A 115,343-nucleotide genomic window follows, 5' to 3' on the forward strand; every position below is an offset into this window, starting at 1 on the left:
CACATTTATACGTGTAATAACACGGCAGGATTTGCCATTCAAAGCACTGATAGCACGGACCATCCAACACGCAGGATGGCGGCTCCCGATCCTCGATTGGAAGTGCGAACGACTGATTTGCGCCGACGATCATAAGATACCATGCTGTGCAATTCTCTTCGCCGTGGCAACTGCAAGGATCGCTTGGCATGATTTCTACAAAACAAAGTCGGTCATTGACAACGGGATCATACAGACACGGCGAAGCCGGATCGCAAGGGATGGGAGGGCATGCCTCAAGCCTCGTCACCGGACCGATGCACCAGAGGAAGCCGATCGAAGCCGCGAACGCGACGCAAGCCAACTGCATTTTTGAGTGCGCACTGGGTCCTCCCGACACACTTGTCATATTCCTTCCTCCCTATTGTAATTACATTGCAGCCCAAAATCTGATCCGGCACAAGAATCAAATCGCATCAATGCCCGTATGTCCGACCTGAGTCAACAGTACGCTTCAAATTCTGCAACGACAAGAAGGAATGTACCCCCCCCCCCAAGTACAGTCAAGAATTTTTTATCTTTATTTTGCCTCCGCGTCCAATCGTCCGCCCACTCAGCATCGTGCGCCGAATGCACTACAACGGCATGCTGCGATGGTGACATCTTTGGTGAAAACGAAAACACGATCGATTCGCCACGTCATGGCGGCCTGGCGTTTTATGATTGCCGGTTCAATCATCTCGAACGGATTGACGAAAGAAGATCCGCCAACCAGTTTCCGCGCGCACCGACCAAGCAGCGCATCGCCGAAACTGACAAGATTCGGTGCACCGGTTTGGGGTGCCAATATCGAAATGGCGGCGGCGCGATCCCTTCGCGACCCCTGGTTGAGTTAAGGAAGACCGAATTCGGGCGTCTCCATTTTTTGCCGAGCCCGTCACAATACGCTGATTGGATTCAACGTGAAGCGATCCGCTCTGCTGCGTCGCGATCGCTTTTGCCGTGGACCATCAGATGCTATAATCCGATGCCTTTGGCGCAACCTCGCTTGGAGACCATGTGATGCGAAATCGAATGACCCGACGCCTGATTCAGTTGTCGATTGTCGGATTGCCCTTCATGATGGGTGCGAGTTGTGACTCCAACAACTCCAACACAACCCAAGGCGTGCTCGCGATCATTTTCGGTGTGGTGGAGCTCGTTCTAACGATAATCAACGCATTTTAATCGCGCCCACTCCGGCTGCTGCTGCTGCTGACACGCGGTCTGAGATCACGGCGATTTTACGTCGGCCAATCTCGCGGCCCCAAACTGATAAGCATACAATCCCCGGCGAGCGGCCAGCGCTGGAGATAGCCGCGAATTGATTCGGGAGTGACGGCATCGATGGCTGCGAGCCGCTCGTCAACGCTGCGCGGCCTGCCGAAATCGTCGATATCCTGAATCATCTGCATGAGGCGGTAGTAAGGCGCTTCGGCCTCCGTCGCGAGGCCGGTGCGCGAACGGTTCTTGACACGCTGCACCTCGTCTTCGGTCACGCCCTCCTTCATGACTTTGTCCAGCTCGCGGCGCATCGCATCGAGGAGCTGCTGGCAGCGGTCCGGCTCGCTGAAACCGAAAGCGATCATCATGCCGTCATCGCAGTAGTCGAGCCGGCCGGCCGCGACATGCGCCGCGACACCGGCCTGTATGATGTTCCAGAAAAAGCGGGAATTCTGTCCGCCGAGGATCGAGGCAAGCACATCGCCGTTATCACGGTCTTCGTGCAAGGCCGACGGTCCCGGATACAGCAGACCGATCGCCTGCCGTTGAAAGCGCTCGGCGACGACCTTGCGAACGCCCGACAGCTCCGCTTTCGGTCGATGACGTGCTGGTCGCGGCGCGCGGACTGGCCACTGGCCGCAGAGCCGGTCCGCCATTTCTATCACGCTATTCGGCTCTACCGCGCCGGCCACCATCAGCACCATGTTGGCGGGATGATAGCGGTCAAGAAAATAACCGTGCAACTGATCGCGCGTCAGACCGCTGACCGATGCAGTTGTGCCGAGCACCGGCCACGAGAGCGGATGCCCGGGGTAAACAGCTTCGTGCATGAGGTCGTAGACCTTGCGTTCGATGGAGTCCTCCGACATGGCGATCTCTTCGAGGATCACCTTCTTCTCCATCTCGAATTCTTCCGGCGGAACAACCGACTGCATCATGTCGGCCAGCAGTTCAACCTGCCGCTCGAAATCATCCGTGCGTACCCAGCCGAAATAGACTGTCCGCTCCTTGGATGTATAGGCATTGTAAGTGCTGCCCATGTCGTCGAATTCGTTGGTAATCTGCTTCCAATCGCGGTGAGCGGTGCCCTTGAAACACATGTGCTCCAGAAAGTGCGAAACCCCGGCCAGGTGTGAATCCTCGTCGCGCGCGCCGGTGCGCACGAGAAATCCGCCGGCCGCGCTGGAGGCATGCGGCATCGGTTCGATCACGATTTTGAGGCCGTTGGCGAGCGTGTGTTCGACAAATCCATTTGCGCCGGGCTTCTTTGTCATGCAAGTGCCTCCATGACGCGGGGACCGAGCGTCTGCACGCAAAGCCGGTCACGCGGGTGTTCCTCAAGATAGCGTCGAATATCCGCCGTCGTCACCGCTTGAATCTGTGCGGTTTTTTCATCGGCGCCGATGGGACGGCCATGATGGAAAACATCCGCGGACAACTCACCCAGTCGCGCCCGGGTGATGTCACCGTGCGTCTGCATCTTGGCGATGATTCCGACCTTTGCGCGCTGAAGCTCGGCCTCGGTCAGATCTTCGCCGAGGCGCTCAACTTCCCGTAGCAGCGTCCTGATGGTCTGATCACATCGCGCGGGCGTGGTCGATGCACCGAGAAATATCAGGCCCGAACCCTTGGGATGGTCGTCCCACGCGCCGACCCAGTAAACAAGGCCCTGCTTTTCCCGAACCTCGGTGAACAGTCGGGAACTCATCCCGCCGCCGAGCACGCCGAGCATGACGCGCTCAACCGCATAATCGCGATGCGTCACTGCGACGCCGGGATAGCACATGAGAATCTGCTGCTGCTCGGTCTCCTTGTGATGATGACGCACGCCGGGATTAAACTCGACCGGCACGCAACCTCGCCCCGAACTGACATGATCGCCGAAACCGGCGAACAGGCGATCCACATCCGACGCGACTTTCTCGACATCAAATGCGCCGCCGATGGTGAATTGCATTCGATTGGCCGAAAAATTGCTTCGCCAGAATTCGACGATCGCCTCGCGGTTAATTCGCTCCAGAGACTCGCGCGTGCCCAACTCATGACGACCCAGCAGCCTGCCGAACGCATGAGGCGAAATCAGGCGGCTGGCCAATTCGGAAGGATCATCCTCGATCGCCGCGAGTTCCTGCAATCCGAGTTCAAGCGCGACATCACAATACTCCTGCGGAAACGTCGGCGTGCGCAGCATCTCGGCATGCAACGCGAGCGCTTCAGCCGTGAACTCCGGCAGGCAACTGCAGCGAAACACGATCGATTCCCGGCCGACACCGCTGCCGGCCTGGGCACCGATGGCATCAAACGCATCGCTAAGCTGCCGTGCCGTGCGTTTCTCCGTACCCTTGCCGACGGTCTCCTCGACGATCCGCGCAAGGCCCAGTTGGTCGTCGGGCTCGTCGACCAGGCCGCACAGAAGTCGAATCTGAAAAGAGGTCGTATGCCGGCCCGGCAATGCAATCGCGGCGAACTCAGCGCCACAGGCGAGCCGTCGATGGTGAAAAACTTCGTTCGCGCTCATGCAAGGCGTTATAGCCAATTTCAGAGCGGAACGCCAATCGAGCGGACATAGCGCGACCAGGCGTCTTCAGGCGATGTCAATACCCTGGAGCATGCTGCTCCCACGATCGCGTGAACAGGATCGTCGGAGTTTCACCGTCGGCATGCAGTTCGAAATATCCCGTGCGCGCCGACTTCGCGTTGGTGCTGTTCAGGAATGCGTCGCGTGAGCCACCCAGATCAAGGCGCGCATCATTTGCCCCCCGATGCGGATAGCTGAAGCGGCCGCCGAAGCCCGCTTTCGCCTCCGCGACGATGGCCCGGCGCACATTCCAGCGCCCGCGCGGTCCGGTGTTGATTCCGCCTTCCTGCACATAACGCCGCCCGTCGAGCAGCTTGATGAAGCGGCCGTCAAAATGAACGTAGTTGCTGATTAATGGATCGAGTGGTCCACCGGTGTGCGCGCCTTCGGCCTGATCGTAGGGGACTCCGCTTCCCACGGGGCCGGCGACACTGAACGTGTAGGTCATTTTCCAGCCGCCGACACCGGCATTTGCCGGGAAGCCGGCGACCGCCGATGGACACCGCCAACTCCCTTGAACGATGTAGGATTCCATGACCACCCCAACGGTTGTCGGATAGGCGGCATCGAACGGGTCCGCGTTGGGGTCGTTGAGATTGATGTCTTCAAGAAATGGAGCCCGATCGTCCCAGACGAGCGAATAGCTCCAGATACCGGTCCAGATGTTGCGCAGGTTGTTCATGCAAACGATGCGCCGTCCACGATCCCGCGCGTTGCTCAGCACGGGCATCAGGATCGAGACAAGGACGCTGATAATCGCAATGACGACCAGCAGCTCGATCAGGGTGAATCCGCGCCGCGCGCGCTTGCAAACCTGTCGATTGCATCCACAACTGGCGGCTGACATGTTTGAGTTCTCTCTCATATCTCACCAATCACCCGGGCATGAAACCCCGGCTCAACACCCGCCAAGATAAGTCGTGACGAACGATGCAATGTCTGCGCCGTTCGCTGTCTGATCGCCGTTGAAATCACACCGCTCGCGATATGCCGCCAGCGCGGCATCAGGGTCGAGCAGGACCGACACGAAGGCGGCGACATCGGCCGAATCGACATTGCCGTCACCGTCGATATCACCCGGTTCAACGTCTGAAAGCACGATTTCGAGCCGAGCAGGATATGGGTTCTGCCCAGGCACGCCTGTGTTCAGATAAAATTGCGGAAAACCCGTGCCCGCCTGCATAAACGTCTCGCTCAGAGAAGTCACGATCACAAGAATTCGACCGCGATCGAGCTGATCCTGAAAGTAGCGCCGCACCTCGTCGCAACTCAATGACAGATCGATGTCGAATTCCACATCGAACGGCGTCGGCTGATTACCCGGTGTGTAATTGTTGGGGACGCCAACGGCCCACGGGATCGGCGTGAAGCGCGTAACACCGAAATCCGTGTTATGAAGCCCCGAAACGTTGTCCTCGCAGTGAAGTTTCTCAAGCGTTCCGGCCTGATAGACGAAGGGGTACGGATTTCTCGCCACGACGAACGGTTCCTGATTCCACCCTTCGAAGAATGACGTTTCGGTCCACGTCGCTTCATCGAAAAACTCCCCGTCAGGATTGAAACCCGCGCCGAACAATTCGAACGGGCGTCCTGCATCCAGATCATCGCTCTCACCATCGGTGTCGCCTGGCTGCCCTCGCGGAATGCCGTCCGCGTTGATCTGGCCGTCGGCATTGACGTCGTAGGTGTACCATTCGTCCGATGTGGTATCGATTGGCCAATCCGCGTTTGCGAGGTGCTTGAGCGTGATCTTGATCGACTTGATGCGATAGTTCGCGGACCCCTGGCCGGTCGGAATCTGAGCATCGGTACGCCAGCCGAAAATCAAAACGCCGTCGCGTTCGTTGAATCGCTGATTTCCGAAAAAGTCCCGATCGCCGACCGTGCCGAACGTCGAGCCCACGCTGCGCGTGCCCGGCAGCGGATTGAAAGGGTAATGCCATCGGTCATCCGATGGCGATGCGAACAGAAATCCGGTATCGGCCAGTGCCCGTGCCGGCACAATGACCGTCAAGACTGCGAATCCCGCAGCGATGAGTTCGCCGCGCAACTGTCGCCGTGCCGCACTGACCGTCATGTCGAGTCCATAGTTCACAGTTGCAATTCCCACCATCCAGAAATTCGACTGCCTATTTAAAGGCCCTTGAAGGAACAGTCGGCGCGGCCTCTCAACCAGACCGCAGCCGACCGCCCCCCAAGGTCCACGTCATCCGTTGCGTCGGCGGCGCCTTGTTAGAAGCGCCGCCAAAGCGGTGCAGCACAGAAAGGCGCTCGCCGGTTCAGGCAGAATGGACACCTGATCGATGTCAAATCGATACGACGGAGTCGTCTGCGCAATGCCGGCCGGTGTGCGGATGCCGATCTGCAAATCCTGCACATCGCTGAACACGTTGTTGTAGGTCGCGAGATTCGGGAAGCCCTCCAGCACAAGTGTTGAGCTGCCGAACGACAGATTGAATGTGAGTTTGGTCCACGTATTCGGCTGAACCGGCGTCACGTCGAATGACACCGCACCGGCAGAAAACGGCTTTGCATAGCGGCTGAAAACCTGAACCGGCACAGGCGCATCGTGCCTGAACCAGAACGAAAAATCCGTCACGCCGTCGGTCAACCAGTTGCCGACGAATGCGCCGCCGCTCGCGCCGAACGAATTGTGACCGCGAAGAATCGATTGATCCGTGCCCGCGAGATTGTTGGCGAAGCTGAAATTGCCGGAAGCGAAGCTGCTGCCGCCTGGACCGCCATTCGGGCTCCATGCCAACGGCGTCACCTGATCTGCCATCCGCCAGTTGGCAGAATCCGCTGTGAAATTTTCAGTGAACGGCACCAGTGCGGCTGAGCTGACTGCGGTCCGCGCCGCCATCGCAAACGCGCACGAAATGCCGAAGAATCCGATTCGTTGCAGTGTCATTTCTTTCACATCTCCAATGTAGAGTCCTGACTTGGGTCGTCTGTCGATCGCACGAATGGGCCCGTAAGCGGCACCAATTGCCCGCCGGACGGTTCAAATGCGCAGCAGGCTTCGTATCTTGGGAAAACAGGCCGGAACAGTCAGCGGGCCGAGCGACTTCACCAACGGGATTCACGAGGACAGAGTCCGCGCGGAAATCCCGCGGCGGGCGCCGATCACCGCCAACGGGCCTTCGATATTCAGGCAGGAAAGGGAGGTGCGCGGTGCGAACTGCTGGGCGAGAGAAATCGCCGAATGAGTGCGGGCTGATTCGCCGCGGACGCCAGATGATACCGGTTTCGGCCCAATTGAATGACGGGTTGGTGCAGCAGATTCCACCAACCCTTGGCCATGACCATCAGCGCGGGCAATAACCGCGCAGCAAAGGCAACTGACGCGAAAGTCAGCACGAGGCACATCGTCCATTCCGTGCCTGTCATGCCGGAAAGTGCGGGTCCCAACGCGCCAACGTGCAACAACGCGATGATGACCAGAAACGTGACGATGCGACGTCTGTCTGTGAGAACCCTGAACGACCAACCGAAGACGATCTCGATGATGAAGAAGAGATTCGTGGCTCCAATCAGAAACGCGCTGGACCATCTGGACTCATCAAACCAGGCCAACGAGAACACGCGGAACGTGGCGGGAGCGTGAAGCAGCAGGACCGTCAGCCACACGAGGCGCCAGAGCGTCTTTCGGCTCAGCATGCGGAACAGCGGGGTCGAATTGTTCGTTTTGGAATTGAACATGCTCGCGCAGACTGCAACGGCAATTCCGATGCCATGGTCGCGAATCCACCAATCACCGGGCGGAAATCAACGGCCCCGGCTAACAGATGCCATGAATTTAGCGCGCCATCCCTGATCGGTCAACTGGATTCCGGCGGCGCCGATTTTCAAAACGATAATCGCATCGCGCTAACCAGCGGTATTTCCACAGATTAGTGCGCAAGTTTCCACGGTTCACACGCCAATCGTGAATTCAGGCCCCGGCCCAGCTCGAAATAAGGGAGAATGCGACGGCGGGTATCCGGTACGGCTTGCCGGCAAGCCGCACCCTGGAATCTGGCCCCCCCCGCGTTCCCGATTAAGACCCCACTATTAGAAGAGCACCGGCGTGATGCAGAATCCCTACACAGTGACAACGCCCGCCGTCCGGACGCTGCTCGTCGCGGTCATCGACGCCTTCGAATCCATCGGGGTACCCGATCGAAGCGATCGTTCCAATTCAGACAGCTTCGCCTCAATTTCCGCCACCTTGCGGCGGCGGCTTATCAGCTTCTCGCGGTGGCGGCTGAGGAAGTAGCCGATCGTCTCGATGCGAATCTTGATGGATCCGGTCGGCTTGTTTTCGTCGATGTCCTTAAAGCAGAAATAGGGCGTCCCGCTGTTTTCGACAATCTCCTCGATCACCGTATAGATCGGTGCGTCGTGCCCGCACTTGAAACTGGACAATTCGAGCGCGACCAAATTGGGATGGCGCGCGGCAAATTTGGCCGCCCAGACTTTGCGATTGGTATTCTCGCTGTAGGCATTCTTCCATGCATCTTCGATGGTCAGGGGACCGGCAAAATCGCCCCGACGAACCTCCTCGCCGAAGAGGCGTTCGAGAAGGTCCGGATCGCGCGGCAGACAGTCCATCGTAAAGACCGGAATTCCGATCTTCTGGAACTCAGATGGTATCTCATGGCAGACGCCGGGGTCGTTGTGATATGGCCGCGTCAGCAGCACGACGCCGATCTCGTCGTTGGCTTCGAGCCGGTCGAGCAGGCGTCGCGCGTCGTCACGCTGTTTGCGGTGAAACTCGTCGTAGTAGTCCCAGGCGACGCGGCAGGCGCGGAGGTTTTCTTCCTCGGAGAGCCCGAGCTTGTCCTGGAACTCGTTGAACATCTGACGCGCAAGAAGGCCCGGTTCCTTGAAATTCACAAACGTATTCAGGAATTCAATGCCGGAATCCGCAAAGAGATTGCTTTCTTTGATGAATGCCGCCTTGGTCGCTTCCGGCGTGGCGGTCACTGTCGGACAAGCGCGGGTATCCTGAATCCCCTCGAGGAAAGTCGGAAGCGAATCTATCATCGGAAAGAAGATGTAATTCAGCGGCTTTTCCCGGTGCTTGTGGTAGATCAGATTGTGCACATGGGGGATGCCAATCTTGCTGGGAAAGCATGGATCGATCGCGCCGCGCTTTGCGCCCTCCTTATAGAGTTCCTCGCTGGTGTAGTCGCTCCAGATCAGGTTGGCTTTGGACAGTCCCAGCGCCTCGAAATACGCCATGAACCACGGCGCCATGGAATACATGTTGAGTGCACGGACCATTCCGATGCGAATGTCCCGTCGTCGCTGCATCAAGCCGATCCGCCGCTCGACTTCCTTGCGATGAAGAATGTTCTTCAGGGTGAATCCCGGTTTCTGATCTGCTACGCAAGGCACGTTCGTCGGCCGGAATACTTCGGTTGCGAAGATGGCGGAGAAATCCGGGTACTTCTCCTTAACGGCATCGAGACCCTTCTTGATCTCTCGCATGTCGTTGACATCCTCGACGGTGCCTTTCTCGCAGGTCGCGATAATGAGCCGCTGTTCGTCGACGGCAAGAGGCACCTTCGATTTCGACCTGGATGAAGGCTTCACGGGATCTTGGGCTTCCGAAGGTGGTGACTGGCCGGCGACCGGATCGCCGCCGTGCTTGATGCGTGTCGGGTGCCCCTGTTCGGGGCCCTGCTTGATGATCTGGGAGCTCAGACTGACCCGGACGCCCGTCGCACGCTCCTGATCGCCGCTGTGCCCAGCGCTCTCGCAGTCACCGCCGGTTTTCACGTCGATAAACGTGCGAAGGCACTTGTTTTTGCAGAAATAGCAACGCGTGTTTTCATTTCGCGTGGTGCGGAATTCGATCTGCTGTACACGGTCGAGCCCGATGAAACTCGTCCGGCGTCCCGCCTCAAAATAGAGCCGGTGGGCTTCAACCGCGCAGCCGATCGCGCCGGCCTCGCCGCAGAACTTGTGCACGCGAACATCCGGCTCGATGCCGGTGCCCTTGAATCGGCTCTTGATGAAATCAACCTGGGACTTGACGGCCGCGAGGTTGTGCTGAGTTCCGCCCTGGAGGATGAACTTCGTCCCCAGCTTGGCGAGGTTGGGAATCTGCGAGACATAGAGCCAGATGTTTTTCGGCAACACATCGCACAGGCCCGCCATGATTTCCTGCGGCGCCCAGCCCTGCCGCTGGAAGTCGACGATATCGCTCTGCATGAAGACGGCGCATCCGTAGCCGAAGGATGGCATGGCCTCGGCACTAAAGGCGATATCAGCGAATTCCTCGACCTTGAAGCCGAAGCCCTGCGCCGTGGATTGGAGGAAATAGCCGTTGCCTGCTGAGCACTGCGTATTGAGCTTGAAATCCTTGACCTGATTGTTTTTGAGGATGATGAGCTTGATGTCCTGCCCGCCGACGTCAACGATCACGTCCGTGCCGGGATAGAAATGCAGCCCGGCCTGAGTGTGGGCCACCGTTTCAACCAACGCGACATCCGCCTTGATGACATCCTTGAGAATATCTTTCGCGTAGCCAGTGGTTCCGACCCCCAGGATTTCGAGGGTGCAACCCTGCTCCTCAATTTGTCGCTGCAACCCGGAGAAGATGTCCATCATGTCTTCGATCGGGTTGCCTTTTGAGAGCTGATAGTGCTTTGCGACGACGTTCTTCTCCTCATCCATCAGCACGCCCTTGGTGCTGGTGGAGCCGCCGTCGATCCCCACAAAAGCGCGAACCCGGGTGCCCGGTGCGAACGACCGTGCCGACCACGCTTCTTTCGAATACTGCCGTTTGAAGGATTCCAACTCGTCGCGGTCCTTCCAGAGGCCGCGGCCGCCCGCCGCTTTCTTTTCCTCCAGCCGGCCGACGTTGATATACCACTCCAGCTCCGCCAGCCCGCGGAAGACGCCCTGATTCGGCTCTTCCTCAAGTTCGATCTTGGCGAACTCAACCGCGCCGATGGCAGCGAAGTACTGTGCGTTGTCCGGAACGATGATCAACTCGTCGATCGGCTTGTCGGGCACTTCGACCTTGCGTTCTTTCCAGACGATGGGAATGTTGTGACGCCAGCAATCCCGCATTCCCTTGATGTAGCAATTCGGTCCACCAAGCAGCAGGACCTGCGGGCGAAGCGTGTGCCCGCGTGTCAGGACCGCCAGATTCTGCTGGATGATGCTTTCGAAGAGCGACGCCATCAGTTCATCCGGCGGTACGCCCTGCTTCTGAAGGCCGTTGATGTCCGTTTCGGCGAAGACGCCGCACTTGCCGGCGACGGGATGCAGCTTCAGGCCGACGTATCCCATGTTGCAGAGCTCGGCCGCGGGGATTTTCAGCTTCGCATTGATTTTATCGATGACCGCGCCGGTGCCGCCGGCGCACTTGTCGTTCATCGAGGGGATCTTCTTTTTCTTGCCGGTTTCCTCATCCGGTTTGAAAATGATGATCTTCGCGTCCTGGCCGCCAAGTTCCACGACGCTTTGCACATCGGGGTACATCTTCTCGACAGCCAGTGACACGGCATTGACTTCCTGAACGAAACGCGCACCAATGCGCCGCCCGATCGACGAGCCTCCCGAGCCGGTCATGAAAATGCGGAATGCGTTGCGAGGCACGTCGGGGAACTGCTCCTCGACGATGCGGAGCATTTCGAGGCATTTTTCCGGTTGCTTGGTGTCGTGCCGCTGGTAATCGCTCGCGAGTATCTGATCGGTGACGGGATCAATCACGACGTATTTCACCGTCGTGCTGCCGACATCCAGGCCGATCAACAGCCCTTTGGGATACGTGGCCGTGGGAACAAACGGAAGCTCCTCGATCGTCGGCCTGGTCTTTTCAGCTTTGACCAGACCGACGTTCAGTTGCACGAAGCCCTGCACGGCATCCTTCGGCTCACCGCTCTTAGTGCCACACGATCCGGAGGAGCACCCGCCGCCGGACGACCCGCTGTCGGCCGACCTGGCGATCGGCAGCGACTTGGACGATCCCGGGGTCGAACAACCACCGCCCGTCGCGCCGCCTTTGTCAGAATCAAGATGATGAGATGCCATCGGATTGCTCCGTTTGTGCCAGTTGGTTGTTACTTTCGCGCTCTCGTCGTGCCTGCTGCCTCAAGTCCGCCGCGAAGCGTGCGCCCCACTCCCTCTCCCTCGAAGGGAGAGGGAAGTTCACGGCTTCTCCGCGACGAAACACTTCTCCATCCCCATAATTGTCTGGCTGACTCTCTCAGCCCTTCGGGACGGTAGAGTTTACCGAGATCCTCAGCGTCCAATGCCAATCGGCTGAAAGACTTTGTCAAAGGATATCATTGTTGGTGCCAAGGCGGCGTCGCTAATCGCCTGGGGAATTAGTTTCGTCTCACCGATTTCATACAGGGCGTCGTTTTCGCCTTTCGTCAAGACAGTTTTCCCCTGGACAAAAAAGTTAGGGCTCTGCCCCGCCGGCTTGCCGTACCGGACGACCCTGCCCGTCGAGAGATTGAGACATCCGATCGGCGTCAGCGACTTACAGGCGGCAAAAAAGACACGGTCGCCGACGATCACCAGGTTGTCGTGAATTCCGCACCCGTACAATGACAAATCTCCGAATATGTCAAACCTGTCGCGACGACGATCAAAGACGAATAGGGCCGGCTTGTGACCCTCGCCCCCGCTGTTGGCGGCCAGAGCTACCACATCGCCATTTGAAAAGGCGGGATGAGAACTACTTCTAAACTCACCCTGACAAAAGTCCACTAGATTTCCCGCCTCGTTTCGCGCGACAAGTATAAACGGCCCGAAATTGCCGTCATTTGTACGCATCAATTCAACCGTTCTTTCGCCCAGAGGTGCCCTCGCGACGACGATGTAACCCTCGGAGAATCGTCGCAATCTCGCATCGGCGTCTTCGCCCGGATGGCAGGCGACCACACCGCACGTAAGCAAACATCCAAGGGTCAATGCAACGCCGCGCGACACTTTGTTTCCCTCTACACCCCGGCCACCTTCATCTTTCGACCGACATAGATCACAAAGTTGGACGCCTTCCCAATGACTCCCTTGTTGTGCGGAATGTGCAGTAGCGGACGGCGCAGATCGCGGTTCTCCGGTCGCGCGACAAATTCGCGAATCTGGTCAATTGTGTAACCCGTTGACTCGACCGCCTGCTTGAATTCCTCTTTGCTCTTGTTCTTCGCCTCTCCGAGCGCCATCTGCACGCGCGAGTGGGCGTTGATGTCGCCTTCGCCGCTGGTCTCGATCGGCAGATAGATGATGTCCTTGAAGTGTGATGTCACGGCCGCCTGCGCGCCGTCCGACTGCGTCGAAGGCATGCAGCCGAAGGGCTTGAGCGAGAGGACCATGTGGGCCATGTCCTTCGAGGAATAGTAGATGTTCTTCGCGACTTCGAGATGGCCTTCGCCGCCGCCGGAGCGTGAGTGGTAATATGGGTGCCCCATGCGTGTCAACTCAAGCTGCGGCGCCAATTCATGGGCGGTACCCCCGACGGCCTCGCGCAACCGGTTGTATTCGCGAATGATGATCTTCTCGGCCAGATTCAATGTGAAGAGCTTCTTGCGATGACTGAATTCGGCGGCCAGCCGCTCACCGACAGCCCACGCGGGAATCGTGCTGCCATCTTCGCGCATGGCCTTGCGATCGCCCGCCTTCAACCCAGCCTGATGAAGCATGTAGCAGATCCAGGTCGCGACCGGCTCGACGAGGACCTCGGCTCCCTGTTCCTCCAGAAACGGGAACATGTTGAAATTGCCGTCGCCTTCGGTGGTCTGCGCCCAGAACTCGCCGGTGATCTTCACGATCGGCCGATTGCGGGTGAAGTCGACCTCGATCTCCTCGTTGATCATTTTGCGGCACTGCTCAAAAACCTCCGCATAGTATGTGCCCTTGAGCTGATCGAGGAACTTGCCGGCGTCCTCGCCGTCTTTCACTGCGGGAACCATTTTGGACAAAATCGCCGCCAGAGCGCCTCCGTTTATCTCGTCGTAGTTCTTCTTGCGGAGTGCTTCCTGGCACAGCGCGACGCACCGCTCGAAGACGCGATTCGTCTGGCCCGAAACGATTTCATAGGGACGAATCTGATACGCCACTTCATTGAGAATGTCTCCCATGAAGACGGCGTTGAGCAGCGAGAGGAAGAAATTAAGATTGAAATCCAGGCCGGCCTCGACCGTGTCCTGATTCAAACCGCCCTGTTGCTGGAAGAGCAAGACGCGAAATCCGTCGAAACCGCTATTGCGCAGCGCAAGGCGATACTCCGCCTCGTACATGCCGAAGCGACAAGGGCCACACGCGCCGGCCGTAATGAAAACGTGGTCGTTGAGTATGTCCTCAACCGAAATGTGCTGGTCGTCCCGCATTCGCTTGAGGTGATTAACGAGCGCGCCGACGGTGAAGTAGGTCGGGTTGCATTGACCGTTGTTGCCGTATTCCTTGCCCGCCTGAAAATCAGCCTTGCGCGGAGTCGGAATCAGGTCGACCTTGTAACCAAGTCCTTCAAGTCCTGCTTTGACGAGATTGTCGTGCCGCATCGTCAGGCCGCCAACCCAGATAGTCGTCGTCCCCCGCTCCTGCCTTGTGAATGGACGCTCAACCGGCCGTTTGAAGTGCCGAACGTCGCAGACAGTCAGGCCGGCTTCTTTCATCATTCGCTCCCGCTCCGCGGCAAGCGTCTGCTCGATCGAGTCACTCAGAAGCGGCAGAGGCACGCCTGAAGCGCGGCTTTCGACGTTGGATGCACTCGTTGCGGTCGTGGACATAGTTCACCTCGTTAGGGCTTACTAGCTATCGGCAAAGGATCGCACATGAGTTGTCGCGGTTTCGGCGCTAATTGAATCGCCTTGTCGATCATAAGTCGAGAGAAAAATTAAAGTAATGATTTCCGGCGCAGTTTGCCTCGGGGCCCGATTGCCGTAAACGTCGGAGTTAGCGAACACTAACAACGCCGCCGATTGCGAAAATTCACGCGATCCGGTTCGTATTTTTTTTGCGCCGCCTAACCATCACCAGACCGCCTGTGTCTGAAGTTCAGCCGGCTCGATGCGCGACGCATCCCCGTCGCGTGGCATGATTCGACGACGCGAACACCTAGCCGGCCGCTAGAATGCAAAGAAAAATGGAGGCATCCGCGATGACTCGGCATTTCGTCGGTACGTTGGCGATGGGGGTCAGTCTGCTTTCTCTGAGTGTCACGGCTGCGCAGCAATCGACGTCGCGACTTGAGCGCGAAATTGAAAAATCGCGGCCGCGAGCCGAATCCGGCGATGAGACACGCCGTCAAGCCCAGAACGAAAACGCCGCCGTCAATCGAACTCCGACGCATCCTTACGGTGATCGATACCTCAAAATGCCTCAAGGCTATTACACGATCGCTCCCGATCGACACCGTCCCGACAATTGGAGCCCCCGTCTTCGTCCCCAGTTTGACTACGGCCCGCGCGCCCTTGGATCGCGCTCGCAAGAAATACCCAGCTACCGCTATCGGGAAATTCAGAACAGCGGCCGTTACCGCTATGGTTATTTTGGAGCATCGTGGGCAAGCGATTGCTATGGCTGCGGCAGCCCATTTTGCACGGCAGGGTCGGCTGAACTTGGAAACGCCTACATTCAAGGCGCATACGACGCGGACCACGAATACATGGACTACATCGCGGCCGAGCGCGCCGGGCGACTCCTGGACGCCAATCGGCTGGGTGTGAGCCAAGGCATTGAGCATTTTCGTGCGGGGCGCTACGAGCGGGCTGCGATCGAGTGGCTTGGCGCCTCGGAGCGAAACCAAGGCGATGCCGCATCGCGCGTCCACGCGGGACACGCGTTGTTTGCGATCGGCCGATATGATGAGGCGGTGAAGCTGCTAGCACGGGCATTCGAGCTCGCGCCGTATCTGACCGAGTCCTATTTCGACGTCCGCACGGAATATCGCAATCCCATTGATTTTCCCACTCACCTGGCGACTTTGAAGGCCTATGTGGCAAGGCACCCGCACAGTGCATCAGCGGTGACACTCCTTGCCTACGTGACGGCTTACACCGATGGCCCGGCCGCGGCATCGGTTTATATTGAGCGTGCGAACAGATTGAATCCGGGTGACTTCTTCGTGCAGCGCCTTCTTAAGATATCACGGTTGGTGACGCCGATGCCCGGTGTCGTGCGCACAGCCCCCGATCAACTCGAGCCAACGGATGCTGGGAGAATGGACGGCGCCGACATGAACGAGCAGATGCCGGGGCCGGCTGGTGACAACGATGCTGAATTCGGGCCCGCACCGAGCCCGAATAATTCGAAGCCCGGGCTTTCCCGACAACTCAAGCAGCCGGCCGTGAGGATCCAGAAGGCCGTGGCCCGATCGGCTCACGACTAGCCACGAGTAGGAATTCGGTCTGGGAAGATGGAACGCCGTTAACCTGATCGCTTCCCACTATTTGGGTCCGGCGGCCTTCACATCCGCCGTCGCATTTGGGAATTTTTCAAAATTATTCGCAAAGAGCGCGGCGAGTTCTTTTGCCTTGGCATCGTAGGCTGCCGCATTCGGCCATGTCTTGCGAGGCTGAAGCAATTCCGGGGAAACACCCGTCACTTTACTGGGGACATGCAGGCCGAAGACGGGATCCGGTGTCGTTTCCACATCCTTCAAATCGCCGTTGAGTGCGGCCGTGACCATCGCGCGGGTCGATGGCAGGTCGATCCGTTTACCGACGCCAAACGGGCCGCCGCACCAACCAGTATTAATGAGATAGCAGCGTGAATCGTGCCGCTTGATCTTGTCGGCCAGCAACCGAGCGTAAACCATCGGATCGAGCGGCAGAAACGGCGCGCCGAAGCAGGTGCTGAATGTGGCCTGCGGCTCGCTACCGACACCGGCCTCCGTCCCCGCAAGCTTCGCGGTATAGCCGCTCAGGAAATGGAACATTGCCTGTTCCGGCGAAAGCCGGGAAATCGGCGGAAGCACGCCGAATGCATCGCACGTCAGGAAGATAACGGCAGTCGGGTGCGAATCGGCCCGTCCTTCAAGAATGGCATTATCGATGAACTCAACCGGATAGGCCGCTCTCGTATTCTCGGTGTACCGGTCGCTGTCATAGTTTGCAGTGCGGGTGACGGAATCCACGTCCACGTTTTCAAGGACGGAACCAAATCGAATGGCGCGATAAATCTGTGGCTCGCGCTGCTCCGAAAGCCGGATGCACTTGGCGTAGCAGCCTCCCTCAAAGTTGAACACGCCGCGATCTGACCAGCCGTGTTCGTCGTCTCCAATGAGGCGACGCGCCGGGTCGGCGCTCAGCGTCGTCTTTCCGGTGCCGGACAAGCCAAAGAACAAGGCCACATCGCCCTTCGATCCGACATTCGCGGAACAGTGCATCGGGAAGACGCCCTTTTCCGGAAGCAGATAATTCATCACCGTGAAGAGCGATTTCTTGATCTCACCGGCGTAGTGTGAGCCGCCGATCAGGATGATCTTTCGCGAAAAATCGGCGGCAATGAAGGCCTCGCTGCTGGTGCCGTGTGTCTTCGGATCCGAGAGGCAATCCGGTGCGCCGAGCACGACAAACTCCGGCTGCGTCTTCGCCATCTGCTCGGCTGTCGGCCGCCGGAACAGTTGTCGCGCGAACAGGGCGTGCCACGCCTTGGTGGTCACAACTCGCAGAGGCAGCCCATAATGCTCATCCGCGCCCACGAGCGCATCGACCACGAACAAGTCGCGGAGAGACATGTGATCGGTCATCAGCTTGTGCAGTTTGTCAAAGGACGCGAAGTCCAGTGGCTGATTGACTTTGCCCCAGGCGACCTTCTTCTCAGTGGCGGCGTCTTTCACAATGAACTTGTCGTTCGGAGAACGACCGGTCCGCTTGCCTGTCAGCGCGCACAACGCTCCGGTTGCCGTCAATCGGGATTCGTGACGATTCACTGACCGCTCGACCAGCGCTGCTACCGAATCGTTCCAGTAGACGTGGCCGGTTGGCTGAAGCCCGTGAAGCTCGATACCGTGTACGTTCTTGATCACAGTCTGTCCTCATACGGCTGGCCGCCCGCTGCCAATGGTTGCCCCGGCACCCCAGGACGGCGGTAAACGACGTATTGTCGCAATCGCGGACCGATTCGGCAAGCGGCGCTTGGGGGGCCGCGGCGGTCGATTCCAGCCCGTCGGGCGCTTGGAGGCCCTGATCGCCAGATCATTGCAATTTCCTGTCCTCGACCATCGTTACGCAGATAGTCAGAGACGCCTGGTAACCCACCAGGCTTATCCCAGCACCGGATTAATGGAGCGTGGATTGATGCGTCGATTCTACTTCCCGACCCTGACGGGCCTGATGCTGGCCAGCGGACTGCCAAACGGTGCGCTCGGTTCGGATTGCACGCGTACGTCGGTCAGTCTGGTTCCGTTGAACGAACTTGGAACGGGCATGTATCTCGGGCAATACCAGGGCGGCTTGTACCTGGACGGCCTGAATGAGCCGCCGGTCGATCATGCAATGGAAGGGCGCGCCCGGGCATTCGCAATTGAACCGCTCGACAGCAGCGGCCGGCCGAGCCCTTCCGGACGATATGTCCTGCTTTCGATCGGCATGTCAAATACCACCCAGGAATTCTGCTCAGCAGGCGGCGCGGAGCCGTGCGACCCCTGGACCTTCATGGGCCAATCAGCGGCTCATCCCGCGGTGGCGACCGTCGGATTGAAGGTTGTCAACGGCGCGCTGGGTGCGCAACCCGTGGCAAATTGGGACTCCCCCACCGATGCCAATTACGACCGCGTGCGGGATCAAGTCCTGACTCCACGCGGCCTGTCCGAGGCACAAGTGCAGATTGTCTGGATCAAGCAAGCCATTCCGGGACCAACCGTGTCCTTGCCATCGCCTGCCGCAAATGCGCATAGCTTGATGGCCGGTCTCGGCAACCTGGTTCGCTCCGCGAAAATTCGGTATCCGAATCTCCGAATGGCGTTTCTGTCTTCTCGAATCTACGCGGGCTATGCGACGACGGCGCTGAACCCGGAGCCGTACGCATACGAATCGGCGTTTGGAGTCAAGTGGCTCATCGAATCGCAAATCATGCAGATGAGAGGAGGCGGGATCGATCCGATCGCCGGTAATCTGAACTATGCCACCGGCGCGGCCCCGTGGCTTGCATGGGGACCGTACCTCTGGGCCGACGGGCTGACACCTCGCGATGATGGATTGGTGTGGACCTGCGCCGATATGCAGTCAGACGGAACGCATCCTTCGCAATCCGGGGAACAGAAGGTCGGTGAACTGCTGCTCCAGTTCATGCTGGACTCACCGTTTACGCGGCCCTGGTTCACGTCCTGCCAGACGACCGATCCGGACGGGGACGGCATTGTGGACCTGAATGATATTCCCATCTTTGTCGATGTGTTGTCAGGGACTGAAACCGAGCAGATGCGCCGACTCGGCTCTGATCGCAATTGCGACGGCCGGGTGGACGGCACAGATATTGCAGCATTTGCAGAGCAGTTGATCGGACACTAAGGCAGCCTTCATGTCGATCTCGTTGAAGGCCGCGCGGTCCGTCGGAATTGTCAGGCGGCCGGCGAGGGAGCGCGAATTCCCCGGCTCGGCCGGTCCGCAGGCCCGCCTGAACCAATCAGCCCAACTGCCCGGTGTCGTATCGACCCAGCGCATCTTCCAAGGCCCGCATCATCTCCCCGACGGTGCAATAGGACTTTGCGCCGTCAATCAGGGCGGGCATGACATTTCGCCCGGCCCGGGCCTCGGCGGTGATCGCCTTCAACGCAGATGCGACCGCGGCGGACGAACGCTCGGCCTTGACACGCTTCAGACTCGCGACGACCGCCTGCTCGACATCGTTACCGATTTTCAGTAGCTCAATCGGTGGTTCGTCTTCATGGGCGAAGTCTGTGACGCCGACCAGCTTCTTGTCGCCTCGCTCGACCGCAAGACCGTATTTGTAAGCGGCATCCTCGATTTCGCGGCGGATGTAACCTTCCTCGACGGCAGCGATCATCCCGCCCATCTGATCGATATGATCAATGTAGCCGAGTCCCTCAGCCTCCAGTTCGCTTGTAAGCGACTCGATAAAATAGCTGCCGCCGAGCGGATCCGCCACACTCGTGACGCCGGTCTCATACGCCAGGACCTGCTGCGTCCGCAATGCCAGCGTGACGGCATCTTCGGTCGGAAGGCAAAGCGTCTCATCCATGCTGTTGGTGTGAAGAGACTGACAGCCTCCAAGCACCGCCGCCATCGCCTGATAAGCGACGCGCATGAGATTCACATAGGGCTGTTTCGAGTACAGGCTGCAGCCGGCGGTTTGAGCGTGAAATCGCAACCACATTGATCGCTCGTTCCTGGCGCCGCATCGATCTCGCATGAAGTGCGCCCACATTCGCCGGGCCGCGCGAAACTTCGCGATTTCTTCGAAAAACTCGTTGTGCGCGTTGAAGAAGAAGCTGATTCGCGGGGCAAAATCATCCACATCAATGCCGCGCTTGATGCTCTCCTCGACGTAGTGCAGGCCGTCGCCAAGCGTAAACGCCAGCTCCTGGCCCGCGGTGCTGCCTCGCTCGCGAATGTGATAGCCGCTGACGGAGACCGGGTTGTATTGCGGCATTTCTTTGGCGCAGAACTCGATGGTATCAAGGACGAGGCCGACGCTCTCCGCCGGCGGAAAGTAGACTTCATTCTGGGCGTGAAATTCCTTAAGGATGTCGTTCTGGCAGGTGCCGCGAAGACTCGCGCGCGACACACCCTGCTTGTCGGCCGTGGCGATGTAAAATGCCATGAGGATGGCAGCCGGCGCGTTAATCGTCTTGGAAACGCTCACATTGCCGAGATTGATCCCGTCGAAGATCGTCTCGACGTCCGCCAGCGTGGACACAGAGACGCCGCATCGCCCGACCTCCCCGAGCGAGAGCGGATCATCCGCGTCCCGCCCCATGAGCGTGGGCAGATCAAACGCGGTCGACAGGCCTGTCTGCCCACGAGAGAGAAGGAACTTAAACCGCTCATTGGTCTGCCGGGCGGATCCGAAACCAGCAAACTGTCGCATTGTCCACAGCCGCTTGCGGTACATCTCCTTGTGGACGCCGCGTGTGAACGGGAACTCGCCGGGATTTCCCAGATCGCGGTCGTAATCGACGTCAGCCACGTCCTCCGGGCCGTAGGTCGTTTTGACGGGAAAGCCGGAAATCGTCGTATTGGGTCCGATGTCTCGTGTCTGCGGCACGATTTGTTCCATCACGGGCACTCCGAGGGTGGTTTGTCGCACTGGGGCACGTCAACCGACATTCTAAGGCATTCCGTCGACTGGACACAACGCCGACCCGAATCAGACCGGCTGCCGCCAGAGAATCTTCATTCCCACGCCGGTTGTCGCTTCTCGACAAAGGCCCGCAGACCCTCCCGCCCTTCACCGCTGATGAACGCCTCTCCGAACGCCTCCGCTTCACTCATCATGCTGCGTTCGAGCCAATGCTGTTCTGTTGCGCACACGACGCGTTTCGCGAGCCGTACCGCGCCGGGACCGTTTGCAAGAATTCGTCTGGCCATGGCATCCACCACGGTCATCAAGTCGTCGCCGGGGACGACCTCGTTCACGAGTTCGGCCTCCGCCGCCACATCGCCCGGCAGCGCCTCGCCGACGAAAATCATTCGTCTCGCTTTGGCGGGCCCCATGAGCGCGAATGCGCGCTGTGTGCCTCCCCATCCCGGGATCAGCCCGAGCTTCACCTCGGGAAAGCCGATGGTCGCCTCGCGAGCCATCACGCGAAGATCGCACGCCAGCGCCAGTTCACAGCCTCCGCCGAGCGCCGGGCCGTTGATCGCCGCGATCGTCACGGCCTGTTCGTACCGCGCGAGGGTATTCATGAATCGCTGGCCACGCTGAGCAAATGCCTTTCCTGCGTCGCCTGGCGCCCGGTCCATCTCGCGAATATCCGCGCCGGCAAGAAAGGTCTTGCCGGCACCGGTGAAGATCAGGACGCGCACTTCCGGATGGTTGTTGCGGATGTCGTCGAGGCGGCACTCCATCGCCGCCATGACGGGTGTCGACATCAGATTAATCCCATCGTCAGTGGAAAACGTGATGCGTCCGATCGGCCCGTCCTGGTGATACAGAACTTCCGTTGTGCCCATTGGCCCGTGCCTCCCGAGTCAGGTATAAGCGCAGATTGGAAGTGCGCGACCCGAACCGGCTGAGCGCAGCCGCGCACCCGATACGTCCTAGTGTAACGAATCGCGCGGCCCCGTGTCACGCATAAAACACGGCGTTGACGAGACGCGGCGCTTCGAATCAACAAGGCGCTGCGGCGGCTGCCTTCGAATGTTCAACTACAACGGGCGCGGCTCATGCGGTGTACTTGTGGAAGCCCCATCCCGATTTGCGCCCGCAACGTCCGGCATCCACGAGCTTCCGAAGCAGCGGACACGGGCGGAACTTAGGATCGCCCAGGTCTCGATGAAGCACTTCAAGGATATTGAGACAGACATCCACTCCAATGAAATCCGCGAGCGTGAGGGGACCCATCGGAAAGTTACACCCCTGCTTCATGATCTCATCGATGTTTACTGCATCCGCGACGCCTTCCATCAGTGCGAACGCCGCTTCGTTGATCATCGGCATCAGGACGCGATTGCTCACGAAGCCCGGCATATCGTTGCATCGCAACGGGTTCTTTCCCATCCGCTTCGCCAGGGATTCCACGGCCTCAATGGTCGCGTCGTCCGTCTGGATGCCCCGAATCACCTCGACCAGCGACATCAGCGGAACAGGATTGAAGAAGTGCATGCCGATGAACCTGTTCGCGCGATTCGTGGCAGCCGCGAGCTTTGTGATGCTGATGCTGCTCGTATTGCTCGCAAGAATTGCATCAGGCTGCAATCTCGACTGCACATCCTGATACAGCGCGACCTTCGCATCGTAGCTCTCATAGATGGCCTCGATCACGATGCCGACCTTTGGCCAGTCCGCTTCGTCCAGCTTCGCGCACATTTTGAGGTTGGAGCGTGCGGCGCTCGCTTTGTCCGCATCGAGCTTCCCCTTCTCCACGAGCTTGGAGAGACTTTTTTCGATATCCGCCTTCGCGCCGGCCAACTGCTCCGCCCGGGCGTCGTAAACCCACGTCGTCAATCCGGCCGTCGCCGCCACCTGCGCGATGCCACGACCCATTGTGCCTGAGCCGATGATAAAGGCTGCGTCGATTTTCATGATCTGATTCCTTGATCGAGTCGTTTCGTTTTCAATCCAATGCCCCTGACGAGCGCCGGCCTTCTCACAAACCCGCCAACACGGCGGCCGCGCGGAAGCGTCCGAGAGGCATCATCTTCCGGCGCAGCCAAGGAAACCGCAATCTCCGACGATCGGTGAGGTCGTCATTGCAGTCATCGCCTCGGCCCGTGGAGACGCGGCGGCGATGCCCGACTCTGACGCGATCGACGATGCGTCAGCCTCTGATCCTGCTCCCCTCTACAATCCGCCGCGGAATTTTGCAGTGCGAACTGAAACAATGCTCCGAAAAGAAATGTCGGCCGATCCGAATCGGAAGATGGAGCGGCACAGGATGGACCCTCTTGCTTGATAAGAACGGGGAAATGTTGGAGTTTCCGCACTGCTTGCGGCGAATTCAGCGGCGGCTGCGCACTCACCGGTCACGGGTGACATACTCCACGAACAAACGAATCGATTCAGGTGGGGCGAACTGCCGAGACCTTTCGAGGGAATCACATAAGTTTGAAATTGCGCACTCAATCGAGGTGCTTCAGTCGATTGTGATGCAATCCTTCGATTGCCGCATGATTTACGTTAAGCCACGCGCTTCAAGGGGAAAGCCTCCATCGCGATGCCTTGGGGATTGGCCGCGGCATAGCCCTCAACGCATCGTGGTGAGTTCTGTTGCGACCTAACGCCATCACGCCCTCGGCATCATCACCGAGTCGCCGTGTGCCGACAGCTTTCTGCGCGAGAAATCGCACACGAAGTTGCACATTCACGATTGCCTTTGCCGACCGAGATCCATTATCATCAGTGTCTCTCGGCTCCCAGGGCATCGGCGAGCTTAGGTAGCTTCGGCGATGCGACGGCCCAAGAAGGATCCGGGCAGTTCTCTTCATTGAAGTTGCTCGATCGACGGCCGGAGCCCGCCGCCCACCTCCGAAACTACCCCGTAAGAAACAACTATCGACAAATTCGTCGATTCCCTTCGAGCCTTGCGCGAGCGCAGTGCCATGATTAAGGCATCGCTGAGCAGGTCCGACGTAATTCCCTTCGACGCGAACATCAGGACCGACGGGCGCCGTTACCGGCGTGCTTTCATCAATTCCAAACGGCCGAGTTTTCTGTGGACGCGGATGCAGTACGCGCCGGCCGAATTCTGCCACAGAGAAAGGATCGCGAATTGGGCATCTCTTTGGGGGACCATCGTGATGCATCAGTGAATCCCAGTCTTGTCAGGAGGAATCAACATGTGCTCGAACACTTTGGAAAGGTATGTGAAGACGAGCAATACCTTGCGAAACTTCTGGTGGCTGTGCCTCGTCTTGCCCGTTGGGTTGGCGTGGGCCAACTCTGTCGTCGCGCAGTCGCTCACCAGACCGGACCCCGCGGACGATCGCCCGGCAATGCAGGTGGATCCGACGCCCGCTGCCGTGAACACGACACCGGAGCGACCCGAGCCCGGCGGCCGACGTGGTCCGATGAGCAGCGCTTCCGATGAAACACAGATGCTCATTGGCGATCTCACAGAGAGACCGCGATCGGGCTGGCTCAGTGACGTTCTCGTGGGAGATCCCACATTCGATGAAGTCGAGCCGGCAATGTGCAAGTCGCCGGAGGGTGTACTGTTCATTGCCGTCGAACAGTACGGTGCGACCTACGACGGCTGGGTGCGGGTCTACCGCTCCAATGATGGCGGTCAGACCTGGGCATGGTTGATAAGTTTCAGGACCGGCACGGAATCCAGAAATCCGTCGATCACCTATGCCAAGCGCGCGTCCGGAGAGAAATGGGTCTTTCTTGCATACGCAGCGACGATGTCCGACTCTTCGAAGCAGATCATCGTGATTCGATTCGACCCAAGCAACCCCTCAGGCACCTGGACGCCGGTGACTGCGGCAACGGGGATCACAGGGACACCGGACATCTACCCCCGCATCTGCACGGATACTCTCATCTACGACGTGTTCTACGTCTATGTCACCTACAGCGTGAACGCCGTCGACTACTACGCCGTCAAGTTCACGCGCAGCCTCGACTACGGCCTGACCTATTCGGCGCCGCAGGATATCACGGGCGGCGCGGAATCTTCGTCGTTCATGAGCCGCCCCGACATCGCATACGGCAGCGCGGGCCTTTTCGTCGCTTTCGAGAAAGCCGGCTGGACGGGAAGCGCCTGGAAGACCCAGGTCTGGGTGACGCGCAGCACCAATTACGGCGGCACCTGGAGCGCCCCCATCCAGCTGACCACGGCCGAGGACGGCGCCTGGCATCCATCGGTTGCCGCGGCCGTCGGCGTTTCGACGGTGATGATCGCCTTCACGCAGCCGTTCGCATCGCAGACCGACATCTTCTGCGCCTACTCGACCAATGGCGGGACGTCCTTCAGTTCCGGCGGTCCGCTGCCACGAACCTTCGACGATGAGAAGACGGTGGCATTGTCCGTCAGCGACAGCGGCGGTCTCTACCACGCCGCGTTCTGGCGTGCGTACAACATCGAATACACCTCCACCGATGCAACCTCACCGCTTCCCTGGGCCCCGGTGGCGCTCGTCAACGAGGCCAACTGGGCGAGTTCGGCCTACAGCCGTCCCGCGATCTGCATCAACCCGACCAAGCCGAAAGCTCAGGAGGCATGCGTCGCGTGGACCGACTACCGCGGATCGTTCTACGACGTGTACTTCGATGCGGAGTTCCGCGACGGCGCTTGCTGCTTCCCCGACGAGTCCTGCTCGGTGATGAATCAGACCGATTGCATTGGCGCGGGTGGAGTCTGGCAGGGCTCGGGCATCGCATGCGAATCGGGCCTGTGTCTCATCGATCCCTGCGACACGGATTCCATGGCGCCCACCGCGCACCTGACCCTGGGGGATTTCCAGTGCGTCCCGGCAGCCGGCATCACGCCGATCGTCGCAACCACAACCGATCCGGAGGGAAATCTGGATACCTGGATGCTCGAGGAACGAGGGATGGGGGCCTCCCCGTGGAACCTGGTTGCCATGGGGCACACCCCGATTGTCAACGGCGTCCTGCTGAACTGGGTCCCCGCCGCACCCGGCTATCGCATGCTGCGACTCACGGCGCTCGACGCCTGCGGGCACACTTCGACCGACGTGCACCTGATGTACGCGGATCAGGGGCCACAGACCGTTCTCAACTATCCCGCCGCGGGCGCGATCCTCGGCGGATCGGCCGTGTGCATCGACGGCCTGGTCTCGCACGGCGTCTGCGCGCTGAGCTGGCTGCTTGAATACCGGCCGGGCGCCGGAGCGTGGACGACCCTGGCAAACGGAACCAGCGCGGTGCTCAACCTGCCGCTGGGGCAATGGAACACCACGGCTCTCGCCGACGGATCCTACTCGATTCGGCTCTCCGCCACGTCGATCGGCGGCGCGAATTCCCGAACGGTGGGCGTCACGGTGGACAACACGCCCCCCGTCGCGGTCATCAGTTCGCCGGTTTCCTGCACCTTCGTCGACGGCGTGGTCCCGATCGTCGGCACGGCGAACGACGCCAATCTCCTGGGCTGGCAGTTGTATTACGCCGGCGGCGATGCCCACGGCTGGATTCTGATCAACAGCGGCACGACGCCCGTCATCAACGGCGTGCTGGCCAACTGGAACGCGGCGGCCCTGGCACCCTGCGCCTATGCCCTGCGGCTGGTCGTCACGGACAAATCGGTCCTCGACTGCAACTCGGCCCTGCATAACCAGCGCGAGTATGTCACCCTCGTGGCTGTCGGCGTGGGCGGCGATTGCGACATGAACGGCGACGGCTTCGCCAACGGAATGGACGTCCAGCCGTTTGTGAACTGCCTGCTGACCGGGCCGTGACACCCACGGCCGCGCGGGACGGGCAGACTCGGACCGCGGACCGGACGATGAAATATGAGGAACGGCGCGGCGACGAATCGAACCGCACCGTTCCTCAATGGCGGGAAGCGGGAGCGGCCGCCCGCGCCCCCGACTTTCGCAAAAGAGGGCCGCGCCGGCGCGGGAATGGCCCCGCGCGCCGGAAATGTGTCGCCCTTCGCGCGGAATCCGTACGCATTTACCGCGAATGAGGCGGCATCCACGCCAAATCTCAACGACTCCGCTCCGAATCTCACGAACGCCGCGCCAAAAATCACAGTTTTCGTGACGAAAACTGTGTTATTCGCGCCGGGGCGTGAATCCGCTTCGCATTGAATCGGCGGGGGGCTGACAGTATGCTCCCGCAGGATGGGAAAGAAGAAAGTCCGGGCAAAGACCACCAAGAATTCGGCGGCGGCTCGTCCCGGTCGGGCCTCGTCGCTGATCGACACGCGAGCACGCAGGCCTACATCGACTACATGCGGCCGCGCTGCGTGGAACTGGCGCGGGTGCTGAAGAAGACCGGCTCGTTCTATTACCACTGCGATTGGCACGCCAGCCACTCTCGCACAAGAATGGTGGCTTGATGGTTACTGACGCAAGTACACTCAACCCCGACGAGCGCTATCTAGCTCTCATCCGCAACGCTCTGCGCGTCTGCCTCAACTACAAGCCCGCCTTCGGACATGGCAAGGGCGACGGCATCTCCCTCGATCGCTTCCAACAAATATATAGAGAGGATGAGTTTTATTCGTGGTTCGGGCTGGATTCGCCGTTGGTCTACTCTGCGCATAAGGCCGCCGGGGGGATGACCTCGGTGTACCGACAGATCGGACTGAGTTGCCAACTGGTCTTTCAGAACATCCTGCAAGACACGCTGGGCCTCTCCACCATGGATGCCACATGGTCGTACAAGGTCAAAGCGAAGGGAGCAAAGGCGCGAACGCTCGCCTTGGACGGCCGTATCCCGCTCGACAAGATCGCCGACGCTCGGGCCCGCATGCGGGCGGGATCATGGCTTGCCGAGGCGACCGAGAGCGTCGGGCTCAAAGGCAAGAACGCAATCGGGCTGGAGGGCTGCGTCTTTGAAGTCCGGCAGGGGTACAAGAGCAACGATGCGAAGCGCCAGAACGCTGACGTCTCTAACGCTGCCAACGCCTTTGCTCATCGCTACCTGCCCGTGATGGTCCTTCTGTCGGTACAAATTCCCGACAACTTGGCCGAGCGATATCAGCGGGCGCACTGGCTCATCCTGCGCGGGACTGTCGGTGGCACAATGACCGATTCGACTTACGTCTTCTGCCGCGACGTGCTGGGCTATGACTTAGCCGGGTTCTTTCGTCGCAACTCCGCCGCGATCAAGTCCGAGACGCTGGCCGTGTTCGAGGGGTTACTCAAATGAACACGGACCTATTTGGCCATCCCATCGCCAACCGCGCGCCCGCACACGGCCTCGGTCTTCGTGACCATCTGACCTTTCGCGGCAATGTCGCACTGGGGCGGCACGGCTGGCTTCGTCTGACCCCCGCGTACTCGCTCCATCTTGTACGCGAGCTACTCAAACAATCCGGCCCGGATGAGTTCGTCCTTGATCCCTTCTCCGGCACCGGCACCACGCCGCTCGCCTGCGCTTCGCTTGGCATCCGCTGCCACGCGGCTGACATCAACCCGTTCCTCGTCTGGCTCGGCAATCTCAAGCTGACACGATTCGACGACAGCGTGGTCCGCGCCATGAAATCGGCGGCCTCACGAATCGCCGACAAGGCCCGCGAGCGAGGCACTCACTCTTGGAAGCCCGACCTTCACCAGATCGAGAAGTGGTGGGATGCTCCCACGCTGCACGCGCTGGCCGCCTTGTGTGACGCGATCCGCAACCCGACGCGCGACCGGGTTGACAACGTCGGCGATCTCTTGCGAGTCGCGTTCTGCCGCGTGATGATCCAGAATGCCAATGTCTCCTTCGGACACCAGTCCATGTCCTTCAAGAAGAAGGACGACGAAGCGGAACTTGTCACTGAGACTCCAACGCGGACGGCCAATCGCATCGCCGACGCCTTCGTGGTCGCAGCTAACGAAATCGCCGACAGTGTGGGCATCGAGCCACCAACCGCCGATTGCCGTGTGTTCCTAGGCGATTCGCGCCACCTCCCCGCAGTTCTCCCCACGAGCGAAGATCGGTATACCGCCGTCATCACATCGCCGCCCTATCCCAACCGTATGTCCTACATTCGCGAGCTTCGTCCGTACATGTACTGGCTTGGCTATCTCTCCGACGGCCGCGCCGCCGGTGAGCTCGATTGGAAGGCCATCGGCGGCACATGGGGCTGCGCTACGAGCCTGCTTAACACCTGGACCCCCAACGGTCACGGCAACATCCCATTCCCGCATTTCGATCGCATCATCCGCGAGATCAGCCGGAGCCACAGGCTACTTGGCCGCTACGTCCACAAGTACTTCGAGGACATCAAATGCCACATGGTGGGCCTGCGCGAAGTGCTTGCTCCCGGCGCTCGCTGCCACTACATCGTCGGCAACTCCAAGTTCTACGACACTTTGCTTCCGGTAGAGGGCATCTACGCAGCGATGTTCGAGGATGCCGGTTTCGTGGATGTGAGCGTTGAAACGATCCGCAAGCGCACATCGAAGAGGGAATTATACGAGTTTGTCGTCCACGCCTTCGCGCCGTGAATGTCTATCGAGTTCGAGAACGGGGCGGTCATCGCCCTCGACGGCATTCCCAACAAGATGCAGGTCGACGACATGGAAATCGACGGCCGCATCTTTCCCGTCGGCACCAAGCCCGCCGACGCCGTCACAAAAAAGGGCCGCGCCGGCGCGGCACGACGGCCGAGCCGCTCTCGACGACCGCGGCAAAGGTCGAAACGGCCGCGGCAAAGGTCGAAACGGCCGCGGCAAAGGTCGAAACGGCCGCGGCAAAGGTCGAAACGGCCGCGGCGCAGCGCCACGTCCCCCTGTTCGACCGCCGATGGACGCGACCTTCGCAAAAAAGGGATTTTTTGCCGCGAATTTTCTGTCATTCGCCGCCGTTGCGGCAACAATTGCCGCGCTTCAGACGGGAAGCGGCGCAAACAAGCCACGAAATGCGGCAAACACAGTCTCGTCCGGCGCGTTTCTCATGAGAAGCGCGGCAAAAGCAGGAATAAATGCAGCGCCCGCGCCCCGCGCCGAAGCGCCGCGGCCCGTTGCCGCCGTGCCGCGTCGACGCGCCCAAGCCCCGCCGCCCCGCTCACCGCGAATCGGCCAGCCAGTCCTTCAGGTGACGGGCCAGCAGCTCCGGCCGACGCTCCTTCAGAATGCGCGCCGCCAACGCCTCCTCGACCTTCAGATTCCGCATCGCCTGCTCAACCCGCTTCCAGAGCTGGTCCCGCTTCCGGTCGGTCTGCGCCAGGAACAGCTCCGACGCCAGCTCCGACAGCTTCGACAGCATGATCCCGTCCCGGTGGTCGTAATAACGCTCGATGATCCGCTTCTGATGCGGCGTGAAATCCGGCATGAAACCCCTCCGCAACGTTCCCGGCGGCCGGCCGGACATCCGCCCGGCACACGCCCGATTCCCCTAACCCCGCGATCCCCCGCCGGCCGGACGACGCCCCCCGCGAGAGGGCTGCGGCGCACCTTCCAGGCGGGCGAAGATCATCCGCCCCGCCGAGGTCTGGAGCACGCTCGTGACATCGACGGACACCACCTCGCCGATCCGCTCCCGCCCGCCCTCGACGACGATCATCGTCCCGTCGTCGAGATAGCCGACGCCCTGCCCGGCCTCCTCGCCGGGCTTGATGATCTTGACGCTCATGCTCTCCCCCGGCAGGGCGATCGGCTTGAGGGCGTTGGCCAGGTCGTTGATGTTGATGATGTCAATATTCCGCAACTGGCCGATCTTGTTCAGATTGTAGTCGTTCGTCGCCACCCGGCCGTTGAGCTGCGCCGCCAGCGCCAGCAGCTTCAGGTCGACCGATTCGCCCGCCTCGGCCTTCGACAGCGTCGGCTCCAGGATCTCGATGTCAACATGCTCCTTCATCTGAAGCTTGTTCAGCACGTCCAGCCCGCGCCGCCCGCGGACGCGCTTGAGTTTGTCATTCGAGTCCGCCACGGCCTGAAGCTCGTGCAGCACGAATCGCGGGACCACCAGCTTCGTGTCGATGATGCCGGTGTCGCAGATCTCCGCGATCCGGCCGTCGATGATGACGGAGGTGTCCAGGATGATCGGCCGGCCGCCCTTGACCTGCCGGGCGAATTCAACATAGGGGATGACGAACCGGATGTCGTCCTTGGTCTGAAGCACGAAGCTGACGCAGTAGTAGCAGACGATGATGCCCAGCAGAACCTTCGTGACCGCGAGGATCGGATGCTCCACGCCGCCGACCGGCAGATACTCGGCCGGCAGAAACGCGTAGGACATCGCATTCAGCACGAAATTCAGCCCGTAGGAAATCACCAGCCCGACGATCAACCCGAAGAACAGGCCGGACAACGCCTGGAGGCTTTTGCGGGGAATCAGCACCTCCACCGCCACGACGCACACGGCGAGAATCAAGACGCCGACGATCAGGATCGTACGCGAATCGGGAAGCAGGTTTCCCTTCTCCACGTAACTCATGCCAACAGCCATGACCGCGAGAATCAGGAAGAGGCGTAGAAAATGTTGAAGCATGAAGTATGGCTCCGCGAAGCGACGGGACGTTGGAATAGGAAGTGGAACCTCGACGGCTGTCCCGCCCGGCGATCCGAGAAAACGGCTCGGACCCGGGAAGAATGGAATCGATCCGGCAGCGCGCGATGAACGGATCGCGGGAGAATCGGATTCGAGATGAACCGGACAGGCCGCATCACGGACGGACTATACCATTGAATCCCCTTCGCCTACAGCCGCGTGCCCGTCGCCTTCGGTCTCGCCCCCCCTCCAATCCGGAAACGGGTACAATGGCCGCAAGTCGGCCTCCGGCCGGCGGGCGAGGGGCGTCATGAAATCCCGGCTTGATGACAGCCGTGCGAATGCAGCGGGCACGCGCCGCGCAGTTCCGGCCGCGCCGCGTGGCTCGATCGCCACGAAGGCGATGCTCATGGGCATGATCGTGCTGTCCATTCCCGGCGCGCTCGATATCCCGTTGAAACGGTCCGCTCAGGCTGAACCGCGGGCCGTCGCCGCCGCACTATCCGCCGCCGAGGATCTGCGTCAAACAGCGGCCCGACTGATCGCCGAGGAAAAAATCGACGCGGCGCTTGAGGCCGCTCAGCGCGCGCTTCAGGCCAACCCCGCGGACGATCGAGTCCGTGAGGAGTTCGTCGCCCTACACCTGGCGCTTGCACGACGACTTGTCGCCGACGAGCGGTTCGCGCTGGCGGAAAAAACGCTCGAGGCGGCCGAGCGGGCTCAACCCTCCGACCCTGAGCCTCGTGATCTGCTTCACCGCATCGCCGCGGGTCGCGCCGCCGCGCCCGTGCGCGTGGAGACGGCTCGAAAATGGCTCGCGCTCGAATGGTATGAGCCGGCGTTTGTCACGTTTCGACAGGCAGTGGCTCTCGTACCCAGCCACCGCCGGGAATGGCTTTCGAGTTTTTACCAGGCGTCCATCGGTGCGGGCGATGACGAATACATCACCAAGAACTTTCACACAGCCGCATTCCACTATGACGCGGCCCTGAAACTCGGGGATGAACTCGGCCTGGCACCGACAGCCGCCCTGCTCGATCGCTGGCTTCAATGCCTCGCGCACGCCCTGGCCCGCGACATCGATCGCACGATCTATCCGCCGGAATTCTGGAAACTCTCGCTGCAACGAGCCGCGACCGTCGGCGGCACATCGCCCGGGTCAGACAGAATGCTCGCCGTGCTGAGGGGACTGGCTTATGAAAACCTTGGCGAGCCGGGACGAGCCGCCAATGAATACGCCCGTTTCCTGGGACGCCCCGCGACCGAATCGGCGGCCGCCGCGCAGGACCTGCGGAACCAGGTGATGGCATCGCTGCGACAGCGATATGACATCGATTCCTGCGGACGGCGGCGCGGATTCTGGCAACACGCCGACCCAGGCGAGCCACGCGTGCTTCCGAGCGATCGGTTCCGAATCCATCATCGCAATGAACGAGTGGCCGAACTCGTCGCGGAAGCGGTTCGGTTCCACTTCGCCCGAATTGCGGATCTGCTGTCGCTTGATATCGGAGAGATTCCATGGCAGGCGCCGTGCGACATTTTCATTCATGTCGACGCGCGATCATTCCGCGAAGCCCTCGGCCACGGAAGGGACGTGCGGGCGGCCAGCGTGATCGATTCGAGCGGACGACGCCTCGTGCGGCATGAAATACACCTGTACCAGCAGGATCCGATGATGCTGTCGGCGTCGCTTTCGCACGAGTTGGCGCATCTGATGATCGCCGCTCGAAACGAATATCGCCCGATGCCCGCCGTCATCAGTGAGGGGCTCGCGCTTCACGTGGAGCCGAAATGTCGACGGCGACAATTTGCGAGGCTGTTCCATGATCTTCCACGTCCGCGAAAGCTCGGGCTTCTTCTGAACATCAGCCAGACTCACCCGCCGGAAGCGGAATTCTACTGTGAAGCCTACCAGTTCGTGGATGTTCTGGCATCGCGGGGCGGACTGGGCCGCGTGCTGGAGATTAACGACAAAGAGGCCAGCCTGGCGCAGCTCACCCGGCTCTTCCAGTTTGCCTCGTCCGCCGATTTGGAAGCTGCCTATCTCGCGAATTGGCCCGGCGTTAAAAGCGAGCAACCCCGTTAAGCCTGCCGCCGGTGTTCTGCGGCGCTCCCCGAGTCTCTGGTCATTATTCCGTGATCGTGATATATTTTAGATATGCAGGAAACTCAAAAAACTCTCGCATCGTAGAGGAGAAATTGCAATGTTTGGACTACTTCCAGGACTTGGCGGCGGTGGAATATTCGGCCTGCTGCCGGTCTACGCTATCTTCTTTGTCATTAACCTGGTTTTGCAGCTCTTATTTGGAAACCTGGGAGACATCTTCACTCCCCCGGACAACCTCAACTAACGTCGGCGACTCCAACCGATCGCCCAAGAACACTGCACGCCCGGTCGACCGAAGGACGGTCGTCTGGGCGTTTTTTCTTGGCATTGCTGAATGAGAAAAGCCGGTGAAGATCCGATGGTGCGTTATGGATCGGTCGAGATAAAAATGACATTTACATGGCACCCTACCGCTGCAGCCTCCGTCGGATTCTCACGAACGATGAGGGCGTTCGCCAGCGCCTGGCCGAACGGATCGCCGGAACCGCCCCAGCCACATGGGTCTGCAACCATGCCTCTCTGATCATCATTCCAGACACGGGCGGGGACAAACGCAGGCCGTGCGTCGCGTGTCGCCTTCATTTCGCGATTCAGCGAAGCTCGCCAACGATGCGGCGGCAGTACCGCGTGCCCCATCAGGCCCCTCACCGCCATTCGAACAAACAGCCATGAGCAAACATACGCGCTCACCGGATTTCCCGGCAGCCCGAACACATGCTGGCCATCTGGGCCTACCCCGTAGGCGATCGGCTTGCCCGGTCGAACCTGCACCCCGTGGAACTTCCACTCGACGCCCAGATCCGTGAAAACTTCCGGAACCAGATCGAGCGTTCCCATCGACATTCCGCCCGAAGCGACGGCAATCGGATGCCGGAGCGCCATTGAAAGACGCTCTCGCAGTTCCTGCGGATCATCCCGCGCAACGCCGCAGTCGTGCAACTGTGCTCCGAACTGTCGCATCAACGCTCCGAGCATCGGCCCGTTGCTCTCGAAGATCTGTCCCGGGCCGCGCGGCGTTCCCGGCGGGACCAGCTCATTTCCTGTTGTGACGACGCCGACCGTGACTTCAGGATAGACGCGCACGCTTGTCAGGCCGTTCGCCGCCATGACGGCAATCTGTGGCGCTTCGATCTTCAGCGGCGGTGCCAGGACGATGTCGCGCTGCCGAACATGAGCGCCCCGACGCGAAACATTCATGCCGGTGGTTGCCGCTACACCGATCGTCACGCTCGACCCGTCGCTCGATATTTGCGCGTCTTCAATCCGCACCACCGCGTCCGTTCCGGGTGGAAGCGGCGCGCCGGTATTGATCCGAACCGCCGACCCGGCCGTGATCTGCTGCGTAACCGACCCGCCCGCCGCCGCCAGGCCCGCAATCGTCAGTCGCGCGTTGCAAACCGCGCAATCGACCGAACGAACGGCGAAGCCGTCCATCATCGATTTGTCGAACGGCGGAAAATCGTCATTCGCCACAATCGGCTCGGCAAGCACCCGGCCAAACGCCTGACGCACGTCGACTTCACAGGTGGGCAGCGGGCGCACGATCCGCGCGATCTGCTCCCATGCTTCCTCCAGATCGATCAGCCTGTGCGGCTGCTTGCCCCAATCCTTTTTTGATCCACTGTCGGACATACATTCCCTGCAAACGGCGCGACGCAAAGACGCTTGAGAGTTTATCGTCGGTCGATCGAGAAGGCCGAAAAAGCGGCTCGCATCGCATATTTCGGGATATTCTGAGTTACTTTGTGGGCAGCGTCAGAACCAGCCAGATCGACACGCGCGCCCCGGCGGGTTAATATCTGGCCCGCAAGAGCCTTATCGTCGCCTCGCGGTATACGGAAAAGGCAAACCCTGGCATATTCGGACCGCTCCTCTTTACAAATCCGGCAATTTCAGCCGATAGAGAGTTAGACACATCGGCAAGGTGATTCAAAACGTGGTTCAATGATTTCAGCTTCGCGATGCTGTCTCTGCCGAGTGAAATGTGCTCGTTTGAGCGCGGTCGCCCCAGCGGGGGCCTATTCGTCAAGGAGTCATCGAAATGGATCTGATTTGCTACGCCGCAACGCCGTTCATTGATCTGGTTCAGAACTTGCTCAACGTGCTGTGGACTGTGTTCTACTTCTTCAACGTCTCGGCGCCGGATGTCCGCTCTGCCTTGAACGGCGTCTTCGGCTGCACCGTCTGACCCCCTGAGGTCTACTCAGGTTTCGCATCGCATCCTGAAATGTGGCCCGTGCGAATGGGATTTCCGTCCCATCCACGGGCCTTCTTTATTTTCTCTGCGCCGTCCCCACCATCAGCCCGCAGAGGGATGGACTTTCGATAGGCATCCATTCTTCTTCGCGCCGCGTCCATGCGCCGATGTTTTCCGTCCATGAAGCGGAACACCACGTCCCTGCGCCGGACTGCTCCGTCCACGGAGCGCTGCCGCCAGGCCGTCGGCCGCCGAATCCCGTCCGTTGGTCGGGGGAGGGATATCTATCAACGGGGGTCATCCCGGGCATTCCGAGTCGAGCGAAGATGCCGGTACTGGTATAATTGAGACGGAACGCCTGAAACCTCTACGCCAACAGTCATAATTGGCTGTCATTACGAAGCGAGGTGTTGCATGGCCAAAATTGCAATGGTTGTGCTGCTTGGGCTGCCGACCCTTTGTTTCGCGCAGAGCTATGACATCAGTCTACTGGGCGGTGGCGAAACAAGGTTCCGCCCACAGCGAATCGGCCCCGGTGGACAAATCGCTGGCCGTGCCAACGTCGGGTTCGGACTCCAGCAGGCAGCCGTCTGGGACGATGGCTCGGTGTCTATTCTGGATGCTCCGAGCTCGTGGGCATTCGATCTGAACTCCCAGGGTCTGGCTGTCGGGAGTCTGTCGCTTGTGGGTTCGGGAGATCAGGCGACGGTATGGACGTCCGCAAGATACTCGCTTGGCGTGTCGGGCTGGGCGCGCGCAATCAATGAGAACGACGTCATCGTAGGTATGACCTGGTCGCCAGTGAATGGTCACTCGATGCCCACGCGATGGACGCCATCGGGTGGCGATTGGGTGATGGAGAGCCTGAGCGCTGGGGGGCATGTGGGTGGAGCGTGGGACATTGCCGAAAATGGCACAATTGTCGGGGTGGCATCTACATCCGAATGGCCGTACAGCCCACTTCCCGCAGTCTGGGCGAACGGGAATCTCACATGGCTTGACACACTGGGAAGCGATGTGGGCGTGGCCCTGCGCGTGAACGAAGTGGGCGGCAGCGCTGGCTGGGTCGAGTCGCCGACGCTGGGTTATGGTTTTTCACGAGCGTTTCAATGGCAGAACAGCGCTGCCACCGACTTGGGCGTCTTCGGGACCGACGAAAGTTCGGCAGCACTCGCGATCAACAATCATGGGGACGTGGTGGGCTGGTCCGGGGAGGGCTACGGAGCGGGAGATGGCACGTCGATCGATCAGCGGGCAACGCTCTGGTCGAACGGCGCAGCGATGGACCTGAACTCCTTGATTCCGCCGGGCTCGGGATGGCATCTCTCAGTTGCAACGGACATTGACGACAACGGACGGATTTGCGGTCGCGGATTTTACAATGGAATCCTCAACGGATTCGTATTAACGCCTGTCCCAGAACCTTCAACGCTCCTGCTCGTTGTAACTGCGATTGGATTGCTTCGGTCGCGTCGCCGAACTCGCCAATGGTGAGTTCACAAACCTCGGCCGCGCTTTTCTGCCAAAATACCGTGAGGGGGCCGCGAAGCAGACCCGGTTGAACAACGTTATTTCGTGGTTTTCTGAAACGGCACGCGGGTTATGCGGTCGCCCGCCTTTACGCCGAACTGGTTGTCTGGCGGGGCTGTGCCGTCCGGTCCGGCCAGTGACGCCCTACTATAAGAATCTTCGAATTCTCTAACCTCATAATGCGGTTCCGGTGTAATAATTTCGCGTTAGAACTCGGAGATATCGCAAAGGAAAGGTTAGACGATGCCAACATCTCAGCCAGCAGACCTGATCGGGATTCCGTTCGATTCAAATCTGTTGTCGGCGATAATCGGAGGATTGCTGGCTGGAGGTTTTTCAATCCTCGGCATGATCGTAACTCAAGGTTCCGAACGAAAGAGGCTCATCGTCGCCGAAACGACTCGGTTTCGGGCCGAGACAATGATCGAACTGTTCAAGCGTTTGGAACGCGAAAGGCTTGCACTCTCCCAACTCGCGACCTCAGCGGATATCAATGAAATCAAAGCACTTTATGAAGCGAATCAGTCGCTGAGAGAATACTATCTCGGGTGCCGTCTATGCGTCCCTTTAAAACACACGGAGCTTCTTGATTCAGTGGTGGAGAAACTGTTTAAATTCAATGAAGTCTTGACTTTCTACCATAAAGCTCTCGTCAAGGGTGATCATGCATCCATGAGCAGCATTGACAAACGATATCAGGATGCTCGGGACTCGATGGAACCGGGCGGTGATCTACACTCGGAGTTGGAACAAGTCAGAAACAAATTTCGCGCCACCTTGTTTCAAGAAAAATGATGGCATCCCGCTATAGCTTCGGGGAAAAAACCTTGTCGCGCATGCGACACTGGTAGCTTGCCCACCAGTGGCGCACGGCGTACTGTTGCCCCGAGTTGTCGAGAGATCAAGTCCCACGGCAAGTACGTCGAAGGGCTTTCTCATTGATAAGCAAGCACTTATGTCCATCAAGTGCCAATTCTAAGGCATAGATCACTTACCAAAACGGCCAGCCTAAGAGAGGTGACTCCCGAGAGAATTTGAACTTCTGCGCAATTTCCGTGGCATAAAGCCCGCGATTGACGCCGACCTCGTCGCGGGCTAATATATGCACAATGACGCAAGTAAGCAAACGTCGGTGTCCAGCCACCCCCAAGCAAGCCGCAGCGTGCTGCAGGCCAGTGGACGAACTGCTGGACACGGCGATGTTCAAGGCGTTTTCCGACCCCACCCGCGTTTCGCTTCTCGCGTGCATCGCCAAGTGCGGGCGGGGCTGCTCCGTGGGTGAGATGGCAGAGTGCTGCACCGTGGACTTCTCCGTGGTGTCCCGGCACCTCGCATTGCTGGCTCGCTCCGGCGTGCTGGAAGCCAAGAAGGAAGGGCGGACGGTCTTCTACCGCGTCCGCTACGCCGAACTGTGCCGGTCCCTCCGCTCGCTCGCAGATGCGTTGGAGGAGTGCTGCCCGGAAAAGGGAGGGTCGTGCAATGGCAAGTGCCGCTAAGCGCCTCCGCGTGCTGTTCCTGTGTACCGGCAACTCGTGCCGAAGTCAGATGGCGGAAGGGTGGGCCCGGTCGCTCTGTTCGGATTCCATCGAACCGTACTCCGCCGGGATCGATCCGCACGGGATAAACCGGTTAGCGGTGCGAGCAATGGCCGAAGTCGGGATCGACCTCTCGGCCCACACCAGCAAGAGACCCGAGGAACTCGGCGTCGAATTCGATTACGTAATCACCGTGTGCGATTCGGCTCACGAGGCCTGCCCGCTATTCCCGGCCCGCACGCGGGTTATCCATATGGGCTTCGATGATCCACCGCGGTTGGCCGAGCGTGCAAAAAACGATGATGAGGCCATGCCGCACTATCGGCGCGTGCGCGACGAAATACGCCGATTTGTCGAATCACTTCCCGATGTGCTCACCGCGAAGTACGCGGGAGCAGCACACGAGAGAGGAGACCAGTTGCGATGACCGATTCAAACAAGCCGTGTTGTTCCGACTCGTGTTGCGGAGGAGCGTCAGTGCTCGCCGCCGACAACGCCGAAGCTGTGCGCGACCAGGTTCGGGACGGCTATTCCAAAATCGCGCAGGGCAGATCCGGAGGAGGTTGTTGCGGTCCGGCGACATTTACGCCCGACGAGTTGGCACAAGCCATCGGCTATTCGCAGCAGGATCTTGCGGTGACGCCCGAGGCGGCCAACATGGGGCTTTCCTGCGGAAACCCTACGGCGCTCGCATCGCTTCGACCAGGCGAAGTCGTGCTCGACCTTGGCGCTGGCGGCGGATTCGATTGCTTCGTCGCCGGCCCGAAGGTCGGCGCGTCCGGCCGTGTGATCGGCGTGGACATGACGCCGGACATGCTCGCAAAGGCCCGCCGCAATGTGGCTCTCTATCGGGATCGGTCCGGCTTGAACAATGTTGAATTCCGATTGGGCGAGATTGAGAATCTGCCCGTCGCCGACGGAAGCGTCGACGTGGTTATCAGCAACTGCGTCCTGAATCTCTCACCTAACAAGGCACGGGTCTGGCAGGAAATCGCGCGAGTCCTCAAGCCCGGTGGACGTGTGGCGGTTTCCGACCTTGCGTTGCTTCAGCCACTGCCCGATGCGATTCGTCGCGACGTCGAGGCACTCATTGGCTGCATCGCAGGAGCGATTCTTATTGAGGAGACACGCCAGCAGATGCAATCCGCCGGTTTGACGCGGATTGTTCTCACACCGAAGCCACAATACATGGAGTCGATGTCGTCATGGCAGGACCCGCTGTACGAACGCATTATTCGCCAACTTCCGGCAGCGACAAAGCCGGGCGACTTCATCACAAGCCTGGACATCGCGGCGGTTAAGCCTTGAGGTCCTTCCATGAGCAATCCAACTGATGTGCGCCGACTGAACCTATTTGAGCGATATCTGACGATTTGGGTCGCAGTCTGCATGGTTGTGGGCATCGCCATCGGCAAACTCTTGCCCGGCCTAACCGATGCGCTACGCCGCCTGCAATTCGGCGGCGGCAGCCAGATCAATGTCCCGATCGCCGTGCTCATCTGGCTGATGATTTACCCAATGATGCTGAAGGTCGATTTCGCATCGGTCCTGGGTGTTGGCAAGCGGCCGAAGGGATTACTCATCACGTGCTTCATCAACTGGATGGTGAAACCGTTCAGCATGGCGCTTATCGGCTATTTGTTCTTCAAGCATTTCTTCCTTCCTTGGATCGGAGCCGAACTCGCTGACCAGTACATCGCCGGAGTGATCATTCTCGCGGCCGCACCCTGCACCGCGATGGTCTTTGTCTGGAGCTATTTGACGCGTGGCGACGCGGCATACACACTCGTCCAGGTGTCCATGAACGACCTGCTCATGCTTGTGCTATTCGCGCCGATCGTGACGTTTCTCGTGAACGGCGCATCCACGTTGACGGTTCCATTCATGGTCCTGCTGTACGCTGTCATCTGCTTCATCGTGATTCCGCTCGTCGCCGGGGCCATGACGCGCCGCACGCTGATTCGGCATCGCGGCGTCGAGTGGTTTGAGAAGTCGTTCCTGCCGCGGTTCCACCCCGTCGCGGTCTTGGCGCTGCTCGCGACGCTGGTGCTGATTTTCGCCTTTCAAGCCGACAACATTACGACGCGATTCTTCCACGTCTTATTGATCGCGGTTCCGATTCTCATTCAGGTGTATTTCAATTCGTCGCTCGCCTACGCCCTGATGAAGCTGTTCCGCGTTCCGCACAGTGTCGCCGCCCCGGGCGCCTTGATCGGCGCGAGCAACTTTTTCGAGCTGGCGGTTGCAACGGCCATCGCGCTGTACGGCCCGGAGTCCGGCGCAGCGTTGGCGACAGTCGTGGGCGTGCTCGTCGAGGTTCCCGTGATGCTCAGCGTGTGCGCCTTCTGCAACCGGACGCGCGGATGGTTCGACGCAGCGTCGGCGGCGGAATGTCCGGTGCCCGCCCCAGGATGTTGCGCGAATTGGGTTGCATTTACTGGCCACGCAACGGAAGCTCAGATAGGATCGTGATGCGCTATCGTTCTGGTTTGTGTGAGCATGACCTTCCCCTGGGTTTAGTCCACCCGTTATGTTAGTCCAGCACCGTTCGAAGCACGCGTCGTGGGCGGGCGGAGCGCGGTGAGGGTACCGAGCGGAGCCTGCCCAAGGTGCGGCGATTGCGTGCGAGTGCCGCGCCGGCCTTACGATGCGTTAGAATGCAGGCATGAGTGCGGCCGCGATCATCATGGGCCGGCAGAGGGAGATCGTTCGTCGATTTCGTGACGCGGGTGCGACCGATCCACATTCAGCTCGATCGCTGCGGGAACTCGGGATGCGGACCCACTGGATATTCCGTCACATGGCGTGCAAGGGTGTATTCGTGGCCGTCCAGCCCGACCGCTGGTACCTTGATCTTGAAGCACTCGCGGCGTTTCAGCGTCACCAGTGGCGACGGTTCTTGATTTTCATTGGTGTTGGTGCGCTGGGGCTTGTCGTTCGGCTGCTATTCCGATGAACGCCGCCCCGTCATGAACCTAGGCAATCGCGCCGCTTCCCACCTTGATCTTGAGCCCCGCAAGTGCCGAGCAGCAATCTCGGGTGTCTATCGTCAACGCCGGCGGCCCGGCGAGCGATTCAACCTTTTTCGAGTGCTTGCGGACTCGTGTCTTACGACGGCGTCTGCACTCGCTTTGTTCCCGGATTCGGTGGCGCCCACGGACGACGCTTCCGCCCTGCTATTCGCGGGAGTCCTTTTGCGACCGATTGGATGGAGTGGGCCCTGCATGATTTATCACTCGCAATCCAAATCAAGTCAACCGGTCTCCTGAATTCAATTCGTGCCAGGACCTCGCCTCGCATAAACTTAAGATATTATTATATAATGAATTATAACAATAAACGCCACGCGGCGGACTGAAGGTCTTTGCTATCGGCTCTGTTGATGAACGAATTTTCGGTCAATTCTGTTGCCGCAGCGGATTCATTGCGCTACTCTTATTGCGACGATTGACGTCGGAAGAATCCGGCGAGTCGTTGGAGTTGATCGGCAGTTTTCTGGTTCGCCGATCGCGGAATCCTGACTGGACGCTTCAACATGCGTATTGCGATTATCGGTTCGGGCATATCGGGATTGATCGTCGCTCGCCTGTTGAACGACGAGCACGAGATCACGGTTTTCGAGGCCGACAACCGAGTCGGCGGCCACACTCATACCGTTCGGGTGGCCGAAGGAAACCGCGGGCTTGATGTTGACACCGGGTTCATTGTTTTCAATGAGGACGCCTATCCCAACTTCACCCGCCTGCTCTCGATACTCGGTGTCCAGAGTCAACCCAGCGATATGAGTTTCAGCGTTTCATGCCGGAAAACCGGGCTAGAATGGGCCGGCACGAACCTGAACACCCTGTTCGCCCAACGACGCAATCTGCTTCGACCGCGATTTCATCGCATGTTGCGGGACGTAATGCGCTTCAACCGAACCGCGTCAGCCGCTGCCCGCAATGGCCACGCCGAATCGTCGCTACTGGACTATCTCAGGTCAGCCGATTATTCGCCGGAGTTTCTAGAACATTACCTAATCCCAATGGGGGCGGCGGTGTGGTCCGCTGAACCGACGGAATTCGGTCGAATCCCGCTGAGGTTTTTCGTTCAGTTCTTTGAGAACCACGGCATGATGTCGGGTTTTCAACGGCCGACCTGGCGAGTGATTCGCGGCGGCTCGATTCGGTATGTTGAGCGTCTGATCGCCCCGTTCGAAGACCGGATCCGAACGAACTGCCCCGTCTTGGGCCTGCGTCGCCGGCCGGAGCATGTCGAATTGACGACGCCGACGGGTGTCGAGAAGTTTGATCAGGTGGTCATCGCATCGCACAGCGATCAGGCCCTGCGGATGCTGAGGGATGCATCTCCCGCGGAGCGCGAGATACTGGGTGCGATTCGCTTTCAACGCAACGAAACCGTCCTGCATACCGACGCATGCGTCATGCCCAATCTGCGACGGGTCTGGTCGAGTTGGAATTATCGCATTCCAAGTGGCGGGCGAGATGCTGTCGACGTCTCCTACCATATGAACCGGCTGCAAGGACTCGACGCACAGTGCGACTATCTTGTCAGTCTGAATTCGACGCAGGACATCGACCCGCGACGGGTGATCAAGTCGATCGAATATCACCATCCCATCTTCGACGGCAGAAGTGTTTCGGCGCAGCGGCGCCACAGCGAGATCAGCGGGACGCGTCGAACGCACTACTGCGGCGCCTATTGGGGCTACGGTTTTCACGAAGACGGCGTTCGAAGTGGCCTGACAGTTGCAAGTTGGTTTGGCAAAAGCCTTGATTCATTGAAGGGGCAGCACGCCACATGGGTCGCAGCGTGAGAAGCGCGGTGAGAGCGTGCGGCCGGTTCCGCAGCGATGATGCAGGCCTATTCCTAGACGAATGTCGGGCACGGGGAAGAGCGGTGTTGGCCAGTTGCATCTATGAAGGTCGTGTTCATCATCAGCGGCACGCGCCGGTGCGGCACACATTTCACTACAAACTATTCATGATGTACCTCGACCTGTCGGAACTTCCGACCTTGTTTCGCCGTCGCTGGCTGTGGTCGATCGAGGGCCGGGCATTGGCCCGATTCCGGCGGTCCGATCACCTGAAGGGCGTGGCGGGCGGTGCGGAGACGCCGTTGGACGAAGCGGCCCGGGTGCTCGTGAACGAGCGTCTGGGCTTTCGGCCGAGCGGTCCGATTCGACTGCTTACTCACCTGGAGTATTTTCGATATCGCATCAATCCGGTGAGTTTCTATTTTTGCTTTGACCCGGCGGGTGAGCAATTGGAGGCGATCATCGCCGAGATCAACAATACGCCCTGGGGCGAGCAGCATTGCTATGTTCTGGACGCCCGAGCGGCGGCGGACAAGCCCGGCATTCTGCGATTTCGTTTCGGCAAGGAATTTCACATTTCGCCTTTCATGGGGATGCAGTTGGACTACGACTGGCAATTTCGCGTTGCGGGCCGGACCCTGAACATTCGAATGTTAAACCGCGAAAATGGGCATCGCATTTTCGACGCGAACCTGGCGATGGATCGACGCGAAATCTCGACTGCATCGCTCGCCTCGGTTCTGGCGAGGCATCCGCTGATGACGTTTAAGGTCGTGGCGGGGATCTACTGGCAGGCGTTTCGCCTCTGGCTGAGGCGATGTCCGTTCCACCCTCACCCCGGGAGGAACACCGTTTCGCCTGGTGACGCGACTTCGACATTACTGAGCGAGGGTCGTCCTGATTGCGCGACCGCTCGGAGCGAATCCGCGCGCATAAAATCCACTGGGGCGATTCTGGGTTCGACATCATGCTGACAAGAAGCCAAGCGACAATTGGAGAGATCAAGCGGGAGACGCAAGGCCCGGCGTTTCTGGATCGTCTCGCGCGAACGATCGTGACCACCGCATTCTCCCGAATTCAGCGCGGTCGTCTTACGGTGGCCACCGATGGCGAAATCGAGAGCTTCGGCTCGACGACCGGCGACTGCCAACTCGATGTGACGCTGCGAATTCGAGACTCGCGTGCGTGGCGTGCGATCGCATTTGGCGGAACGGTCGGCGCGGGCGAATCCTACGGGCGCGGATGGTGGTCGGCGAGCGATCTAATCGAACTCATTCGGGTCATCATCGACAACGAAGCTGCCATGATGGCGCTGGACTCAGGCTGGGGCCGGATCATGTCGCCGATCAACCGGCTTCGTCATTGGCTGTCGCGAAACACGCGTGCGGGCAGCCGTCGCAACATCGCGGCGCACTACGATATCGGCAACGATTTCTACCGGCTGTGGCTCGACGAAACGATGGCGTACTCCTCGGGCGTATTCGAGCGACCAGAGAGTACGCTCTCCGAAGCCTCGGTCGCGAAGTTTGATCGGATCTGCCGAAAGCTCCGGCTCTCACCGGCCGACCGGGTCATCGAGATCGGCACCGGTTGGGGCGGATTCGCAATCCATGCGGCAAGAGAGTACGGCTGCCACGTGACGACCAGCACGATCTCCAGGGCGCAGTATCAGTCGGCATGCGAGCGCGTGACAGCCGCCGGATTGACCGATCGGGTGACAGTACTCAGCAAAGACTATCGCGATCTCGAGGGCGTTTTCGACAAGCTTGTATCGATCGAGATGATTGAAGCCATCGGCTGGCAGCAATTTGACACCTTCTTCGGCAAGTGTGCGTCACTGCTCGCGCCGCAGGGCGAAGCGTGCATTCAAGCGATCGTGATCGGAGACCGCCACTACGAAGCAGCAAAGCGCGACGTTGACTTCATCAAACGCCATATCTTTCCCGGCAGTTGCATTCCGTCGATCGGCGCCTTGGCGCGCTCAATCGCCACGTCCAGCGATCTGACGATGAGCCACCTCGAACAATTCGGAACCCACTACGCACGCACGCTGCGGTGCTGGAGAGACCGGTTAAACGCCCACTCGGACGAGGCCCGGCGGCTGGGACTGTCTGAAGAGTTTCTGCGTCTGTGGGAGTTTTACCTTTGTTACTGCGAAGGCGGTTTCGCGGAGCGCCGGCTCGATGTGGTGCAGATGCTTCTTAAGAAACCGCGTAATACGACGCCCGCGCTGCTGCCGGCGCTCGAGCAGGACGCCTGGCGGCCATGAACCGCGAGCGTTCCACACGGCGATCAAGGCGACCATGCAACGAATGATCATAAATATCCTGTTGTTTCAGGCGACGTGGTTTGCCGCAATCTTTGGGGCGGCGCAGGGGCACGCATGGCCTGGCCCCTTGTTCGCGACGATCACTCTGGTCATACACCTTCTGATGAGGACACATAGGGCGGTCGAAGCGCGACTCGTGCTGAGCTGCGCATTGATCGGGTTTGTAGTGGATTGTCTCTGGGCACGCCTGGGTATCTTGAGCTTCGCGGCAGAGATGCCGCGTTCGTGGCCCTGCCCGCTGTGGATGCTTTCAATCTGGATCGGATTTGCCACGACGCTCAACGGCGGCCTTGCTCGACTTCAACGCAGGTTTCTTCTGGCCGCCGTGATCGGCGGAGTCAGCGGCCCGATCGCCTATTCAGCGGCCGAGTCGATTGGCGCGATTTTGATTCATGGCTCGCGCGTGCCGGCGCTTTGTCTCATCGGCGGAGGCTATGCAGTCCTGCTGCCGATCATGCTTCGCCTCGCATCGGCCTGCGTAAAGCGACGCGGGGCCGTGGGAAACGCCTGCGTTATCGCATCGACGGCGGAGGCTCGAGCCTGAAATGGACGCGATACGGCTATTAATCTTTGCGGCCGCGATCATGAGCCTCATCATGCTCATGCTCTGGGCCTTGCAGCAGCGAACGCAGAACGCCGGGCCGGTCGATCTTGCATGGTCGGCAGGCATCGGGCTGGTGACGCTGTTTTACGCTGCATTCTCGCCTGGATTCGCCGGACGACGCGCGCTGGTGGCTGCCATGACCGGAATCTGGTCCATGCGGCTCAGTATCCATCTTTGGCGACGCATCCGCCGAGAGCCGGAGGATGGTCGCTATCAAGCGATTCGCGAGGAAAAAGGCGTGCGTGCGGCATCCTGGTTCTTCTGGTTCTATCAGTTTCAGGCGGTGCTGGTGATTCTCTTTTCAGTGCCTCCGCTCATTGCGATGCGCGCCGCGCCGGCACACCTGACGGCATTGGACTTTCTCGGAGCGCTGATCGCAGTCATTGCGATCGTCGGAGAGTCCGTCGCCGATCTGCAACTGAGCGCGTTTCGCGCTCGGCCGGAAAATCGCAATCGCACCTGTCGTGAAGGGCTCTGGCGATACTCGCGGCATCCGAACTATTTTTTCGAGTGGATCCACTGGTTCGCCTATATCGCCGTCGGCGCAACCGCATCCTTCGGCTGGCTGACTCTGGCGGGTCCGATCCTGATGCTGTTTTTCCTGTTCAAGATCACCGGAATTCCACCGACTGAAGCTCGCGCGCTGGCATCGCGAGGAAACGACTACCGTGAGTATCAAAGGACGACCAGCGTTTTCTTCCCGTGGATTCCGAAGGAGACATCTCCATGAACGCAGACGCCCCGATCTCGACCCAATCCCGCGTCTCGATGCGCTCGACGCGCGAAGCCGAGCGTGACCCGTCGATCGCTTCCGTGCGACCCGCGGCCCGAGAGCGGGCAGCCGGCGACCTGATGTCGCGACTGCTCGATCTGGCGGAACGAGGCTGGATTCCGGAATCGCTTATTCGCGCCGGCATTCGCAGGCTGCTCTCGGAGGGCCTGAGAGAGCGAGCGGATGGCGGACCGGACGCCATGCAGGACCGGCTCTCGGAACTGCTGGACTCCCTGCGCACGGGACCGATCGCGATCGAGACCCGCGCCGCGAACGAGCAGCACTACGAGCTTCCTCCGGAATTCTTCGGGATATGCCTTGGCAGGCATCGCAAGTACAGCGGTTGCTATTGGCCTCGAGGAATCAGCACACTCGATGAGGCCGAGGAGGCATCACTCCGAGTCACCTGCGACCACGCCGACCTTCACGACGGCCAGCGGATTCTGGAACTGGGCTGTGGCTGGGGTTCGCTTTCGCTCTGGATGGCCGCGCGATACCCGAATTCCGAACTGGTGGCTGTTTCGAATTCCGCACCGCAGCGATCTTTCATTCAATCGCAGTGCGAGCGTCGCGGCATCACGAATCTTCTGGTCATCACGGCAGACATGAACGTCTTTCAGCCGCAGGGGCAGTTTGATCGCGTCGTCTCCGTCGAGATGTTCGAGCATATGCGAAACCACGAACGCTTGATGTCGCGCATCTCCGATTGGCTCAGGCCGGGGGGGAAACTGTTCGTCCATATCTTCGCCCACGGCCGAACGGCATACCTCTTTGAAGATCGCGGTCCGTCCGATTGGATGTCGCGCCATTTCTTTACCGGCGGAATCATGCCCTCGGACGACATGCTGCTGCACTTTCAGCGGGACCTGAAACTGGAGCGGCGGTGGCGGCAGGACGGCACTCACTATGCCCGCACCGCCGAAGCCTGGCTCCAAAATCTGGACGCGGGCGAAGCTGAAGCGTTTCGCCTCCTGGAGGGAGTGTACGGCAGAGAGCATGCCCGCCGATGGCTGATGCGCTGGCGGATTTTCTACATGGCCTGTGCCGAGCTGTTCGGCTATCGAGGCGGCACGGAATGGTGGGTCTCGCACTATCGCTTCGTGAAACCCACGTCCGATTGAGGTTGGGAATTCTCGGGACTTGACTGGCGGGAACCGTAAAAAAGGACGAGCGTTCCTGACGCACCGTGCGCCGGGAGACGCTCGCCTCATGGGATAGGGTGTCGCGGAAATATCGTGAATGAGCGGTTCACGACGGGGATTGCAACAGGAATTTCGACGGGTACCGCACCGACGCGAAGCCGCCCATGAACGGCTCCTGTTCTCGCGGAGTCGCCGATCGTGCCGGCCCGGCCGGCTTGCAACAGCCGCCGAAGGCTCGATCGATCGTTCCTGATACTTCGCCCCAACACCAATCGCAGAATCGACCCACTCATGGATCGAATCACCAGCCCCTGGACTCGCCGCCCGCCGCGGCCTGATCCGACGTGCGGATCGAGCCGGGCGATCAGTTCGCCTCGTCTCACCAGAAGACGGACTGCGCGCCAAAACGGCTACTATTGAATTTTGGACGGGAATTACTCGGGTTTTCGTATCAGCACGGCCTGATTCACATAGAGCGGACCGAGGGTTCGTCCTAGACGATCGAGGCGACGGAGGAGCGGTTGTGTGCCGCCGATCACGAAAGGAAATAGATGTATGCCTGTTGATATCTCGCAGGCGCCGCCGAATTCGCGGACCCATCGTCGAAGTTCGAACCAGCCCGGCCAGTTCTCTAATCCCTGGTAGGGTCGGAGACCCAGCAGGCCGGCAATCGTACACGACCAGCGCCATGTCCAATTCGGGCTGGTAATCACGGCCAGACCGCCCGGACGACAGACGCGGATTATTTGGCCGACGGCGGCTCGGGGATCCGGGGTGTGCTCAATGCACTCCGACGAGATGACGACATCAAAGGCGCCCGAAGCGAATGGCAGGCGTGTGACATCTCCGCAGGCGGACGACGTCGTACATCGCTGCCGCGTACGCCGTAGAAGCATCGGCCCGATGTCGAGACTGGTAACGCGTGCGCCGCGGCGGTCTGCCCACTCGCTGAATCGGCCCGTCCCGCAACCCGCGTCAAGGAGGCGAAGACCGGTCAGATCAATCCCGCCCAGTAACTCCTCGAACACCACTTCCAGTCGACGGGCGACGTCGTACTCGTTCATGAGGTCGTCAAACGAGTCCGCGATCGTGTCGTAGAACCGCGATTTCTGTTTTGTCGTTGCGGCACTGCTCATGTCGTTTGGGTGGCGTAGCTGGCCTCTTCCAGTCGCATCGTGCGAATGCGCGACTCGATGTTTGTCAGCGATTGATCAGGGTTCTGCAAATCGGTCTCAGCCGCGCCAATCCGAGCGGTGATGAGATTCACCGCATCGTGCCGTCGAAGAACCGGCGCCGGCCTGATGGAACCGAACTCCGTTTCATTTCCATGCGGCGCAGTCGTATCGATCGATGCAACGCCTGCGCACGCGCGGCCTGCCGCTCCGCACGATTCGGCAATTACAAAGGACGGGCGGCCCAGATTCGCAGTGAACAACCGCCCAAGATACTCACCCAGCAGACCGATGCAGACGAGTTGAACGCCGCTTAGCAGCGCAATCAATCCGGCGATGGACGCCCAACCGGACACGGCCCGCGGACTGAAAATTCCGATGTAGGCAATGTAGCAGAGATATACGAACGACAAACCCGCGAATCCCATTCCAACGAACGTGGCCAGCCGCAGCGGCGCGATTGAGAAGCTCATCAACCCGTGAATTGCCAGCGAGATCATTCGAATCAGCGAGTACTTCGATTCGCCGCTGATTCGCGGATTCGTTTCATAAGAAATCCTGATCGAATCGCAACCGAGCCAAGCCACCAATCCGCGCAGAAAGGGAACGTGCGATCCATCGCGCGTGATGATGTCCACGACGCCGCGGTCGAGCAGGCGAAAATCCGAGGAAGCCTGCGGCATCGGCACATCAGACAGTGCCGAGAAGATTCGACCGAACAGACGCGATGTCGTGCGCTTGAAAAATGAGGCCCCGTCTTTGTCTGACCGCACCATTTCGACAACCCGTGCGCCGTCGCGCCATTTCTCAAGCATTGCGGGAATGAGCCGGGGTGGATGTTGTCCGTCCGCATCCATCGTGATGACAGCGCGACCGCGTGCGACCTTCAGGCCGGCGATCAGGGCCGCCTGATGACCGAATCGTCGCGTCAGACGGATGCCCTGCCACGCGGAGTGTCTTTTCACGGCCGCCTGAATCTCGCGCCACGTGTTGTCGGTGCTTCCGTCATCAACAATTACGACTTCGTAGAAGTGGCCGCGCAGGGCGGTTTCGATCTGCTGGATCAGTATCGGCAGGACCGCCTGCTCGTTTAGCGCGGGGATTACGATGGAAAACGCGGGCGTCGGCGAAAGACCATCCGAACGCAGATTGACCGACGGACCCAAGGCGTGGCTACGAAGCAATGACTCGGAGAAATCCCGGAAAGCGGCCATAACACACCCTCTAACGGCAGCCTGGATCGCCGTCGCGCCGGCAGCAAACGGATCACCGGTCGGATTGGCCGACGCATTGAAGCGCCCCAGACTGACACAGCTTTATCGACCGCGTGCCGTTCGCCTGTTTGAAGGGAACCCACCATTCGGTCAATCCGGGAAGTGACGCGCAGAGATTGCGCATCGACCCGGCAGAGCAAAGAAACGACATCCCGAAACCCTTGCGGCCGGTCCTGCCGGGGCAGATGCAAGCATGGCCGGCACGCCTGCGTGCATCGCGGTCGCGCGTTTCCAGGTCAAACCAACACCGCAGCAGTCTGGATTTCAAGCATTTTTCACGCTTCTGCAAATCGTTCGCGCGGCGCAGTGGATGCTCACGATGTCGTCGGCGCTGACCGAAGATCCTTTCAGCCCAATGGTTTCCGCTGAGGATTATTCGCCTGATCCTTGCGCTGGATCGACAAGGTATGAAGCCAACAGCACCATCCGCCGTTGCGCCCTCTTCGAGCCAATCAGATGATTTGGTGCAGTCACGGCGCGGCTCGCGCTCACATACACAGTTCAAACCGACGGACAGCGTCGGCGGAGCCATTCAACCTGCCGGTCGTGGGATGCAGGTGCACGAGAACACCGAACGCCTCCGCGCGATTGTTGAGACTGCCGTCGACGGCATCATCACGATCGACTCCGAGGGTGTGGTCGAGACCATGAACCCCGCAGCCGAACGCATGTTCGGATTCACCGGTGACGAATTGATCGGACGCAACATCACGGAGCTGATGCCCGAGCCCTACCGGAGCAAACACGATTCGTATCTGCAGCGTTACCTGACGACGGGTGAGCGACGCATCATCGGCATCGGGCGCGAAGTGCTCGGCCTTCGGCGCGATGGCAGCACTTTTCCGATGGAGCTTGCTGTCAGCGAGATGCACTTGAATGGCCGTCGGATGTTTACAGGTATCGTTCGTGATATTACGGAGCGCCGCGCCGCGGAAGAGAAGCTCCGGCGACTATCCGCCCTACTGGACGACTCGAATGACGCCATCAAGTTGCTCGATCTGAGTGGAAACATCACAGCCTGGAACTCCGGGGCCGAACGGCTCTATGGATATACCGAGTCAGTCGCGCTGAAGATGAATATCCGCGAGCTCCTGCCGCATGACCGCAGTTCGGAAATCTCGGAGGCGATCGAGCGTTTGAAGCGTGGAGAGCGGATTCCTCCGTTCGAGACAAACCGCGTCGCGGCGAACGGCCACGTGCTCGACATTCAATGCACGCTGACATTGCTGAAAGGCCGAGGAGGCCAACCAGACACCATTGTCGTCACGGACCGTAACATTACCGAGCGAAAACAACACGAGGCAGCACTGCGCGGAAGCGAAGCCAAGACGCGTGCGATCGTCGAGGCAGCCGTTGATGCGATCATCACCATTGACGCCAGCGGCCTGATCGAATCGGCGAATCGAGCGGCCGAACGACTCTTCGGGTACGACGCGGCAGATCTGATCGGCCACAACGTGAGCATGCTGATGCCTTCGCCATATCGGGAGGAACACGACTGCTATATCCGGCGATATCTTCGCACCGGGGTCAAAAAGATCATCGGTCTGGGACGGGAAGTGTACGGACGCCGGCGGAACGGGACAACATTTCCGATGGAACTTGCAATCAGCGAACTGCGTGTCGATGATCGCATCATGTTCACGGGAATCGTGCGCGACATTTCCGAACGAAAGCAGTTTGAACAGGAACTCACCGAACGGACGGCCGTCGTCGCGGAAACCAATCGCATCCTTCAGGAGGCGAATTCAAGAGCTGAAGAGGCGACCGCGGCCAAGAGCGCATTTCTCGCCAATATGAGCCACGAGATCCGAACGCCGATGACCGCGATTCTCGGATTTGCTGAGCGGCTGCAGGACGGCGAACTCAACGAAGCGGAAAGAAATTCGGCCATAGAGACGATTCGACGCAACGGCGAGCACCTCCTGCAGATCATCAACGACATCCTGGATATCTCCAAGATCGAAGCGGGCAAGATGAAAGTCGAGCATATTCGATGCTCCCCGATCGAGATCGTCCAAGATGTTATCTCGCTGATGAAAGTCCGTGCGGATGCCAAGGGTCTCGCACTCGAAGTCGAATGCGCCGGCGCCGTGCCTGAGACCATTGAAAGCGATCCAACGCGCCTGAGGCAGATCCTGGTCAACCTGGTCGGCAATGCCATTAAGTTCACGCAGAAGGGTTCGATCCGAATCGAATGCAGACTCCTGGAAAACGACGAAGGACCCAAGATGCAGTTCATGGTTGCGGACACGGGAATCGGCATGTCGCCTCTTGAGATTGAGCGGATATTCATGCCGTTTTCGCAGGCCGACCCCTCGACCACGCGGAAGTTCGGCGGTACGGGACTGGGACTTATGGTCAGCCACCGTTTCGCGCAAATGCTTGGCGGCACGATCACTGTCGATAGCAAACCGGAAGAAGGCAGCCGATTCTGCGTTGTTGTCTCCGCCGGGCGGCTTGATGGCGTCAGGATGGCACACGACTGGCATCGAACGAATTTATCGGCCGAGAATGTGCCCACCCGGCCCGATGCGGATTCCGAGCCGCTGGACTGCCATATCCTCCTGGCAGAGGACGGCATGGACAACCAACGATTGATTGAGCACATTCTGACCAGGTCGGGCGCGACGGTTCAGGTCGTCGAAAACGGCCGAATGGCGATTGACGCCGTTATGGCGACACTGAAGGCATCCGGTCGCTCCGCCGCGGAGCGGAAATTCGACCTCATTCTGCTTGACATGCAGATGCCCGAGATGGATGGCTACGAGGCCGCCATCAACTTGCGCAAGATCGGCTTTGTTAATCCGATCATCGCGCTGACGGCGCATGCGATGTCCGGCGACCGCGAGAAGTGCCTTGCCGCGGGCTGCGACGAATATGCCACCAAGCCGATCAATCGAAAAGCGCTGCTGAACCTGATACGCTCGCGAATCAGAAAGTAGGCGGCATCCTTCCCAGCGCTCCGGCCGTTGGCATTCGCGCCGAAGCGGCGCCGGACAACGCGCTCCACATGCGCGCATGGGATCTGAACCACCCGCTGCGCATGACAGCGAACACAGCCTGCCGGCGAGCGGCAGCAACTTTCGCTTGACAAACGCAATCAAAGAAACTCCGAAGCCGTGTGGGCAGACGGAAGTGAGCGGAACTGGCCCCCAAGGATTCGAACCTTGACAAACAGATCCAGAGTCTGTCGTGCTACCGTTACACTAGGGGCCAAGTGTCGGAATGATCATACTACGCAGACTCGAAATCATGTCAAGTATCGAGCAGCAGCCATCAATTCGCGTCAGGGCGCCTGTGCTTTTCAGTCGTGTGGAATGATGAATGCGAGGATCTTCCCGGAGACTGCCTGGCGACGATTTGCGGGCGAGACTGAAACGTTGGAGGGGTTTCGCAGGCGCTGCGGCCTCAGCGCCTGCGCAGCCGACGATGCAGGCCGGCACCGAGAAACGCAGCGGAAACGACGGCGAGCGGGACCAAGCTTCCAAGCCCGCAGATCGTCGGTGGCAGCGTGGGAACCAATCCGACGACTGTGCTGTCGGCATATCCCCCCACCAGAGTCACCCGACCAAGATGCACGGTCCGCTCGCAATCAAAGGGCGGCAAGATGCGGTAAGTAAACTCCGTTGTGCCGTTGAATCCGTACTGCGGGGTGAAAACGAATTCGAGCGGCGAGCCGCCGGTGGGCTGCAACGTGCCACCGAGCGGATAGGTGAAGACGGTGACCTGCCCTACTCCGAGGTTCTTCACGTTCAGATGAAACACAGACGGTCGACCGGGCGTCACGACGACAACCTGGTCGGTACTCTCGGGACAGGCAATCGTCTGCGCCTCACCGGATTGCGGCGCGGCGCCAACCATCCGGATGACGCAGGACAGCGCTGCACACGACAACGCGATGTTGAGTGCGGATGATTTCAACATGGCTTCCCTCACCTGCCACAATGCGAACACACGAGCGCCGCAATGACCGGCGCGAACCAACGGCGATTTTCATGAGTCTCGCAAAATCGGGAACGTCCCGTGCCCGCGCGGTTGGCGGGTCGAGCGCATTCACCTGACTATATGCAGACGATTAGGCGAAGTAATTGGAATCTGGGAAATGCAAACCGTCGCCGCGCCGCTTATCGGATCTCGAATGAAATGCCCTGAATTAAAGCGGGTTATCGGGAGGTGCGCCGGCATCGCTCGCCCCACGGTCCGCGTCGACCTCCGCTGTCGGACCAGCCGGAGAGACTGATCGATATTGAAGGGCGAGCGGTCCGAGCATTTTTTGATAGTACTCCAGCTCCGCGGGGCCGGCGGGAGACGCATCCTTCCGGATGACCCAGGTTCCGGCCCAGCGATCGTGAAACGCCTGCCGCCGCTGATCTGTCAGGCACGTCAGGTAGGCCGCCCCGAACAGCGAACACGCAGGTACAGCAAGGAGAAAACGTCGTCCGATCGGTCGCAGGTCCGGTGTGACCCCGAATTCATTGACCAACCGCAAGCCCAACAGCCGATAGCCGACTGTTCCGCCGTCGCTGCGTCTTAACAGGATGTGATAAGCGAGGAACGGGACGGCAGCCGCGATGGTGGTTTGCAGGCGAAACTGCTTCATATAGGAAGTAATCCGCGCCTGCTTCGCAGCCTGCTCCTCGTGAGTGGCCGCCGGCATTTCAAGAACGGCTCTCGGAACGATCATGATCTGGACGAGCGACAGCACGATCATCAGCAGGAGAAACACCACAAACAGATCAATCAGGAATGCACCAACTCTGCGGGGGACCGACGCGTAGTCTGTATCGAGGAAAAACACCGGCTTCTGAATCGCTTGCATGCGGCCAACGTATCGCCGGGCGCAGAGAATTGCAAAGCCCGTCGCACGTCTGGCATGATGTGTTGGAAACCCGCTCGGCAGCTCGATAAAATGCCGTAGGTGACTGATGAAACCCCCTGATGTCGCCCAGACCAACCGGCCCGATCCTGAAGAGGACCCTTCGTGAGACGGCGCACACTGACCTTCATATTTTCGATTGCCTTGCTTGTTCTGTTTTGGAACACGTCCACCGCCATCGCCTGGGGCCCGGGCACACACGTCAAGCTGGCGGCGGACCTGCTGGCGAATCTTGAACTGTTGCCCGCGGGGGTGGCCGCACTGCTCGCGGCCCATCGGCGCGCGTTTACATACGGGAACGTGGCGACCGATACGGTGCTCGCAAAAAAATTGAGCAAGGTCAAACAGGTGTGTCACCGATGGGCGACAGGCTTCGGCCTGCTCGAATCAGCGGAATCGGACGAGGGCCGTGCGTTCGCGTGGGGATATCTTGCCCATCTAGCGGCCGACACGGTCGCGCACAACAAATTTCTTCCGCGTCAGCTTGCGGTTGCGCGAAGCACGATCGGCTTCGGTCATTTCTACTGGGAAGTACGAGCGGACTCGCTTGTTACGCGGCCGCAGTGGGATGGATTGAGACTTCTGCTGAGGTCCAGTTACCCAGAGCCAGAGCGGTTATTGCGGGCGCATCTGACGGCGACGATGCTGTCTTTCGGGACCAATCGTCTCATCTTCAAGCAAATGAACATGCTGGCCAGTGAGCAGGCATGGCGACGTTCGGTTGATTTCTGGGCGAGACTGAGCCGATTTTCGCTCGATCAAGCCGTCATCCACGATTATCACCACGAGTCGATTCATCGGATTATTGATGTGCTTACACTGGGAAAGTCATCCGTACTGCTTCATGAAGACCCGAACGGCAACGCGGCGCTGGCCTATGCCCGGGCACAGCGGCGGCAGATCTTCCAGATGAAGCGAGCCAAATTGCCGGACGCCACCGTGATCCGAGAGGCTGCGGCGGGCCATGCCCCGCGCCCGAATCGCGCGATTCAGATCCGTTCCGCCGATGCGCGCCAGCGTATCGACCTCGGCGAGCGATGACGCGTCCGCAACACAGATTTCGAAATCAGGGATTCAGGGCTTGAGACAGTCAGGTCCTGGCGGGTGTCGCCGGCTTGGCATGTACGGCGCATCACTTCTCGTCTTCGTCATCATCGACGATCAGATCGTCCTCGTCGAGTTCCTCGAGTTCATCGAGCGCCCCGCTGCCCTCCTCTGACAGATCGATATCGCTTAGATCGTCGATATCCAAATCATCGAGGTCGAGATCCTCCAGATCTTCGAGCGCGGCATCCGCCGGCGATGCACCCACTTCCGTCGCCGCGTCCGATGTGGCCTTCTTTCCGGTGGCGGCCTGCGGCCTGGTTTGGGCCGCCGTGGGACGGACGGCATCGATTCCGATCTTTGCCGGTTCGCCGTCGATCTGAACCACAAATGTGATGGAACCGACTCGAATCCGATCGCCGGGCGCGAGCGTGACATCGTCGTCCACGCGCTCGCCATTCACGAAGGTGCCGTTGCTACTTCCCAGATCACGAATGGTTGCCGCCTTGCCGTTCAGGGTGAGTTCGCAGTGTGCGCGGGAGACATCGCTCAACGGGATGCGCAAGTCGGCATCCGGTTTTCGGCCGATAACTGTTGCCTTTTTTTCCAGGGTGAAATCCTTGCGTTCGCCCGATTTACCAAACGTCACCAGGGCAACCGTCATAACACGTTCTCGCTGCGCAGGTCGAATCGACACGGGAAGAAGCTCCCTTTCCCCCAGAACTTCCAATCTAACGGGACGCGGGCGGCGGTTCAAGGCAAAGGGCCGCCAAGGTGCATCAAATACACGAACCGCGATAGGATAACAACAATGTCGGACGTAATTCAAGAATCTGCACACCCGGAAAAGGAATCCATTGGCTGGTACATCCACCTGCCTTTCTGCCGAACAAAATGCGGCTACTGCGATTTCTATTCCATCCCGACGATCGAGCACCTCATCAGCGATCTGGTCGGGGCAATCAAAACCGAAATGGCCGCGCGGGACCCCGTACGCCCCGTGGAGTCGATTTTCGTCGGTGGCGGAACGCCAACCGAGCTGCCGGGGGATGCGCTCGGCGAACTGCTCTCCGCGATCCGCGCGCGTGCGGGTCAACCGGAGGAATGGACCGTCGAGGCCAATCCATCCAGTGTGACTGAACTGAAGCTCGACACGCTGCTAGCACGCGGTGTGAATCGGATCTCATTCGGCGCACAGTCTTTTCATCCGGACGATCTGAGAGTGCTTGAACGGCTGCATGATCCCACGCAGATCGGCGAATCAGTGCGAGCGGCGCGCGAATCGGGCTTTGCAAACATCAACCTGGACCTGATCTACGGCATACCGGGACAATCGGTGGGCCGATGGCGCGACACGCTGCGACGGGCAATCGATCTCGATGCCGAGCATCTGTCATGTTACGACCTCATGTATGAAGAGGGCACGGCACTGACGCGACAGCTTCGCGCAGGCCGACTCCGACCGGCCGATGAAAGTCTCGAAGCCGACATGTTCGCCCTGACGATCGACGAACTTTCAGCGTCGGGCTTTGCGCAGTACGAAATCAGCAATTTTGCCAAGCCCGGGCGTGAGTGCCGTTCAAACGTCATCTACTGGGAAAATCGCGAGTACCTCGGCGTCGGTCCATCCGCGGTCAGCTATCTGGATGGTCGCCGGCGGAAGAACGCTGCGGACGTGCGGCGATATTGCGACTGGGCCGGCGCATTCCGCGCGGGATCAGCTGATGACGAGGCGATCGTGATCGAATCCGAATCGCTCTCGCCCCGTGCACGCGCCTGCGAAACCGCGGTCCAGATGCTGCGTTTGACGCGTGGAATTGACATCGCCGCGTTCCGACGACGATCGGGCATGGATCCCCTTGTCCTGTTCGCCGAGCCAATCAAGCAATTCGCCGCGATGGGGCTTCTCATTGCGGACGCGAAGTCGATCCGACTCACGCGACAGGGCCTCTTCGTCGCAAACCGGATCATGCTGGAGTTTCTGCTGCCGGAAGAGGGAGAATGGCCCGAGGGCAAGCATCGCGGTGCAATCACCGACTTGCCGAACGCTCGATTCGGCAGCCGAATCAGTCTTCCGATCCTCGGCGGCTGAAATCCGCAATCTGACCCGCCGTACGGCCTCATTGCGGAAATAAGACGCCCGTCCATCAACCCGCTTTGAGCGCCATCTGAACGACTTCGCGGTCGGGTACGAATGCACTGCGCGTGTAATTCACTCGCCAGACGAGTCCGTCGGACGCGGTGTATTCGGTTCCGTGCGGTAAATCGCAGCCGGACTGGAAAATCCGCTCGGCGATCAGATCGACGGTGGATCGGGCCGCCGCTTCATTCGCGCTGGGTGCGATGACCTGCACATCGGGCAGGCCGAAGGCATGGAGTCCGACGGAATCAAAGAGCAGCATTCCCTCGTTTTCGCCGGCCAGGGCGAACCCGCGAATGTGGGCGCAGGTTCGCCACATCGCATGGACCGGTGATCGCGAATACTCCAGCAGACCCGCAAGCTGTTCGACTGGTGTCAACATCCTTGCATCGGGCCAGAATGCCGCCATGACCGGTGCAAACTCGGTGAGCGCTGCATGCGCGAAATGGTGCAGCCGAACAATGGTGTCACGCGGCGTGCCGTAGTCGTAGCGCGACGTCAACACAACGCGCGCGGCATGATTTCGCACGCGATCGGAGAATTCCGCCGGGTGCTCGAAATGAACAAGCGTCTCCTCGATCGCCGATGACTCGCGCGACCCTTTCTCGATCTGATACTCCATGACCGCATCGCCGACGCGAATACGCATCGGCTCGTCCCCCGCTTCTTCGTCGGCCGAGGCATCTCGCCGGCCGCTACGCCGGAGCGACGCGACGAACACGCTCGGCGGAATGCGGCATTCGTCGCTAAAGAGCACTTCCGTCCGCAGCGAAAGCGGACGCATCGGAGTTTGATCCGGCTCCACGCCTTCTGTGAAAATCGTCCCGGCTGCCAAAGATCCATTCGCGGGATCGGTCGAGCCGTCCGGGCCGGCTGAATCAACGGAATCCGTCGGCATGTCCGGTTGGTCGTTCTGCTGGATGAACACCTTGCCGACGCCCAGCGCGTCATGCCCTTCCGTCGATGGCACGCCGCCCGCTCGTGCTCTGGCGCGCACAGCCGCGATCTCCCCCGCTTCGGGCGTCCAACTCGCCTCGAGAAACGCGCTTTCGTCCGGCTGTTCGCGGGCGGGTCTTAGCGCGGCCGATGGACGCCCAGGCTGATTCCCAGGACCGTCACCCGCGAACCGTCCCTTTACCGGCGGCTTTTCGGAATCTCGCCCAACCTTGGTGCGGCCATTGCCCATTTTCTGAGCCATCCAGGCGATCGCTTCGACGGCAGCGCCGACAAACAGGCAGACGCGGCCGGTGCTGTTTTGGTGAGTGAACCACCATGCCGCGCCAACGAGTCCCAGCGAAACAACATGAAACGGCACAAACCGCATGGCGCGCGAAGGAGCATTGAGCAGGCCCACAAGCGATCCAGCCAGCGTCAGCGTTCCCAAAATGACAAATACGATCAGCACTGGACAAAAGAATCCGAAACTCTAACCGCGCCGCTCCGCCTCGATGTAGATTTCATCGGGAATCGGAATCAGTGATCCCGTTCGATCGATGCAGGCCAGGGTCGATGCTGCCTCACACAGCAGCAGGCCGTCGCGCTTCAGCGCGTAAGAATGATCGATGCGAGCGCGCGTCATTCGTTCGATGCGGGTCGTCAGCACCAGATCATCGTCGTAATGCGCGGGGGCACGAAACCGGCATTCCACCTTGGCCACCGCAAACAGAACCCCGCGCGCTTCCAGATCGCGGTAACGGAAACCGGCGAGGCGCAGCAGTTCCGTTCGGCCCATCTCGAAGTACTCGAAGTATTTGGAATGATGTAAATAGCCCATCGGGTCGGTCTCGGCGTACCGAACCCGAATCCGCAAATCACAGGCCAGCGGCTTCTCGTCGCTCATGCCCTAATTGTCCGGACGATCAATCGGGACGCAAGGGACACCGCCGTTTTATCCGGGCGTCGGCATCTCTGACTGGCCTTACGCTTCCAACGCAGTACGCAGATGACCGCCGTGGCGAGCCAGTCTTCGCTCAGCTTCCGCTCGCTTCACCCCGAGTCGCGCCATCAGAATCGCCGTTTTCGCGCTGCCATTCGCCGCCTTCAGCAACCGTCCGGCCTCGTCGCGTGGAACGTCAGCGGCGGTCATGACCACCCGTGTAGCCCGATCGACAAGTTTTCGGCACGCCCGGCTGTTGAGGTCCACCATCAAATTTCCATAGACCTTTCCCAATCGCACCATGCTCAACGTCGTGATCATATTCAGCGTCAATTTGGTGGCTGTTCCTGCCTTGAGGCGGGTGGATCCGGTAAGAACCTCGGGACCGGTCACGACACGAATGTCCACATCGGCCGATGCCTTCACCTGCGCACGGGGGACGCAGGCAAAGAAAATCGTCCGAGCCCGGTGGCGTTTCGCCTCGGCGAGCGCTCCGTGGACATATGGCGTCGTGCCGCCCGTTGCGATTCCCATCACGACATCGCGGGGACCCACCTTGTGCTTGCGCAGTTCGACGCCGGCGGACTTCGGATCGTCCTCCGCGCCTTCGACAGCCCGCCAGAGCGCTTTCCTGCCGCCCGCAATGATGCCGCGCACCATTTTCGGATCCGAGCGAAATGTTGGCGGGCATTCTGACGCGTCGAGCACGCCGAGGCGTCCGCTCGTTCCCGCGCCGACATAAAACAGACGCCCGCCCTGCTGCCATGACATCGAGACGAGGTGAATCGCCTTGATGATGTCCGTACGCGCCTTCGCGACGGCCAGCGGCACCGAACGATCCTCGGAATTCATGACATCAAAGGCCGCGCCGATCGAAAGCGAATCGAGCGAATGCGAGCCTTTGTTACGCTGCTCCGTCAGAAGATGTCCCCGATCCTTCACAATGAACTCCCATCAATGTCATTCATCCTTGAATGACGAAGATCACAGATCTGCCCGAGCACCACCGGCCGCCTCGCCCCAGTCACCTGTGGCAGGTTCGCCGGAATCCGATCGACACAAGCCACCGCGAGCATCGCGAATGACACACCCTCTTTGGCCTGTGTGGAGATGCCGAATTCGTCCATGGGTCTGATCCGCAATTCATCCGCAATGCCAAAGCGCCGAGCGCATTCGCTGATTGCCGACATCAGCGTCGCATTCATGGCACCACCGCCACAAACGATCACTTCATCGATTTTTGACCCGCGCGACTGGACGGCAATTCCCGTTCTTCGAATGGCCGGTTTCTCGGCGGTAGCCCTTGCGCCGGAGCTGCGGACAATTCCCTTCGAGGCAGTGCGAGCGGCCGCCGTACGTAGCCGATGCGTCGTTGCCCTTTGCGCCGCATAGGCTCGAACGATACACTCGGCGGTGAACCATGTCGCCGTCGCAATCCAGTCTTCTGCACCGGCCTTGATCCGAGCATGCCGCTTCAAAAGAGCGGCTGTGAATGCGACGCCGAACTCCTCGCGTCCGCAACTCTTCGGCGGCCTGCGAAGCAGGAAAGGATGGCCAAGCAGGTCAGCAAGCACCGCCGGCAGGACCTTTCCACGCCCGGCCATCGCTCCATTACGATCGAAGGTCTTTTGCCCGCCGGTGAAGTGAGTGACCAGAGCATCAATCACCATGTTTCCCGGACCGCAATCATAGGCGATAACGTCGGCCGAACCGCACGCCGCAGGCAGCCATGTCAGATTGGCGATCCCCCCGATGTTTTGAATGATTCGATTCCGTTGCCGGTCACCAAAGAGCACGAAATCGGTCCAGGGAACCAGAGGCGCGCCCTGTCCGCCGACCGCCATATCCGAGTGCCGAAAATCTGACACGACGGGCGCCATGGTGGCTGACGCGATCAACGTCGGATCGCCGATCTGGAGGGTTCCGGTCTGTCGTCCAGATGCAGATGATTCTTTCAACTTCGAAAGCAAAGCCGGTCGCGCCCTGCCGGCGCTTCGGCGATGAGGCGGTTTGACGGGTCGGCCCGGCGGCAAATGACAGATCGTCTGTCCGTGAGATCCAACCAGATCGATGCGTTTCAGCCCGAACCGACCCATCGCCCGGCGCGCGGCATGTGCAAAGGCTTGCCCGACTGCCGCATGGAGCCGACAGATATCCTCGGTCCGCGCCTGCGCCGGAGCCATGGCAGCCAACAGACTTTGGCGGAGCGATGGTGAATATCCGACCGCTTCATGCCCAATGACGCGGACTTTCATATTGATTCCGCGTCCGGATATCTCACAGGCGACTGCATCCACGCCGTCGGCGCTTGTCCCGCTGTTGAGTCCCAGAACAATCCGAGCCCGCTTTCCGCTGCGTCCCAAAGTGAGGCCCTCGCCGCATCGTCGAGTGAACCACACCATCGGTTTTGCCACTCACGACGATTCCACGCCATTCTGCACGCCCTCTGCGTGCGTCGCAAACGGTCGTGGTCCGCGTCGGGAACTCCACCCTTAAGCATGCACCAACTCCGACCCGATGAATTCCAGCCGGGACGCGCCCCAGCGCCGCCCCGCGCGGGAAGCGGGAAGAAGCAATGACGCCGAATTATCCTGAACCGATGAGGGTTCGGTCCGCGCCGCCAGACGTTGCGCAGGCGTTTCCGACCGGCCTGTTTGACAACGCATGGCTCAGCCGGGCCGATGGCAGACCGGCCGCGGACTTACTTCGCGATCCCTATCCGCACGGCGGACGCCACTGGCTGCCATTTGACCGCTGCTCGTCGTCACAGGTCGAAACGCTGCTGGGATTGATGGGGGCGTTGCACGCGTACGATCCTCATACGTCACAGCACTCGATTCAGGTCGAGGCGTTCGCGACGCGCCTGGCGACGATGTTGCGAGTCAACGAATCGGAGCGGCATCTCATACGCATTGCGGCGGTTCTGCACGACATCGGAAAGATCGCCGTGCCGATCCAGATTCTTGCCAAGCCGGCGAAACTGACCTCCGAAGAGTTCGATATCGTCAAGCGTCACCCCGGCGTGGCCGCCCGCATTCTTGAGCCCATTTCCTTCCTCAAGCCGGTTGTGCCACTTGTTCGGCATCACCATGAGTGGTTTGACGGCTCGGGATATGAGCACAGCCTCGCCGGTGAGGAGATTCCATTGGGTGCCCGAATCATCCAGACCGCCGACTGCATCGACGCCATGATGTCGCCGCGCAGCTACAAGCAGAGCTACAGCGTGGAGCGAGTCATCAGTGAGCTTCGCCGAGGCAGCGGCACGCAGTTCGACCCCCATATTGCGGAAGCGGCGATCGCCTGCCTCAGGACGACGCCACGACCTCTTCCAGCCTGACGCCGGAACCGAGTTCGCCGTGTGATCCGACGGCGCCGTTCGCTCGCGGCCCGTCCACCGCGAGAACGGGTCTTGCTTTTCATGAATTCCGTTTGCTCATAGAATCAGGCGAAACGGATCCAATCCGATTTTGACGCAGATAACGTGTTTATCATCCGGAGGCCGCTCACAATGAAGTTCTTTCTCGACACCGCCAATCTCGATGAAATCCGCGCCGGCGCCGCGATGGGCCTTGTTGACGGCGTCACCACGAACCCCAGTCTTGTCGCCAAGGAGGGCAAGGACTTCAAAACGCTCGTGGGGCAGATTTGCGAGGTCATTTCAGGGCCCGTCTCAGCGGAGGTGGTTTCTACCGAATGCAATGCGATGATGAAGGAAGCTCGCGAGCTTTCCAAGATCGCCGATAATATCATTGTCAAGCTGCCGACCATCGCCGAAGGCGTGAAGGCCCTGAAGATCTGCGCGGAGGAAGGGATCAAGACCAACCTGACGCTCATTTTTCAGCCGCTTCAGGCATTGGCGGTGGCGAAGTGTGGTGCGACTTTCTGTTCCCCGTTTCTCGGCCGGCTCGATGACATCAGCCACGACGGCATGGACCTCATCGCAGACATTCGCACCATCTATGACAACTATCACTTCGCCACGGAGATCCTCGCGGCCAGCCTCCGCCATCCCCTACACGTCGTGCAGGCGGCGAAACTGGGCGCGGACGTGGGCACCATGCCCTACAAGGTCTTCGAGATGATGCTGAAGCACCCGCTCACCGACATCGGCCTGGAGAAATTCCTCGCGGATTGGGGCAAGATGAAGAGCTGAAGCGACCGCGTTTCGGCGCTGTCGGCGATATGTCCTTGATCGGGCGCATCGTCCGATCGACGTCTGTGAAATGAGACAATAGCAGCCCGGTCCGAACGGCCCGACGTTCAAACATCCTGGAAAATGCGCGGCCGGTCGTTGAGTTCGTACATCCGGCATTCAGCTTCGTCGAGCGGGTTCATGCCGATCTCTCGCAGCTCGCGATCGACCCACCCTCGCAGTGACAGATTCGTTCGCTGCTCACCGTAGCTGATCTTGGCGCGCAAGACGATTTCGTGTCGAGATTTTTCTTCCATGAATGACATTCTCCGTTTCTCGTTGCGATACATCATCTGAAATGTTGTGCGGGCGACGCCTGCGCGGAATCGCCTTGCACTCCCCCTATTGACCGTCCTGGTCATGGCCGTTATTCACGTTCCTTCGTGGTCTATTTTCTTTGACGAGTGTTTTTTGGGGCCCAAACGTGAAGCTGGATGCCCCCTTGCGGCCAAACCGTCGCTTCCAGCAACGGAATTTTCATAAGTATCCGCATTTTCATCGGACTTCGCAAGCACTTCGCGTTAGAAAATTCGGCAATATTTGCTGAATTCGCCGGTGGAGCGCTCACCCGAACGCGGCAGAGTCTGCGGTGGCTTCCTCCAAACTCACATGTTTCCCTGAGCCAGCCAGCACTCGCGATCGTGTTCGGGCGGCAATTTTCCGCAACCCATCAGATAACATCGGGTGGTTTCAGGCCCCATAAACCTGAAGGTCTTCCTGAACAATTGATAGAGCGCGGCAATGTCCGCGGAGCTGTCAGTTGAGAGCCTGTCAAGCCAACGCACATAGCTGCGATGTGCAGCCTTCAATTCCATCATCACCCGCGCGTTGTGAATTGTCGCCTCAATCTTCTTCCGATTGCGGATTATCGACGCGTCGTTGCAGAGTCGATTGACATCCTTCGATGTCATCCGTGCCACGCGTGAAAGCTCAAAGCCGTGGAATCCGGCTGTCAATGCGGGCATCTTCACGAGCACAATCTTCCACGACAGGCCGCACTGAAAAATCTCGGCGGCCATTCGCTGAAGGTGTCCGCCGTCCGTTCTGATGCGTTTGCCCCACTCTCGATCATGGTAGGCAGCCAGTATTGGATCGACGGCGGCCCATCGGCATCGCACCTTGCCGTCGTTCGGATCGACGTTCCTACGATTCCGCGCCATCTCATTCCCTCGTTCCGTTCTCCCATCGCCCCATTCTGAATCGGAGCTGCGCGGCGGAATGGACGACCTGCCCCGGCTGGATCCAACTCAAACGCCTGCGAGAACCGGCCTGACCGATTACAATAGCTTATTCGCCGGGAGTCGTGATGATTGTACGCGCCCCCGGCCGCTGATGCGATCGGCCAAGTCGCCCGCACTTTGGAGCGACCCAAGCCAATGGTGGCAACTTCCCATCGCCGCGGAGCAAAGGACATGAATAAGCGGCTCTACGCCGACAATGCAGCGACGAGTTTTCCCAAACCGCCCGGCGTCTGGGAGGCGATGCGCAGCTATGCCGAACAGCTCGGTGCATCGGCGGGCCGCGGGGCTTATCACGAGGCTGTTGAAACCGGTGAGTTGCTCACGCGCTGTCGCCGACAACTCGCCAGGCTGATAAATGCAGAATCGCCGAACCAGGTCATCTTCACGCACAATTGTTCAGGCGCTCTAAATCAGGCCATCAAGGGACTGCTGCGATCTGGAGACCATGTCGTGACCACGACCATGGAGCACAACTCCGTGCTTCGGCCGCTGAATTCGCTGACTGTCGACCGCGACATCTCCGTCGACTATGTGCAAGCCGATTCCGAGACCGGCATCGTCGATCTCGATGCCGTCATCGCCGCGATCCGGACGAAGACGCGGCTGGTCGCGGTGGTGCATGCAAGCAACGTGACGGGATCGCTTCAGCCGATTGAAGCCATTGGAGTTGAAACACGGCGACGCGGGATTCCCTTGCTGGTTGATGCGGCCCAGTCGGCGGGTCACGTTCCGATCGATGTTCGCGCGATGGGGATCGACTTGCTTGCGCTGCCGGGACATAAAGGGCTGATGGGCCCGCTGGGGACCGGGGCGCTCTACCTGCGCTCCAGTCTGGAGAACGAGCTCTCACCGCTGATCGAGGGGGGGACCGGTTCGGCCAGCGAACACCCGATCCAGCCTGATTTCCTGCCTGACAAATTTGAATCCGGCAGTCACAACGCCATTGGAATCGCAGGCCTCTCGGCGGCCTTAAGCTGGGTCGAGACGGCATCGATCGACAGGCTCCACTCGCATGATCAATCTCTGTGCGCCGCGTTCATCGAGTCAGCCAGAGGCGTGGATGGATTGACCGTTTATGGTCCAATGAATCCGCGGCATCGCGTTGCCGTGTTCAGCGTGCGCGTGGAGGGATTCGATGCGGCGGAACTTGCGGCCGCCCTCGAATCCGAATTCGAAATACTGACACGCCCCGGCATTCACTGCGCCCCACTGGCGCACCGAACGATCGGCACGGACACTGAAGGCGGCACCACCCGACTGAGCTTCGGAGTGTTCAACACCGTCGATGACGTTCATCGGTGCGTCGACGCATTGAGCCGCCTCGCGGCCGCTGAGACACCGGCCTGAACCCGCCGATTGTCGATTCCAGTTCGACTGCGGGTTGACGATGGCCGAAGCGCTCCGACGAACCGCCCAACATGACTAACCGGATTACGAATAAGACATGGATAGCACTCATCGCGATTGCAATCGCGCAGCCGCAGAAATTGCGCAGCGCGGAACTCGGCGATCGCGTAGATCAGGCGATCGCACGCGGCATCGAAGCGATTCTGAGCAAGACGGTTGAGAACGACGTGATTCAGTATCACGACCGGAATCCGCAAGGGCCGCTGCTGACCGTCACCGGGAATGTGACACGGGTTCTCGAAGGCTCTTTGAAGTTTGAGACAACCGACGGGAGGAAGCTGACGATTCCCCGCCGCCTCATCAAGGCCTGGTCGCGAGCGGGTTACGTAAAGTCCGAACTGCCCGAGGCCGCATTCGGTGGACCGACGGCATTGGCCGCGCTCGCCCTGCTCAGCGCCGGCGCGGACCCGACGCAGGGGCAGATGAAGCGCATCATCGACGCGTTGTCGTATGACGAGGCGCGAGAAGCGGGCACGTACGTGCGCAGTCTCCGCGCGAGCGTGTGGAGCCTGATGCTTGACCGTAAGCTCAGCGCCGCCAGCCGGAGACGATATGCACGCCTCCTTGCCCAGGACGTCAACTGGCTGCTTCGCGCGATGGGTCCCAACGGCGCGTTCGACTACGGTCAGGGTTTTGCCGGCGGCGACAACTCCAACACGCAGTTTGCGAATCTCGGTTTGTGGGCCGGCTCGATCGGCAACATCGAGATCGCCAATCGCCAATGGCAGCTTCTGGGCGATTGGTGGATGAAGTCGCAGCACCCAGGGGGCGGCTGGTCATATCGCCAGAAAGGCAGGCCGACGCCGTCGATGACGGTCGCGGGGTGCAACAGTCTATATATTCTCCTTGATCGCTATTACGCTCGCGCCGACCGACCTTACGAATACTTCAAGGGGGTTGTGCCCAACAAAAGCTTGCGAAAGTCGATGGAACGCGTCTACCGGGCGATTGAGGACGGCAATCGATTCCTCGAGTTGAATCCGCCGGACGTCAGACAGACCTATGGCTATGAGTTGTTCGGCCTGGAGCGACTGGGCCTTGCGAGCGGGCGGTCGCACATCGGCGGCGTCGAGTGGTTCAAGCGATATGCCGGTGAGGTGGCGGATCGGAAATGGAGCGGTGAAGTCATTTCGGATTCGTTCGCTCTGATTTTTCTTGTTCATGGCGCCGCTCCGGTACTCTTCCAGAAACTAGAGCACGATCAGGACGCGAACGAATGGAATTACTATCACCGCGATCTGTACACGCTCTGTCGGTACATGTCGTCCACATTCGAACGCCTTTACCGCTGGCAGCGCATCCCTCCGAACGCGACACTTGAGAATCTTGAAGACGCGCCTTTCCTTCTTATCAGCGGCCATGCGGCATTGACACTGTCGGACACCATGCGTTCACGCATTCGGGAGTATGTCGATCGCGGCGGGACGGTTTTTCTTCATGCGGACCGCCGCGGCAAGCCGTTCATCCAGAGCGCGACGCGGATATTTGAGTCGATTTTTGCCGATCTCGATCTGCGCTTTCGCGAACTGGATCCGACGCATCCGCTGTACTCCTGCCACTTCGGCACCGACGAGCAAGGGTGGAAGCGACCTATTCCGCTTCGGGCGCTGGCCGATGGACCTAGGCTGCGCGTGATCCTTTGCCCGGTTGATATCGCCGGCGCGTGGCACCAGGATCGGCGTCAGCACGAGGAGCTGTTTCAAATCATGGCGAACATCCGTGTTTATTGCGCACCGCCGCACAATGAGCTGCCTCGCGTATTAAGGCGGGAGCCGGCCCCGCTGTCGCCGGCGCCGCCGCGCGGCAGCTTTTCGATCAAGCGTTGGAGTTTCGCGGGAGACTGGACCGCGCACCGGGGCGTCTGGTCGCGGCGCGCTGATTCCCTCCGCCTCAGGACGGGACTGACGATTTCAGCGGACGAGACGAGCGAAATACTCGATGCCGCGAATCTGGCATCGGTCGAAGTGGTGCATTTGGCTGTGCGCAGTCAAGTGACTCTGCATGAACATGACATCGCCGCGCTGCGCGCTTTCGCCGAATCGGGTGGAATGATTCTCATCGAATCGGCAGACGGTCAACCGGACGGAAACGCCGCGGTTCGCAAGCTGGTTGATTCGCTGCCGATCGGGGAAAAGGGAATCCTGAAGCCTGAACACGCGTTGGCAACCGGACAATTTGACGGCGGGCGGCCGCTGACCGAACTCAGCCCGACGCCGGAAGGTGCGGCGCTTCGTCGAGAAGGCGCACCGCCTCCGATCATTACACGAACGATTAACGGCAGGCTGGCCGTTGCGGCTTGCCCTTTTGATCTGTCCGCAGGGCTTGACCAGTCATTCATCTGGCGACGTGTGGGCTACACGCCCGAGTCCACGGAGCGGATCGTCGACAACATTCTGCTTTACTGCGCGGACCGACGCCGGAGCGAAAGACGACCGTGAGCTCCATTCGAAAAAGCCGCGACCCGGATGACAGGCGCGCTGTCATACTTCATTCCGGCGCGCTGGGGGACACCTTACTGATGCTCGTGTTCGCGCAAGCCCTGCGACACATGATCGAACAGCAAATCTCCATCGTGGCTCGCGGCGAATTCCAGAGCCTGGTGGGATGCGCGACGGAATCCCGGCGATTTCACGACATCGACACAGGTGGATTTCATGCCCTGTTTTCCGAAGATGCCCCGCTGTCCGCCGAACTATGTGAATCGATGAAAAACGTCGAGTTGGTGGTGAACATGCTGCCCGATCCTGAGGAGATCGTCGCCCGGCGACTTCGTTCGCTGAGAGTGCGACGGGTAGTGGACATCGACACGCGAGCTCGCGACGCACTGAATGGGCACATAGTCGAGCAGTGGATCGGCGACTACTGCCGCGCGACGGGTCTGAGCCACGAACACGGCACTCAATTCGAGCGGATTCTCGCGAGCACGACACCAACGATTCATCTGCCGGACGAGGCCATCCGCGCCGGTCGCGAGATTCTTGACACAACGCGAGGCATGCGGGGTTCGAGACCGTCGCTCCTGATTCATCCGGGCAGCGGCAGCCGGTCGAAGAACTGGCCGATTGAACGATTTGTCGCGTTGGCCGAGGCATGGCAAACGGCTGGCCGACGGATTGCATTCCTGATTGGTCCCGTCGAGCGGGAACAACTGGCCGCAGACATTCTTTCAGAACTGGAGCAGTGCGCGCCGCTCGTGGGGTCAACTGATCTGCGCGTGATTGCGGGTTGTCTGGTCGCGAGTGATTGCGTTATCGCGAACGACAGCGGAATCGCACATCTCACCGCTGCCGTCGGCGGGCAGGTCGTGACAATCTTTGGTCCGACGCATCCCGTCCGATGGCGACCGGTCGGCCCGCGTGTCACTGTGCTCAACCACGCCGGGGGCTGGCCAACGGTGGAACAAGTGCTTTCGGCCGCGACCACACGAGCCGTGAGCCAAGCATAAAACGCGAGCGGGCACCTTATGGCGCCCGCCCGCATTCGCTAGTTGTTCGAGTGATTCCCGCGGCGTTGCGTCGCTGCCGATTCAGCGACGGCGGCACTTCCGATTGCCGCGCCGAATGATCGGCAATCCGACAAGGGAACCGACGACCGTGAAAAGTCCACCGAGGCCGCACGCACCGGAACCGCAGGCAGAACTGGTTCCGGTTGACGAAGTCGCCGGCAAGCGGCGCAAGTAATTCGCGTGAATATAGCCAGCCACGTCTCGGCCGGCATCGTATCCATCCTCGTAGGCATAACGAAAGCAGGTGCCACCGACCACGCCAGAGAATCCAGCTTCCCTGGCAGCGCCGCTGAGGGATGTGAAGTTTCGAGTGACGCCTTCGAGGCTGTCGCTGGTCGCCGCAAATCCGATGTCATTGGAACCGTAGATAATCTCAATCATTCGGGCAGCCGCCGCGGCGTAGGCGCTGCGTGCGGAAATGTAGCCCGGCGTGGGCGGCGTCTCGATGAGCGGCGTCCATCCGGCGTCTTCATCGGTCGCGTCGTTGCCGTCGGCGCCGGCATTTCGAATGGCGGTAATCGGTCGCCAGTCGTCGAAGGCATACTTGTTGTCCCATGTGCAAATTCCGGCGTCAGCCATCGCCATTCCGATGAGCGCGAAGACTCGTGCGTTCTGCTCAACCGTGTTTCCGTTGTCCTTGGCGATGGTGATGGCGATTTCGATCCAGTGCCCCGGCGTTGTCGCAGTGCCCGGACCATCCTCCCAGAAACGAGCAAATTGAGTTTGATCGGCCGTGCGATGAACGCTGGCCACCGTACCGTAGCGGGACACCTCATCAAAATCCGCGGTGTACCGCGCGCTCGTGAGATCGGGCGGACCGGATCGCCGAAACTGCGAGCCGCTCTGCATTCCGAAGGGCAGGACTGACGCAAAATTCAACAGCTGGGCCGGCGCGTTTGACGGCGGCGTGGGCTGCCACTCTCCGGGACCGGCGCCCGGATCATAATTCAGGTTGACGGAACTGCCGTCGGCGTCTCGGGCACCGAGCAAGGCGTTCGCGATTGAGACGCCGTAGGCATCGCTCGGCGCGAAGATGAATTCCGGCAGTCCTCCAATGTAAGCGGTAACCGCCGCATCGAAGGTGGCCTGCTGACCAGGAAACAGCGCGACGAGAATTCGACGAGCAGCGGCGACGCCGGATGCATCCCGGGTTGCCCCGATTCCGGGCGTTCCCGCAGTAAGGTATGTGTCGTGCGTCGGCGAGAAAGAATTGATCGTGTCGTACATGGCGAGGTTCATCATGGCGATGGCTCGCGCGGCCTTGGGTGAGGGCATCTCAGATTCACGGATGGCATCAAGGAGAATTTCGTTCCAGTCCGTCACCACGTCGGCCCTGACCGTGTTCGCCGCCATGCCGACCGCCATCAGCACGCCCAGAATCAATCGACCTCTCATGCTATCTCCTTAGTTGCAAAATTGCAGACTTGGCACCGTGTGAATTGCATTCTCACAAATCGTGCCGTGCCCGACCAGGGCGGGCGCGCGATCAAGTCTTGCGAGGAATCGTTGCGAACCGCCGAGCCAAGCCGAGCATCATAAGTCAGACTGCCGCGGAATCAACTGTCCAGAAAAGTCCAACCCGGGCGGCGGCGTTCATGCGCATGCCAAAACACCTGTTGATGCGGCCGATTCACATCGCGAGAGGCCAACTTGCAATTCGCAGAGAGGGAGGCCGCAGGCCCGCGCAGAAATTGCCGCACTCCGGATTTCATCATAGGATGCAGCCGTGGCGGCCTGGCTCGAAGCTCACCGAACCTGCTGCATTCTCACACGGTCCGTCGAGCCCGAAGATCCATGACCGATCAGCGGCAAGGATTAAACCTGTCAAATCAAACGGCGCTCGTCACAGGCGGCGGCGGATTCCTTGGCAAAGCGATCGTGCTTCAGCTTTTGTCCGCCGGCTGCCGCGTGAGGTGTTTCTCTCGCAACGCGTACCCGGAGCTGACCGCACTCGGAGTGGAGCCGGTACGCGGCGACCTGATGGATCGCGCGGCGGTCGCGAAGGCGGCGGCCGGCTGCGACGTCGTCTTTCATGTCGCGGCAAAAGCCGGGATCTGGGGTTCGTACGACTCGTATTACAGACCGAACGTCATCGGGACGCAGCATGTCATCGACGCATGCCGCCAACAGCGCGTGCGCAGGCTCGTCCACACAAGTTCGCCCAGCGTCGTGTTCGACGGCCATGACATGGAGGGCGTGAGCGAGTCAGTGCCATATGCGTCGCACTTTCACGCGCCCTACCCGGCGACCAAGGCGGCGGCCGAGCAAGCTGTTCTGGCCGCGAACGGGCCGGAACTGGCAACAACGGCGCTGCGACCACACCTGATCTGGGGGCCGGGCGACAACCATCTCGTTCCGCGGATCATTTCGCGAGCGAAGAGGCTGCGGCGCATCGGAAGAACGAACAAGCTGGTCGACAGCGTATATATTGACAACGCGGCCGAAGCGCATGTGCTGGCGGCGGCGCGACTGGACATTGGATCGCGGGTCGCTGGGCGTGCGTACTTCATATCAAACGGGGAGCCGCGACCGATCTGGGATCTCGTCGGGTGCATCCTCGCCGCGGCGGGTCTTCCGCCGGTGACGAAGTCAGTGCCGCTTGGTGTCGCTCGCGCGGCATCGATGCTCATTGAATTGACCTATCGCTTTTTCAGAGCGGAACGGGAGCCGCCACTTACCCGATTTCTCGTGAGTGAACTTTCCACCGCGCACTGGTTTGACATCATCGCGGCTCGCCGGGACCTGGATTATCAACCGCGCGTATCGATCGCCGAAGGTCTGGACCGACTCCGCGATTGGCTTTCGTCGCGAGAAGGGAGATAGGGCGGATGCCGTGCCGGGACGACGAGATCCACGACGATCAAAGGGTCATTCCTTTTGAAAGACCGTCATGGCCGCCCCCACGAATCCCGCATCGTTGCCCAGTTGCGCGAGACGCAATTCGGGAGGCGGGCCGAGGCGTGGCGAAATCAAGGCATGGATCGCATCATTTACGCCCGAGATCAGAAAATCACCTGCTTCACTCATCCCCCCCGCCAGTACGATGCATTGCGGATCGAAGGTGTGACGCAGACCGATGCAGGCAATCGCCAGGTAGCGACAGGTTTCGGACCAGACCGATGCCGCGAGTGAGTCGCCCGATTGTGCCGCCGCAGCCACATCGGCCGACGTGACATGCCCGTTGCGATCAAGAATCGATTGAAGCGTGGAGCACTCACCAGCGGCCAACCGCTGCATCGCCAACCGGCCGGTCGCCGAAGCGGAAGCGTGTGCTTCGAGGCATCCCGCCTGCCCGCAGTTGCAGGGGAGACCTCCAGGCTGAACGATGATGTGCCCCAGCTCGCCTGCATTGCCACGTTCGCCGCGTAGCAGCCTTCCGCCAATGATGATACCTCCGCCGACTCCTGTCCCGAGCGTCAGCATGAGCATGTCTCGCACGCCTCGCCCCGCGCCACAGACGGATTCACCCAGCGCGGCCGCGTTGGCGTCGTTGTTCAGCACGACCGGCAATGTGACCAGTCGTTTCAGCCGCGGCACAAATTCGACGTGCGACCAACCCGGAAGATTGGGTGCGGAGAGAATGACACCTTCGGGCAGCCGCATCGTGCCTGGCGCGCCAACGCCGATCCCAACGGGCCGGCTGTGCCGACTTGCCGCATGATCGGAGAGGGTATTCGCAAAATCGGCAATCCGATTGATGACCGCATCAACGCCTTCGACTGCGTTGGTGGCAATCGACGTGCGATGAAGAACTTCGCCGGATTCGTCGACCAATCCGCCCTTGATGGCGGTGCCGCCCAGATCAATCCCGATTGCGAGGGTCATACGATTCCTTGCGGCGCTTTCTCATGGCATGGCCATGTTATTCGTTCGGAAGCCTGAAGAACCGCCTGGTGTTCGCAGTTGCCAGCGCTGCCAGTTCCTCTGCCGAGATGCCGCGCACCTGGGCGATGCACGCAGCGGTGTGGACGACGGTGACCGGTTCGTTGGGACGGACATTTCGCACCGGCTCGGGTGAAAGATACGGAGAATCGGTCTCAACCATGATCCGGTCGGCCGGCAATGATCTCGCGATTTCGCGCAGGCCGTCCGATCGCCTGAATGTCACGACTCCGGTCAGCGAAAGCCAGTAGCCGGCATCCAGAATGTCGTCCGCCTCGCCGCGAGTTCCCGTGAAGCAATGGAACACCGCGCCGCTCGTCGGTGCGATATCACGCAGAATTTCCATGACATCCGAATGCGCATCGCGGGAGTGTATCACAACCGGCTTGCCGACTTCGACCGCAATCTCCAGCTGTCGGCGAAAGACGCGATGCTGCGCGGCCCGATCGGAAAAGTCATAGTGATAATCCAGTCCCATTTCGCCCACGCCGAACACATCGTCACGGCGCGCGATATCAAGTAGCCGTGCATCCCATCCATCCACGGTTTTGCCCGCCTCATGAGGGTGCACACCCGCGACAACATGCACGGGGCGGTATTTGTCGCTGAGGGCGATGGCCTTCACAGCGTCCTCCAGGTCCGTGGCGATGGTGACAAACTCGGTTACGCCCGCATCGACAGCCCGATGGATTACCGCATGGACAGTGGGAAACAGCGCTTCGGACGTCAGGTGGCAGTGTGAATCGATCAGCATGGTCAGCATCCGGCGTTTACGATTCCACCGCCCAGTAAACCCCGCGCAACGGGGGACGGGGACATTGTCCCGTCAGGCCGCACACCATTGCTTCTTCGGGCAGAATCACCCGCTCGAGCGTCAGCGACACCACCTTGACGGCGGAAATGCGTCGATGATATGGCGAATCGTCGGTTCACCGACTTTCGGCATGACGACACTTACCACGTCAAACCGGCACAGAAGCCGCGGATTGCCAAGGGATTGCAGCCACATTCTGGCAGCCCGCTCGATCCGCATCCGCTTGCTCGGCGTGACGTGTTCTTCCGGGTCGGCGTGAACATTCGCCGACAGCGTCTTGACCTCCACGAAGACGATGGTCTTGCCGTCGGCGCAGATCAAATCGATCTCGCCGAAGCCGCAATGGTAGTTTTTCTCGACAATGCGAAGCCCACGTCGGCGAAGAAAAACAGCGGCGGCCTGCTCCCCACGGCGGCCGATGTCTCGACGAAACAGCGCCACGTGAACGATTCCTCGGCATCGCGTCCCAGAAAAAAAGCGTGACACACATGTGGCACGCTTTTTGAAATACCGTGAGACCCTGACGCCGGATCAGACGACGACCGGTTCAGGCTCGCTCGCGCGGTTCGGGCGAACAGATTGGGCATCGGCCGAAGCCGACTCCGTAGACGCCTTGTGACCGCCCTTTCGCTCGCGCAGCCGCCGCGCCTTGCCGACGCGATCTCGCAGGTAGTAGAGCTTCGCCCGGCGGGTCTTGCCCTTTCGTTGGACCTTGACGTGAGCGAGGCGAGGCGAATGGAGCGGGAACACGCGTTCGACGCCTTCGTTGTTAACGATTCGGCGGACGGTGAACATCTCCGAGACGCCCGTGCCTGCGCGGGCGATGACGGTACCGATGAACGGCTGCACGCGTTCCTTCGATCCTTCGATGATTCGAACGCCGACCTCGACCTCGTCGCCGATCTCAAACTTGGGTACTTCGGTCTTCAAATGCGCCGATTCAACGGCGGTGATAAACTTGTTTCGCATGACTTACTTCTCCAATCGACCGTCGGGGCGATCGTCCTCTTCCCGAAGTGTCGGCACCAAGTTCAACAAATCCGGACGCCGAACCCGAGTTCGTTCCACAGCCTGCTCACGGCGCCACGTGCGAATCCGCCCGTGATCACCGCTCATCAGGATATCCGGCACCGACATGCCCCGAAATTCGCGAGGCCGCGTGTACTGCGGATATTCGAGGAGCGCCGCGCGCTCCGTTAATTCCGTCGCATTGCCCGCCGCGACCGAACCGGCTGAATCGATCCGCCAGTTCGAAAACGACTCCTCCGCCGCGGATGCATCATCGCCGAGCACACCCGGCAGGAGCCTCACGACGGCATCGACAATTACCATTGCGGCCGCTTCACCACCGCTGAGCACGTAGTCGCCGATCGATATTTCCCGAGGGGCCAATCCGAGCCTGATCCGCTCGTCAAAGCCCTCGTAATGTCCGGCAACCAACAGCAACCGTGGGTGCGTCGCCAACTCTTCGGCGAGCCGCTGGGACATGCGTTCGCCTGCGGGCGTCAGCAGAATCCTCGTCGCGGGCTCGTTGCCGATTTGCTCGATCGCGTTGACCGCGTCGAAAACCGGCTGACACATCAGGACCATTCCGGGGCCGCCTCCGAACGGCCTGTCGTCGACCTTTCGATGCGGGTCGGTCGAGTAATCCCGGAGATTGTGACACGCGATCGACACCCGGCCGGATCGCCGAGCGCGGCCGACGATGCTTGAATCGAAAAACGGCTCGCACGCCTCCGGAAACAACGTCAGCAAGTCAATCCGCATCAGCCGTTACCCTCGCGTCCGACCGCCGCGCTGACAGCGCGCAGGCAGGGGCGGAACGCACGGCGTTCACTTCGATGCGGTCGCGGGCTTCTTAATGCCGTGCTTGCTGAGCAGTTTCTCGACCGTCGGGCTGACCTTCGCGCCCATCGAGAGCCAATGTTCGATGCGCTCACGCTTCAATGAGACCTGCTTCGCCGGATCCTTCGCAATCGGGTCGACGTATCCCAACTCCTCAATGAAGCGACCATCGGACGGACATCGCTCATCGGCCGCCCGCAATCGGAAGAACGAACGGTGCGATCGGCCAAGCCGCGTCAATCTCAACTTAACTGCCATTCAATGCCTCAACTTGCGTCAAAACGGGGTCCATCCCCGAAACTTGGGACGGCCGCGCGCCATCCGCGCGCCGGATCCATCGGGAAACCCTCCTTTATACCAGATTTCGGCATCGCTTCAACCCGCCTGGCCCCGGGTTTTTCTCAAATCGAGTCCCGAGGGGCTTTGCCCGCTTACGGCCCCTAACTCGCGTAAGTAGAATGCCAGATTGAACTTCCCGTTAATTGCACCGAGAGGAGGCGTCAATTGTCTGATAACCTGGATCGAGACCTTATCGACGTCGCCGCAGGCAGACGGCCTGCCGAATTGGTTCTCCGCAACGCGAGGCTGGTCAACGTCGTCTCCAATGAAGTTCATGACGCCGAGATCGCCCTTTTCAGAGGCCGGATCGCTGGAATCACTGGCGGCATTGAAGCCGACGAAACGCTTGATCTGCAAGGTCGGCACGTTTGCCCCGGCTTCATCGACGCGCATGTGCACATCGAGTCGTCGATGTTAGCGGTCCCAGAGTATGCGCGCGTGGTTGCGGCGTGCGGAACGACCGCAGTGGTGGCCGATCCGCACGAGTTCGCGAATGTCATGGGAGCCGCCGGCATCTCCTATGTGCTTCGGACTTCCGAGCACGCCCCGATCCGCGTTTTTGTAATGCTCAGCTCGTGTGTTCCCGCAAGTCCGCTCGAGTCGGCCGGAGCAAACATGAGCGCCGAGGACCTGCGGCCGTTTCTCAATGATTCGCGCGTGCTGGGGCTCGCGGAGATGATGAACTACCCGGGCGTCGTTCATGGTGATGCCGGCGTGCTGGCCAAGCTGGAGATGTGCCGCGGTCGAATCATTGACGGACACGCTCCGTCACTTTCCGGGCGCGATCTGAATGCGTATTGCGCGGCCGGCATCCTGAGCGACCACGAATGCATTCGTGCTGAAGAGGCAGCCGAGAAACTCCGCCTCGGACTCACCATCATGATCCGGGAGGGTTCGCAGACGCGAAATCTGAAAGCGCTTGCACCGCTCGTGACGCCCGCGACGGCCGGCCGATTTCTCTTTTGCACAGACGACAAGGACGTTCGCGATCTGCTGGATGAGGGTCATATCGACTTCATGATTCGCAGTGCAATCGCCGAGGGGCTTGATCCGATTCTGGCGGTGCGGCTGGCGACATGGAACAGCGCTCGGTACTTCGGCCTACGCGATAGCGGCGCGATTCTGCCGGGCTATCGAGCCGACCTGGTTGTGCTCGATGATCTGCGTGAATGCCGCGTCGCACAAACATACGTCGCCGGGCGGCTTGTCGCGGAGGGTGGGCGATGCATCGCGACGGCGGCGCAACCGATCGGAGATGACGGGCGAAATACGGTTCATGTGCGACCACTGACGCACAGTGACCTGCAAATCCCGGCGAGTGGAGATCAATCGTGCCATGTTCATGTTATCGAGGTGCTCGATAATCGAATAGATACCGAGCGTTCGGTCGACCACGTGACCATCCGCGGCGGTGAATTGCTCACTGATCCGGCGCGCGACCTCGCGAAGATGATCGTCGTGGAGCGACATCGATCCAGCGGCGAAATAGGGCGCGGGTTCGCCCGCGGATTCAAGCTGCACTCCGGAGCGATCGGCAGCAGCGTGGCCCACGACGCACACAATCTGATCAGTGTCGGCACAAACGATCAGGATATTCTGGCCGCACTCCAGCATATTCAACGCATGCAGGGCGGCTGGGTCGTGATTGACAAGGGGAGGGTGCTGGCCGATGTGCCGCTGCCCATCGCCGGGCTCGTCACGGACGCGCCGGCGGCCACAGCGGCGGAGCAACTACGAATTCTGACCGAGGCTGCCCGCACGCTGGGATGCGAATTCGCACAACCTTTCATGTGTCTGGCGTTCCTGAGCCTCTCGGTGATCGGGAAGTTGAAGCTGACAAATAAGGGCCTGATCGACGTGGAGAAGTTCGCCGTGACCGACCTCATCGTCTCGTAGGGCTGAGCGTACAGTCGCTTGGCGACATCATTGAAGATCGGCATTCAGCGAACGAATGGAACGGCGCGGCAAATCGTGCGGGCGTCGTTCTCGGCAGCGCAAAGAGGGCAATCGTAGCGGAATTTCACGTCCAGTTCGTCACCGATCATGACAACCAGGTCCACGTCCCGCAAAACGACCGGCACCGCCCCGCCGGGGCCGAAGTGCATCCCTACGGGGTCCCGGCCGGTCTGAATTCCCAGCGCAAATTCAACCGGCTGATCGCAAACCGAACACTGTCCCTGATAGTCCCCCGTGAACCGCTGCATGAAATCTTCCTGTCAGTATCGGCGGCCACGCAACCGGAAATACCTGGTCAATGGCTCGACAAATGATTCGCCGGTTGTCAGTGTGATGGCCGTCGTGTTCATGCGGCGAAACATGTCATCTCTTGCCGCGGACTCGCTGAGCGCGTGACGGCGGTACATCTCCCGGAAAGCCGCACTCGTGGTGTCAACAAGCACGCGGCGCCCGGACTCACCATCTTCCAGTTCGACGAAGCGCACATTGGGCAACTCGACCTCACGTGGATCGCGAACAACGATTGGAATCACGTCATGCCGCCGCCGTACAACACGCAGCGCCTTCTCGTAACCCGAATCCTGGAAGTCGCTGATGATGAAGACAACGGCTTTGCGACGCATCACATGGTTCAGGTGCTCAAGGGCGGCGGTGATATCGGTTCCGCGATGTCGGGGCTGAAATGAAAGCAAATCGCGTATGACCCGGAGCACATGTCGCGTACCTTTTGCCGGTTTGACGTGCAGTTCGATCTCATTGGAGAAGGCAATCAGCCCGACCTTGTCGTTGTTGGTGATGGCGCTGAAGGCCAGCGTTGCCCCGACTTCAGTGACCAACTCGCGCTTAAGCTGCCCGGCGGTCCCAAAGGCCTGAGAGCCGCTCGAATCCACAAGCAACATGACCGTTAATTCCCGCTCCTCGCGAAATCGCTTGATGAACGGCCGGCCGTGACGAGCGGTCACATTCCAATCAATGGATCGAATATCATCGCCGGGCTGATACTCGCGAACCTCCTCGAACTCGATGCCCTGCCCTTTGAAGGCGGAATGATACTGCCCGGCAAAGACGTCACTGGCCATATGGCTGGTGCGGATGTGGATGCGACGAATGCGTTTGAGCAGTTCGGATGCGTTCATGGAACGGCCACATGATCGAGAATCATTCGCACAATCGAATCGCTCGTCTGCTCTTCCGCCTCGGCTTCGTAGCTGATGATCACGCGATGGCGCAGGACGACAAGAGCCACATCCTTGACATCCTGCGGCGTCACGAATCCGCGTCCGGCGAGAAACGCATTGGCTTTAGCGCCCAGGGTCAGCATGATCGACGCACGGGGCGAGGCGCCATACTGGATGAGATGCCCGATATCGAGATCAGCAGTGCGGGGCTCTCGGGTGGCTACGACAAGCGAGACGATGTAATCCTTGATCTTGTCGTCGATGTAGATTTCGTCGACGACCTTCCGGGCCTTGAGAATATCCGCCGGATCCATGACCGGCGATACGCCGGATGACGTTTGCGTGACAGCCATTCGATCGAGAATCTGCCGTTCCTGCTGTGGCGTGGGATAGCTGACAGTTACCTTCAGCATGAATCGATCGACCTGCGCTTCAGGCAGGGGATAGGTGCCTTCCTGCTCGATGGGATTTTGCGTGGCGAGCACCAGGAACGGCTGCGGCAACGGATAGGTCTGGTCGCCGATGGTCACCTGCCTTTCCTGCATCGCCTCCAACAGGGCGCTCTGAACCTTCGCGGGCGCACGATTGATTTCGTCCGCGAGGATGATGTTGGTAAAAATCGGGCCTTTCTTTACAGTAAATTGCCCGTTCTGCGGCTGGTAGATCAACGTGCCGATCAGATCCGCCGGCAACAGATCGGGCGTAAACTGAATGCGCTGGAAGCCCGTATTGATCGCTCGCGCCATGGTGGACACCGCCGTGGTCTTGGCAAGTCCCGGCACGCCCTCCAGAAGAATATGTCCGTTGGACAACAAGCCGATGGTGAGGTTCTTAATCATCGCTTCCTGACCAACGATGACGCGGGCCATTTCGTCGCGCAATCGATTGAACGGGTCACTCGCGGCCCGGACCATTTCACCAATGTTCTTCACGTCGAGTTGTGACACGATCATTGCTCCGTCTGCCCGGGGTTCTCGCGGACAGGTACAAGCAGCCCCAGACAGCGGGACTGCCGCGATGTTTAACGGCTGCACATTCTTCAAGCCGTTTTGTTCGCTGGCCTGCATGCGTCAATGCCGTTGTAGACGAGTCTCGACCCGACTACCTGTCAAATCCGGGAATACGACTGTTCCGGCCGGGGCGATGAAGCGGCGGCAGCGCAGCTCAAGCCGTTTTCGGCCGGGCCGCAGCGGAGCCCGCAACCGCTAGGCCGGGACGGTTTCGTACGCCGCATTGCGAGATTTCACCTTTCGGCCGAAGACCAGCACAATGGCCAGCAGAATGATTGCGGCAATGGCGGTGCCATAATACACATTCCACGTCTTGTGATAGAAATCGGGCGCGGTCTCGATGAGGTAATAATCCAGCAAATCAGTACAGAGCAGGCCGACGACGGCTGTGACCAATGCGTACGGTAGCTGCGTCCGGACATGTCGCGCGAGGCTGCATTCAGTCGTGATGGAGGATAGCACCGTTGTGTCACTAATGGGCGAGCAATGGTCGCCGAAGACGGCGCCGGTGAGGACAGCTCCGATCGTTGCATAAAACAGCGGAATTGCCTGGCCCGTCGGCAGGTCCGCCAGAAGGCCCGCGGCGATACTGACGGCGGTCGGACAAAGAATCGACATGGTGCCCCAACTCGTGCCGGTGGCAAATGAGACAATGCAGGCCGTCAGAAAGACAGCAGTCGGAAGCATCGGGACTGCGAACTTGCCGTTGTCGGAGAGTGTTTTCAGGAAATCGGTCATGACCGGACCCAGTTCGAGGTCCTTGGTTGCCGTTGAAAGTCCCCATGCAAGGATCAGGACGATCTGCGCCCCGAAGATTCGCTGCATGCCCCCCTGCATGGCCTCCATGGTCTTGCCGAGCGACATTGTGCGGGAGAACACGGTCATCACTGCCGCCACCATCGCAGAAGTCAGTCCGGCATAAAGCAGCGCGGTGTATGAGTTCGCCTTTCCGAGCACCTGCTTGATGCTTTCCGCGATTTCCGCTACCGATCCGAACGATAGCGTGATGCCGGCTTCTGAACAGCCGTTGCGTCCGGTGATCGCCAGAAGCAGGAGCGTCATGAACACGAGCGTCGCCACCGGGAAGAAACCCAGCGCCCAATGGCTGATGTCGCGCGTCTCGGAACGGCCGCCGTTTGTTGAATTAGACGCGTTGGCACCGGCTGCGCGGAGCAGATCGGAATCCTGTCCGCCGGCGGCTTCGGCCTCGGCGCGCTTCATGGGGCCAAAGTCTCGCCCCGTCCAGGCAATTATGAATACCATCCACAACGCAAGCCACGCATAAGTGCGATAGGGAATGCTCGTCCAGAAGGCCGTCGACCCGTTCACGCCGTCGAGGAAGGCCGGGCGGTGGTCTCCCAATTCCTTGAGCCCGCCGTCCAGAAAGTTAATCTCCTGAGCCAGCCATGTTCCGATGAACAAAGACGCAACCGGAGCGGCGGTCGAATCGACGATGTATGCGAGCTTTGCACGGCTGAGACGTAGCTTGTCGAAGACCGGTCGCATCGATGGACCGAGTATCAGAGAGTTTGCGTAGTCATCGAAGAAGACTACCAGCCCGCCGACAAGCGCGCCCAACTGCCCACTGCGCGGCGTGCGCATCCAATGCATTACGCGGGCAACCATCGCGCGCGTCCCGCCATTGGCTTCGATGATGCCGATCATGCCGCCGATGAATTGCGTAAAAATAATGACCTGGAGGCGTTCGTAACCGGCTCCGACGCGATCGGTATCGCCGAAGTTGGGCGGAATGAACACTCCGATAAGGTACTGGTCCACAGCGAACATCACCATTTCGATCGGATTGTTCTGTCCTGAGTACAGGCAAAGCATGCAGGCGGCCGTCAGAATTCCGATCGCAAGCGCCGGAATGACCTGCTGAGTGATGATGGCCAGCAGGATCGCCACGATGGCGGGCGTCAGTGACCAGAGACCGTAATGCAGTCCGGCTGCCTTCGCTCGCGGTTGAGTTTTCGCTGCGGCATCGGTTGATTGTGTCGCGAGTTCGTCCGCCTCAGTTGCCACGACCGTCGGGGATGATTCTCCCGGCGCGTCGGCAATCACAGATTCGGCCGCTTCGGATTGATGTGCCGAGTCGACTGCTCTTTCAGCGCGAGAAGTAACATCGGAATTTGCGGTGGAGGTCGTCGGCTGGGGTTCAACGGGGACGGTCTGCCCCATGGCGAAGGGCAGGACGAAGAGCACGGCAACGACCGGCACCAGCCAGTATCGCCTGCATCGCGTGGGACCAAGCATGAAAACGCCTCGATTCACGGAGCGGCACTCTACTCCCACCGGCCGATGTTTTCAATCGACACCCCGCTCGTTACCATGACTCATATGACGGATGTCGCCTTTCTTCGCTGCATTCGACCTGCGTGCGCGGCCACGTCAGACCTCGCATCTGATTCATTCATGTGCGATCGCTGCGGTTCACTCCTGGACGTCGCATATCAGTGGGACCGACTGGCGACGCCGGGGCATCTTGGGTTCTTTGATGAACGCCACCAATCGCGGATCGAGCCGATCGATTTCTCCGGCGTCTGGCGATTTCGTGAACTGCTGCCTTTCGCGGTGCCCGAGTCGCTCGTGACGATTGGCGAAGGTCAGACCATTCTCCATGCGGCGGACGTGCGCCGGATTGACCTGCCGCTCCGTTCCGGACAACTCTACTTTCAATACGAAGGACTCAATCCATCCGGCAGCTTCAAGGACAACGGCATGGCGGCCGCCTTTACGATGGCGCGCCGGCTGGGTCGTCAGCGTGTCGCCTGTGCGTCGACCGGCAACACCAGTGCGAGCCTGGCGCTGTACGCATCGCTCACCCGGCTCTCGGATGACCAGCCGATGCAGGGCATCGTCTTCGTTGGAGCCGGCAAAATCGCGTATGGCAAGCTGTCGCAGGCCCTCGACTATGGCGCGCTGACGCTCCAAATCGAAGGCGATTTCGATGCCTGCCTGAAGCAAATTCGAGACGCGGCACCAAGGTTAAAACTGTACCTCATGAACTCGGTGAATCCGTTTCGCCTCGAAGGACAGAAGGCAATCATGTACCGCGTTCTGGAGGCGATGGGATGGGAAGTTCCGGACTGGATCATCGTGCCCGGCGGCAACCTCGGCAATTCGGCGGCCTTCGGCAAGGCGTTCATTGAGTTGCAGGAGCTGGGCCTGGTTCATCGCATGCCCCGCCTGGCGATCGTGAACGCGCGCGGCGCGAACACGCTGTTCGAATTGGTGCACACACGCGGCCTTACATGGAACAACGGCAACTGGGATGACGCGATTGTCGTCGCCCATCGCAACGAACGTGCCAAGGCCGGTCTTCGAGCGCGCACGATCGCCTCGGCCATCGAGATCGCCGACCCGGTCAATCTGCCAAAAGCGCTGCGTTCACTTAGCGCTCTGAATGGCGTCGTCACGGACGTGAGCGATGAAGAGATCCTTGACGAAAAAGCACGAATCGGCCGCAGCGGTTTCGGATGCGAACCGGCCAGTGCCGCAAGCCTGGCTGGACTTCGTCGACTGATTCGCGAGGGCACGGTGGATCACGACGCTCGCGTCGTCTGCATCCTGACCGGCCACGGGCTGAAGGACCCGGACGCAACCGCGAGCTATCATATGGGTGTCAAACAGTTGGAACAGGCGGAGACGCCCGGGGCCCCGGTTCGCCCACATTCAAACCGCCCGATTCGGGTGGCAAACGACCTGGACGCCATCTGCCGAACGATCGAGGAGCATAGCTGATATGGCCCATAGCGCGCAGGATCTCCGCGGTCGGATCGAAAGTGTCCTTCGCACCATTCGCGATCCGGAGATTCCGGTCAACATTGTGGAGTTGGGGCTGATCTACCAGCTTGATGTGAGCGGCACCGGATCGATTGCCATTCGCATGACACTCACGACGCCAAACTGCCCCGTCGCGGGCGACCTGCTTCGGGAAGTGGAGCAGAAGGTTCGAGGTGTGGACGGCGTGACCGAGGCCAGAGTGGATCTCGTCTGGGAACCGCCATGGCAGCGGTCGATGATGTCAGACGCAGCAAAGCTTCAACTTGACATGTTTGACGGCGATATCCCCTCGCACAAGGAAAAGTTCATCAAGCTCGGTCGGCTCAAATAGCCGATCAGCGGGTGTCGAACTCACTGCCGCATTCCGGGCAGCGCCGCCGCTTGAGGCCGGTGAGAATGTAGCCGCAGGAAATACATCTCGTGGGGTCCATCGCCGCTCGCGCAAGCTCGCCTGAAACGCCCAAAGCTCCGACCGCCAGTCCCGCACGATGCAGGATTGTCCGAGCCACCGAGACGGATTCAACAATGAACAGAATGTTCACCAGCGGCACGAACATGGCCAGCGAGATCGTTATACACCGATCCAACAACTTACCCAGGTTGAAAGACTGAACGCCCATCACAACGGCCAGCGCGAAAGTCGGCAGGAGTTCGACCACGCCGATTCGCCAGTCCGCAAGCCAAATCGAGGGGAACAGAAGTAACGCGGCCTGGCCCAGCAAGGCAAACGGTGCAATCCGAATGATCCAGCGAAGTCCACCTGCGACATACACGAGATCATACCGTCCTGCATGAAAATCCAGCCTCGTGCGAAACTCAGTCAGGCCCACCCCACAGAAGATGCAGGCAGCCTCCGGATCGTCCGGGGCATCGAACTTCTGGCGGCAGGCTCGGCACGTGTAGGTTGGCATGATGTCAGCATAGGAATTCTAGCTTCGTCGCTGTTGTTGGCGAGCCGTATTCCCGAGTTCGCGTTCGGAAATGGGGTCTGAAAGACTTTGCGAACGGGAATCGTTAACATCCCGTCGGCGCAACTAGAATTGCCCGACATCTTGCTCGAGCCGGACGTCGCGCCGGACCGAGCTGAATGACGGTTGAGGTGGATCGGCGTCTGCGGAGGATACGAATCCGGCCCGGACGAATTCCCGGCTCATATCAGGCAAATACGGAGAATCCCTTGGCATACCCAGATCTACGTTCATTCGTTGAAGGGCTTGAGAAAGCCGGCCAGCTCCGGCGCGTCCGCGTCGAAGTTGACCCTGAGCTGGAGATTACCGAGATTGCTGACCGGATGTCGAAATCGCCTTCGCCGGAAGGCGGAAACGCCGGCCCAGCCACTGACCCAACGCACGGTCGACTCGGCGGCTACGGGCTGTTGTTTGAGCGCGTTCGAGGCAGCCGGATTCCAGTCGCCATCAATCTTTTCGGTAGCTACGCCCGGATGCGAATGGCGCTCGGGTGCGAAAGCTTCGAGGCACTGGCCGACAAGGTTCAGAAGCTCGTCAAGCCTGAGCCGCCAACGACCTTTCTTGAGAAGGTAAAAATGCTGCCGGAACTGGCCAAGATTGCCAGCTATCCGCCAAAACGGGTCAAGCGCGGCATCTGCCAGGAGGTCGTTCTCACCCAGGATGCCGACCTTCTGGCACTCCCAATCCTCAAATGCTGGCCGCACGATGGCGGATCTGATCTTGAGGTAATCGAAGATGGGAAGTACGGCGGCGCGGAAGCGCATTCTCACGACGCCGCTGCCGGCCGATCCACGGCCAACGAAGTGGAGATTCAATCTCAGCGATCCGGAACGACTGCCCCCGTGGGACGCTACATAACGCTGGCCGGTATTTATACGACCGCGCCGGATGGATCCGAACCCAACATCGGGATGTACCGAATTCAGGTCACTGGATCGAAAAGCGCGATCTACCATTGTCACATGCACCATGATGGCGCGCGGCATCATCGAATGTGGGCCGCGCAGGGAAAGGACATGCCCGTCGCCATCGTTCTCGGCGGCGAGAGCGTCCTGCCCTACGCGGCGACATGTCCGTTGCCCCCCAGCGTTGGCGAATTACTGTTCGCCGGTTTTCTCAATGACGGCGGCATCCCGCTTGTTTCCGCGAAGACCGTCCCGATTGAAGTTCCGGCCAATGCCGAAATCGTGATAGAAGGTTTCGTCAGTGCCCGGGAGACGACGCGCGAGGGCCCCTTTGGCGATCATACCGGCTTCTACAGCCTCGCCGACCGGTTCCCGACGATTCGCGTGACCGCGATCACCCATCGGGAGTCTCCGATCTACCCGACCACGATTGTCGGTCTGCCGCCGATGGAAGACTATGCGATGGGGAAAGCGACCGAGCGCGTCTTCCTGCCGCTACTGCAGATGCTAATACCTGACATCGTGGATTATCACCTGCCCCGATGGGGCGCGTTTCACAACTTCGCCTTCATCAAGATCCGCAAGGAGTATCCGTATCAGGCCCGAAAGGTTGCGAGCAGCATATGGGGCGCGGGGCAGATGATGTTCACAAAGTTCATTGTCATTGTGGATGAGGATATCGACGTTCACGACGAGCAGGCCGTCATGTTCATGGTGGGCGCAAATGTTGATCCGCGTCGGGACACCTTCGTCGTCGATGGGCCGCTCGATATCCTCGACCACTCGGCCCCCTACTGTGGTGCGGGAAGCAAGATCGGAATCGATGCGACTCGCAAGATTCCCGGCGAAGGAATCATCCGAGACTGGCCAAAGCTGCTGCGAATGAATGACGCCACGCGGCGGCTGGTGGACGCCCGCTGGCGAGAATATGGGCTATAGTCCGGCGCACGGGGCGCAAAGGCCGGGCCGGAGCAGGCTGCGACTCACTCGCGACACGACACTTACGTCCTCACGAACTTACCTCGTTGCCAGACGCCCCGGGCCGTCTATGATGGTCCGTTTATGCCAACCTGGCTCATAAATCTCCTCTACGCATTCGCGGCGATCGCCTATCTGCCGGTCCTGCTCTATCAAATGCTGATTCGGAAGAAAAACCGTCGCGGCTGGAGCGAGCGATTCGGAGGCGTCCCCTACAGGACGAGCGAAGGACCCTGCATCTGGATCCACGCGGTTTCGCTTGGGGAGGTGAACGCCACCAAGAGCCTCGTTGCGGAGATTGAAGCAACACTCCCAGAGTTTGAAGTGGTGATTTCCGCCACCACGGACACCGGCTATGCGGCGGCGAGGCGGCTTTATCCTCACAAGCTCATCTTCCGATACCCGCTCGATTTCTCTTTCGTGGTACGGCGCGTTTTCAGTCGCATTCGGCCAAATGCAATCATCCTGATGGAACTCGAGGTATGGCCGAATCTGGTTCGACTTGCCCACGAACGGGATATCCCCATCGGTATCGCCAACGGTCGCATCACGGCAGAGAAATCGATGAAGCGATATGATTTGCCGTTTGTTCGGGATGTCGCCCGGGAGATGTTCTCGTGCATTTCGTGGACGGCCGCGCAGAACGAGGTGTATGCATCGCGTTTCGAGGCGCTGGGAATTCCGCATGACCGAATACGCATCACCGGTTCGATGAAGTACGACACGGCGCAGGTGACCGATACCATTCCGGGCACCGAGCAACTCGCGCTGGCGATGGGGATCGATCGCGCGGCGCCTCTGATTGTCGCAGGTTCCACCGGACCGGGCGAAGAAGACCTGCTGCTCCGGGCATATACTCGCCTGCGTCTCGAAATTCCCAGGATACAACTCGCGATCATCCCGCGAAAACCGGAGCGGTTCAACGACGTGTCTCGCGCGCTCGAGACGCGCGGACACGCCGTCAAGCGGCGAAGCCTCTACCAGGACCCTGGCGGCCCAGATCCTGACGTCGTCGTACCCACAGACATTGCACGCACAGGCGGGCATCTGAGCCGCGAAAAGTCCACGATCTTCCTCGGGGATACGATGGGAGAACTCCGCAAGTTCTACGCTCTTGCGGATGTGGTGTTCGTCGGCCGCACTCTGGTGCCGCTGGGCGGCAGCGACATGATGGAAGTCGCGGCCCTGGCGAAGCCGATGTGCTTCGGACCGCATGTGGACAACTTCGCGGATGTTGCGGAGCGATTGCTCAAGGCGCGCGGCGCGGTTCAGTTCATCAAGGACGACGACCTCGTTCCAACGCTGCGCGGGCTGCTCATGGATCGAGCGGCAGCCGAGGCGATGGGCCGGCGGGCGCAGGATGTCGTTCGAGAGAACACCGGCGCAACGCGACGCACCGTCGAGATGCTGTGCCGTGTCCTTGGGCAATATGCGGAACCAATTCACGAGGATGAATCGGTCGCCTGAGCAGAGCGGCGGGCCGTCACCCATGGACCGAACGAAAGTCACGGCCAGCACGTCGGCTCCATCCGGAGATGGGAAATCCCTTCGCCAGATCATCGGCGCGGTAAGCATCGTCGGTGTCGGAGTTGGCGGCGCGATCGGATCGGGCATCTTCCGAACGCCCGGCGAACTGGCCCAACTAGTGCAATCACCGTGGCATATACTCGGCCTCTGGGCGGCGGCGGGAGTCCTGACACTCATGCAAAGCCTCGTCACCGCCGAGTTGGCCACCCGAATGCCGGAGGCCGGCGGCGAATACCAGTATCTCAAGGCGGCCTACGGCCGATTCGCCGCGTTCATCTTCGGCTGGTCGTTTACGATATTCATTATCGGCGCCGGTGGTGCGACGATTGCCGCGGCACTGGGCGACTTCGCCGCGACTTTGTGTGGACTGAATCCCGCAAATGCGTCTCCGCGATTCGCCTGTGCGGCGATCGCGCTCGTGACCGGCATAAACTGCCTTGGTCTTCGGACAGGCGCGATCACGCAAAATCTGCTTACCGGGTTGAAAGTCGCAAGCGTGATCGGCATCGCGGCCGGGGCCATGATTGTCGCGGGCCGATGGATTCCGGCCGAGGCACCGGCTCAAACCGTGTCAACGGCATCGAGCTCGATCGATGCTGTGGCGCACGGCACCGCGGTGCCGATGTCCTTCTGGGGAAAATCCGCCCTGCTGTTCCAGGCGATGCTGCTTGCTTTCTGGCCTTATACCGGCGCGACCGATCCGGCAAAGCTGGCCGAGGAGACGCGCGATGTCCGTCACGCGATGCCGCGTGCCCTCGTCACCACGGTCGTCATATTGACGATTGTCTATATGCTATACAACTACGCCCTGCTCTGCGCTATGCCGCCCTCGACGACGGCCGCCCGGCCTGATGTTCATTCCGCCATTTTCCATGACGTGAAGGGCCTGCCGATCGAGACGCTGATTCTCATTGCGAGCATCCTGATCTGTCTTGGCGCCCTCTCAAGTGTTTTCCTGGCGAACACCCGGGTGACGTTCGCCTTGGCTCGCGACGGCCTGACCTTTCAATTGCTCGGCCGCATGTCGCCCCATCAAGCTCCGACGGCCTCACTGATTGCCTGCGGCGCGATCGCCTGTGCCTTCGCCCTGAGCCGCGGCTTCTCGCAGATCCTGAGCATTTACTTCATGGGGAGTACAATATTGTTCGGACTGGCCTATGCGAGCCTGATTGTGCTTCGGCGGCGCGACGCAGCCCTGAACCAACCCTTCCCGAGCGACGCATTTCGCCTGCCGGGCGGCATTCCGATTGCGTGTGTCCTGATTCTGGTCGAAGTAGCCATCGCTGCAAGCCTTGTCCATGCAGACGTCATGACGTGGAGCGGACCGGCCGGACAGCGCAGCTATGACACGCTATACTCGCTTTCGTTTTTTGGAGTCCTCGCCATCTTTTTCCTTGCATGGAGAAGACGCCGCGCGTAATTGATGTGCGGGGCGGCCGTTCAAAGGCTGCGCCCGAACGTAAGCGGCCGCCGCGAGAGTCGTGAAGGCATGCCAAGTCAATCTAGCAACGACTGTGGGTGCCGTCACACCAGGGCAGATTGCCGCTTCGATGGCACTGACAGACGGCCTTTCGGGCCGGATCGGTAATCTCGGTCACGATCGGCGCGAGGCCGGTGTTCTCCCGCTTGTGGGCCCCATCGCAGTAAGGCAACTTGGCAGACAGGCCGCATTGGCAGTACGCCTTCCTGCCGGGCGTTTCGTCAATGACCAGCGGCGCTTTGCCGTGAATCGGTTCCATCGATCATGAACCTCCAGAGAAGGACGCCCCGCGGCCGGATAGTCCCGGCGGCGGGGCGCGATGTGCGAACTGAATTACGTATGGACGCCTGACATGGATCGAGACTGACACATGCGGACCGAACACGGATGCGTCGGCCCGATTCGAGTCAGAACCGCTCCATCACTTCTTATCCTTGCAGCACGGAGCAGTGCAACCTTCCTTGCACTCCTTCTTGCAGTCCGACGCGCACTCCTTCACGCAGCATTTCTTTTCGGTGCAGCCGGCGCCCGTCAGAGTGAAACAACAGGCCATCGCCACAATCAACAGGACTCGGGAGATCAGTTTCATATCTCAACTCCTATTCACAAGGTGCAACACGAATCGCACAGGAAACCCGGCCCACACAGGCCAAGTCTCCAATCGATTGCCGTTCGATGGAATGCCGACCTCAGGGCGTGGTCGCGGAATTCGTTGATGTCGATTCCGCTTCCGGCTCTTCAACCTCTGCTCCATCGCTGATTCGCAGCGTGGAGTCGGGGCTGAGATGGTTTCCGTCCGGCGGCTCTCGGGATGCGGAATCCGATCGCCGGGCGTCGTGATCGTAACCGGCAAAATTCCGATCGATTCTGCCGTCAGACTCCATGAGCGTTCCTGGTGGAGTCACAACCGCGCTGGCAGGCCATAACAGTCCATTGACAAAGAAGAAACGCCCCGGACCGTACGCGGTGTGCAGGTAGTCCACCCAGTTCCATGCGAAATGGGTGTCCGGCGCATCCCGATCGTTCGGATCCGTCACATCGTTCCCTTTGTCTTCGAACGGATCTTCAAACCACAGCGGCCAATGCGTGACCGCGCCATTCTCGTAGTAGGCGACAGTAGTCTCGCCCCGGCGGGCAAGCGGCGAATAAAACTCTCGCTTGCCCTTGAAGCCTTCGGCGCTGGCGGTGGTCAATTCCACGTCGATCGACGCGCTTGAGTCCTTGAATGGATCGTTCACATGAGAACACCCGCCAACAATGCCGACAAACGCCGCAGCCAACAAACCGAACAGCGGGACGACTCGCAGACCAGGTGATGCGAAACGATCAAACTTCGATGGCATTCTCAATTGCATAGTTCGGAGCTTCCTCAGTGATCATCATATTATGCGGATGCGACTCCGTCATGCTCGCACCGCTGACACGCACGAATCGCGCGTCCTGCCTCAATGCCTCGATCGACGGCGTGCCGCAGTATCCCATGCCCGCTCGAAGGCCGCCAACAAGCTGGTAGGTCAACTCGGCCAATCCGCCCCGGTAAGGCACCCGTCCTTCAACACCTTCGGGAACCAGCTTGTCGCGGTCCGTCACGTCTTTCTGACTATATCGGTCGGCACTGCCGCTGCCCATCGCGCCCAGGGAGCCCATTCCGCGATATTCCTTGAATCGCCGACCCTTCCAGATCACCAACTGACCGGGAGATTCATCCAGCCCGGCAAACAGCGAGCCGAGCATCACGGCACTAGCGCCGGCCGCGATGGCCTTCGTAATATCCCCGGAGTAGCGCACACCGCCATCGGCGATGAGGGGAATGCCTGCATCGTGAGCGGTCGATGCCACGTTCATGATCGCAGTCACTTGCGGTATGCCGACGCCGGACACCACGCGCGTCGTGCAGATGGAGCCGGGACCGATTCCGACTTTGACACAGTCGGCCCCGGCGTCGATCAGGTCTCGGGCGGCCTCGGCGGTTGCAATGTTGCCGGCAATGACATCGATGCTGAAGCGGCGTTTGATCTCGCGAACCGTGTTGATGACGTTGTCGCTGTGGCCATGCGCTGAATCGACACCGATGACGTCCACGCCGTTCTCGATCAGCGCCTCGACCCGCTCAAATTCAAACACTCCGACCGCCGCGCCGACGCGGAGCCTGCCCCGCTCGTCACGGCAGCTCTTGGGGAATTGCCGATTCTTGTCGATGTCTTTGATGGTGATCATCCCGACAAGGTGATAGTCGTCGTTGACGAGCAGCAGCTTTTCAACTTTGTGCTTCTGAAGGATGCGGTCGGCTTCATCGAGCGAGGTGTTCGGCGGCGCGGTCACGAGCTTCTCATGCGTCATGACATCGCGAACGTGCTGCGTCTCCGCCGAATGATCGTCGGAATGGTCGAGAAACTTCAGATCGCGCCGGGTGAGTATCCCGACAAGGCGATTGTCATCCTCAACAATCGGCACGCCGGAAATGTTATGAAGCCGCATCAGAACGGCCGCCCGCTCCACCGTGTCGGAGGGCCTGAGCGTCACGGGATCGAGGATGACGCCGTTGGCACTGCGTTTGACCTTATCCACTTCGCGGCATTGGGCCTCGATTGTCAGATTCTTGTGAATGATGCCGAGCCCGCCCTCCTGCGCCAGAGCAATCGCCAGGCTGGACTCGGTCACGGTGTCCATTGGCGCCGACAGCAATGGAATATTGAGGTGTATGTTCCGCGTGAGCTGCGTACGCACATCCACATCTTTGGGGACGATGTTGCTGCGCGCGGGGACGAGCAGTACGTCGTCGAATGTGATTGCGTCGCCGATGATTTTGTTCCGCATGGGGCCGCGTCCGAGGTGAAACGAATTTTCGCGGATTCTAACCGCATATGCCTTGGCGGCAAATCGAATCAGCTTCGTTGCCGGCCGCCTGCCGGAGTATCGAATCCCGGTGCGAAAGCCGCCTTGAGGCTTCGGCCGCTTTTGCCGCTTCCGACGCCACAGCTTATCATCGGTCGCGATGAAAAACGATCTGACCGGCCAGGCTCGGTGGCGGAGCTTATACCCGTTCGAGAGCCATTACATTGACCGCGCGGGGCTGCGCTACCATTACCTGGATGAATACACCGGCTCCGGTGACCGACGAAACGCCCCAACCGTCGTCATGGTTCACGGCAACCCCACCTGGTCGTTTTATTTCCGAGAGATTGTGAAGGCACTGCGCCCCACGCACCGCTGTATCGTTCCCGACCATATAGGCTGCGGACTCTCCGACAAACCACCGCAAAGCATTTACGACTACCGCCTGGCTAGGCGGATCGACGATCTGGAAGCTCTGCTCGATCATCTCCTGATCGAGGAGGATGTGACCATTTTTGTCCACGACTGGGGCGGCATGATCGGCATGGGCGCCGCCCTGCGAAATCCCGATAGGATCGCCCGCCTCATCATCACAAACACCGCCGCATTTCTGCCGGCCGACGGATTTGAGCTTCCGTGGATGCTCAAACTTCTGCATCGCGACACGCCCTTCGCGAAATGGGCGGCTCAAGGTCTGAATCTTTTCGCCCGCGGTGCCGCCTGGACCGCGTCCGCCCGCGGTCTGCCGACCGACGTGAAGCGCGGGCTCATCGCACCCTACAACACTTACGACAACCGCCTCGCCACGCGCCTCTTCGTGCAAGACATCCCACTGACACCCGATCATCCGTCCTACGCGGCGGCCAAATGGATCGACGAAAACCTTCAGCGGCTGGCGAACCGGCCAACATTGATCTTGTGGGGGTTGCAGGACTATGTATTCGACGCGAGGTTTCTCGAAGAATGGATGCGGCGATTCCCGGCGGCGGAAGTCCATGCATGGGAAGATGTAGGGCACTACCTGCTGGAAGATGTGGCGGAACGAATCCGTGACGTGGTGACTCAATTCGCCCTGAAATGAACGTTTCCATACCACCGGATGAGCAAGGAAGAATCACGACCGTCTGTCAACGTCGCCGCGTGGCTTCCGCTGCGCGCCGCAGAACAACCTGATAAACCCGCGATCATCTGGCGAAGCGGTCGGGACCGTGCGGGCCGAGCGATTTACTCGCAATTCACTTTTCGCCAGATGAATCAGGAATCCGACGCGTGTGCGTTCGGAATGAAGAATGCAGGCATCCATCGAGGCACGCGCACCATTCTCATGGTACGCCCATCGCCGGAGTTCTTTGTCCTCACGTTTGCACTTTACAAGATCGGCGCGGTCCCCGTCCTGATCGATCCGGGCATGGGCCGACACAACATGGTTGAATGTCTGCGGGCAGTAGACGCCGAAGCGTTTATTGGCATTCCTCTTGCCCAGATTCTCCGCATCATGAACCGCCGCGCCTTCAGTCGAGTGCGCGTGGCCATAACCGTCGGTCGCCGCTGGTTCTGGCGCGGCCCGCGTCTGTCCGACATCCGGGCCGACGGCGCCGAGATCATGGCATCACCCGAAGCACAAACCGAGTCCGCTCGCGAACGATCCGCCGCCGCCGAATCGAACGCGCATCAGGTGCGACTCTCCAGCCCGGGCGCGCGATCCTTCCCGATGGCGGACACCGCCCCAGACGATCCCGCCGCCATCATCTTCACCACTGGGAGCACCGGTCCGCCCAAGGGGGTGCTCTATCGTCACGGCATGTTTGACGCCCAGGTGCGCATCCTTCGCGAGCGGTTCGACATCCGGCCTGATGAGATTGACCTGCCGACATTTCCACTTTTCGCCCTGTTCGATCCGGCGCTCGGCATGTCTGCTGTCATTCCTGAGATGGACTTCACCCGCCCGGCGCTTGTCGATCCGATTCGCATCATCGAAGCGGTCCGTGACAATGGCGTGACACACATGTTCGGCTCCCCCGCCCTGCTGGATCGAGTCGGCCGATATGGTGAGGCGCACGGTGTATCGCTCCCAACGATCCGGCGTGTCATTTCGGCCGGCGCGCCGGTCCCGCCCGAAACCATCCGCCGATTCATGACCATGCTTCGCACCGGAGGCGATGTGGTTGCCCCGGCGACGTCTTCGGTTTCCGGCAGGGAAACAGACGATCAAGCCGGCCTGAAAATCCCCGGCAGTCATCCGCAACCTGACCGGGCAGGCGATGGGGAAACTCCCGCGACCGTCGGACCCACCCAGATTTTCACGCCGTACGGCGCAACCGAAGCCCTTCCCGTTGCAGTCATTGGCAGCGACGAGATTCTCGGCGAAACGGCCGCAAGTGCCGCCCGAGGGCTTGGCACCTGCGTCGGCAGGCCCGTGCGGCAGGTCGAAGTGCGAATCATCCGCATTACCGACGATCCCATCGATGCGTGGTCAGACGATCTCGTGCTTCCTACCGGCGAAGTGGGCGAAATCGCTGTTAAGGGCCCCGTCGTCACGCGCGAATACATCACGAGCGAATCCGCCAACCGACTTGCCAAGATCCGCGAAAACCCGCCACCACTCCACCACGAACAGCGAGTAAGCGACGCCCCAACGCAATCGCACGCCGACCCCACTGCCCAAGCGCGGTCTGTCGAGCCGGGGAATGCGTCAGACGTATGGCACCGTATGGGAGACCTGGGCCGCATCGACTCACAAGGCCGCCTTTGGTTCTACGGACGAAAATCCCACCGTGTCACCACCGTGCGAGGCACCCTGTTTACCGAGCCGGTTGAGGCCATTTTCAACCAGCACCCGAAGGTCCGTCGCAGCGCTCTTGTCGGCATCGGCGATCGAGGCTGTCAGACGCCGATCGTCTGCATCGAAATTGACCATCGCGCACTCGAAGCCGCGGATCATTCCAACCCGAACAAGCTGGGTGAGGAACTGTTCCAGCTCGGCTCCCAATATCCGTTTACCCGCGACATCGACACATTTCTGATCCACCCCGAATTCCCGGTGGACATTCGCCACAACTCAAAAATCTTTCGCGAGAAACTGGCGGTATGGGCGGCCGATCAGATTCGGCGCAGACGATGACACCGCGTCGGCGGAGGCATCCGCCGCTTATTGCGCGTCATGTGGAGACGATTTCAAGAAGCCCGCCGCGGAAGGAAATGATTGTCATGCGGAGCTTAAACCGGAATCAACTGCGGCACGTCAAACCGCAGGGCAAATCCGACGAGATGGGAGTCGCCCCGGGTCACATCGAACTCAAGTCGAATCACCGTGCCATAACCGAGTGACGGCGCCTGATGCGGCGAGGAACTCGCATATTCCATTGATGAAGCAATTCGTACTTCATAGCGCTGCCCGACACCAAGGCCGTAGCCGACCGGCGCTGTGGCAAATACACCGGCATCGCAAATGTCGGCCGTCTTGCATCGAACCACCGAACGAGCCGCGGAATCAATCAGCCAGAGGTCGCACGCCAATTCGCGGCGTGCATAATTTCGCTGATCCCGTTTGTCGGCACTTCCTGCGAGCAGGCCCCACCGATCAAGCATCGGGGGCGTCTGAAGATACGGTGAACCAACCGGAATCGGAGTGGGAAGATTTGCGGCCATCGTGGGTCTCCTCGCCGGAAGCGGCGAAATCAGATCTTCAAACCGGGATCTCTGGTACTCACGACAGCGACACACTCGCTGTTCGTAACTCCCGCGTCACAATGCAACTCTTGGTAAAGCAGTTACATCCGCGAGCCAGAAAAGCCCTTCCACCCCCGGTTCAGCAACTTCCCCTGCCGATATCTGCTCGATTCACACTCGCCATTTGTCGGCGTGATCGAACAGGCACTCCAGCTTCATACTCGGACGCAATGGGCCGACGATCGGGCCCAAACAGGCCGAAACTGCGGATCGAACCCACGAGCGTAACGGAGCCAGCCTCAGGGTAGTCTCCCTACGCACATTATCCGACCCTCTGATATTGTACTTGATTCGGCAAAAACTGCAAGGAAATCTGATCAGGATGCGCCTGACTCGGCAATATGACCCGGATTGGTCAGGAAATTTGCGTCAGCGAACGCCAACAGATGGCTCGCCGCTCGCCACGCCAGAATGACGATCGAAACTAACTCGACCTGCGACAATTGTTTGCGTCGCCCTGCCGCGAACCTGCCAACCGCCAAACGGCGTATTCCGACTTCGTGAAAGGAACTCACTGGGGGATATCACCCATTCTTCCGCAGGATCGATTATCGTGATGTCTGCAATCGCTCCGGGCGCAAGTGTGCCGCGTCCCAACTTTAATAGTTTCGACGGCAAACAGGAAAGCCGCTCGATCAATCCGGGCCAGTCCAACAGCCTGGTTTCGATCAGGGCGCGAATGAAGAGCGGAAGCGCAGTTTCCAGGCCAACGATGCCGAACGGCGCAGTCTGAAAATCGAAGGCCTTTTCGTCCGCCCCATGTGGCGCGTGATCGGTCACGAGGCAGTCGATGGTGCCATCAGCGACACCCTCGCGACACGCCTCGACATCGCGCTCGGTGCGAAGCGGTGGATTCATTTTGAAATTCGTGTCGTAGTCTCCTATGTCCCGCTCGGTCAGAAGCAGGTGATGCGGGCACACCTCGGCCGTGACGCGGATGCCGCGCCGTCGCGCCTCGCGGATCATCCGGACCGCGCCGGCCGTGGAAATGTGGGCTGCGTGGTACGCCGTGCCAGTGCTTTCTGCCAGAAGCAGGTCACGCTGCAGCATCACCTCCTCCGCAAGCGGAGACAGACCGGGCAGCCCGAGTCGCGTCGCGGTCAGCCCCGCGTTCATGCACCCGCCGGATGCCAGATCGGCATCCTCGCAGTGCTGAATCAAAGGCACGTCGAACATCTTTGCATACTGGAGTGCGCGCAGCATCGTGTTCGAATTGGCCACGCCGCAGCCGTCGTCGGTGAATGCCACGGCGCCAGCACGAACCATATGCCCCATTTCAGCCAGTTCCAGGCCTTGTCGGCCCTTCGTGATTGCTCCGATCGGAAACACGTTGCAAAGCCCGCTGCGCGCGGCCTGCCTGAGGACGAATTCAACCATCGCCTCATTGTCTATCGCAGGCTGTGTGTTTGGCATGCAGGCAATTGAAGTGAAGCCGCCTGCGACGGCCGCCGCACTGCCGGAGCCGATTGTCTCCTCATCCTCGTTGCCCGGCTCGCGAAGATGGACGTGGATATCGATCAGTCCGGGACACACAATCAGACCGGTTGCATCGATCTCAATTCGCCCGGGAGCGGACGATTCCGGCGCGGAAGCCCTGCCATCGACCGGGTTGATCGATTCAATCCTGCCGTCAACGACTGTCACATCGGCGATCTGATCCAGATTCCGCGATGGATCGACGACACGGCCGCTACGAATGATGAGGTTTGAATTCTTCACCATACGATTCTCATCACCAATCGAAAAGACTCCATCATTCGGAAACATCCGGCGCGACGTGCCCCATTCATCCGGCTCCGAGTGCCTGCGTGCAGAGGAACATCACGGCCATGCGCACCGCCAAGCCATTTGTCACCTGCTCCAGAATGACGCTTCGACCGCCGTCCGCCACGTCACCCGCCATTTCGACTCCCCGGTTGATCGGCCCCGGGTGCATCACCAGTACATCCTGCCGGGCGCGTTTCATCCGCTCGTTGGTCAATCCGAACAGGCGTGTGTATTCACCAAGACTCGGAAAGACATTCGAGCCCAGCCGCTCCATCTGAATGCGGAGCATGTTGATGACATCGAATTCGCCGATCACGGAATCAAAATCGTGCACGACCCGCGCCCCCATCTTCGCGAACGCGCCAGGCACCATGGTCGTGGGCCCCACAAAGGTGACTTCGGCGCCAAGCTTCAGGAGGCCGTGAAGGTTCGATCGCGCCACGCGCGAGTTTCCCACGTCACCCACAATCGCCACCTTCAGCCCGTCAATCCGGCCCTTTGCCTTTCGGATCGTGTATATATCAAGGAGGCCCTGCGTCGGATGTTCATGGCGGCCGTCGCCCGCGTTGATGACGCAGCACTTCGTGTTCTTCGCGATGAGGTGATTCGCCCCCGACGACGAGTGGCGGCAAACGATCACGTCGATACCCATCGCCTCGATGTTCCGCACGGTATCCCGAAGTGATTCGCCCTTTGAGAGTGAGCTGGCCTTGGCGGTGAAATCGATGACGTCCGCGCTGAGACGCTGTGCCGCCAGCGTGAAACTCGTGCGCGTACGGGTTGAATCCTCGAAGAAGAGATTCACCACGACCCGGCCGCGAAGCGCCGGCACCTTTTTGACGCTGCGGGTGGAGACATCCTCGAACGCCGCGGCGGTATCGAGAATCAAGTTGATCTCGTCGGACGTGAGTTCTTCAAGCGTGAGCAAATTGCGGTGGGGCCAAACCATGGATTCACGCTGAGTCGAGCGAGCCGCTGCGACGAAATTGCCTGCGTCGCGGACGGAATTGCCAGGTCCGTTCATCCATCCATCTCCACGCGATCGACGCCGCCGGATTCTCTCAGCAGTACGGTGACGTGACGATCATCGCCCGGCGTCTTCACACCCACGAAATCCGGCTGAATCGGAAGCTCGCGTCCGCCCCGATCGACAAGCACCGCCAGCCGGATCGCCCTGGGTCTTCCAAGATCCTTGATCGCGTCCAGTGCGGCGCGAATCGACCGACCCGAGTAGATGACGTCGTCAACCAGAATCAAATACTTGCCTGCCACATCGAACGGAATTTCCGTCGTGCGGACGACCGCGGCCGGGCCGATTTCGGCGAGATCATCCCGATAAAGTGTGATGTCGAGAGTACCGAATTCGACCTGCGAAACTCCGTGGGCCGCGAGTCTTTCAATTAATCTTGCTGCCAAAGTATCGCCACGACTGCGAATGCCGATGACAGCAACCGACGCCGTCGCGGGTATCGACGCGGAAATTTCGCCGGCGATCCGCTCCAGCGCCGCCGCGATTCCGTTCTCGTCCAGCAATACACTCATTTACCCGCGAGAATACCGAAGGGCCCCTATCGTGACAAGGCGGCCAGGATGGGGCGACAAATCCCATCCGCCACGAATGCGCAGAATCGCCTCGGTTCCTTGGTCCGGCAAGGTGACGATTCGCGGATCGCGGCTATAATGTTCCCAGACAAAATTCTGTGAAAAATTCGCTGTGAGGCGCATGGATTATGAAGTTGCTTGGCACTGTGGCCGTGCTGTTGGGCCTGACCTTCGGTGGATGGTTCGCGTACAACAAATTCCTCAAGGAGGTACCGGTCAGCGGCTTCGTAACAAAGCCGGTCATGCGCGGAGACATCGTCAAGACCGTCTCGGCCACGGGTACGATCGAGCCCCTCGTGAAAGTGATCGTCGGATCCGAGTTGAGCGGCCGAATCAAGAAGTGGTACGCCGATTTTAATGCGCCCGTCGGGACCGGAACGGTCCTCGCCGAGATTGACCCGGACCGCTTCCAAACCACGCACGACCGGTCCGCCGCGGAACTCGAGCTGGCCAAGGCACGCGAGGAGGAACTTCTGGTTCGCTACAAGGATGCCGAGCGAGAACGCAAGCGAATCGAGGGTCTTCGCGCACAGAACAATGCAAGCGAAAACGAACTCCTCATCGCCCGTGCCAACGAAGAGGCTGCAAAAGCCGCTTGGCACGGTTCCATCGCCAGCATCAAGTCGGCGGAGGCCATCCTCAATTCCGCCCGGGTCGATCTGGAGCGAACGGTTATCCGCTCACCGATCGACGGCGTCGTCATCGCCCGAAACATCGAGGACGGTCAAACCGTTGCCGCATCGTTTCAGGCCCCCGAGTTGTTCGTCATCGCCAATGACCTGACCAAAATGCAAGTGAATGCCAACGTCTCCGAAGCCGACATCGGCCTGATCCATGAGGGCGGCCCGGCGAGTTTTCGAGTCGATGCCTATCCCAACCGTCAGTTTCACGGAACGATTTCCCAGATTCGATTCAACGCCACGGCGCTCGACGGCGTCGTGACCTACGTCACCCTCATCGAAGCGACCAACGAGGATCTGGCTTTGCGACCCGGCATGACCGCAAACATCACGTTTGAGGTGGCGAGGGCCGACGGCGTCCTTCAGATCCCGAATGCAGCGCTTCGGTTTGATCCGAACCCGCCCGACCCGGCTGGCATGGCGATGAAGCCGCTCTCCGGACCGCCAAAGCCGACCGTCTATATCAATCGTGACGGCAAGCCGACTCCGCGAGAAGTCAAAGTCGGACTCACGAACGGCATGCTCACGCAACTCATCGGTGACGAACTCAAGGAAGGCGACGAAGTCATCATCGAACGGAACTACAGCGGCGGCGGAACAGGCGGCGCCAGGCGTATGGGCGTGCCCACTCGCCGCATGTGAACAGGCGAATGGGCAGCGCGACGTCCAATTTGGCTGTGATCGCGGTCAAGGTGACGATCGCCTCGGCGCCGGCCGCTCCTTACCCCCCAGAACAGGAAACGGAACTGACTTGATTCGATCCGCCTCTTCCAATCCCGCTGCACCCGCCGATAGTCGCAATCCATGTCCCATTGTCGACGTCCGCGATGTCCACAAGACTTATCACATCGGTGAGGTTGCCGTGCCGGCTGTGCGCGGCGTCACGCTGACGATCCATCGGGGCGAGATGATCGCCATCATGGGCCCCAGCGGCTCGGGAAAATCCACGCTTATGCACGTTCTGGGATGCCTCGATCGGTGTGATCGCGGCGTCTATTTGCTTGACGGCGTGGACGTGACACGCATGTCCAAGACTCAGCTCTCGGCAATCCGCAACCAGAAGCTCGGCTTTGTATTCCAGAGCTTCAACCTGTTGCCGCGCACCACTGTGCTTGACAATGTCGCGATGCCCCTGAGTTATGCCGGCGTGCGACGGCGCGAACGGCGTCGCCGCGCGGCCGAAATGCTGGAGCTGGTCGGTCTTGGAAATCGCTCGCACCACCATAGCAATCAGCTCTCCGGCGGACAGCAGCAGCGCGTCGCCATCGCGCGATCGTTGGTCACCAACCCGGTGCTCCTGCTCGCCGACGAGCCAACGGGCAATCTCGACAGCAAGACGGGTATGGAGATCATGGCCTTGCTGCAGAGACTCAACCAGGACAGCGGGCTGACGATCGTCCTCGTCACGCATGAGCCGGACATCGCGGTCTATGCACAGCGGACCCTTTCCGTCAAAGATGGTCTCGTCGAGTCCGATCGAATGAACCAACAGGTTAAGGCGATTCCGGCATCGGCGCCGGCTCACGCGCCCGCCGTCGCGTCCTGACCTTTGCCGCCTCACATGACGCTGAATCCCGAATCCAGAAGGCAGGACGTACCCGACCCGAACACCTCCCCATCCAAGCGCAGGCCGGAGATTCATCTCTCGACCAATATTCCGGAAGTGGATGGAGTAGTCGCACATTCCGATTCGCGCGAGGCACGATACCACGCCCGAGAAGAGACGCTTCACGACGATCATGTGCAGTTGCTTCGGTATCCCATACCGGCCAGGCCGCTTCATCTCTGCCCGCACTGTGACTACAACCTGACGTCGCTTCGAAAGGCTCGCTGCCCCGAATGCGGAGAGGTCTTCACCCTCGTCGAAGCCAGACGCCGCGGCGCGCGACATCTACCCCACGTTCGGCAGGACACCTTCGCAGTGCTCGCCTACAAGCTCACCCTGACCTGTGGCGTCGCGCTCTTCCTGCTCAGCCCGATCTATGGATTCGTCGGCCCCTGCCAGATGCGCGCCGGCTTGGCCGCATGGTTGGTGTGCCTCTCCGCGCTCGTCGCAATCTTCGCAACAATGTACCGGGTCTATTTCCAGCGAACCCTGGCGGAGGCGGCCTTGATCGCAGGAATCCTCAATGCCACCATTGTCGCCATTATGGTCATTATGCTGGCCTGATCGATCCCGTCTGTTTTCATTTGTTTTGCGAATCAGCATCGTGTCGATCAGCGGCCGCGAGATTATCATGATCCATATGCCGACCGCTTCACGCGACACGCTCTGGGACGATGCCCGCCTGTCCGATCCGCATGCGCAGCCGGACAAATCGCGCCGGGTTCAGGCAATGTTTGACGCCATTGCCCCAACGTACGAACTCGTCAATCGCGTCCTGTCGGCCGGTCGCGACGCCTTCTGGCGGCGCACCGCGGTTAGTATGGCCGCCGTGCGCTCCGACGACCGGGTACTCGACCTCGCCTGCGGCACGGGCGATTTCGCCCGCGCGTTCCATCGAGCGAAGCCGTCTGTCATCGTGGGAAGCGATTTCTCCGCGGGGATGCTCGGCCTGGCCGCACGACGCGCAGCCGAGACGCCGCGCGTTGCCGGCGCATCCGCTCCGATACGATGGTGCCGCGGGGATGCACACAATTTGCCGTTCGCGGATGGATCGTTTTCAATCGCCAGTTGCGCATTCGGCGTTCGGAATTTTCAGCATCTTGAAATTGGTTTGCGGGAGATGAACCGCGTCTTGGCCGTCGGCGGGCGCGCAGTCATCCTTGAGTTTACGATGCCTCGCTCGAAGTTGCTCGGACGGATCTACCGCTTCTACTTTCGCCGTGTGCTCCCCCGGGTCGCACGGTGGATAAGCCGCGATCGATCGGGGGCGTACGACTACCTGCCGAATTCGGTGGAGTCGTTCATCGACGAACGCGGCATGGTGAAAGCCCTCCAATCCGTGGGATTCGGACGCATCGAATGCCGAACGCTTTCAGCAGGAATCGTCGCCGTGTATGTCGCCACGAAACCCAAGCAGACTGACGGTACGACATGACAACGGTCCCGGCGTTACAGGCAGAAGTCATCGACGTCTGGTCGCGAGCGGCGAGCAAGTATCGTATCCGCGCCGCATTGATGCTCCTGATCCTCGCGGCACTTTTTGCAGGGCTCTGTTGCTTCACGTTCTGGCTGCGTACCGGCGTCCTGGCGCCATGGGAGAGCGATTCATATCTGGAAATCCTCAGAGATTCGTTCCGTCCGACGGGGATCAACCAGATCACGCTGTCCGATTTCCTGTCACGACCGATTCCGGTTCAGGAAGTGCCCGTCCATGCATTGATCATGGGCATTCTCTTCGCATCACTCTGCTCGATACCGATTCTTGTTTCGATACTCTATCGCCTTCCCTTTTCGGTGCTCTTCGCGGCAATGGTCTTCAGTCTCGCGGCGATGCCCTGGCTAGGAATCACCGTGCTCATCGGCTGTACGCTGGCCTCGATGGGACAGTTTCGGTTCAGGTTCCGCTATGCCTCGGCGCTGATCGGCCTGACGCCGACCGCGATTTATTTTGTGACAGCGTCGTGGCAGCCTGCCGGCACGGTATCAGCGATGAGCGAGAATCAGGCGCTCGTCTATGCGCCCTGGGTGCTGGCGATGCTCTCGTCCTGTATCATCTGCGCTGTCGCGCTGGCCATTGCAAGAATCATCAATTTCCGGCCCGGCGGAATGCCGCCCGTTCTGGCGCTGCTTTTTGCTGTGCCGGTTATGCTTTTTCATGTCTACGTCGGCCGCGACGAACTGGAGTATCGCATTCTTGAGAATCAATTCGGCCGATCGCCGAATTCAGCATTCTCACCGGTGGATATCGGCCAACTCGCCCGACAGGCCGCCACTGCAAGATGGTCAGACACCGGGAGTGGTTCGTACGACGCGCTATACGAAGAGATTTACCGGAATGCCCGGTCTTCCGTGCTGGAGCGCATGGAGCAGAAACGGCTCGACGCCACCATCAGCTTTGATCGATTCACGGAATTGTTCCCCCAATCGCGCCGCGTTCCGGATGTTCTGTTTCTCAAGGCCCGAGCGCTGGACATGCGCGTCGACCTTGCCCGGCTGGAAAGCAGCGGGCAGGCGCAGTTTCGGTCGGACATGCCGTCGGCTGCTTCACGACAGACTTGGCAAACGCTGATTGAGAGATTTCCCACCTATCCCGGCACGGCGACGGCCCTGCATCGCCTCGCGATCCTGTCGGCGAGCGACGGCGATATCGCGAACGCGCTCCGATTGCTTGAAACGCTCGTTCGGAGTTTCAACTCCGACACGACCGACAATTCGAACGACACTCAGCCCGAGAGCGTCGTCGGCTCGGCATTTAAGCGCACACCGAGAACTCCGGAGCTTCAGATTGACGTGCTGCTCAATGTTGAACGCGCGCAATCAATGCGTGAGATGTTGCTGATCTGCCGCGATGACAAGCCCCTGCCCTACGTCGAGCTCTTCGGCGCCCGAGCCGACGGTTCGAATCCATTGATCTTGCCCGTCCAGCTCCTGCTGCGCCTGGATCGGGTTCATCCGGCCTACGCACGGAATCTGCGTCATATCGCCTCAGTCTTTCCCGATTCACACGCCGCCGGATTTGTCGCGATTCGAGAAGCAGAGATCGTCGCCGATGAACGAGCTCAATTGAAACTGCTCCGTGACACGGTCGATCGGCTCAGCGGTCGACCCGAGTGCGCCGAAGCGCTCTTCGCATTGGCCGACGCACTGCTGGCGGGAAACAGAATCGACGAGGCCGAACGACTTTTCGAGCAAATCCTGGAGACCCATTCGGAAAGCGAATGGGCCCGGCGGGCTCGCGCAAGACTGACGGCACTGGAAATCGTTCTCATCATCGACGCTGGGGGGCAAACACAATGAACAAACGCATCGTTGTCGCGGTCACGGGCGCCAGTGGAGCGCCCTATTCGCGCAGACTGATTGAGTGTCTGGCGCGAGCCGACGCCGAGGTTCATCTCGTCGTCTCCCCTTACGGACGCAGGTTGTTTCTGGATGAGATGGCGATTGCCGACCCGACTCCGGAGCGACTCATCGGCGCGGAGTTGGCTGAACGGGTCGTCGTCCACCCTTATCGCGACGTGGGAGATCAGCTTGCCTCCGGCTCGTTTCTCACCGATGGCATGATCATCTGCCCATGCAGCAGCAACACGCTCGGCGAAGTGGCTGCGGGCCTCGGCGGGAATCTCATCGCTCGCGCCGCGGCTGTTCACCTCAAGGAATCACGGCGGCTGATCTTGGTTCCGCGCGAGATGCCGGTATCGCAAATCGAACTAGAGAGCATGTTGCGCATCTCTCGCGCCGGCGGCATCATTTGCCCTGCCGCACCAGGTTTCTACATGATTCCGAAGAAGATCGACGACCTGGTGGACTTTGTCGTTGGAAAGTTGCTCGATCTTGTCGGCCTGCCACATAATCTGAAAACTCGTTGGATCCCGCCCACAGCAGCCGCAGACAGTGCCGAATGCGAGGCCAGCGACTGACATGCGCCGTGTCCTTGCCAAAAAAAGCCGCGAGGAAGCCTTAGATGCCTCCACGCGGCCTTTCATTTGAACTAATTGGTCTTCACCGGGTCCGGTGACGGAAAGCGGCAAATAAAAGTCAGATGGTCCGGCGGTGTCGACGCTTCAGTCCTGCCAAACCAAGCAACAGCAACATCGCAGTCATCGGCTCCGGCGTCACGATGATATTGTCGACCTTGCCAAGATCGCCTTCGCCGTTGTCCATCCAGAATGCCACCCACACATTCGCCTGATTACCCGGAAGATTATAGGTTGAAGTCGTCCATGTTGTTTCGTTTCGACTGCGGAGCAGCTCAACCCAGCCGCCGCCATTCCATTGCGGACCGTCTTGATTGAACCGGCGAACGCGGTTGTCGTTGGGCCCGTCGGGTGTATCGCCGGTGAAGTTGATGCTGCCGACATAATAACCCGCGACGAAGCGGTCGCCGCTCTCGGTGTTGTGCGTTTTCCATTGAAAACTCAGAACCGGATTGGCCACGCCGAGCGTGCTGACGCGAAACAGAAGTCCTGCATCGTCTTCGAATTGTCCAAATGTGATGTTCTGTGGATACACACTCGGCAGTCGCCAGACGGAAAGATCAGAATCAATCGATCCTCCGTCGCCAGCTTCGAATCGACCACCGTACCATGTCTCTTTGGCGCCCTCAGAGACCAACGGCAAACCCGGATTCTGGCTGCCTGAGAAGCTTGTGTAACCCTCGAAGTCCTCGAAGAACAGTGGCCCCGCCACGGCCTGACCGGGGGCTGATAGCGCAACAATCATGGCAAGAGGTAACGTACACACAGTAATTCTGCATGGAACGTTCACGAGAAGTTCTCCCCATGTGGTCCGCGGTTCAAGGCGGAACACAATTACAAGACACCGTCACCAATGGCTTCGCGCGGAACGTCCGCAACTTACCGACGGCATCGGCCGAAATCTGTCACAGATTCCCCCATCCCCATTTCGAACACACTCGTTTATACACCAATGGGCTGTGAAAAAGCAAGCCCAGTCTGCATTGGCATAGAACTGGCAGAAGAAATTAATGTTACGTCAGGCCGTTTGAATGACGTGGAACGATCCGATAACTGCGTTGACAATTACTTCGACTGGCGCTTCCGCCCGAAAGAGCGAATGCGATTACATTGACACATCCGGCCGGACTGAACCGATTACCGTCTGCCGCGGCGTGAGACGGGGTACTTTCCCCCAAGCCTACGTCCCGGCGGTAATGGTGCAGAACTGACAACATCTTTAGGTGTCTGAACAGAAGCGCCCGGAGTCTGTGCAGCGCCGGTCACGGCGGAGCTGGTGGGAGTTGGAGAACCGCGCCTGCCATCCTCGCCTCCGCGTGGTTCGGGCGAAGGCTCGAATCCCGGAACTTCGAGCTTCTCGACCTGTTTGTTGATCAGCATTTCGACCTCGGTCAACATTCCGCCCTGTTCAGGCGTGACGAGTGAAATGGCCTTGCCCGTCGCCCCCATGCGTGCCGTCCGACCAATGCGATGCACGTATATTTCGATGTCTTCCGGCAGATCGTAGTTAATGATGTGGGTGATTCCATGGACATCGATTCCGCGCGCCGCGAGATCGGTCGCGACGAGTATCGGAATATGATGTTTGCGAAAGCGCTCCATGATCCGTTCGCGTTTCTGCTGGACAAGATCGCCGTGTATCTCCCGCGCTTCGATTCCATCGCCGTGAAGTCGCCGGGCCAGCTTTCTGGCACCGTGTTTCGTTCGCGTGAAGATGATGACAAGTGTCGGTTTTTCATTCTCCAGAATTTTTCGGAGCAGACGATACTTGTCCCACTGATTAACGACCACATACTGCTGGGTGATGGCATCAACGGTGAGTTGGTCGCGCGACACGTTGATCTCGACCGGGTCGGTCATGAAGGACTTGCTGAGCTTCACGACTTCCGGCTCGAGCGTCGCGGAAACGAACACCGTCTGATGAGGATGCTTGATGCGCCCCAGAATGTTGCGAATGTCTTCGCGAAAGCCGATGTCGAGCATTCGGTCGACTTCGTCCAGCACGACAAAACGCAGGCCGTCCAGCTTGAGCATGCCCCGATCGAGCATATCCATCACGCGGCCCGGCGTGCCCACGATCAGATGCGGCTTCCGGCCAAGCTGGTGGATCTGCTGTGCCATGCGCGTGCCACCATAGACCGGCACACAGTGGACTTCAAGAAATTTCGCGAGCCGGCGAAGTTCCCCCAGAACCTGCACGGCCAGCTCGCGCGTCGGCGTGAGAATCATCGCCTGGAGCGGACCGGTCGGATCAATCTTCTGAAGGATGGGCAGACCAAACGAAGCCGTCTTGCCGGTTCCCGTGCGCGCCTGTCCCAGCACATCGCGACCCGAAAGCACGACGGGAATCAACTCCCGCTGAATCGGTGAGGGCTCTTTGTACTCAACGGCCTTCAGCGCGCGAAGAATCGGGATCTCGATACCAAGTTCAGCAAATGATTGTGACAGATCTGGATGGCGGTGCATCGGGTCGGAAACGCTCGTCCTTTCTTGATTGGCGGTCATGGTCCCCGCCCATACCGACTCATAATAATTTCACAGCCTCCCTCCGACAAGCCGTCAAATCCTCCGAAATCGCTTCATTATTGACCCCGCCATGTCACTCCCCAACGCACCATTTTCTCCCGCGCTCGCCACGCCATATGCTCAGATAAGGGGGGTTGCAACGTGGGGGGATATCGCGATCCGGACAGCCATGACTTCGCTGGCGGCGCCGCAAACAATGACGGTTCGCGCCGACAAAGGACGATTAATCGCACCATCTTCCGCGAGATGACGCGAACCGAACTGGAAAACGGGCCTCTCAGCTGGCTTCGACGCAGGACCCTCGTACGGTTCGGAATCCGGTTGGGAATCGATCCCTTCGAAGCGCGACTCATCGTTCGGGCCGTCGAATATGAATGCGGCCATGCTCCTAGGGCCGCGATGGACGAGTCCGATTCGCCAATCTCCACCGAATTCATTGCCGACGCACGCACCGATCCCGACGACCGCATCGGGCAATGGATGGCGGGAATCGCTGTCGTGATCGCCCTGTCGATCGGACTGGGATTCATCTTCGGACAGTAAGACCGCCAGGGCGGACATTCGCAATTACGCGGCCGCACTTCCATCAGCGAGGACGAATCGCCAGATACTCCGTGAGTTCGCTGAGCCTGCGAATGATCAGGGTCGCTTCCGACGCCCAATCGGGCGTTTCAAATCCGGGTTCGAGATACAACACCGACGTGCACCCGGCTGAATTGCCGCAGATCACATCGAATCGAAAATCGCCGACGACATAGCCTGCTCGCGGATCGACCGACAGTCTCCGGCAAATCTCGAACACGGGCTCCGGCGAAGGCTTCATCGGACCGTCTTCGCGCGTCCAGGTCAGATCAAATTCGATGTGATGGCGGCGCTGGAACAGCTCCAGCGACTGGCGCGAATTTCGCGTCATGAGTGCGACAGGATGCCCCGCGCTGCGAATTGAATGCACCGTCTCCGCCGCATGCAGTTGGAGCTGGCTGTTCTCGGCATCCTGAATCTCATGGCGGTGAAGAATGGCCTCGGCACGCATGCGCTCGGAAGGCGCAAGGCCGTCGAGCGACTCCAGAATCGGGCCGGCGGGTAGTCCGATCTCGGCGCGAATTCGATCAAAATCGAGCGACGAGACGGTCAGAGTGCCGTCCATGTCGAATATGACGACCTGACGTGAACGAGGCAGTGAGGCATCGAACGGCATCAGGCCTTGACCGGTGTTGAGCGAGCGCCCCGCGCGATCTCCGCACGCTGCTTTCGCAGCGTCTCGGGCCGGATCATCTTGTAGGCCGCGCGATTCTCAGAGAAATCGACGACTTCGACATTGGTCATGCCCGCCTCTTTCGCGGCCGCAAGGACATTCGATTTGGTCACGGTGCGTACACTCTTGGGCATGACCACCCAGATCGAGCCGTCCTCATGAAGTTCATCGGTTAGGCCCCCGAGTTGCCGCAAATCCGACGCACGATCGACGCCGAGCATCACCATATCGCAGGAGCCGTCGCCGTTCGTCTGAATCTGAATCTTCCGCGCCGAAAGTGATCGCGACAGTTCGACATCCTCAATGTTCACAATCTTGAGGACAAGCCCGTCCACGACGCCGAGCTTGTCCGCCAGCGTCTGTGGATGCTGCATGTAATCGATCCACTGATCCGTCGCGCGAAGGGGGTTCAACGTCAGCCCGACGGGGCTTCCGTGAAAATTGAAACGGATGATATCGCCATCGCGGCGCGGGTTGGTGATCTCGGCAAGGCGAAATCTGAACTTCGTCGAACCAGAAAAATCGATGTGATCCGCTTCCATGCGGACCTGGCCTTCGTACCGGTCTCGGCCGACCTGTAACTTGCAGGCTGATTCCATCGCCATGATTCGAATGTCCTTCCTTTGTTGAAACCGACCTTGCGTCTATGCCGGGCGATCTCTTAACCGAAATGCAAACCGCGCCTGGGTTCTCCGCAGCGGGGACTCCGAACCACGCGGCCACAACCCCATGCGAATCGGATACCCGTGGCCTTTCTTGCGACGGCCACGCCACCGATATCGGGGCCCATTATAACCGATCGCGCCCGGCGTACAAACGGTTTTGATGTGTAACAACCAGGCTGCGGTCGTTGAATATGCAATTACGAAAGGGATTTGTGAATTCCCGGAGCGATGCAGTTGATCGACGCGGAATCAATTCAGCAGATGGAAACTCACGCTTTCCGACCGGCGTCAGGCATCTTCTTCGCTCAGTTTCGCGACAACCGTAAAATCCTCGAGCGTTGTCACATCGCCATCGACACGGCCCTTCGTTGCGATCTCGCGCAGCAAACGCCGCATGATTTTTCCGCTGCGCGTCTTCGGAAGCGCATCGGAGAAACGAATCTCCTTCGGCCGAGCGATTGCACCGAGCGTTCTGGAAACATGCTGCTTCAGTTCGTCCTTCAACGCGTCCGTTGGCGTCTCACCGCCGCGAAGCGTCACGAATGCCGCGATCGCCTCGCCGGTCACGTCGTCGGGATACCCAATGACGGCGGCCTCCGCCACTTTGGGATGAGACACGAGCGAGGACTCGACCTCGGCGGTGCCAAGGCGATGACCCGACACCTTGATCACGTCATCCACGCGGCCGGTGATCCAGAAATAGCCGTCCTCGTCGCGCCGCGCTCCATCGCCCGTGAAATAGGTGTTCTTGATTTCCGACCAGTACTGCTTTCGGAAGCGGGCCTCGTCGCCGTAGATGCCGCGCAGCATGCCGGGCCACGGCTTGCGAATCACGAGGAACCCGCTCTCGTTCGGCTCCAGTTCCTTCCCGGTGCGATCGACGATCGCCGCATCGATGCCGAACAGCGGGAGCGTCGCCGAACCGGGCTTCGTCGGGATCGCCCCGGGCAGCGGCGAGATCAGGATGCCGCCCGTCTCCGTCTGCCACCAGGTGTCAACGATCGGACACCGGCCGCCGCCGATGTGGCTGTGATACCAGTCCCACGCCGCCGGGTTGATCGGCTCGCCCACCGTTCCCAGCAGCTTGATGCGCGACAAATCGAATTTCCTCGGCCATTCGCTGCCCTGCCGCATGAACGCCCGGATCGCCGTCGGCGCCGTGTAGAACTTGGTCACCCCATGCCGCTCGCAGATCGACCAGAACCGCCCCCAGTCCGGCCAGTTCGGCGCGCCCTCGTACATCAGATTGGTGACGCCGTTCTGCAACAGGCCGTACACGACATAGCTGTGCCCCGTGATCCAGCCGATGTCCGCGGTGCACCAGTAGACGTCGTCCGGCTTCAGATCAAAAATCAATCGAGCCGTATGCCGCGTATAAACCATGTAGCCCGCGGTCGTGTGAAGGATGCCCTTGGGCTTGCCGGTGCTGCCGCTGGTATAAAGAAGGAACAGCATGTGCTCCGAGTCGAGACGCTCCGCCTCGCAGTCCGTCGAGACTCCGCGCACCACGTCGTGCCACCACACGTCGCGGCCATCCACCCAGTTCACCTTCTCCCCGGTGCGTTGAAGCACGACCACTTTCCTGACCAGATCGGTCAGCCCGCATGCTTCATCCACGTTCGCCTTCAGCGGAACAACCGATCCGCGACGATATCCCCCGTCGGCCGTGATGATGATGTGCGAATCGGCATCCTGCACCCGGTCGGCGATGGCCTGCGCGGAAAAGCCGCCAAAGATGATGGAGTGCGGCGCGCCGATCCGGGCGCAGGCCAGCATGGCGATCACCAGTTCCGGCGTCATCGGCATGTAGATCGTGACGCGGTCGCCCTTATGAACCCCGAGCATGCGCAGCGCATTGGCGAAGCGGCAGGTCTCGGTCTTGAGCTGGGCATAGGTCAGCCTGCGGATTTCCTTCGGCTCGCCATCGTCCCCGCAGGGCTCGCCCTCCCAGATGATCGCCGGATGATCGCCTCGTCCCCGCTCGATCTGATAGTCCAGGCAGTTGTAGCTGATGTTGGTCTCCGCCCCGACATACCATCGGGCGAAGGGCGGATTCCACTGAAGCACCCGGTCCCATTTCTTGAAGAAGTGGTTCTCCGCCGCGGCCTCGCTCCAGTATTCGTCGAGGTTTTCGATCGAGCGCTGATGGGTGGTCTGATACGCCTCCCACGATTGAATGTGTGCCTGCGCGGCGAAGCCGGGTGGCGGTGGATAGGTCCGAACGGCGGGCGGCGTGTGGCCGGCCCCGGCTGCCTGGCTGCTCATCGTGCGCTCCTCCGGAGAATCCAGGCCCGCGCCGATGCATGCGGCCCCCCGCGGGCAACGGAGTCATGATAGGGAATCGGAGCGCGGCTCGCAAACCACGGCCTCGCGCGCCGGCCCGGCGGATCGCGCCCGTGGAATCGAACCGGGCGGATCGAGCGCGACCGCGGCGGCATGCAGCACACCCCGTGTCAAATAAAAGAAGTGGGAGCGGCCTGGCCGGACTCCCACTTCGGTCTGTTGCACGTCGTGATCGTCTGTTCGCCGAACGTCTCAGCTTCGCGACGTCGCGGGCTGGCCGTTCGTGTTCGCGGCGTGGGCGATGGCAGCCGGGTGCGGCTTGCTGCCGACGATCGCATCGACCAGGGCCTTGTCGGCGGCCAGGGTTCCGCCGCTCTCGGTGGCGGTCGCGGTGAATCCGCCATCGGGCGAGCGTCCGAACTGGACCGTGAAGATCGGCGAAACGGGGCCGACCTGGTTCGCGCGGGTTCCCTGCACGGTGTACTGGACA

General features: G+C 60.0%; 101 protein-coding genes, 1 tRNA gene and 1 pseudogene (1 of these 103 running past the window's edge). 47 read left to right on the forward strand and 56 right to left on the reverse strand.

The window, feature by feature from the left end:
* The coding region (locus KF841_14550; protein MBX3396579.1) for a hypothetical protein at nucleotides 1-388 on the reverse strand (388 nt) is incomplete at its 3' end.
* Between the two features lie 653 nt (nucleotides 389-1,041).
* Between KF841_14550 and KF841_14555 the strand changes: the two genes are divergently transcribed.
* On the forward strand, nucleotides 1,042-1,206 hold the full coding sequence (locus KF841_14555; GenBank protein MBX3396580.1) for a hypothetical protein: 165 nt from the start codon (nucleotides 1,042-1,044) through the stop codon (nucleotides 1,204-1,206).
* A 56-nt stretch (nucleotides 1,207-1,262) separates the two neighbouring features.
* Here KF841_14555 and KF841_14560 read toward each other — a convergent pair whose 3' ends face one another.
* The 10 genes and pseudogenes from KF841_14560 to KF841_14605 form a co-directional block, all read right to left on the reverse strand.
* Complete coding sequence (locus KF841_14560; GenBank protein MBX3396581.1) at nucleotides 1,263-2,516, reverse strand: insulinase family protein; 1,254 nt, start codon at nucleotides 2,514-2,516, stop codon at nucleotides 1,263-1,265.
* Nucleotides 2,513-3,760, reverse strand: a complete 1,248-nt coding sequence (locus tag KF841_14565) for an insulinase family protein (protein ID MBX3396582.1) — start codon at nucleotides 3,758-3,760, stop codon at nucleotides 2,513-2,515. The genes KF841_14560 and KF841_14565 overlap by 4 nt, the downstream gene beginning before the upstream one ends.
* A 76-nt stretch (nucleotides 3,761-3,836) precedes the next feature.
* Nucleotides 3,837-4,667, reverse strand: a complete 831-nt coding sequence (locus KF841_14570; GenBank protein ID MBX3396583.1) for a type II secretion system protein — start codon at nucleotides 4,665-4,667, stop codon at nucleotides 3,837-3,839.
* 51 nt (nucleotides 4,668-4,718) lie between these two features.
* Nucleotides 4,719-5,915 carry a dockerin type I repeat-containing protein gene (locus KF841_14575; GenBank protein ID MBX3396584.1) on the reverse strand — a complete coding sequence of 399 codons (1,197 nt, stop codon included), beginning with the start codon at nucleotides 5,913-5,915 and terminating at the stop codon, nucleotides 4,719-4,721.
* Between the two features lie 111 nt (nucleotides 5,916-6,026).
* Nucleotides 6,027-6,731: a PEP-CTERM sorting domain-containing protein gene (locus KF841_14580; protein MBX3396585.1), complete on the reverse strand. Its 705-nt coding sequence runs from the start codon at nucleotides 6,729-6,731 to the stop codon at nucleotides 6,027-6,029.
* A gap of 239 nt (nucleotides 6,732-6,970) precedes the next feature.
* Nucleotides 6,971-7,522, reverse strand: coding sequence for a hypothetical protein (locus KF841_14585; GenBank protein ID MBX3396586.1), 552 nt, complete (start codon nucleotides 7,520-7,522; stop codon nucleotides 6,971-6,973).
* Between the two features lie 381 nt (nucleotides 7,523-7,903).
* Complete coding sequence (locus tag KF841_14590; protein MBX3396587.1) at nucleotides 7,904-9,295, reverse strand: hypothetical protein; 1,392 nt, start codon at nucleotides 9,293-9,295, stop codon at nucleotides 7,904-7,906.
* Between the two features lie 282 nt (nucleotides 9,296-9,577).
* A pseudogene (locus tag KF841_14595) lies at nucleotides 9,578-11,851 on the reverse strand (CoA activase).
* A 210-nt stretch (nucleotides 11,852-12,061) separates the two neighbouring features.
* Nucleotides 12,062-12,757: a hypothetical protein gene (locus KF841_14600; GenBank protein ID MBX3396588.1), complete on the reverse strand. Its 696-nt coding sequence runs from the start codon at nucleotides 12,755-12,757 to the stop codon at nucleotides 12,062-12,064.
* Between the two features lie 11 nt (nucleotides 12,758-12,768).
* Nucleotides 12,769-14,439: an activator of (R)-2-hydroxyglutaryl-CoA dehydratase gene (locus KF841_14605; protein MBX3396589.1), complete on the reverse strand. Its 1,671-nt coding sequence runs from the start codon at nucleotides 14,437-14,439 to the stop codon at nucleotides 12,769-12,771.
* Nucleotides 14,440-14,924: 485 nt separating this feature from the next.
* On the opposite strand from KF841_14605, the gene KF841_14610 reads away from it, so the two are divergent.
* Nucleotides 14,925-16,154 carry a CDC27 family protein gene (locus KF841_14610; GenBank protein ID MBX3396590.1) on the forward strand — a complete coding sequence of 410 codons (1,230 nt, stop codon included), beginning with the start codon at nucleotides 14,925-14,927 and terminating at the stop codon, nucleotides 16,152-16,154.
* A 57-nt stretch (nucleotides 16,155-16,211) separates the two neighbouring features.
* Here the strand turns inward: KF841_14610 and pckA are convergent, their stop codons facing one another.
* Nucleotides 16,212-17,792, reverse strand: coding sequence for a phosphoenolpyruvate carboxykinase (ATP) (gene pckA / locus KF841_14615; protein ID MBX3396591.1), 1,581 nt, complete (start codon nucleotides 17,790-17,792; stop codon nucleotides 16,212-16,214).
* A 274-nt stretch (nucleotides 17,793-18,066) separates the two neighbouring features.
* Between pckA and KF841_14620 the strand changes: the two genes are divergently transcribed.
* Nucleotides 18,067-19,278: a hypothetical protein gene (locus tag KF841_14620; protein MBX3396592.1), complete on the forward strand. Its 1,212-nt coding sequence runs from the start codon at nucleotides 18,067-18,069 to the stop codon at nucleotides 19,276-19,278.
* A 115-nt stretch (nucleotides 19,279-19,393) separates the two neighbouring features.
* Here KF841_14620 and KF841_14625 read toward each other — a convergent pair whose 3' ends face one another.
* The 3 genes from KF841_14625 to KF841_14635 form a co-directional block, all read right to left on the reverse strand.
* On the reverse strand, nucleotides 19,394-21,007 hold the full coding sequence (locus KF841_14625; protein MBX3396593.1) for a methylmalonyl-CoA mutase: 1,614 nt from the start codon (nucleotides 21,005-21,007) through the stop codon (nucleotides 19,394-19,396).
* A gap of 116 nt (nucleotides 21,008-21,123) precedes the next feature.
* Nucleotides 21,124-21,903: an enoyl-CoA hydratase/isomerase family protein gene (locus tag KF841_14630; protein MBX3396594.1), complete on the reverse strand. Its 780-nt coding sequence runs from the start codon at nucleotides 21,901-21,903 to the stop codon at nucleotides 21,124-21,126.
* 211 nt (nucleotides 21,904-22,114) lie between these two features.
* On the reverse strand, nucleotides 22,115-22,975 hold the full coding sequence (locus KF841_14635; GenBank protein ID MBX3396595.1) for a 3-hydroxybutyryl-CoA dehydrogenase: 861 nt from the start codon (nucleotides 22,973-22,975) through the stop codon (nucleotides 22,115-22,117).
* Nucleotides 22,976-24,228: 1,253 nt separating this feature from the next.
* Here KF841_14635 and KF841_14640 point away from each other — a divergent pair.
* The 4 genes from KF841_14640 (at nucleotide 24,229) to KF841_14655 (ending at nucleotide 29,517) form a co-directional block, all read left to right on the forward strand.
* Nucleotides 24,229-26,811: an exo-alpha-sialidase gene (locus KF841_14640; protein MBX3396596.1), complete on the forward strand. Its 2,583-nt coding sequence runs from the start codon at nucleotides 24,229-24,231 to the stop codon at nucleotides 26,809-26,811.
* Nucleotides 26,812-27,185: 374 nt separating this feature from the next.
* A complete protein-coding gene (locus tag KF841_14645; GenBank protein MBX3396597.1) occupies nucleotides 27,186-27,416 on the forward strand; it encodes a hypothetical protein in 231 nt (76 codons plus the stop codon).
* Complete coding sequence (locus KF841_14650) at nucleotides 27,416-28,231, forward strand: hypothetical protein (GenBank protein ID MBX3396598.1); 816 nt, start codon at nucleotides 27,416-27,418, stop codon at nucleotides 28,229-28,231. Before KF841_14645 ends, KF841_14650 begins: the two co-directional genes overlap by 1 nt.
* Nucleotides 28,228-29,517: a site-specific DNA-methyltransferase gene (locus KF841_14655; GenBank protein MBX3396599.1), complete on the forward strand. Its 1,290-nt coding sequence runs from the start codon at nucleotides 28,228-28,230 to the stop codon at nucleotides 29,515-29,517. The genes KF841_14650 and KF841_14655 overlap by 4 nt, the downstream gene beginning before the upstream one ends.
* Nucleotides 29,518-30,076: 559 nt before the next feature.
* On the opposite strand, the gene KF841_14660 is transcribed toward KF841_14655, so the two are convergent.
* Nucleotides 30,077-30,343, reverse strand: coding sequence for a hypothetical protein (locus KF841_14660; GenBank protein ID MBX3396600.1), 267 nt, complete (start codon nucleotides 30,341-30,343; stop codon nucleotides 30,077-30,079).
* A 63-nt stretch (nucleotides 30,344-30,406) separates the two neighbouring features.
* The gene (locus KF841_14665; GenBank protein ID MBX3396601.1) at nucleotides 30,407-31,384 is read right to left on the reverse strand and encodes a TRAM domain-containing protein; all 978 of its coding nucleotides are present in this window, start codon (nucleotides 31,382-31,384) and stop codon (nucleotides 30,407-30,409) included.
* Between the two features lie 427 nt (nucleotides 31,385-31,811).
* Between KF841_14665 and KF841_14670 the strand changes: the two genes are divergently transcribed.
* Both KF841_14670 and KF841_14675 read left to right on the forward strand, forming a co-directional pair.
* On the forward strand, nucleotides 31,812-33,587 hold the full coding sequence (locus KF841_14670; protein MBX3396602.1) for a tetratricopeptide repeat protein: 1,776 nt from the start codon (nucleotides 31,812-31,814) through the stop codon (nucleotides 33,585-33,587).
* Nucleotides 33,588-33,705: 118 nt separating this feature from the next.
* Nucleotides 33,706-33,852 (forward strand): hypothetical protein, encoded by a 147-nt coding sequence (locus tag KF841_14675; GenBank protein ID MBX3396603.1) that lies wholly within the window; start codon nucleotides 33,706-33,708, stop codon nucleotides 33,850-33,852.
* Nucleotides 33,853-33,974: 122 nt separating this feature from the next.
* Here KF841_14675 and KF841_14680 read toward each other — a convergent pair whose 3' ends face one another.
* Nucleotides 33,975-35,240, reverse strand: a complete 1,266-nt coding sequence (locus KF841_14680) for a molybdopterin molybdotransferase MoeA (protein MBX3396604.1) — start codon at nucleotides 35,238-35,240, stop codon at nucleotides 33,975-33,977.
* A gap of 409 nt (nucleotides 35,241-35,649) precedes the next feature.
* On the opposite strand from KF841_14680, the gene KF841_14685 reads away from it, so the two are divergent.
* The 14 genes from KF841_14685 (at nucleotide 35,650) to KF841_14750 (ending at nucleotide 48,512) form a co-directional block, all read left to right on the forward strand.
* Nucleotides 35,650-35,796, forward strand: a complete 147-nt coding sequence (locus tag KF841_14685) for a hypothetical protein (GenBank protein MBX3396605.1) — start codon at nucleotides 35,650-35,652, stop codon at nucleotides 35,794-35,796.
* Nucleotides 35,797-36,219: 423 nt separating this feature from the next.
* Nucleotides 36,220-37,299 (forward strand): PEP-CTERM sorting domain-containing protein, encoded by a 1,080-nt coding sequence (locus KF841_14690; GenBank protein ID MBX3396606.1) that lies wholly within the window; start codon nucleotides 36,220-36,222, stop codon nucleotides 37,297-37,299.
* A 279-nt stretch (nucleotides 37,300-37,578) separates the two neighbouring features.
* Nucleotides 37,579-38,130: a hypothetical protein gene (locus tag KF841_14695; GenBank protein MBX3396607.1), complete on the forward strand. Its 552-nt coding sequence runs from the start codon at nucleotides 37,579-37,581 to the stop codon at nucleotides 38,128-38,130.
* Between the two features lie 380 nt (nucleotides 38,131-38,510).
* A complete protein-coding gene (locus tag KF841_14700) occupies nucleotides 38,511-38,831 on the forward strand; it encodes a winged helix-turn-helix transcriptional regulator (GenBank protein ID MBX3396608.1) in 321 nt (106 codons plus the stop codon).
* Nucleotides 38,815-39,297, forward strand: coding sequence for an arsenate reductase ArsC (locus KF841_14705; protein ID MBX3396609.1), 483 nt, complete (start codon nucleotides 38,815-38,817; stop codon nucleotides 39,295-39,297). The genes KF841_14700 and KF841_14705 overlap by 17 nt, the downstream gene beginning before the upstream one ends.
* Nucleotides 39,294-40,178: an arsenite methyltransferase gene (arsM, locus tag KF841_14710; GenBank protein ID MBX3396610.1), complete on the forward strand. Its 885-nt coding sequence runs from the start codon at nucleotides 39,294-39,296 to the stop codon at nucleotides 40,176-40,178. Before KF841_14705 ends, arsM begins: the two co-directional genes overlap by 4 nt.
* A gap of 9 nt (nucleotides 40,179-40,187) precedes the next feature.
* Nucleotides 40,188-41,342, forward strand: coding sequence for an ACR3 family arsenite efflux transporter (gene arsB / locus KF841_14715; protein ID MBX3396611.1), 1,155 nt, complete (start codon nucleotides 40,188-40,190; stop codon nucleotides 41,340-41,342).
* Between the two features lie 193 nt (nucleotides 41,343-41,535).
* The gene (locus KF841_14720) at nucleotides 41,536-41,826 is read left to right on the forward strand and encodes a hypothetical protein (GenBank protein ID MBX3396612.1); all 291 of its coding nucleotides are present in this window, start codon (nucleotides 41,536-41,538) and stop codon (nucleotides 41,824-41,826) included.
* A 579-nt stretch (nucleotides 41,827-42,405) separates the two neighbouring features.
* Nucleotides 42,406-43,686 (forward strand): FAD-dependent oxidoreductase, encoded by a 1,281-nt coding sequence (locus tag KF841_14725; GenBank protein ID MBX3396613.1) that lies wholly within the window; start codon nucleotides 42,406-42,408, stop codon nucleotides 43,684-43,686.
* A complete protein-coding gene (locus tag KF841_14730; protein ID MBX3396614.1) occupies nucleotides 43,671-44,660 on the forward strand; it encodes a DUF1365 domain-containing protein in 990 nt (329 codons plus the stop codon). The genes KF841_14725 and KF841_14730 overlap by 16 nt, the downstream gene beginning before the upstream one ends.
* Nucleotides 44,654-45,955, forward strand: coding sequence for a class I SAM-dependent methyltransferase (locus KF841_14735; GenBank protein MBX3396615.1), 1,302 nt, complete (start codon nucleotides 44,654-44,656; stop codon nucleotides 45,953-45,955). Before KF841_14730 ends, KF841_14735 begins: the two co-directional genes overlap by 7 nt.
* Nucleotides 45,956-45,989: 34 nt before the next feature.
* A complete protein-coding gene (locus KF841_14740) occupies nucleotides 45,990-46,559 on the forward strand; it encodes a DUF2878 domain-containing protein (protein MBX3396616.1) in 570 nt (189 codons plus the stop codon).
* A 1-nt stretch (nucleotide 46,560) separates the two neighbouring features.
* Nucleotides 46,561-47,349 (forward strand): DUF1295 domain-containing protein, encoded by a 789-nt coding sequence (locus KF841_14745; GenBank protein MBX3396617.1) that lies wholly within the window; start codon nucleotides 46,561-46,563, stop codon nucleotides 47,347-47,349.
* Nucleotides 47,350-47,471: 122 nt separating this feature from the next.
* Nucleotides 47,472-48,512, forward strand: a complete 1,041-nt coding sequence (locus tag KF841_14750) for a class I SAM-dependent methyltransferase (protein MBX3396618.1) — start codon at nucleotides 47,472-47,474, stop codon at nucleotides 48,510-48,512.
* A 455-nt stretch (nucleotides 48,513-48,967) separates the two neighbouring features.
* Here the strand turns inward: KF841_14750 and KF841_14755 are convergent, their stop codons facing one another.
* Both KF841_14755 and KF841_14760 read right to left on the reverse strand, forming a co-directional pair.
* A complete protein-coding gene (locus tag KF841_14755; GenBank protein ID MBX3396619.1) occupies nucleotides 48,968-49,669 on the reverse strand; it encodes a methyltransferase domain-containing protein in 702 nt (233 codons plus the stop codon).
* The gene (locus KF841_14760; GenBank protein ID MBX3396620.1) at nucleotides 49,666-50,919 is read right to left on the reverse strand and encodes a glycosyltransferase family 2 protein; all 1,254 of its coding nucleotides are present in this window, start codon (nucleotides 50,917-50,919) and stop codon (nucleotides 49,666-49,668) included. Before KF841_14760 ends, KF841_14755 begins: the two co-directional genes overlap by 4 nt.
* Before the next feature lie 467 nt (nucleotides 50,920-51,386).
* On the opposite strand from KF841_14760, the gene KF841_14765 reads away from it, so the two are divergent.
* The gene (locus tag KF841_14765; protein ID MBX3396621.1) at nucleotides 51,387-53,924 is read left to right on the forward strand and encodes a PAS domain S-box protein; all 2,538 of its coding nucleotides are present in this window, start codon (nucleotides 51,387-51,389) and stop codon (nucleotides 53,922-53,924) included.
* Between the two features lie 203 nt (nucleotides 53,925-54,127).
* Here the strand turns inward: KF841_14765 and KF841_14770 are convergent.
* From KF841_14770 to KF841_14780, 3 genes are all read right to left on the reverse strand, one after another.
* Nucleotides 54,128-54,198: transfer RNA gene (locus KF841_14770), tRNA-Gln, on the reverse strand.
* Nucleotides 54,199-54,390: 192 nt separating this feature from the next.
* Nucleotides 54,391-54,906, reverse strand: a complete 516-nt coding sequence (locus tag KF841_14775; GenBank protein ID MBX3396622.1) for a hypothetical protein — start codon at nucleotides 54,904-54,906, stop codon at nucleotides 54,391-54,393.
* Between the two features lie 229 nt (nucleotides 54,907-55,135).
* Nucleotides 55,136-55,801 carry an RDD family protein gene (locus tag KF841_14780; GenBank protein MBX3396623.1) on the reverse strand — a complete coding sequence of 222 codons (666 nt, stop codon included), beginning with the start codon at nucleotides 55,799-55,801 and terminating at the stop codon, nucleotides 55,136-55,138.
* 162 nt (nucleotides 55,802-55,963) lie between these two features.
* On the opposite strand from KF841_14780, the gene KF841_14785 reads away from it, so the two are divergent.
* Complete coding sequence (locus KF841_14785) at nucleotides 55,964-56,899, forward strand: zinc dependent phospholipase C family protein (GenBank protein MBX3396624.1); 936 nt, start codon at nucleotides 55,964-55,966, stop codon at nucleotides 56,897-56,899.
* 91 nt (nucleotides 56,900-56,990) lie between these two features.
* Here the strand turns inward: KF841_14785 and KF841_14790 are convergent, their stop codons facing one another.
* Nucleotides 56,991-57,599 carry an FHA domain-containing protein gene (locus tag KF841_14790; protein ID MBX3396625.1) on the reverse strand — a complete coding sequence of 203 codons (609 nt, stop codon included), beginning with the start codon at nucleotides 57,597-57,599 and terminating at the stop codon, nucleotides 56,991-56,993.
* Between the two features lie 114 nt (nucleotides 57,600-57,713).
* On the opposite strand from KF841_14790, the gene hemW reads away from it, so the two are divergent.
* Entirely contained in the window at nucleotides 57,714-58,994 is a 1,281-nt protein-coding gene (hemW, locus tag KF841_14795) for a radical SAM family heme chaperone HemW (protein ID MBX3396626.1), read from the forward strand.
* Between the two features lie 55 nt (nucleotides 58,995-59,049).
* Here hemW and KF841_14800 read toward each other — a convergent pair whose 3' ends face one another.
* From KF841_14800 to KF841_14815, 4 genes are all read right to left on the reverse strand, one after another.
* Nucleotides 59,050-60,447, reverse strand: coding sequence for a hypothetical protein (locus KF841_14800; GenBank protein ID MBX3396627.1), 1,398 nt, complete (start codon nucleotides 60,445-60,447; stop codon nucleotides 59,050-59,052).
* Between the two features lie 21 nt (nucleotides 60,448-60,468).
* Nucleotides 60,469-60,882, reverse strand: coding sequence for an acyl-CoA thioesterase (locus KF841_14805; GenBank protein ID MBX3396628.1), 414 nt, complete (start codon nucleotides 60,880-60,882; stop codon nucleotides 60,469-60,471).
* A 78-nt stretch (nucleotides 60,883-60,960) separates the two neighbouring features.
* Nucleotides 60,961-61,863, reverse strand: coding sequence for an N-acetylmuramic acid 6-phosphate etherase (gene murQ / locus KF841_14810; protein ID MBX3396629.1), 903 nt, complete (start codon nucleotides 61,861-61,863; stop codon nucleotides 60,961-60,963).
* Nucleotides 61,857-63,332 carry an anhydro-N-acetylmuramic acid kinase gene (locus tag KF841_14815; protein MBX3396630.1) on the reverse strand — a complete coding sequence of 492 codons (1,476 nt, stop codon included), beginning with the start codon at nucleotides 63,330-63,332 and terminating at the stop codon, nucleotides 61,857-61,859. The genes murQ and KF841_14815 overlap by 7 nt, the downstream gene beginning before the upstream one ends.
* Nucleotides 63,333-63,493: 161 nt before the next feature.
* Between KF841_14815 and KF841_14820 the strand changes: the two genes are divergently transcribed.
* Nucleotides 63,494-64,255: an HD domain-containing protein gene (locus KF841_14820; GenBank protein ID MBX3396631.1), complete on the forward strand. Its 762-nt coding sequence runs from the start codon at nucleotides 63,494-63,496 to the stop codon at nucleotides 64,253-64,255.
* A gap of 171 nt (nucleotides 64,256-64,426) precedes the next feature.
* On the forward strand, nucleotides 64,427-65,071 hold the full coding sequence (gene fsa / locus KF841_14825; protein ID MBX3396632.1) for a fructose-6-phosphate aldolase: 645 nt from the start codon (nucleotides 64,427-64,429) through the stop codon (nucleotides 65,069-65,071).
* Nucleotides 65,072-65,178: 107 nt separating this feature from the next.
* On the opposite strand, the gene KF841_14830 is transcribed toward fsa, so the two are convergent.
* Both KF841_14830 and KF841_14835 read right to left on the reverse strand, forming a co-directional pair.
* Nucleotides 65,179-65,367 (reverse strand): hypothetical protein, encoded by a 189-nt coding sequence (locus KF841_14830; GenBank protein ID MBX3396633.1) that lies wholly within the window; start codon nucleotides 65,365-65,367, stop codon nucleotides 65,179-65,181.
* Nucleotides 65,368-65,715: 348 nt separating this feature from the next.
* Nucleotides 65,716-66,270, reverse strand: a complete 555-nt coding sequence (locus tag KF841_14835) for a DNA-3-methyladenine glycosylase I (GenBank protein ID MBX3396634.1) — start codon at nucleotides 66,268-66,270, stop codon at nucleotides 65,716-65,718.
* Between the two features lie 252 nt (nucleotides 66,271-66,522).
* Here KF841_14835 and KF841_14840 point away from each other — a divergent pair, with 252 nt between their 5' ends.
* The 3 genes from KF841_14840 to KF841_14850 all read left to right on the forward strand — a co-directional run bounded on the left by KF841_14840 (nucleotide 66,523) and on the right by KF841_14850 (nucleotide 71,203).
* A complete protein-coding gene (locus KF841_14840) occupies nucleotides 66,523-67,698 on the forward strand; it encodes an aminotransferase class V-fold PLP-dependent enzyme (GenBank protein MBX3396635.1) in 1,176 nt (391 codons plus the stop codon).
* 71 nt (nucleotides 67,699-67,769) lie between these two features.
* The gene (locus KF841_14845; GenBank protein MBX3396636.1) at nucleotides 67,770-70,196 is read left to right on the forward strand and encodes a DUF4159 domain-containing protein; all 2,427 of its coding nucleotides are present in this window, start codon (nucleotides 67,770-67,772) and stop codon (nucleotides 70,194-70,196) included.
* Nucleotides 70,193-71,203, forward strand: a complete 1,011-nt coding sequence (locus KF841_14850; GenBank protein MBX3396637.1) for a glycosyltransferase family 9 protein — start codon at nucleotides 70,193-70,195, stop codon at nucleotides 71,201-71,203. Before KF841_14845 ends, KF841_14850 begins: the two co-directional genes overlap by 4 nt.
* A gap of 81 nt (nucleotides 71,204-71,284) precedes the next feature.
* Here KF841_14850 and KF841_14855 read toward each other — a convergent pair whose 3' ends face one another.
* Nucleotides 71,285-72,658 (reverse strand): hypothetical protein, encoded by a 1,374-nt coding sequence (locus KF841_14855; GenBank protein MBX3396638.1) that lies wholly within the window; start codon nucleotides 72,656-72,658, stop codon nucleotides 71,285-71,287.
* Nucleotides 72,659-73,057: 399 nt separating this feature from the next.
* Between KF841_14855 and KF841_14860 the strand changes: the two genes are divergently transcribed.
* The gene (locus KF841_14860) at nucleotides 73,058-74,086 is read left to right on the forward strand and encodes an NAD-dependent epimerase/dehydratase family protein (protein MBX3396639.1); all 1,029 of its coding nucleotides are present in this window, start codon (nucleotides 73,058-73,060) and stop codon (nucleotides 74,084-74,086) included.
* Between the two features lie 45 nt (nucleotides 74,087-74,131).
* Here KF841_14860 and KF841_14865 read toward each other — a convergent pair whose 3' ends face one another.
* The 6 genes from KF841_14865 to rpsP form a co-directional block, all read right to left on the reverse strand.
* The gene (locus tag KF841_14865) at nucleotides 74,132-75,088 is read right to left on the reverse strand and encodes an ROK family protein (GenBank protein MBX3396640.1); all 957 of its coding nucleotides are present in this window, start codon (nucleotides 75,086-75,088) and stop codon (nucleotides 74,132-74,134) included.
* 37 nt (nucleotides 75,089-75,125) lie between these two features.
* Entirely contained in the window at nucleotides 75,126-75,899 is a 774-nt protein-coding gene (locus KF841_14870; GenBank protein MBX3396641.1) for a TatD family hydrolase, read from the reverse strand.
* 120 nt (nucleotides 75,900-76,019) lie between these two features.
* On the reverse strand, nucleotides 76,020-76,400 hold the full coding sequence (locus KF841_14875) for a YraN family protein (GenBank protein ID MBX3396642.1): 381 nt from the start codon (nucleotides 76,398-76,400) through the stop codon (nucleotides 76,020-76,022).
* Nucleotides 76,401-76,490: 90 nt separating this feature from the next.
* Complete coding sequence (gene rplS / locus KF841_14880; GenBank protein MBX3396643.1) at nucleotides 76,491-76,928, reverse strand: 50S ribosomal protein L19; 438 nt, start codon at nucleotides 76,926-76,928, stop codon at nucleotides 76,491-76,493.
* 3 nt (nucleotides 76,929-76,931) lie between these two features.
* Nucleotides 76,932-77,726: a tRNA (guanosine(37)-N1)-methyltransferase TrmD gene (gene trmD / locus KF841_14885; GenBank protein ID MBX3396644.1), complete on the reverse strand. Its 795-nt coding sequence runs from the start codon at nucleotides 77,724-77,726 to the stop codon at nucleotides 76,932-76,934.
* Nucleotides 77,727-77,792: 66 nt separating this feature from the next.
* On the reverse strand, nucleotides 77,793-78,062 hold the full coding sequence (rpsP, locus tag KF841_14890) for a 30S ribosomal protein S16 (protein MBX3396645.1): 270 nt from the start codon (nucleotides 78,060-78,062) through the stop codon (nucleotides 77,793-77,795).
* 246 nt (nucleotides 78,063-78,308) lie between these two features.
* Between rpsP and ade the strand changes: the two genes are divergently transcribed.
* A complete protein-coding gene (ade, locus tag KF841_14895) occupies nucleotides 78,309-80,039 on the forward strand; it encodes an adenine deaminase (GenBank protein MBX3396646.1) in 1,731 nt (576 codons plus the stop codon).
* A gap of 44 nt (nucleotides 80,040-80,083) precedes the next feature.
* Here the strand turns inward: ade and KF841_14900 are convergent, their stop codons facing one another.
* The 4 genes from KF841_14900 to KF841_14915 all read right to left on the reverse strand — a co-directional run bounded on the left by KF841_14900 (nucleotide 80,084) and on the right by KF841_14915 (nucleotide 84,543).
* A complete protein-coding gene (locus KF841_14900; GenBank protein MBX3396647.1) occupies nucleotides 80,084-80,347 on the reverse strand; it encodes a hypothetical protein in 264 nt (87 codons plus the stop codon).
* 12 nt (nucleotides 80,348-80,359) lie between these two features.
* Nucleotides 80,360-81,235, reverse strand: coding sequence for a DUF58 domain-containing protein (locus tag KF841_14905; GenBank protein ID MBX3396648.1), 876 nt, complete (start codon nucleotides 81,233-81,235; stop codon nucleotides 80,360-80,362).
* Nucleotides 81,232-82,344 (reverse strand): MoxR family ATPase, encoded by a 1,113-nt coding sequence (locus KF841_14910; protein MBX3396649.1) that lies wholly within the window; start codon nucleotides 82,342-82,344, stop codon nucleotides 81,232-81,234. Before KF841_14910 ends, KF841_14905 begins: the two co-directional genes overlap by 4 nt.
* A gap of 138 nt (nucleotides 82,345-82,482) precedes the next feature.
* Nucleotides 82,483-84,543 carry a hypothetical protein gene (locus KF841_14915; GenBank protein ID MBX3396650.1) on the reverse strand — a complete coding sequence of 687 codons (2,061 nt, stop codon included), beginning with the start codon at nucleotides 84,541-84,543 and terminating at the stop codon, nucleotides 82,483-82,485.
* Nucleotides 84,544-84,627: 84 nt separating this feature from the next.
* Between KF841_14915 and thrC the strand changes: the two genes are divergently transcribed.
* Together thrC and KF841_14925 are read left to right on the forward strand one after the other, a co-directional pair.
* Nucleotides 84,628-86,031, forward strand: coding sequence for a threonine synthase (thrC, locus tag KF841_14920; GenBank protein MBX3396651.1), 1,404 nt, complete (start codon nucleotides 84,628-84,630; stop codon nucleotides 86,029-86,031).
* Between the two features lies 1 nt (nucleotide 86,032).
* The gene (locus KF841_14925) at nucleotides 86,033-86,404 is read left to right on the forward strand and encodes a DUF59 domain-containing protein (GenBank protein MBX3396652.1); all 372 of its coding nucleotides are present in this window, start codon (nucleotides 86,033-86,035) and stop codon (nucleotides 86,402-86,404) included.
* 4 nt (nucleotides 86,405-86,408) lie between these two features.
* Here the strand turns inward: KF841_14925 and KF841_14930 are convergent, their stop codons facing one another.
* Nucleotides 86,409-86,984: a hypothetical protein gene (locus tag KF841_14930; GenBank protein ID MBX3396653.1), complete on the reverse strand. Its 576-nt coding sequence runs from the start codon at nucleotides 86,982-86,984 to the stop codon at nucleotides 86,409-86,411.
* A gap of 266 nt (nucleotides 86,985-87,250) precedes the next feature.
* Here KF841_14930 and KF841_14935 point away from each other — a divergent pair, with 266 nt between their 5' ends.
* From KF841_14935 to KF841_14945, 3 genes are all read left to right on the forward strand, one after another.
* Entirely contained in the window at nucleotides 87,251-88,885 is a 1,635-nt protein-coding gene (locus KF841_14935) for a UbiD family decarboxylase (GenBank protein ID MBX3396654.1), read from the forward strand.
* A 123-nt stretch (nucleotides 88,886-89,008) separates the two neighbouring features.
* Nucleotides 89,009-90,391, forward strand: coding sequence for a 3-deoxy-D-manno-octulosonic acid transferase (locus tag KF841_14940; protein MBX3396655.1), 1,383 nt, complete (start codon nucleotides 89,009-89,011; stop codon nucleotides 90,389-90,391).
* 22 nt (nucleotides 90,392-90,413) lie between these two features.
* The gene (locus tag KF841_14945) at nucleotides 90,414-91,871 is read left to right on the forward strand and encodes an APC family permease (GenBank protein MBX3396656.1); all 1,458 of its coding nucleotides are present in this window, start codon (nucleotides 90,414-90,416) and stop codon (nucleotides 91,869-91,871) included.
* Between the two features lie 82 nt (nucleotides 91,872-91,953).
* On the opposite strand, the gene KF841_14950 is transcribed toward KF841_14945, so the two are convergent.
* The 4 genes from KF841_14950 to guaB all read right to left on the reverse strand — a co-directional run bounded on the left by KF841_14950 (nucleotide 91,954) and on the right by guaB (nucleotide 94,748).
* Nucleotides 91,954-92,190 carry a CDGSH iron-sulfur domain-containing protein gene (locus KF841_14950; GenBank protein ID MBX3396657.1) on the reverse strand — a complete coding sequence of 79 codons (237 nt, stop codon included), beginning with the start codon at nucleotides 92,188-92,190 and terminating at the stop codon, nucleotides 91,954-91,956.
* 162 nt (nucleotides 92,191-92,352) lie between these two features.
* Nucleotides 92,353-92,520, reverse strand: a complete 168-nt coding sequence (locus KF841_14955; GenBank protein MBX3396658.1) for a hypothetical protein — start codon at nucleotides 92,518-92,520, stop codon at nucleotides 92,353-92,355.
* Nucleotides 92,521-92,620: 100 nt separating this feature from the next.
* Nucleotides 92,621-93,274, reverse strand: a complete 654-nt coding sequence (locus KF841_14960) for a hypothetical protein (protein MBX3396659.1) — start codon at nucleotides 93,272-93,274, stop codon at nucleotides 92,621-92,623.
* Nucleotides 93,258-94,748, reverse strand: coding sequence for an IMP dehydrogenase (gene guaB, locus KF841_14965; GenBank protein MBX3396660.1), 1,491 nt, complete (start codon nucleotides 94,746-94,748; stop codon nucleotides 93,258-93,260). The genes KF841_14960 and guaB overlap by 17 nt, the downstream gene beginning before the upstream one ends.
* Before the next feature lie 178 nt (nucleotides 94,749-94,926).
* Between guaB and KF841_14970 the strand changes: the two genes are divergently transcribed.
* Both KF841_14970 and KF841_14975 read left to right on the forward strand, forming a co-directional pair.
* The gene (locus KF841_14970) at nucleotides 94,927-95,847 is read left to right on the forward strand and encodes an alpha/beta fold hydrolase (protein ID MBX3396661.1); all 921 of its coding nucleotides are present in this window, start codon (nucleotides 94,927-94,929) and stop codon (nucleotides 95,845-95,847) included.
* Between the two features lie 18 nt (nucleotides 95,848-95,865).
* On the forward strand, nucleotides 95,866-97,887 hold the full coding sequence (locus KF841_14975) for an AMP-binding protein (protein MBX3396662.1): 2,022 nt from the start codon (nucleotides 95,866-95,868) through the stop codon (nucleotides 97,885-97,887).
* Nucleotides 97,888-97,982: 95 nt separating this feature from the next.
* Here the strand turns inward: KF841_14975 and KF841_14980 are convergent, their stop codons facing one another.
* From KF841_14980 to pyrR, 4 genes are all read right to left on the reverse strand, one after another.
* A complete protein-coding gene (locus KF841_14980; GenBank protein MBX3396663.1) occupies nucleotides 97,983-98,414 on the reverse strand; it encodes a hypothetical protein in 432 nt (143 codons plus the stop codon).
* A gap of 450 nt (nucleotides 98,415-98,864) precedes the next feature.
* On the reverse strand, nucleotides 98,865-100,217 hold the full coding sequence (locus tag KF841_14985) for a dihydroorotase (protein ID MBX3396664.1): 1,353 nt from the start codon (nucleotides 100,215-100,217) through the stop codon (nucleotides 98,865-98,867).
* A 64-nt stretch (nucleotides 100,218-100,281) separates the two neighbouring features.
* Nucleotides 100,282-101,211 carry an aspartate carbamoyltransferase catalytic subunit gene (locus tag KF841_14990; GenBank protein ID MBX3396665.1) on the reverse strand — a complete coding sequence of 310 codons (930 nt, stop codon included), beginning with the start codon at nucleotides 101,209-101,211 and terminating at the stop codon, nucleotides 100,282-100,284.
* A 71-nt stretch (nucleotides 101,212-101,282) separates the two neighbouring features.
* Entirely contained in the window at nucleotides 101,283-101,804 is a 522-nt protein-coding gene (gene pyrR, locus KF841_14995; GenBank protein ID MBX3396666.1) for a bifunctional pyr operon transcriptional regulator/uracil phosphoribosyltransferase PyrR, read from the reverse strand.
* A gap of 188 nt (nucleotides 101,805-101,992) precedes the next feature.
* Here pyrR and KF841_15000 point away from each other — a divergent pair, with 188 nt between their 5' ends.
* From KF841_15000 to KF841_15025, 6 genes are all read left to right on the forward strand, one after another.
* Nucleotides 101,993-103,186: an efflux RND transporter periplasmic adaptor subunit gene (locus KF841_15000; GenBank protein ID MBX3396667.1), complete on the forward strand. Its 1,194-nt coding sequence runs from the start codon at nucleotides 101,993-101,995 to the stop codon at nucleotides 103,184-103,186.
* A gap of 169 nt (nucleotides 103,187-103,355) precedes the next feature.
* The gene (locus tag KF841_15005; protein ID MBX3396668.1) at nucleotides 103,356-104,090 is read left to right on the forward strand and encodes an ABC transporter ATP-binding protein; all 735 of its coding nucleotides are present in this window, start codon (nucleotides 103,356-103,358) and stop codon (nucleotides 104,088-104,090) included.
* A gap of 15 nt (nucleotides 104,091-104,105) precedes the next feature.
* The gene (locus tag KF841_15010; protein MBX3396669.1) at nucleotides 104,106-104,714 is read left to right on the forward strand and encodes a hypothetical protein; all 609 of its coding nucleotides are present in this window, start codon (nucleotides 104,106-104,108) and stop codon (nucleotides 104,712-104,714) included.
* Nucleotides 104,715-104,790: 76 nt separating this feature from the next.
* Nucleotides 104,791-105,585, forward strand: coding sequence for a bifunctional demethylmenaquinone methyltransferase/2-methoxy-6-polyprenyl-1,4-benzoquinol methylase UbiE (ubiE, locus tag KF841_15015; GenBank protein ID MBX3396670.1), 795 nt, complete (start codon nucleotides 104,791-104,793; stop codon nucleotides 105,583-105,585).
* Entirely contained in the window at nucleotides 105,582-107,447 is a 1,866-nt protein-coding gene (locus tag KF841_15020) for a tetratricopeptide repeat protein (protein MBX3396671.1), read from the forward strand. Before ubiE ends, KF841_15020 begins: the two co-directional genes overlap by 4 nt.
* Nucleotides 107,444-108,067 (forward strand): UbiX family flavin prenyltransferase, encoded by a 624-nt coding sequence (locus KF841_15025; GenBank protein ID MBX3396672.1) that lies wholly within the window; start codon nucleotides 107,444-107,446, stop codon nucleotides 108,065-108,067. The genes KF841_15020 and KF841_15025 overlap by 4 nt, the downstream gene beginning before the upstream one ends.
* Nucleotides 108,068-108,185: 118 nt before the next feature.
* On the opposite strand, the gene KF841_15030 is transcribed toward KF841_15025, so the two are convergent.
* On the reverse strand, nucleotides 108,186-108,869 hold the full coding sequence (locus tag KF841_15030; protein MBX3396673.1) for a PEP-CTERM sorting domain-containing protein: 684 nt from the start codon (nucleotides 108,867-108,869) through the stop codon (nucleotides 108,186-108,188).
* 392 nt (nucleotides 108,870-109,261) lie between these two features.
* Complete coding sequence (locus tag KF841_15035) at nucleotides 109,262-110,590, reverse strand: DEAD/DEAH box helicase (protein MBX3396674.1); 1,329 nt, start codon at nucleotides 110,588-110,590, stop codon at nucleotides 109,262-109,264.
* Nucleotides 110,591-110,971: 381 nt separating this feature from the next.
* On the opposite strand from KF841_15035, the gene KF841_15040 reads away from it, so the two are divergent.
* Nucleotides 110,972-111,193, forward strand: a complete 222-nt coding sequence (locus tag KF841_15040; GenBank protein MBX3396675.1) for a hypothetical protein — start codon at nucleotides 110,972-110,974, stop codon at nucleotides 111,191-111,193.
* A gap of 43 nt (nucleotides 111,194-111,236) precedes the next feature.
* Here KF841_15040 and KF841_15045 read toward each other — a convergent pair whose 3' ends face one another.
* The 4 genes from KF841_15045 to KF841_15060 form a co-directional block, all read right to left on the reverse strand.
* Nucleotides 111,237-111,848, reverse strand: coding sequence for an HAD family hydrolase (locus KF841_15045; GenBank protein MBX3396676.1), 612 nt, complete (start codon nucleotides 111,846-111,848; stop codon nucleotides 111,237-111,239).
* The gene (locus tag KF841_15050) at nucleotides 111,848-112,510 is read right to left on the reverse strand and encodes a DUF3052 family protein (GenBank protein MBX3396677.1); all 663 of its coding nucleotides are present in this window, start codon (nucleotides 112,508-112,510) and stop codon (nucleotides 111,848-111,850) included. The genes KF841_15045 and KF841_15050 overlap by 1 nt, the downstream gene beginning before the upstream one ends.
* A gap of 348 nt (nucleotides 112,511-112,858) precedes the next feature.
* Nucleotides 112,859-114,835, reverse strand: coding sequence for an acetate--CoA ligase (gene acs, locus KF841_15055; protein MBX3396678.1), 1,977 nt, complete (start codon nucleotides 114,833-114,835; stop codon nucleotides 112,859-112,861).
* Between the two features lie 270 nt (nucleotides 114,836-115,105).
* A protein-coding gene (locus KF841_15060; protein MBX3396679.1) for a hypothetical protein crosses the window boundary here: on the reverse strand, nucleotides 115,106-115,343 show its end. The gene runs 554 nt beyond the window's last position; only the last 238 of its 792 coding nucleotides appear in the window; the start codon falls outside the window, past its right edge — the gene reads right to left on this strand; its stop codon occupies nucleotides 115,106-115,108.

It is taken from the genome of Phycisphaerae bacterium (assembly GCA_019636475.1).
GTDB lineage: Bacteria > Planctomycetota > Phycisphaerae > UBA1845 > UTPLA1 > JADJRI01.

Bases quoted from the DNA above. Each gene is read 5' to 3' on its own strand.
- KF841_14555 (MBX3396580.1), top strand. From the start codon at position 1,042: ATGCGAAATCGAATGACCCGACGCCTGATTCAGTTGTCGATTGTCGGA.
- KF841_14560 (MBX3396581.1), bottom strand. From the start codon at position 2,516: ATGACAAAGAAGCCCGGCGCAAATGGATTTGTCGAACACACGCTCGCC.
- KF841_14565 (MBX3396582.1), bottom strand. From the start codon at position 3,760: ATGAGCGCGAACGAAGTTTTTCACCATCGACGGCTCGCCTGTGGCGCT.
- KF841_14570 (MBX3396583.1), bottom strand. From the start codon at position 4,667: ATGTCAGCCGCCAGTTGTGGATGCAATCGACAGGTTTGCAAGCGCGCG.
- KF841_14580 (MBX3396585.1), bottom strand. From the start codon at position 6,731: ATGACACTGCAACGAATCGGATTCTTCGGCATTTCGTGCGCGTTTGCG.
- KF841_14585 (MBX3396586.1), bottom strand. From the start codon at position 7,522: ATGTTCAATTCCAAAACGAACAATTCGACCCCGCTGTTCCGCATGCTG.
- KF841_14590 (MBX3396587.1), bottom strand. From the start codon at position 9,295: ATGCGAGAGATCAAGAAGGGTCTCGATGCCGTTAAGGAGAAGTACCCG.
- KF841_14605 (MBX3396589.1), bottom strand. From the start codon at position 14,439: ATGAAAGAAGCCGGCCTGACTGTCTGCGACGTTCGGCACTTCAAACGG.
- KF841_14610 (MBX3396590.1), top strand. From the start codon at position 14,925: ATGACTCGGCATTTCGTCGGTACGTTGGCGATGGGGGTCAGTCTGCTT.
- KF841_14620 (MBX3396592.1), top strand. From the start codon at position 18,067: ATGCGTCGATTCTACTTCCCGACCCTGACGGGCCTGATGCTGGCCAGC.
- KF841_14625 (MBX3396593.1), bottom strand. From the start codon at position 21,007: ATGGAACAAATCGTGCCGCAGACACGAGACATCGGACCCAATACGACG.
- KF841_14630 (MBX3396594.1), bottom strand. From the start codon at position 21,903: ATGGGCACAACGGAAGTTCTGTATCACCAGGACGGGCCGATCGGACGC.
- KF841_14635 (MBX3396595.1), bottom strand. From the start codon at position 22,975: ATGAAAATCGACGCAGCCTTTATCATCGGCTCAGGCACAATGGGTCGT.
- KF841_14640 (MBX3396596.1), top strand. From the start codon at position 24,229: ATGTGCTCGAACACTTTGGAAAGGTATGTGAAGACGAGCAATACCTTG.
- KF841_14645 (MBX3396597.1), top strand. From the start codon at position 27,186: ATGCTCCCGCAGGATGGGAAAGAAGAAAGTCCGGGCAAAGACCACCAA.
- KF841_14650 (MBX3396598.1), top strand. From the start codon at position 27,416: ATGGTTACTGACGCAAGTACACTCAACCCCGACGAGCGCTATCTAGCT.
- KF841_14655 (MBX3396599.1), top strand. From the start codon at position 28,228: ATGAACACGGACCTATTTGGCCATCCCATCGCCAACCGCGCGCCCGCA.
- KF841_14660 (MBX3396600.1), bottom strand. From the start codon at position 30,343: ATGCCGGATTTCACGCCGCATCAGAAGCGGATCATCGAGCGTTATTAC.
- KF841_14670 (MBX3396602.1), top strand. From the start codon at position 31,812: ATGAAATCCCGGCTTGATGACAGCCGTGCGAATGCAGCGGGCACGCGC.
- KF841_14675 (MBX3396603.1), top strand. From the start codon at position 33,706: ATGTTTGGACTACTTCCAGGACTTGGCGGCGGTGGAATATTCGGCCTG.
- KF841_14680 (MBX3396604.1), bottom strand. From the start codon at position 35,240: ATGTCCGACAGTGGATCAAAAAAGGATTGGGGCAAGCAGCCGCACAGG.
- KF841_14685 (MBX3396605.1), top strand. From the start codon at position 35,650: ATGGATCTGATTTGCTACGCCGCAACGCCGTTCATTGATCTGGTTCAG.
- KF841_14690 (MBX3396606.1), top strand. From the start codon at position 36,220: ATGGCCAAAATTGCAATGGTTGTGCTGCTTGGGCTGCCGACCCTTTGT.
- KF841_14695 (MBX3396607.1), top strand. From the start codon at position 37,579: ATGCCAACATCTCAGCCAGCAGACCTGATCGGGATTCCGTTCGATTCA.
- KF841_14705 (MBX3396609.1), top strand. From the start codon at position 38,815: ATGGCAAGTGCCGCTAAGCGCCTCCGCGTGCTGTTCCTGTGTACCGGC.
- arsM (MBX3396610.1), top strand. From the start codon at position 39,294: ATGACCGATTCAAACAAGCCGTGTTGTTCCGACTCGTGTTGCGGAGGA.
- arsB (MBX3396611.1), top strand. From the start codon at position 40,188: ATGAGCAATCCAACTGATGTGCGCCGACTGAACCTATTTGAGCGATAT.
- KF841_14720 (MBX3396612.1), top strand. From the start codon at position 41,536: ATGAGTGCGGCCGCGATCATCATGGGCCGGCAGAGGGAGATCGTTCGT.
- KF841_14725 (MBX3396613.1), top strand. From the start codon at position 42,406: ATGCGTATTGCGATTATCGGTTCGGGCATATCGGGATTGATCGTCGCT.
- KF841_14730 (MBX3396614.1), top strand. From the start codon at position 43,671: ATGGGTCGCAGCGTGAGAAGCGCGGTGAGAGCGTGCGGCCGGTTCCGC.
- KF841_14735 (MBX3396615.1), top strand. From the start codon at position 44,654: ATGCTGACAAGAAGCCAAGCGACAATTGGAGAGATCAAGCGGGAGACG.
- KF841_14740 (MBX3396616.1), top strand. From the start codon at position 45,990: ATGCAACGAATGATCATAAATATCCTGTTGTTTCAGGCGACGTGGTTT.
- KF841_14745 (MBX3396617.1), top strand. From the start codon at position 46,561: ATGGACGCGATACGGCTATTAATCTTTGCGGCCGCGATCATGAGCCTC.
- KF841_14750 (MBX3396618.1), top strand. From the start codon at position 47,472: ATGTCGCGACTGCTCGATCTGGCGGAACGAGGCTGGATTCCGGAATCG.
- KF841_14755 (MBX3396619.1), bottom strand. From the start codon at position 49,669: ATGAGCAGTGCCGCAACGACAAAACAGAAATCGCGGTTCTACGACACG.
- KF841_14760 (MBX3396620.1), bottom strand. From the start codon at position 50,919: ATGGCCGCTTTCCGGGATTTCTCCGAGTCATTGCTTCGTAGCCACGCC.
- KF841_14765 (MBX3396621.1), top strand. From the start codon at position 51,387: ATGAAGCCAACAGCACCATCCGCCGTTGCGCCCTCTTCGAGCCAATCA.
- KF841_14775 (MBX3396622.1), bottom strand. From the start codon at position 54,906: ATGTTGAAATCATCCGCACTCAACATCGCGTTGTCGTGTGCAGCGCTG.
- KF841_14780 (MBX3396623.1), bottom strand. From the start codon at position 55,801: ATGCAAGCGATTCAGAAGCCGGTGTTTTTCCTCGATACAGACTACGCG.
- hemW (MBX3396626.1), top strand. From the start codon at position 57,714: ATGTCGGACGTAATTCAAGAATCTGCACACCCGGAAAAGGAATCCATT.
- KF841_14805 (MBX3396628.1), bottom strand. From the start codon at position 60,882: ATGAGCGACGAGAAGCCGCTGGCCTGTGATTTGCGGATTCGGGTTCGG.
- KF841_14820 (MBX3396631.1), top strand. From the start codon at position 63,494: ATGACGCCGAATTATCCTGAACCGATGAGGGTTCGGTCCGCGCCGCCA.
- fsa (MBX3396632.1), top strand. From the start codon at position 64,427: ATGAAGTTCTTTCTCGACACCGCCAATCTCGATGAAATCCGCGCCGGC.
- KF841_14830 (MBX3396633.1), bottom strand. From the start codon at position 65,367: ATGGAAGAAAAATCTCGACACGAAATCGTCTTGCGCGCCAAGATCAGC.
- KF841_14835 (MBX3396634.1), bottom strand. From the start codon at position 66,270: ATGGCGCGGAATCGTAGGAACGTCGATCCGAACGACGGCAAGGTGCGA.
- KF841_14840 (MBX3396635.1), top strand. From the start codon at position 66,523: ATGAATAAGCGGCTCTACGCCGACAATGCAGCGACGAGTTTTCCCAAA.
- KF841_14845 (MBX3396636.1), top strand. From the start codon at position 67,770: ATGACTAACCGGATTACGAATAAGACATGGATAGCACTCATCGCGATT.
- KF841_14855 (MBX3396638.1), bottom strand. From the start codon at position 72,658: ATGAGAGGTCGATTGATTCTGGGCGTGCTGATGGCGGTCGGCATGGCG.
- KF841_14860 (MBX3396639.1), top strand. From the start codon at position 73,058: ATGACCGATCAGCGGCAAGGATTAAACCTGTCAAATCAAACGGCGCTC.
- KF841_14865 (MBX3396640.1), bottom strand. From the start codon at position 75,088: ATGACCCTCGCAATCGGGATTGATCTGGGCGGCACCGCCATCAAGGGC.
- KF841_14870 (MBX3396641.1), bottom strand. From the start codon at position 75,899: ATGCTGATCGATTCACACTGCCACCTGACGTCCGAAGCGCTGTTTCCC.
- rplS (MBX3396643.1), bottom strand. From the start codon at position 76,928: ATGCGAAACAAGTTTATCACCGCCGTTGAATCGGCGCATTTGAAGACC.
- trmD (MBX3396644.1), bottom strand. From the start codon at position 77,726: ATGCGGATTGACTTGCTGACGTTGTTTCCGGAGGCGTGCGAGCCGTTT.
- rpsP (MBX3396645.1), bottom strand. From the start codon at position 78,062: ATGGCAGTTAAGTTGAGATTGACGCGGCTTGGCCGATCGCACCGTTCG.
- KF841_14900 (MBX3396647.1), bottom strand. From the start codon at position 80,347: ATGCAGCGGTTCACGGGGGACTATCAGGGACAGTGTTCGGTTTGCGAT.
- KF841_14905 (MBX3396648.1), bottom strand. From the start codon at position 81,235: ATGAACGCATCCGAACTGCTCAAACGCATTCGTCGCATCCACATCCGC.
- KF841_14910 (MBX3396649.1), bottom strand. From the start codon at position 82,344: ATGCAGGCCAGCGAACAAAACGGCTTGAAGAATGTGCAGCCGTTAAAC.
- KF841_14915 (MBX3396650.1), bottom strand. From the start codon at position 84,543: ATGCTTGGTCCCACGCGATGCAGGCGATACTGGCTGGTGCCGGTCGTT.
- thrC (MBX3396651.1), top strand. From the start codon at position 84,628: ATGACGGATGTCGCCTTTCTTCGCTGCATTCGACCTGCGTGCGCGGCC.
- KF841_14925 (MBX3396652.1), top strand. From the start codon at position 86,033: ATGGCCCATAGCGCGCAGGATCTCCGCGGTCGGATCGAAAGTGTCCTT.
- KF841_14930 (MBX3396653.1), bottom strand. From the start codon at position 86,984: ATGCCAACCTACACGTGCCGAGCCTGCCGCCAGAAGTTCGATGCCCCG.
- KF841_14940 (MBX3396655.1), top strand. From the start codon at position 89,009: ATGCCAACCTGGCTCATAAATCTCCTCTACGCATTCGCGGCGATCGCC.
- KF841_14945 (MBX3396656.1), top strand. From the start codon at position 90,414: ATGGACCGAACGAAAGTCACGGCCAGCACGTCGGCTCCATCCGGAGAT.
- KF841_14950 (MBX3396657.1), bottom strand. From the start codon at position 92,190: ATGGAACCGATTCACGGCAAAGCGCCGCTGGTCATTGACGAAACGCCC.
- KF841_14955 (MBX3396658.1), bottom strand. From the start codon at position 92,520: ATGAAACTGATCTCCCGAGTCCTGTTGATTGTGGCGATGGCCTGTTGT.
- KF841_14960 (MBX3396659.1), bottom strand. From the start codon at position 93,274: ATGCCATCGAAGTTTGATCGTTTCGCATCACCTGGTCTGCGAGTCGTC.
- guaB (MBX3396660.1), bottom strand. From the start codon at position 94,748: ATGCGGAACAAAATCATCGGCGACGCAATCACATTCGACGACGTACTG.
- KF841_14970 (MBX3396661.1), top strand. From the start codon at position 94,927: ATGAAAAACGATCTGACCGGCCAGGCTCGGTGGCGGAGCTTATACCCG.
- KF841_14975 (MBX3396662.1), top strand. From the start codon at position 95,866: ATGAGCAAGGAAGAATCACGACCGTCTGTCAACGTCGCCGCGTGGCTT.
- KF841_14980 (MBX3396663.1), bottom strand. From the start codon at position 98,414: ATGGCCGCAAATCTTCCCACTCCGATTCCGGTTGGTTCACCGTATCTT.
- KF841_14985 (MBX3396664.1), bottom strand. From the start codon at position 100,217: ATGGTGAAGAATTCAAACCTCATCATTCGTAGCGGCCGTGTCGTCGAT.
- KF841_14990 (MBX3396665.1), bottom strand. From the start codon at position 101,211: ATGGTTTGGCCCCACCGCAATTTGCTCACGCTTGAAGAACTCACGTCC.
- pyrR (MBX3396666.1), bottom strand. From the start codon at position 101,804: ATGAGTGTATTGCTGGACGAGAACGGAATCGCGGCGGCGCTGGAGCGG.
- KF841_15000 (MBX3396667.1), top strand. From the start codon at position 101,993: ATGAAGTTGCTTGGCACTGTGGCCGTGCTGTTGGGCCTGACCTTCGGT.
- KF841_15010 (MBX3396669.1), top strand. From the start codon at position 104,106: ATGACGCTGAATCCCGAATCCAGAAGGCAGGACGTACCCGACCCGAAC.
- ubiE (MBX3396670.1), top strand. From the start codon at position 104,791: ATGCCGACCGCTTCACGCGACACGCTCTGGGACGATGCCCGCCTGTCC.
- KF841_15020 (MBX3396671.1), top strand. From the start codon at position 105,582: ATGACAACGGTCCCGGCGTTACAGGCAGAAGTCATCGACGTCTGGTCG.
- KF841_15025 (MBX3396672.1), top strand. From the start codon at position 107,444: ATGAACAAACGCATCGTTGTCGCGGTCACGGGCGCCAGTGGAGCGCCC.
- KF841_15030 (MBX3396673.1), bottom strand. From the start codon at position 108,869: ATGATTGTTGCGCTATCAGCCCCCGGTCAGGCCGTGGCGGGGCCACTG.
- KF841_15035 (MBX3396674.1), bottom strand. From the start codon at position 110,590: ATGCACCGCCATCCAGATCTGTCACAATCATTTGCTGAACTTGGTATC.
- KF841_15045 (MBX3396676.1), bottom strand. From the start codon at position 111,848: ATGCCGTTCGATGCCTCACTGCCTCGTTCACGTCAGGTCGTCATATTC.
- KF841_15050 (MBX3396677.1), bottom strand. From the start codon at position 112,510: ATGGCGATGGAATCAGCCTGCAAGTTACAGGTCGGCCGAGACCGGTAC.
- acs (MBX3396678.1), bottom strand. From the start codon at position 114,835: ATGAGCAGCCAGGCAGCCGGGGCCGGCCACACGCCGCCCGCCGTTCGG.